This is a genomic window from Geobacillus sp. 47C-IIb (assembly GCF_014679705.1).
GTDB lineage: Bacteria > Bacillota > Bacilli > Bacillales > Anoxybacillaceae > Geobacillus > Geobacillus thermodenitrificans.
Window position 1 is genome coordinate 2,829,223 of sequence record NZ_CP061473.1, and the last position, 114,512, is coordinate 2,943,734.

Annotated in this window: 112 protein-coding genes, 7 pseudogenes and 4 riboswitches (2 of these 123 only partly in view); of the genes and pseudogenes, 83 read left to right on the forward strand and 36 right to left on the reverse strand. The window is 47.7% G+C overall.

Annotated elements, in window-relative coordinates; genetic code table 11:
• The 10 genes and pseudogenes from IC804_RS14310 to asnB form a co-directional block, all read left to right on the forward strand.
• Window positions 1-976, forward strand: partial view of an MFS transporter gene (locus tag IC804_RS14310; RefSeq protein WP_029760340.1) — the 3' portion only. The gene continues 218 nt to the left of window position 1, outside the view; 976 of the gene's 1,194 nt are visible here — the last part of the coding sequence; its start codon lies off the left edge, out of view; it ends in the stop codon at window positions 974-976.
• Window positions 977-1,195: 219 nt separating this feature from the next.
• Window positions 1,196-2,041 (forward strand): aldo/keto reductase, encoded by an 846-nt coding sequence (locus IC804_RS14315; protein ID WP_190300618.1) that lies wholly within the window; start codon window positions 1,196-1,198, stop codon window positions 2,039-2,041.
• Window positions 2,042-2,308: 267 nt separating this feature from the next.
• A pseudogene (locus IC804_RS19120) lies at window positions 2,309-2,628 on the forward strand (enoyl-CoA hydratase).
• A 340-nt stretch (window positions 2,629-2,968) separates the two neighbouring features.
• A complete protein-coding gene (locus IC804_RS14325) occupies window positions 2,969-3,484 on the forward strand; it encodes a DoxX family protein (protein WP_081157188.1) in 516 nt (171 codons plus the stop codon).
• 412 nt (window positions 3,485-3,896) lie between these two features.
• Complete coding sequence (locus IC804_RS14330; RefSeq protein ID WP_008878898.1) at window positions 3,897-4,712, forward strand: electron transfer flavoprotein subunit beta/FixA family protein; 816 nt, start codon at window positions 3,897-3,899, stop codon at window positions 4,710-4,712.
• A gap of 76 nt (window positions 4,713-4,788) precedes the next feature.
• Window positions 4,789-5,838 carry an electron transfer flavoprotein subunit alpha/FixB family protein gene (locus IC804_RS14335; protein ID WP_008878897.1) on the forward strand — a complete coding sequence of 350 codons (1,050 nt, stop codon included), beginning with the start codon at window positions 4,789-4,791 and terminating at the stop codon, window positions 5,836-5,838.
• On the forward strand, window positions 5,831-7,126 hold the full coding sequence (locus IC804_RS14340; protein ID WP_029760344.1) for an FAD-dependent oxidoreductase: 1,296 nt from the start codon (window positions 5,831-5,833) through the stop codon (window positions 7,124-7,126). Before IC804_RS14335 ends, IC804_RS14340 begins: the two co-directional genes overlap by 8 nt.
• Window positions 7,108-7,413: a ferredoxin family protein gene (locus tag IC804_RS14345; RefSeq protein WP_049756676.1), complete on the forward strand. Its 306-nt coding sequence runs from the start codon at window positions 7,108-7,110 to the stop codon at window positions 7,411-7,413. The genes IC804_RS14340 and IC804_RS14345 overlap by 19 nt, the downstream gene beginning before the upstream one ends.
• Window positions 7,414-7,418: 5 nt before the next feature.
• A complete protein-coding gene (locus IC804_RS14350; RefSeq protein WP_008878894.1) occupies window positions 7,419-7,634 on the forward strand; it encodes a hypothetical protein in 216 nt (71 codons plus the stop codon).
• Between the two features lie 851 nt (window positions 7,635-8,485).
• The gene (gene asnB / locus IC804_RS14355) at window positions 8,486-10,393 is read left to right on the forward strand and encodes an asparagine synthase (glutamine-hydrolyzing) (protein ID WP_011886997.1); all 1,908 of its coding nucleotides are present in this window, start codon (window positions 8,486-8,488) and stop codon (window positions 10,391-10,393) included.
• A 218-nt stretch (window positions 10,394-10,611) separates the two neighbouring features.
• Here asnB and IC804_RS14360 read toward each other — a convergent pair whose 3' ends face one another.
• The 5 genes from IC804_RS14360 to IC804_RS14380 form a co-directional block, all read right to left on the reverse strand.
• Window positions 10,612-11,676, reverse strand: a complete 1,065-nt coding sequence (locus tag IC804_RS14360; RefSeq protein WP_011886998.1) for a sensor histidine kinase — start codon at window positions 11,674-11,676, stop codon at window positions 10,612-10,614.
• The gene (locus IC804_RS14365; RefSeq protein ID WP_008878890.1) at window positions 11,673-12,347 is read right to left on the reverse strand and encodes a response regulator transcription factor; all 675 of its coding nucleotides are present in this window, start codon (window positions 12,345-12,347) and stop codon (window positions 11,673-11,675) included. The genes IC804_RS14360 and IC804_RS14365 overlap by 4 nt, the downstream gene beginning before the upstream one ends.
• Window positions 12,322-12,501 (reverse strand): hypothetical protein, encoded by a 180-nt coding sequence (locus IC804_RS14370; protein WP_190300619.1) that lies wholly within the window; start codon window positions 12,499-12,501, stop codon window positions 12,322-12,324. Before IC804_RS14370 ends, IC804_RS14365 begins: the two co-directional genes overlap by 26 nt.
• Window positions 12,502-12,577: 76 nt before the next feature.
• Window positions 12,578-13,369 (reverse strand): ABC transporter permease, encoded by a 792-nt coding sequence (locus IC804_RS14375; protein WP_008878889.1) that lies wholly within the window; start codon window positions 13,367-13,369, stop codon window positions 12,578-12,580.
• Window position 13,370: 1 nt separating this feature from the next.
• Window positions 13,371-14,381: an ATP-binding cassette domain-containing protein gene (locus tag IC804_RS14380; protein WP_081157187.1), complete on the reverse strand. Its 1,011-nt coding sequence runs from the start codon at window positions 14,379-14,381 to the stop codon at window positions 13,371-13,373.
• Window positions 14,382-14,570: 189 nt separating this feature from the next.
• A riboswitch (cobalamin riboswitch) is annotated at window positions 14,571-14,767 on the forward strand.
• Between the two features lie 127 nt (window positions 14,768-14,894).
• Here IC804_RS14380 and IC804_RS14385 point away from each other — a divergent pair.
• From IC804_RS14385 to IC804_RS14425, 9 genes are all read left to right on the forward strand, one after another.
• On the forward strand, window positions 14,895-17,177 hold the full coding sequence (locus IC804_RS14385; protein ID WP_081157186.1) for a ribonucleoside-diphosphate reductase subunit alpha: 2,283 nt from the start codon (window positions 14,895-14,897) through the stop codon (window positions 17,175-17,177).
• 105 nt (window positions 17,178-17,282) lie between these two features.
• On the forward strand, window positions 17,283-18,317 hold the full coding sequence (locus IC804_RS14390; protein ID WP_008878886.1) for a ribonucleotide-diphosphate reductase subunit beta: 1,035 nt from the start codon (window positions 17,283-17,285) through the stop codon (window positions 18,315-18,317).
• Window positions 18,318-18,407: 90 nt separating this feature from the next.
• Entirely contained in the window at window positions 18,408-18,632 is a 225-nt protein-coding gene (locus tag IC804_RS14395) for a hypothetical protein (protein ID WP_190300620.1), read from the forward strand.
• Window positions 18,633-18,937: 305 nt separating this feature from the next.
• Window positions 18,938-19,528 (forward strand): tetratricopeptide repeat protein, encoded by a 591-nt coding sequence (locus tag IC804_RS14400; protein ID WP_223812825.1) that lies wholly within the window; start codon window positions 18,938-18,940, stop codon window positions 19,526-19,528.
• A gap of 79 nt (window positions 19,529-19,607) precedes the next feature.
• Window positions 19,608-19,922 (forward strand): helix-turn-helix domain-containing protein, encoded by a 315-nt coding sequence (locus IC804_RS19125; protein WP_158083260.1) that lies wholly within the window; start codon window positions 19,608-19,610, stop codon window positions 19,920-19,922.
• Between the two features lie 94 nt (window positions 19,923-20,016).
• Window positions 20,017-20,349 (forward strand): hypothetical protein, encoded by a 333-nt coding sequence (locus IC804_RS14410; protein ID WP_131261677.1) that lies wholly within the window; start codon window positions 20,017-20,019, stop codon window positions 20,347-20,349.
• Entirely contained in the window at window positions 20,333-20,548 is a 216-nt protein-coding gene (locus IC804_RS14415) for a hypothetical protein (RefSeq protein ID WP_008878881.1), read from the forward strand. Before IC804_RS14410 ends, IC804_RS14415 begins: the two co-directional genes overlap by 17 nt.
• A gap of 115 nt (window positions 20,549-20,663) precedes the next feature.
• Window positions 20,664-21,536: a gamma-glutamylcyclotransferase family protein gene (locus tag IC804_RS14420; protein ID WP_008878880.1), complete on the forward strand. Its 873-nt coding sequence runs from the start codon at window positions 20,664-20,666 to the stop codon at window positions 21,534-21,536.
• 398 nt (window positions 21,537-21,934) lie between these two features.
• Window positions 21,935-22,483, forward strand: coding sequence for a DUF2179 domain-containing protein (locus tag IC804_RS14425; RefSeq protein ID WP_008878879.1), 549 nt, complete (start codon window positions 21,935-21,937; stop codon window positions 22,481-22,483).
• A 117-nt stretch (window positions 22,484-22,600) separates the two neighbouring features.
• On the opposite strand, the gene IC804_RS14430 is transcribed toward IC804_RS14425, so the two are convergent.
• The 3 genes from IC804_RS14430 to IC804_RS14440 form a co-directional block, all read right to left on the reverse strand.
• The gene (locus tag IC804_RS14430) at window positions 22,601-23,137 is read right to left on the reverse strand and encodes an HD domain-containing protein (protein ID WP_060475689.1); all 537 of its coding nucleotides are present in this window, start codon (window positions 23,135-23,137) and stop codon (window positions 22,601-22,603) included.
• A gap of 127 nt (window positions 23,138-23,264) precedes the next feature.
• A complete protein-coding gene (locus tag IC804_RS18730; protein WP_223812826.1) occupies window positions 23,265-23,402 on the reverse strand; it encodes a 2Fe-2S iron-sulfur cluster-binding protein in 138 nt (45 codons plus the stop codon).
• Between the two features lie 214 nt (window positions 23,403-23,616).
• Complete coding sequence (locus IC804_RS14440; protein ID WP_008878876.1) at window positions 23,617-23,883, reverse strand: IMEF encapsulin system ferritin-like cargo protein; 267 nt, start codon at window positions 23,881-23,883, stop codon at window positions 23,617-23,619.
• 392 nt (window positions 23,884-24,275) lie between these two features.
• Between IC804_RS14440 and IC804_RS14445 the strand changes: the two genes are divergently transcribed.
• The 5 genes from IC804_RS14445 to IC804_RS14465 all read left to right on the forward strand — a co-directional run bounded on the left by IC804_RS14445 (window position 24,276) and on the right by IC804_RS14465 (window position 29,512).
• Window positions 24,276-25,568 (forward strand): MFS transporter, encoded by a 1,293-nt coding sequence (locus IC804_RS14445; RefSeq protein ID WP_011887010.1) that lies wholly within the window; start codon window positions 24,276-24,278, stop codon window positions 25,566-25,568.
• Between the two features lie 34 nt (window positions 25,569-25,602).
• A complete protein-coding gene (locus tag IC804_RS14450) occupies window positions 25,603-26,586 on the forward strand; it encodes an ornithine cyclodeaminase family protein (RefSeq protein WP_008878873.1) in 984 nt (327 codons plus the stop codon).
• 225 nt (window positions 26,587-26,811) lie between these two features.
• Window positions 26,812-27,726 (forward strand): UDP-N-acetylmuramate dehydrogenase, encoded by a 915-nt coding sequence (murB, locus tag IC804_RS14455; protein ID WP_008878872.1) that lies wholly within the window; start codon window positions 26,812-26,814, stop codon window positions 27,724-27,726.
• Between the two features lie 181 nt (window positions 27,727-27,907).
• The gene (locus IC804_RS14460) at window positions 27,908-28,834 is read left to right on the forward strand and encodes a diacylglycerol/lipid kinase family protein (protein WP_081157185.1); all 927 of its coding nucleotides are present in this window, start codon (window positions 27,908-27,910) and stop codon (window positions 28,832-28,834) included.
• A gap of 51 nt (window positions 28,835-28,885) precedes the next feature.
• Complete coding sequence (locus IC804_RS14465) at window positions 28,886-29,512, forward strand: VC0807 family protein (RefSeq protein WP_081157184.1); 627 nt, start codon at window positions 28,886-28,888, stop codon at window positions 29,510-29,512.
• Between the two features lie 186 nt (window positions 29,513-29,698).
• Here the strand turns inward: IC804_RS14465 and IC804_RS14470 are convergent, their stop codons facing one another.
• On the reverse strand, window positions 29,699-29,866 hold the full coding sequence (locus IC804_RS14470; protein ID WP_155121004.1) for a hypothetical protein: 168 nt from the start codon (window positions 29,864-29,866) through the stop codon (window positions 29,699-29,701).
• 279 nt (window positions 29,867-30,145) lie between these two features.
• Here IC804_RS14470 and IC804_RS14475 point away from each other — a divergent pair, with 279 nt between their 5' ends.
• From IC804_RS14475 to menC, 5 genes are all read left to right on the forward strand, one after another.
• Window positions 30,146-30,892 (forward strand): threonine/serine exporter family protein, encoded by a 747-nt coding sequence (locus IC804_RS14475; protein ID WP_008878868.1) that lies wholly within the window; start codon window positions 30,146-30,148, stop codon window positions 30,890-30,892.
• A gap of 19 nt (window positions 30,893-30,911) precedes the next feature.
• Window positions 30,912-31,337 (forward strand): threonine/serine exporter family protein, encoded by a 426-nt coding sequence (locus IC804_RS14480; RefSeq protein ID WP_008878867.1) that lies wholly within the window; start codon window positions 30,912-30,914, stop codon window positions 31,335-31,337.
• Between the two features lie 104 nt (window positions 31,338-31,441).
• Window positions 31,442-32,602, forward strand: coding sequence for a M20 peptidase aminoacylase family protein (locus IC804_RS14485; RefSeq protein ID WP_008878866.1), 1,161 nt, complete (start codon window positions 31,442-31,444; stop codon window positions 32,600-32,602).
• Entirely contained in the window at window positions 32,577-33,401 is an 825-nt protein-coding gene (locus IC804_RS14490) for a GNAT family N-acetyltransferase (protein WP_008878865.1), read from the forward strand. Before IC804_RS14485 ends, IC804_RS14490 begins: the two co-directional genes overlap by 26 nt.
• Window positions 33,391-34,518 carry an o-succinylbenzoate synthase gene (menC, locus tag IC804_RS14495; protein ID WP_060475692.1) on the forward strand — a complete coding sequence of 376 codons (1,128 nt, stop codon included), beginning with the start codon at window positions 33,391-33,393 and terminating at the stop codon, window positions 34,516-34,518. The genes IC804_RS14490 and menC overlap by 11 nt, the downstream gene beginning before the upstream one ends.
• A 210-nt stretch (window positions 34,519-34,728) precedes the next feature.
• Here menC and IC804_RS14500 read toward each other — a convergent pair whose 3' ends face one another.
• Both IC804_RS14500 and IC804_RS14505 read right to left on the reverse strand, forming a co-directional pair.
• Window positions 34,729-36,264: a solute symporter family protein gene (locus IC804_RS14500; RefSeq protein ID WP_011887018.1), complete on the reverse strand. Its 1,536-nt coding sequence runs from the start codon at window positions 36,262-36,264 to the stop codon at window positions 34,729-34,731.
• Window positions 36,264-36,605: a DUF485 domain-containing protein gene (locus IC804_RS14505; protein ID WP_081157183.1), complete on the reverse strand. Its 342-nt coding sequence runs from the start codon at window positions 36,603-36,605 to the stop codon at window positions 36,264-36,266. Before IC804_RS14505 ends, IC804_RS14500 begins: the two co-directional genes overlap by 1 nt.
• 317 nt (window positions 36,606-36,922) lie before the next feature.
• Between IC804_RS14505 and IC804_RS14510 the strand changes: the two genes are divergently transcribed.
• The 3 genes from IC804_RS14510 (at window position 36,923) to IC804_RS14520 (ending at window position 40,648) form a co-directional block, all read left to right on the forward strand.
• Window positions 36,923-38,338, forward strand: coding sequence for a branched-chain amino acid transporter BcaP (locus IC804_RS14510; RefSeq protein WP_060475694.1), 1,416 nt, complete (start codon window positions 36,923-36,925; stop codon window positions 38,336-38,338).
• A 301-nt stretch (window positions 38,339-38,639) separates the two neighbouring features.
• On the forward strand, window positions 38,640-39,380 hold the full coding sequence (gene sigI / locus IC804_RS14515) for an RNA polymerase sigma factor SigI (RefSeq protein WP_008878860.1): 741 nt from the start codon (window positions 38,640-38,642) through the stop codon (window positions 39,378-39,380).
• Window positions 39,377-40,648 carry an anti-sigma factor domain-containing protein gene (locus tag IC804_RS14520; protein WP_060475695.1) on the forward strand — a complete coding sequence of 424 codons (1,272 nt, stop codon included), beginning with the start codon at window positions 39,377-39,379 and terminating at the stop codon, window positions 40,646-40,648. Before sigI ends, IC804_RS14520 begins: the two co-directional genes overlap by 4 nt.
• Before the next feature lie 12 nt (window positions 40,649-40,660).
• On the opposite strand, the gene IC804_RS14525 is transcribed toward IC804_RS14520, so the two are convergent.
• The gene (locus tag IC804_RS14525) at window positions 40,661-40,861 is read right to left on the reverse strand and encodes an alpha/beta-type small acid-soluble spore protein (RefSeq protein ID WP_029760354.1); all 201 of its coding nucleotides are present in this window, start codon (window positions 40,859-40,861) and stop codon (window positions 40,661-40,663) included.
• 177 nt (window positions 40,862-41,038) lie between these two features.
• On the opposite strand from IC804_RS14525, the gene IC804_RS14530 reads away from it, so the two are divergent.
• The 5 genes from IC804_RS14530 (at window position 41,039) to IC804_RS14550 (ending at window position 47,528) form a co-directional block, all read left to right on the forward strand.
• Window positions 41,039-42,055, forward strand: coding sequence for a LacI family DNA-binding transcriptional regulator (locus IC804_RS14530; protein ID WP_008878857.1), 1,017 nt, complete (start codon window positions 41,039-41,041; stop codon window positions 42,053-42,055).
• 183 nt (window positions 42,056-42,238) lie between these two features.
• Window positions 42,239-44,335, forward strand: coding sequence for an amylo-alpha-1,6-glucosidase (locus IC804_RS14535; RefSeq protein ID WP_081157182.1), 2,097 nt, complete (start codon window positions 42,239-42,241; stop codon window positions 44,333-44,335).
• A 60-nt stretch (window positions 44,336-44,395) separates the two neighbouring features.
• Window positions 44,396-45,661 (forward strand): ABC transporter substrate-binding protein, encoded by a 1,266-nt coding sequence (locus tag IC804_RS14540; RefSeq protein WP_008878855.1) that lies wholly within the window; start codon window positions 44,396-44,398, stop codon window positions 45,659-45,661.
• A gap of 125 nt (window positions 45,662-45,786) precedes the next feature.
• On the forward strand, window positions 45,787-46,686 hold the full coding sequence (locus IC804_RS14545) for a carbohydrate ABC transporter permease (RefSeq protein WP_060475696.1): 900 nt from the start codon (window positions 45,787-45,789) through the stop codon (window positions 46,684-46,686).
• 14 nt (window positions 46,687-46,700) lie between these two features.
• Window positions 46,701-47,528 carry a carbohydrate ABC transporter permease gene (locus IC804_RS14550; protein WP_008878853.1) on the forward strand — a complete coding sequence of 276 codons (828 nt, stop codon included), beginning with the start codon at window positions 46,701-46,703 and terminating at the stop codon, window positions 47,526-47,528.
• On the opposite strand, the gene IC804_RS14555 is transcribed toward IC804_RS14550, so the two are convergent.
• On the reverse strand, window positions 47,512-47,763 hold the full coding sequence (locus IC804_RS14555; protein WP_190300621.1) for a hypothetical protein: 252 nt from the start codon (window positions 47,761-47,763) through the stop codon (window positions 47,512-47,514). The genes IC804_RS14550 and IC804_RS14555 overlap by 17 nt on opposite strands.
• Window positions 47,764-47,975: 212 nt before the next feature.
• On the opposite strand from IC804_RS14555, the gene IC804_RS14560 reads away from it, so the two are divergent.
• From IC804_RS14560 to IC804_RS14570, 3 genes are read left to right on the forward strand one after another with little or no spacing between them, the layout of a single operon-like run.
• A complete protein-coding gene (locus IC804_RS14560; protein ID WP_008878852.1) occupies window positions 47,976-48,128 on the forward strand; it encodes a hypothetical protein in 153 nt (50 codons plus the stop codon).
• Window positions 48,125-48,295 (forward strand): hypothetical protein, encoded by a 171-nt coding sequence (locus tag IC804_RS14565; protein ID WP_008878851.1) that lies wholly within the window; start codon window positions 48,125-48,127, stop codon window positions 48,293-48,295. The genes IC804_RS14560 and IC804_RS14565 overlap by 4 nt, the downstream gene beginning before the upstream one ends.
• Entirely contained in the window at window positions 48,288-48,440 is a 153-nt protein-coding gene (locus IC804_RS14570) for a hypothetical protein (protein ID WP_190300622.1), read from the forward strand. The genes IC804_RS14565 and IC804_RS14570 overlap by 8 nt, the downstream gene beginning before the upstream one ends.
• Window positions 48,441-48,831: 391 nt before the next feature.
• Here the strand turns inward: IC804_RS14570 and IC804_RS14575 are convergent, their stop codons facing one another.
• Window positions 48,832-50,604, reverse strand: a complete 1,773-nt coding sequence (locus tag IC804_RS14575) for a B12-binding domain-containing radical SAM protein (protein ID WP_081157181.1) — start codon at window positions 50,602-50,604, stop codon at window positions 48,832-48,834.
• Window positions 50,605-50,797: 193 nt separating this feature from the next.
• Here IC804_RS14575 and IC804_RS14580 point away from each other — a divergent pair, with 193 nt between their 5' ends.
• On the forward strand, window positions 50,798-53,014 hold the full coding sequence (locus IC804_RS14580) for a PAS domain-containing sensor histidine kinase (RefSeq protein WP_081157180.1): 2,217 nt from the start codon (window positions 50,798-50,800) through the stop codon (window positions 53,012-53,014).
• Window positions 53,004-53,495 (forward strand): methylated-DNA--[protein]-cysteine S-methyltransferase, encoded by a 492-nt coding sequence (locus IC804_RS14585; protein WP_029760359.1) that lies wholly within the window; start codon window positions 53,004-53,006, stop codon window positions 53,493-53,495. Before IC804_RS14580 ends, IC804_RS14585 begins: the two co-directional genes overlap by 11 nt.
• Window positions 53,496-53,575: 80 nt before the next feature.
• On the opposite strand, the gene IC804_RS14590 is transcribed toward IC804_RS14585, so the two are convergent.
• The 6 genes from IC804_RS14590 to IC804_RS14615 all read right to left on the reverse strand — a co-directional run bounded on the left by IC804_RS14590 (window position 53,576) and on the right by IC804_RS14615 (window position 60,706).
• Complete coding sequence (locus IC804_RS14590) at window positions 53,576-54,589, reverse strand: ABC transporter permease (RefSeq protein ID WP_008878846.1); 1,014 nt, start codon at window positions 54,587-54,589, stop codon at window positions 53,576-53,578.
• On the reverse strand, window positions 54,531-56,081 hold the full coding sequence (locus tag IC804_RS14595) for a sugar ABC transporter ATP-binding protein (protein ID WP_081157179.1): 1,551 nt from the start codon (window positions 56,079-56,081) through the stop codon (window positions 54,531-54,533). Before IC804_RS14595 ends, IC804_RS14590 begins: the two co-directional genes overlap by 59 nt.
• Window positions 56,078-57,226: a sugar ABC transporter substrate-binding protein gene (locus tag IC804_RS14600; RefSeq protein ID WP_081157178.1), complete on the reverse strand. Its 1,149-nt coding sequence runs from the start codon at window positions 57,224-57,226 to the stop codon at window positions 56,078-56,080. Before IC804_RS14600 ends, IC804_RS14595 begins: the two co-directional genes overlap by 4 nt.
• Window positions 57,213-58,280, reverse strand: coding sequence for an S-methyl-5-thioribose-1-phosphate isomerase (gene mtnA, locus IC804_RS14605; RefSeq protein WP_008878842.1), 1,068 nt, complete (start codon window positions 58,278-58,280; stop codon window positions 57,213-57,215). The genes IC804_RS14600 and mtnA overlap by 14 nt, the downstream gene beginning before the upstream one ends.
• Before the next feature lie 74 nt (window positions 58,281-58,354).
• Window positions 58,355-59,545: an S-methyl-5-thioribose kinase gene (gene mtnK / locus IC804_RS14610; protein WP_081157177.1), complete on the reverse strand. Its 1,191-nt coding sequence runs from the start codon at window positions 59,543-59,545 to the stop codon at window positions 58,355-58,357.
• A gap of 83 nt (window positions 59,546-59,628) precedes the next feature.
• Window positions 59,629-59,796: riboswitch (SAM riboswitch) on the reverse strand.
• Between the two features lie 94 nt (window positions 59,797-59,890).
• Complete coding sequence (locus IC804_RS14615; protein ID WP_008878840.1) at window positions 59,891-60,706, reverse strand: carbon-nitrogen family hydrolase; 816 nt, start codon at window positions 60,704-60,706, stop codon at window positions 59,891-59,893.
• Window positions 60,707-60,805: 99 nt separating this feature from the next.
• On the opposite strand from IC804_RS14615, the gene IC804_RS14620 reads away from it, so the two are divergent.
• From IC804_RS14620 to IC804_RS14640, 5 genes are all read left to right on the forward strand, one after another.
• Window positions 60,806-61,981 carry a pyridoxal phosphate-dependent aminotransferase gene (locus IC804_RS14620; protein WP_011887035.1) on the forward strand — a complete coding sequence of 392 codons (1,176 nt, stop codon included), beginning with the start codon at window positions 60,806-60,808 and terminating at the stop codon, window positions 61,979-61,981.
• A gap of 97 nt (window positions 61,982-62,078) precedes the next feature.
• A riboswitch (SAM riboswitch) is annotated at window positions 62,079-62,185 on the forward strand.
• Window positions 62,186-62,254: 69 nt separating this feature from the next.
• The gene (gene mtnW / locus IC804_RS14625) at window positions 62,255-63,496 is read left to right on the forward strand and encodes a 2,3-diketo-5-methylthiopentyl-1-phosphate enolase (protein ID WP_060475700.1); all 1,242 of its coding nucleotides are present in this window, start codon (window positions 62,255-62,257) and stop codon (window positions 63,494-63,496) included.
• Window positions 63,493-64,155: a 2-hydroxy-3-keto-5-methylthiopentenyl-1-phosphate phosphatase gene (mtnX, locus tag IC804_RS14630; protein WP_011887037.1), complete on the forward strand. Its 663-nt coding sequence runs from the start codon at window positions 63,493-63,495 to the stop codon at window positions 64,153-64,155. The genes mtnW and mtnX overlap by 4 nt, the downstream gene beginning before the upstream one ends.
• Window positions 64,152-64,787, forward strand: coding sequence for a methylthioribulose 1-phosphate dehydratase (locus tag IC804_RS14635; protein WP_081157176.1), 636 nt, complete (start codon window positions 64,152-64,154; stop codon window positions 64,785-64,787). The genes mtnX and IC804_RS14635 overlap by 4 nt, the downstream gene beginning before the upstream one ends.
• A 29-nt stretch (window positions 64,788-64,816) precedes the next feature.
• A complete protein-coding gene (locus tag IC804_RS14640) occupies window positions 64,817-65,359 on the forward strand; it encodes a 1,2-dihydroxy-3-keto-5-methylthiopentene dioxygenase (RefSeq protein ID WP_008878834.1) in 543 nt (180 codons plus the stop codon).
• 145 nt (window positions 65,360-65,504) lie between these two features.
• Here the strand turns inward: IC804_RS14640 and IC804_RS14645 are convergent, their stop codons facing one another.
• Entirely contained in the window at window positions 65,505-66,236 is a 732-nt protein-coding gene (locus IC804_RS14645) for a ZIP family metal transporter (RefSeq protein WP_008878833.1), read from the reverse strand.
• Window positions 66,237-66,451: 215 nt separating this feature from the next.
• Between IC804_RS14645 and IC804_RS14650 the strand changes: the two genes are divergently transcribed.
• Complete coding sequence (locus tag IC804_RS14650) at window positions 66,452-66,913, forward strand: MarR family winged helix-turn-helix transcriptional regulator (RefSeq protein ID WP_008878832.1); 462 nt, start codon at window positions 66,452-66,454, stop codon at window positions 66,911-66,913.
• Between the two features lie 209 nt (window positions 66,914-67,122).
• Window positions 67,123-67,326, forward strand: coding sequence for a PduL/EutD family phosphate acyltransferase (locus IC804_RS14655; RefSeq protein ID WP_008878831.1), 204 nt, complete (start codon window positions 67,123-67,125; stop codon window positions 67,324-67,326).
• A 61-nt stretch (window positions 67,327-67,387) separates the two neighbouring features.
• Here the strand turns inward: IC804_RS14655 and IC804_RS14660 are convergent, their stop codons facing one another.
• The 3 genes from IC804_RS14660 to IC804_RS14670 all read right to left on the reverse strand — a co-directional run bounded on the left by IC804_RS14660 (window position 67,388) and on the right by IC804_RS14670 (window position 71,461).
• Complete coding sequence (locus IC804_RS14660) at window positions 67,388-67,939, reverse strand: short-chain dehydrogenase (RefSeq protein WP_008878830.1); 552 nt, start codon at window positions 67,937-67,939, stop codon at window positions 67,388-67,390.
• An 18-nt stretch (window positions 67,940-67,957) separates the two neighbouring features.
• Window positions 67,958-69,976 carry a S9 family peptidase gene (locus IC804_RS14665; protein ID WP_081157175.1) on the reverse strand — a complete coding sequence of 673 codons (2,019 nt, stop codon included), beginning with the start codon at window positions 69,974-69,976 and terminating at the stop codon, window positions 67,958-67,960.
• A gap of 117 nt (window positions 69,977-70,093) precedes the next feature.
• Window positions 70,094-71,461 (reverse strand): amino acid permease, encoded by a 1,368-nt coding sequence (locus IC804_RS14670; protein ID WP_370543793.1) that lies wholly within the window; start codon window positions 71,459-71,461, stop codon window positions 70,094-70,096.
• A gap of 145 nt (window positions 71,462-71,606) precedes the next feature.
• A riboswitch (Lysine riboswitch) is annotated at window positions 71,607-71,785 on the reverse strand.
• Between the two features lie 393 nt (window positions 71,786-72,178).
• On the opposite strand from IC804_RS14670, the gene IC804_RS14675 reads away from it, so the two are divergent.
• From IC804_RS14675 to IC804_RS14695, 5 genes are all read left to right on the forward strand, one after another.
• The gene (locus tag IC804_RS14675; RefSeq protein ID WP_081157173.1) at window positions 72,179-73,873 is read left to right on the forward strand and encodes a M3 family oligoendopeptidase; all 1,695 of its coding nucleotides are present in this window, start codon (window positions 72,179-72,181) and stop codon (window positions 73,871-73,873) included.
• Window positions 73,874-73,969: 96 nt separating this feature from the next.
• Window positions 73,970-74,488, forward strand: coding sequence for a GNAT family N-acetyltransferase (locus IC804_RS14680; RefSeq protein ID WP_060475706.1), 519 nt, complete (start codon window positions 73,970-73,972; stop codon window positions 74,486-74,488).
• Window positions 74,489-74,621: 133 nt separating this feature from the next.
• On the forward strand, window positions 74,622-75,350 hold the full coding sequence (gene ccmA / locus IC804_RS14685; RefSeq protein WP_008878823.1) for a heme ABC exporter ATP-binding protein CcmA: 729 nt from the start codon (window positions 74,622-74,624) through the stop codon (window positions 75,348-75,350).
• Entirely contained in the window at window positions 75,347-76,372 is a 1,026-nt protein-coding gene (locus tag IC804_RS14690; protein WP_008878822.1) for an ABC transporter permease, read from the forward strand. The genes ccmA and IC804_RS14690 overlap by 4 nt, the downstream gene beginning before the upstream one ends.
• 11 nt (window positions 76,373-76,383) lie before the next feature.
• Window positions 76,384-77,037, forward strand: coding sequence for a TetR/AcrR family transcriptional regulator (locus IC804_RS14695; protein WP_008878821.1), 654 nt, complete (start codon window positions 76,384-76,386; stop codon window positions 77,035-77,037).
• Window positions 77,038-77,403: 366 nt separating this feature from the next.
• Here IC804_RS14695 and IC804_RS14700 read toward each other — a convergent pair whose 3' ends face one another.
• Window positions 77,404-79,539, reverse strand: a complete 2,136-nt coding sequence (locus IC804_RS14700; protein WP_008878820.1) for an ATP-dependent Clp protease ATP-binding subunit — start codon at window positions 79,537-79,539, stop codon at window positions 77,404-77,406.
• Between the two features lie 284 nt (window positions 79,540-79,823).
• On the opposite strand from IC804_RS14700, the gene IC804_RS14705 reads away from it, so the two are divergent.
• From IC804_RS14705 to IC804_RS14750, 10 genes are all read left to right on the forward strand, one after another.
• Complete coding sequence (locus IC804_RS14705) at window positions 79,824-80,567, forward strand: FixH family protein (protein WP_008878819.1); 744 nt, start codon at window positions 79,824-79,826, stop codon at window positions 80,565-80,567.
• A gap of 111 nt (window positions 80,568-80,678) precedes the next feature.
• Window positions 80,679-81,716: a YkvI family membrane protein gene (locus IC804_RS14710; RefSeq protein WP_008878818.1), complete on the forward strand. Its 1,038-nt coding sequence runs from the start codon at window positions 80,679-80,681 to the stop codon at window positions 81,714-81,716.
• A gap of 413 nt (window positions 81,717-82,129) precedes the next feature.
• Complete coding sequence (locus IC804_RS14715) at window positions 82,130-83,590, forward strand: spore germination protein (RefSeq protein ID WP_011887048.1); 1,461 nt, start codon at window positions 82,130-82,132, stop codon at window positions 83,588-83,590.
• 12 nt (window positions 83,591-83,602) lie between these two features.
• Complete coding sequence (locus tag IC804_RS14720) at window positions 83,603-84,688, forward strand: Ger(x)C family spore germination protein (protein ID WP_029760374.1); 1,086 nt, start codon at window positions 83,603-83,605, stop codon at window positions 84,686-84,688.
• A gap of 26 nt (window positions 84,689-84,714) precedes the next feature.
• Window positions 84,715-85,827: a GerAB/ArcD/ProY family transporter gene (locus IC804_RS14725; protein WP_008878814.1), complete on the forward strand. Its 1,113-nt coding sequence runs from the start codon at window positions 84,715-84,717 to the stop codon at window positions 85,825-85,827.
• Window positions 85,828-85,997: 170 nt separating this feature from the next.
• Complete coding sequence (gene queC / locus IC804_RS14730; protein ID WP_011887050.1) at window positions 85,998-86,669, forward strand: 7-cyano-7-deazaguanine synthase QueC; 672 nt, start codon at window positions 85,998-86,000, stop codon at window positions 86,667-86,669.
• Window positions 86,666-87,103 (forward strand): 6-carboxytetrahydropterin synthase QueD, encoded by a 438-nt coding sequence (queD, locus tag IC804_RS14735; RefSeq protein WP_008878812.1) that lies wholly within the window; start codon window positions 86,666-86,668, stop codon window positions 87,101-87,103. Before queC ends, queD begins: the two co-directional genes overlap by 4 nt.
• Complete coding sequence (queE, locus tag IC804_RS14740) at window positions 87,103-87,837, forward strand: 7-carboxy-7-deazaguanine synthase QueE (RefSeq protein ID WP_008878811.1); 735 nt, start codon at window positions 87,103-87,105, stop codon at window positions 87,835-87,837. Before queD ends, queE begins: the two co-directional genes overlap by 1 nt.
• A 48-nt stretch (window positions 87,838-87,885) precedes the next feature.
• Window positions 87,886-88,383: a preQ(1) synthase gene (gene queF / locus IC804_RS14745; protein ID WP_008878810.1), complete on the forward strand. Its 498-nt coding sequence runs from the start codon at window positions 87,886-87,888 to the stop codon at window positions 88,381-88,383.
• Between the two features lie 52 nt (window positions 88,384-88,435).
• Window positions 88,436-89,122, forward strand: coding sequence for an oxidoreductase (locus IC804_RS14750; protein WP_049756677.1), 687 nt, complete (start codon window positions 88,436-88,438; stop codon window positions 89,120-89,122).
• Window positions 89,123-89,150: 28 nt separating this feature from the next.
• Here the strand turns inward: IC804_RS14750 and IC804_RS14755 are convergent, their stop codons facing one another.
• Window positions 89,151-89,330 (reverse strand): YkvS family protein, encoded by a 180-nt coding sequence (locus IC804_RS14755; RefSeq protein ID WP_013145942.1) that lies wholly within the window; start codon window positions 89,328-89,330, stop codon window positions 89,151-89,153.
• A gap of 435 nt (window positions 89,331-89,765) precedes the next feature.
• Here IC804_RS14755 and IC804_RS14760 point away from each other — a divergent pair.
• From IC804_RS14760 to IC804_RS14775, 4 genes and pseudogenes are all read left to right on the forward strand, one after another.
• Window positions 89,766-90,901 (forward strand): annotated as a pseudogene (locus IC804_RS14760) (tyrosine-type recombinase/integrase).
• Complete coding sequence (locus tag IC804_RS14765) at window positions 90,898-93,006, forward strand: tyrosine-type recombinase/integrase (protein ID WP_190300623.1); 2,109 nt, start codon at window positions 90,898-90,900, stop codon at window positions 93,004-93,006. The pseudogene IC804_RS14760 and the gene IC804_RS14765 overlap by 4 nt, the downstream one beginning before the upstream one ends.
• Window positions 92,999-93,379 carry a DUF6262 family protein gene (locus tag IC804_RS14770; RefSeq protein ID WP_042409697.1) on the forward strand — a complete coding sequence of 127 codons (381 nt, stop codon included), beginning with the start codon at window positions 92,999-93,001 and terminating at the stop codon, window positions 93,377-93,379. Before IC804_RS14765 ends, IC804_RS14770 begins: the two co-directional genes overlap by 8 nt.
• 154 nt (window positions 93,380-93,533) lie before the next feature.
• A complete protein-coding gene (locus tag IC804_RS14775) occupies window positions 93,534-93,905 on the forward strand; it encodes a DUF3888 domain-containing protein (protein WP_052510034.1) in 372 nt (123 codons plus the stop codon).
• A gap of 96 nt (window positions 93,906-94,001) precedes the next feature.
• On the opposite strand, the gene IC804_RS14780 is transcribed toward IC804_RS14775, so the two are convergent.
• Window positions 94,002-94,811 carry a Y-family DNA polymerase gene (locus IC804_RS14780; protein WP_223812827.1) on the reverse strand — a complete coding sequence of 270 codons (810 nt, stop codon included), beginning with the start codon at window positions 94,809-94,811 and terminating at the stop codon, window positions 94,002-94,004.
• Window positions 94,812-95,361: 550 nt separating this feature from the next.
• Between IC804_RS14780 and IC804_RS14785 the strand changes: the two genes are divergently transcribed.
• From IC804_RS14785 to IC804_RS14795, 3 genes are all read left to right on the forward strand, one after another.
• Window positions 95,362-95,820: a LytTR family DNA-binding domain-containing protein gene (locus tag IC804_RS14785; protein ID WP_190300624.1), complete on the forward strand. Its 459-nt coding sequence runs from the start codon at window positions 95,362-95,364 to the stop codon at window positions 95,818-95,820.
• 148 nt (window positions 95,821-95,968) lie between these two features.
• Window positions 95,969-96,226: a DUF3021 domain-containing protein gene (locus IC804_RS19130; RefSeq protein ID WP_370543777.1), complete on the forward strand. Its 258-nt coding sequence runs from the start codon at window positions 95,969-95,971 to the stop codon at window positions 96,224-96,226.
• Window positions 96,227-96,340: 114 nt separating this feature from the next.
• Entirely contained in the window at window positions 96,341-96,505 is a 165-nt protein-coding gene (locus IC804_RS14795) for a hypothetical protein (protein WP_015864897.1), read from the forward strand.
• A 312-nt stretch (window positions 96,506-96,817) separates the two neighbouring features.
• On the opposite strand, the gene IC804_RS14800 is transcribed toward IC804_RS14795, so the two are convergent.
• From IC804_RS14800 to istA, 3 genes and pseudogenes are all read right to left on the reverse strand, one after another.
• Window positions 96,818-97,951: an IS4-like element IS5377 family transposase gene (locus IC804_RS14800; protein WP_015375695.1), complete on the reverse strand. Its 1,134-nt coding sequence runs from the start codon at window positions 97,949-97,951 to the stop codon at window positions 96,818-96,820.
• Between the two features lie 411 nt (window positions 97,952-98,362).
• Window positions 98,363-99,118: an IS21-like element IS5376 family helper ATPase IstB gene (gene istB, locus IC804_RS14805; protein ID WP_009361858.1), complete on the reverse strand. Its 756-nt coding sequence runs from the start codon at window positions 99,116-99,118 to the stop codon at window positions 98,363-98,365.
• Window positions 99,115-100,122 (reverse strand): annotated as a pseudogene (gene istA, locus IC804_RS14810) (IS21-like element IS5376 family transposase); the annotation flags it as partial. The gene istB (IC804_RS14805) and the pseudogene istA, both read right to left, overlap by 4 nt.
• Before the next feature lie 121 nt (window positions 100,123-100,243).
• Between istA and IC804_RS19135 the strand changes: the two are divergent.
• From IC804_RS19135 to IC804_RS14825, 4 genes and pseudogenes are all read left to right on the forward strand, one after another.
• Window positions 100,244-100,855 (forward strand): helix-turn-helix domain-containing protein, encoded by a 612-nt coding sequence (locus IC804_RS19135; RefSeq protein ID WP_223812843.1) that lies wholly within the window; start codon window positions 100,244-100,246, stop codon window positions 100,853-100,855.
• Window positions 100,747-101,832: a hypothetical protein gene (locus IC804_RS14815; RefSeq protein ID WP_370543775.1), complete on the forward strand. Its 1,086-nt coding sequence runs from the start codon at window positions 100,747-100,749 to the stop codon at window positions 101,830-101,832. Before IC804_RS19135 ends, IC804_RS14815 begins: the two co-directional genes overlap by 109 nt.
• Window positions 101,829-102,594, forward strand: a pseudogene (gene istB, locus IC804_RS14820) (IS21-like element helper ATPase IstB). Before IC804_RS14815 ends, istB (IC804_RS14820) begins: the two are co-directional and overlap by 4 nt.
• 443 nt (window positions 102,595-103,037) lie before the next feature.
• Window positions 103,038-103,388 (forward strand): DUF3221 domain-containing protein, encoded by a 351-nt coding sequence (locus IC804_RS14825; protein WP_008881771.1) that lies wholly within the window; start codon window positions 103,038-103,040, stop codon window positions 103,386-103,388.
• A 158-nt stretch (window positions 103,389-103,546) separates the two neighbouring features.
• Here IC804_RS14825 and IC804_RS14830 read toward each other — a convergent pair.
• From IC804_RS14830 to IC804_RS18735, 4 genes and pseudogenes are all read right to left on the reverse strand, one after another.
• Window positions 103,547-104,626, reverse strand: a pseudogene (locus tag IC804_RS14830) (IS1634 family transposase); the annotation flags it as partial.
• 672 nt (window positions 104,627-105,298) lie between these two features.
• The gene (locus IC804_RS14835; protein WP_011230382.1) at window positions 105,299-106,099 is read right to left on the reverse strand and encodes an ExeA family protein; all 801 of its coding nucleotides are present in this window, start codon (window positions 106,097-106,099) and stop codon (window positions 105,299-105,301) included.
• Entirely contained in the window at window positions 106,092-107,345 is a 1,254-nt protein-coding gene (locus tag IC804_RS14840; protein ID WP_021292743.1) for an IS481 family transposase, read from the reverse strand. The genes IC804_RS14835 and IC804_RS14840 overlap by 8 nt, the downstream gene beginning before the upstream one ends.
• 139 nt (window positions 107,346-107,484) lie before the next feature.
• The gene (locus IC804_RS18735) at window positions 107,485-108,057 is read right to left on the reverse strand and encodes a DUF6431 domain-containing protein (RefSeq protein ID WP_087960369.1); all 573 of its coding nucleotides are present in this window, start codon (window positions 108,055-108,057) and stop codon (window positions 107,485-107,487) included.
• A gap of 79 nt (window positions 108,058-108,136) precedes the next feature.
• On the opposite strand from IC804_RS18735, the pseudogene IC804_RS14845 reads away from it, so the two are divergent.
• The 4 genes and pseudogenes from IC804_RS14845 (at window position 108,137) to IC804_RS14860 (ending at window position 110,928) form a co-directional block, all read left to right on the forward strand.
• Window positions 108,137-109,372: pseudogene (locus IC804_RS14845) on the forward strand (IS256 family transposase).
• 213 nt (window positions 109,373-109,585) lie between these two features.
• A pseudogene (locus IC804_RS14850) lies at window positions 109,586-110,038 on the forward strand (transposase); the annotation flags it as partial.
• Window positions 110,031-110,411 carry a DUF6262 family protein gene (locus tag IC804_RS14855; protein ID WP_008881762.1) on the forward strand — a complete coding sequence of 127 codons (381 nt, stop codon included), beginning with the start codon at window positions 110,031-110,033 and terminating at the stop codon, window positions 110,409-110,411. The pseudogene IC804_RS14850 and the gene IC804_RS14855, both read left to right, overlap by 8 nt.
• Window positions 110,412-110,502: 91 nt before the next feature.
• On the forward strand, window positions 110,503-110,928 hold the full coding sequence (locus IC804_RS14860) for a GNAT family N-acetyltransferase (RefSeq protein WP_087959914.1): 426 nt from the start codon (window positions 110,503-110,505) through the stop codon (window positions 110,926-110,928).
• 211 nt (window positions 110,929-111,139) lie between these two features.
• Here IC804_RS14860 and IC804_RS14865 read toward each other — a convergent pair whose 3' ends face one another.
• Both IC804_RS14865 and IC804_RS14870 read right to left on the reverse strand, forming a co-directional pair.
• Window positions 111,140-111,727 carry a cell wall hydrolase gene (locus IC804_RS14865; RefSeq protein WP_008878807.1) on the reverse strand — a complete coding sequence of 196 codons (588 nt, stop codon included), beginning with the start codon at window positions 111,725-111,727 and terminating at the stop codon, window positions 111,140-111,142.
• 193 nt (window positions 111,728-111,920) lie between these two features.
• Window positions 111,921-112,115 carry a hypothetical protein gene (locus IC804_RS14870; RefSeq protein ID WP_008878806.1) on the reverse strand — a complete coding sequence of 65 codons (195 nt, stop codon included), beginning with the start codon at window positions 112,113-112,115 and terminating at the stop codon, window positions 111,921-111,923.
• A 170-nt stretch (window positions 112,116-112,285) separates the two neighbouring features.
• Here IC804_RS14870 and IC804_RS14875 point away from each other — a divergent pair, with 170 nt between their 5' ends.
• The 4 genes from IC804_RS14875 to IC804_RS14890 form a co-directional block, all read left to right on the forward strand.
• The gene (locus IC804_RS14875; protein ID WP_060475710.1) at window positions 112,286-112,930 is read left to right on the forward strand and encodes a hypothetical protein; all 645 of its coding nucleotides are present in this window, start codon (window positions 112,286-112,288) and stop codon (window positions 112,928-112,930) included.
• 268 nt (window positions 112,931-113,198) lie between these two features.
• A complete protein-coding gene (locus tag IC804_RS14880; protein ID WP_035499108.1) occupies window positions 113,199-113,948 on the forward strand; it encodes an SDR family NAD(P)-dependent oxidoreductase in 750 nt (249 codons plus the stop codon).
• A 67-nt stretch (window positions 113,949-114,015) separates the two neighbouring features.
• Window positions 114,016-114,261, forward strand: a complete 246-nt coding sequence (locus IC804_RS14885; RefSeq protein WP_008878803.1) for a YueH family protein — start codon at window positions 114,016-114,018, stop codon at window positions 114,259-114,261.
• Window positions 114,262-114,316: 55 nt separating this feature from the next.
• On the forward strand, window positions 114,317-114,512 hold the start of the coding sequence (locus IC804_RS14890; protein ID WP_081157282.1) for an ATP-binding protein. It continues 1,082 nt past the right edge of the window; 196 of the gene's 1,278 nt are visible here — the first part of the coding sequence; it begins with the start codon at window positions 114,317-114,319; its stop codon lies beyond the right edge, outside the window.

A 114,512-nucleotide genomic window follows, 5' to 3' on the forward strand; every position in this document is an offset into this window, starting at 1 on the left:
ACGTAAATCGTTATTACTTTGGATTATGATTATTTTTATTATCGGAAATAGCATTGCTGCTAGTGCAACTAGTATTGGTGTGTTGTTAGTCGCTCGTGTGCTTTCGGCTTTTTCACACGGGGTATTTATGTCAATTGGCTCCACGATCGCAGCAAGTTTAGTACCGGAAAATCGCAGAGCTAGTGCTATTTCCATTATGTTCACAGGTCTCACCGTAGCAACTATTACGGGTGTACCTTTTGGCACATTCATTGGGCAGCAATTCGGCTGGAGGATTGCTTTTATATTTATTGTTGTTGTCGGCATTATTGCTTTCATCGCCAACGGTATTCTTGTTCCATCGAATTTACGAAAAGGTGCTCGTACTACATTGGGTGATCAGTTCAAGCTTTTGACAAATGGCCGCTTATTGCTTTTATTTATCATTACGGCTTTAGGATATGGAGGTACGTTTGTTGTCTTTACGTATTTATCTCCACTTCTTCAAGAGATCACGGGATTTCATGAGAAGACAGTTGCTGTCATTCTACTTATCTATGGAGTTGCCATTGCGATTGGTAACGTGATGGGTGGAAAGTTGTCTAATCAAAATCCGATTGGTGCATTATTTTATATGTTTATTGTGCAAGCCATTGTGCTCTGTATCTTAACATTCACAGCTCCATTTAAAGCAGCTGCATTCATTACGATCATCTTAATGGGATTGCTAGCTTTTATGAACGTGCCGGGACTGCAAGTATATGTAGTAATGTTAGCCGAGCGTTTTGTACCGAGTGCAGTAGATGTGGCTTCTGCGATTAATATTGCAGCATTTAACGCTGGAATCGCAATCGGATCGTACCTGGGTGGGGTAATCACCGATTTGCTTGGACTTATTCATACACCGTGGATAGGAGCATTAATGGTTCTAGGAGCTGTGATCTTAACAGATTGGAGTCGAACCCTAGAGCGAAAAGATCAAAAAAGTGTTGCGTAAAATTTAGATAAAGAAGGAAAGACATTCAAAAAAACAACCTTTCAATATACGTTTACAGAATGCGATGACTATCAACTATGCTTGCTTTCTTTGTTGGTATAAATCGGTTTATTAACTAAAAAATATAAAATATTGCTTAGAGGGAGGTGATGGATACTTACATAGACAGCAACACTGTTTAAAACCAATTTCAATTCTTAATCATTAGGAGGTCAAGTTATGGTTGCAAAAAATTTACAAGATACAACTACTTTGCATAACGGTGTAAAAATGCCCTGGTTTGGTATCGGAGTGTTTAAAGTAGAAGAAGGTCCCGAGCTAGTTAATGCTGTCAAAACAGCCATTAAACACGGTTATCGCAGTATTGATACAGCAGCTATTTATGGAAATGAAGTGGGAGTCGGTCAAGGTATTCGTGAAGGGATGAAAGAAACTGGTATTTCTAGAGAAGAGCTATTTGTGACATCGAAAGTTTGGAATACCGATTTAGGATACGAATCTACGATTGCAGCCTATGAAACGAGCTTAACTAAACTTGGTTTAGAGTATCTAGATTTATATCTCATTCACTGGCCTGTAGAAGGTAAGTATAAAGGTGCATGGAGAGCATTAGAGACGCTTTATAAAGAAGGACGAGTAAAAGCTATTGGAGTAAGTAATTTTCAAATCCATCATCTTGAAGACTTGATGAAAGACGCAGAAATTAAACCAATGGTGAACCAAGTGGAATACCATCCGCGTTTAACCCAAAAAGAACTTCAGTTGTTTTGTCAGGAACATGGGATTCAGCTAGAAGCTTGGTCTCCATTAATGCAAGGTCAATTACTAAATAATGAGGTTTTACAAGAGATCGCAAATAAGTATAACAAATCTGTTGCCCAAGTCATTTTACGTTGGGACTTACAAAACGGCGTTGTAACCATTCCGAAAACTACAAAAGAACATCGCATTGTTGAAAACGCATCAGTATTTGATTTTGAGTTAACGGAAGAAGATATGAAGAAGATTGATGGTCTGAATCAGAATCATCGAGTCGGTCCAGACCCAGACAATTTTGATTTTTAACATGTTCGCCGAGAAGGACCCATCTCTTAATGGCTCGTAAGGGGGAGAGGCTCATAAACGGAAAAGAAGTACCTTATGGGACTAAAGGAAGCTCAAGACTAGATTAGTATAAAGATTATTACCCCAGTCAGAATCATCAAATGAAATCCCTTGAGTCACAAGGCTGCAAGGGATTGTTTGTTTTTTCAGTGATCTAGTGTAATTTTTAGAGTGATTGAGCAATTATTGCATCCTATTTTTTATATTAAAAAACAAGGGGAGAGTCCTATGCCATTGAAAACAGGGGATGTCATCACCTTCGGCTGGACGTTTCTGGTGACAGCGGCATTCATCATGTCACCCCATATGAACAAGGAAGGCTTGTCGTTCAAGGATTGCTGACGACGACGTTGCCAACGAAGATCGGTGGGGATGATAACATCTTGGCGCGCACGGTGAATGTTGAGTGTTTGCGCCCTTTGTTTACGGGGGATACGATCCGTTGGGATGTGAACATTGAGAAGTCGGGATTTTTTATAGGATATATTGGGAGAGTGAAGAAATTTCGAAGTTGGACTACGATGAACCGAAAGAGGCTCTCTCATTGAAAACTTGCGTTTCTACCTATTACAAAAGGAAAATCACTCATTTGGGCCTAGGAAAGAAAACGACATCTGAACAATCAATTTCTTTGTTGTCATTTGATGGGCTGTTGGTCCCGAGTTGTGGCCTCATGGATGAGGTTAGCAAGTTCACGCTCATGGCCATGATGTCGGTTTGGGAAAACGGATAGATCGCCGTATTTTGCGGGTGAAGTGGTTAGACACCATTTCGCCATAACTTTTTGAACAGATTGTGAAATGTTGAACAAAGTTATTCCGTTTGTCGGAAAAAGGAGTATGATGAAAGTGTAAGGAACATCTTCCAAAATGAGAGGGGAGACATACAATGGTAGTAAAATGGTTGCGTGAATACGTTACAGCATCAGCGTTGATGGTAGTATTGAGGCTGTATTTAGGATATGAGTGGATGGTGGCAGGGTGGGGAAAACTGACGAACGGCTTTGATGCTTCAGGGTTTTTAAAAGGAACGTTGGCGAAGGCCACAGGCGAACATCCAGCTGTGCAAGGCTGGTGGGCAGCCTTTATCGAAAACGTAGCACTGCCGAATGTTGGATTGTTTAACTTCCTCGTGCCATGGGGCGAATTTCTCGTCGGCATCGCACTGATTCTTGGATTGTTTACGACTTTTGCTGCGCTCATGGGAGCGGTCATGAACTTCGCCTTCATGTTCTCGGGCACGACGAGCACGAACCCGCAAATGGTGCTGCTGACCGTCTTCATCCTCGTCGCCGGGGCCAATGCGGGACGATACGGTTTAGATCGTTGGGTGTTGCCTTATCTCCGCCAACGGTGGACGGATAAAATGCATCGTCCGCATCGTCCGGCCGTAGTGCATAAATAACCGCCATCACGCTGCGTAAGCTGTTTCGGATTTCTTCTTTATTCCAACGGCCGCTTCTTCTCCGATATGGAAGGAAGCGGCCGTTCGCTGTAGCAACCAAAATCTATGATCACGATCGCCCTTTTAAATAGAAGGATGGATCATCTTAAGCTGGAAGTGGGACACTTTCAACTTTTAAAAAGCGGGTGGCTTTTTATCCGTTTTGACAAACTCTTTTAGCAGATCGTCAAAATGATATTTATATTATTTTTATAATATATATGTTGTTCGCCTTTGATACTGCTCCCTTCTAGTAAATAAGTTGCGAGAAATTTGAACAAAATAGCAAAATATTTGACAAAAACTTCAGGAAATTTCTTGGCTGCGCTAGAATATGAATATAGGAAAATAAACCATTTTGGGAGGTGGATGTATGCTACATATTGTAGCCTGTATTAAGCAAGTGCCGGATACGAAGGTCGCCAAGATCAACCCGAAGACGAATACGATCGACCGCGCGAGCGCCCCGGCGATTTTAAACCCGTATGATGCGCATGCTGTAGAGGAAGCTGTCCGCTTGAAAAAAAGATATGGCGGCGTCGTTTCCGTCTTGACGATGGGCCCGCCGCCGGCAGTAAAAGCGATTCGAAAGTGCATTGAGCTTGGTGCTGATGAAGGGTATATGATTTCCGACCGCGCGTTTGCCGGGGCGGATACGTTGGCGACGAGCTATGCGCTGGCGAAGGCGTTGGAACAAATCGCGAAACAACGGCCGATTGATTTGATTATTTGTGGAAAAATGACCATCGACGGTGATACAGGCCAAGTGGGGCCAGGCATTGCCCGGCGTTTGGATATTCCGCCGCTCACCGGTGTGAACAAGGTCGTTGAAATTAACAAAGAAAAAGGATATGCGATTGTCCACCGCAAGCTCGAAGATGGTTATGAAGTCGTGAAGTCGACGCTCCCATGTTTATTCACGGTTGAAAAGGAAATTAACGACATCTCCTTTGCACCTTTACCCAACATGATTAAAGCCGCACGATACTACCCGACAATTTGGACCGCAAACGATTTGGAAAACGTTGACCGCAAACAGTTAGGATTAAAAGGTTCCCCGACAATTGTTTCGAAAATATGGACACCACCAAAGCCAAAAGGCGGTGAGATGCTCGAAGGGACGACAGAAGAAAAAGTAGAACAGCTGCTTTCGATCGTGCTTGAGAAAAAAGAGTTGTTTCAATCGTAGCAACGTTCCTGAACCTGCTTGGCTCGCTGCTAGGAGCGAAAAGGAATGTTTGATGTTCACAAGGAGGGGATAAAGTATGAACTTGGCTGATTACCAAGGGATATGGGTCTATATTGAAGTAAAAGACGGAAAGGTAGCCCCTGTTTCCTTGGAATTGCTTGGGGCCGGGCGAAAGCTCGCGGATAAACGCGGCACGGAACTTGGCGGAGTGTTGATTGGAAGCGGTATCAAAGAGCTCGCTCCGACGTTGTTCGCTTATGGGGCCGACGTTGTCTACGTCTATGACGATCCGATTTTTGCCCATTACCGCACAGAACCGTATATGCGCGCATTGCTTCACTGTTGCCAAAAGTATAAGCCGGAAGTGCTGTTATACGGAGCGACGCCGACAGGAAAAGACTTAGCGAGCGCGATTGCCACGGATTTGCCGACTGGATTGACGGCGGATACGACGATTCTTGACATTGAAGAAGACACGGGATTATTGTTGGCAAGCCGACCGGCGTTTGGAGGCAACATTATGGCGACGATTTTATGCAAAAAGTACCGCCCGCAAATGGCGACGGTCCGGCCGAAAGTAATGAAGGCTCTTCCGCCAGATCCGACTCGAACCGGCCGAATCGTTGAAGAGCGGATCGAGCTGCGCGAGGAGGAGATGCGGACGAAAGTGCTTGAAGTCGTAAGGCAAACAGTAAAAAAGGCGCGTATCGATGAAGCGGATATCGTCGTTGCCGGCGGCAAAGGAATGGGCAGCAAAGAAGGATTTCAGCTTATCCATGAGCTGGCGGATGTCCTCGGCGCCGCGGTCGGCGCTAGCCGTGATGTCGTTGAAGCCGGCTGGATCGACCACCATCACCAAGTCGGGCAAACCGGGGTGACGGTGACGCCGAAAATTTATTTCGCCATCGGCATCTCAGGAGCGATTCAACATATTGTCGGCATGCAAAACTCCGAACTGATCATCGCCATCAATAAAGATCCGAACGCGCCCATTTTCCAATCGTGCCATTATGGCATTGTCGGCGATGCGTTGGAGATTGTGCCGTTATTAATCAAACGGTTTAAAGAAGAGATCCCGAAATTAAAAGCATCAGCCGATGCGAAGGAGGAAATCCGCCATGCCTGAAAAATTTGACTGTATCGTCGTCGGAGCGGGTCCGGCCGGAACGGCTTGTGCCTATGAGCTCGCCAAAGCCGGAGTCAACGTATTGTTGCTTGAGCGCGGCGAATATCCAGGATCGAAAAACGTCATGGGCGGCGTGCTCTATCGAAAAATGATGGAAGACATAATCCCTGAGTTTTATAAAGAGGCGCCGCTCGAGCGGCCGATTGTTGAACAGCGGTTTATGTTGATGGATAAAGAGTCAGCGGTGACGTTCAGCTATAAAGGATTGGAGTGGGGACGCGAGCCGTATAACAACTTTACCGTTTTGCGGGCGAAATTTGACCAATGGTTTGCCGAGAAAGCGGTCGAACAAGGAGCGTTGCTTGTTTGTGAAACGGTGGCACTCGAATGCATCGTCGAAAACGGCCGCGTCGTCGGTGTCCGCACTGACCGTCCAGATGGCGAGGTATACGCCGATGTCGTTGTGCTGGCTGATGGCGTCAATTCGCTTTTGGCGAAACAGCTCGGGTTTCATCGCGAATGGCGGCCGGATGAAGTTGCCTTAGCAACAATGGAAATTTTAAAGTTGGACAAAAAAGTGATTGAAGAGCGTTTCAATCTCGAACCGGGGCAAGGATGCACGATCGAACTGCTTGGTGATGCGACGAAAGGCATTTTAGGGACAGGGTTTTTATATACGAATAAAGATACGTTAAGCATCGGCGTCGGCACGCTGCTTTCCGGGCTGATTAAGCATAAGATTAAGCCGTATGAGCTGCTTGAATACGTGAAAAACCATCCAATGATTCGACCGTATCTTCAAGGGAGCGAACCGGTCGAGTATTTGGCGCACTTGATTCCGGAAGGTGGCTATCATTCGATGCCGAAAGTCGTCGGCGACGGCGTGCTTGTCGTCGGTGACGCCGCCCAGCTCGTCAACGCCATTCACCGTGAAGGCTCGAACATGGCGATGACTTCCGGGCGCTTGGCAGCCGAAACGATCATTATGGCCAAAACGTACAACGACTTCTCGGAAAGCATGCTTGACCACTATCGCCTGAAACTGATGGAAAGCTTTATTGTCCAAGACTTGAAGAAGTATAAAGATGCCACCCATCATTTTGATGCGTTCCCGCAATATTTTGAACGCTATATTCCGCTGCTCAACCGGGCGGCTAGCCATATGTTCACCGTCGATGGAGCATCGAAGTGGGAAAAACAGAGAAAAATTTGGCGCGATCTTGGCTCGATGAAAGAAAAACTCAAATTGGCGCGCGATGTGTTTAAGGCATGGGAGGTGATGAAATAATGAGCCATTCGTCAACCATTGAGGAAAAGCAATATTTAGTCCGATTTAATGCCGATACGAAATCACACCTTCACGTCCTTGACCACGACATTTGCCTGACGAAATGTCCGGATAAAATTTGCACGATTTTCTGCCCGGCGGCGGTATATAAATGGGAGGGAACACGGATGCATGTTGGTTATGAAGGATGTCATGAATGCGGCAGCTGCCGCATCGGCTGTCCATATGAAAATATTCGTTGGGAGTATCCGAGAGGCGGCCACGGGATCGTCTTTCGGTTAGGGTGATCGCCATGTTCCAAATCGGGGATTGCGTCGTTTTCGCCCGTGATGGGGCAAGGGGAATCGTGCTTGAAATGAACGATCACTCCTGCCACGTGTTATGGGAAGACCGTTTTGTCAGCTGGGAGAAAAAAGAGCTGTTAACGGTCGATGTTGAGTTGACGAAAAGACAAACAATCCGTGTTTCTTCCGAACATGTTTCCTCTGATGTCAACCACCCGTTGTAAGGGTGGTTTTTTGTGTGCATGGGCAGCCCTCCGTGCTCACTAGGAAAGGTTTGGTTATGAACGGTGCAAAGACAAAATTTCATTGGAAATTGCTGATTTGCGGATGCTGTGTATGACAATCAAGCTGATGAACGGCATCCGTTTGGATCAAGTGATGAAACGGTTTGGGCAATGGGTTCATGCCATAGCGAACGGGAGATCACGCCGTTCGCTTTTTTTAGGTGTAGGGACTATCTTTTGTTATTTTGTTCCTTTGAAGGAAATTATTTTTTTATATTTTGCCGGTAATATATTGGAGGTTTTAACGTTTATATATTCGGGAGTGAAAATGTAACAACTATTTTTTTACAAAAAACCTTTAAATTTCAAATCAGCTTGTAATAAAATGAAAGTGTTCTTTGATAATTCTTTTGTTCTAGCCTTATCTGTTCATTGATTTAGTGAATGATTTCCACTTCACTTGACTTGAAGAGGGCGTTTCTTCGTTTCACGACGAAAGCCGCCTTTCGCCTCTCTGAGCCCTATTTTGGGTCGTCCCAACGGTGAGCATCCGGTGATTCGGAGTTCTTTCGCACCGCGGATATTTTACCTATGGGAGGCTTGGCTTTTTCCGTGAAAATGTGGGTGCGTTGAGCCGCCGTTTTCATGATCGGGTGAAGAACAAAGTTTGCTCATGGAACTTTTCCATGAAACCCCATATATAAAAACATCATACACAGGGCCTTTATCATGTGGGGGGTTGACACTAAATTACATTCATCTTCTGTTGATTGGCCAAACTCTGCCTTTTATGAGCGTAAAGCAACAATCTTCTTTTAGAACGATGATACCAAGGGGGAAGAATCAACATTATGTGCGGCTTTATCGGTTGTGTTCACGATCATCCGCGAATAAGAAATAAAAAATGGAACGAAATGTTTCAACTAATGAACGGTCTTATTACCCATCGCGGTCCTGATGATGAAGGGTATTTTTTTGATGACTACGTGTCTTTCGGGTTTCGACGTTTAAGCATTATCGATTTGGAAGCAGGGCATCAGCCGCTCTCTTACGAAAACGAACGCTACTGGATCATCTTTAACGGGGAAATCTACAACTATATTGAATTGCGGGAAGAACTGTTGGCGAAGGGGCATCAATTCGCGACGCACTCTGATACTGAAGTGATTGTTGCTCTTTATAGCGTGGAAAAAGAAAAAGCAGTCGAAAGGCTGCGCGGGATGTTTGCGTTTGTCATTTGGGACAAGCAAGAGAAATCGGTGTTTGCGGCGCGGGACCCGTTTGGTATTAAGCCATTTTTTTATGCGGAACAAGAGGGTCGCACATTTTTTGCTTCAGAAAAGAAAAGCATTTTGTTTGCGTTGGGGCATGAATCATTGGAGCATGATTCTCTACAACATTATTTAACCTTCCAATACGTCCCTGAGCCATTGACGATGTCGTCTGGCATTTACAAGTTGGAACCAGGGCATTATATCAAGAAAAAAGTTGGGGAACCGCTCACCGTTCACCGTTATTGGAAAGCATCCTTCCAGCCTGTTCGCCAATCGGAAGAGGAGCTTGTGAAACAAATTCGCGAGGCGCTGTTTGATTCGGTGAACGTGCATATGCGCAGCGATGTGCCGGTTGGAGCGTTTTTGTCAGGCGGGATTGACTCATCGTTGATCGTGGCCATCGCCAAGCAATTCCATCCGCATCTTAAGACATTTTCTGTCGGGTTTGAGCGGGAAGGGTTCAGCGAAATTGATGTTGCCAAAGAAACGGCGGAGAAGCTCGGTGTGGACAATATCAGCTATGTCATCTCCCCGCAGGAGTATATGGACGAGCTTCCGAAAATCATGTGGCATATGGATGACCCATTAGCTGATCCGGCAGCTGTGCCGCTCTATTTTGTGGCCCGTGAGGCGAGAAAACATGTTACGGTCGTGCTTTCCGGTGAGGGGGCAGACGAGCTGTTTGGCGGTTACAATATTTATCGCGAACCGCAGTCACTGCGGCTGTTCGAGCGGATGCCAGACGTGGTGAAAGCTGTGTTGCGGATGATCGCGAAGCTTCTTCCGGATGGAATGAAAGGAAAAAGTTTCTTAGAACGCGGGACGACGCCGCTCGAGGAACGGTATGTTGGCAATGCGAAAATGTATAGCGAAAACGAAAAAGAGGCATTACTCAAAACATATCAAAAAGGGCGCGAGTATACAACGATTACGGCTCCCTTTTATGAAGAAACGTCTCATTACCCTCCGGTCAACCGGATGCAATACATTGACATTCATACATGGCTAAGAGGCGATATTTTATTAAAAGCGGATAAAATGACGATGGCTCATTCGCTCGAACTGCGGGTTCCATTTTTAGATCGAAAGGTGTTTGAAGTCGCATCCAAAATTGCTCCTGACATGAAAACAGCCAACGGTACGACAAAATACATTTTGCGCAAGGCCGCTGAAGGCATCGTGCCGGATCATGTGTTAAACCGGAAGAAACTAGGGTTCCCGGTGCCGATTCGCCATTGGCTGAGAAATGAAATGTATGACTGGGCAAGACGACTTATCTATGAAAGTGAAACTGACCATTTGTTCCATAAGGATGTGCTATACCGTTTGCTCGATGAGCACGCCCAGCAGAAAGCGGATCATAGTCGCAAGCTGTGGACCGTCTTGGCGTTTATGATCTGGCACCAAGTCTATGTAGAAAAGAAATACGATTTTGCTTTATCTGTACAAGACGAAAAGTGGTCAACATCTGTTTTGGAGGCATAGCAGCGAACTGAAAAGGGGTCTCGGGAGTGTAGCCGGGACTCCTTTTTTGATGATTGCAAACAGAAAAGGAGTTCAGCAGTGAAGGGGGGAGTCAGCTCCCGTTTGATGCGGAAAGCAGGATTCCACAACGTTTTCCCTCAAATGAGCAACGGTTGGAAACGTATGTGTTCACGGAATAAAAAACCCCCTTCTTGACCTGTTTCTCCGTAAGAAACAGGTCAAGAAAAGGGACCGCGAATGGGAAGTTCCACTGTAAAGGTCGCTCCTTCTCCCGGCTCGCTCTGAACGGAGATAGTTCCATGGTGCATATCCACAATTTGTTTCGCGATCGCCAAGCCGAGCCCGCTGCCGCCTGCGGCGCGATGGCGGGATTTATCGACTTTATAAAACCGCTCAAAAATGCGGGGTTGGTCATGCTTTGGAATTCCCGGCCCTGTATCAGAAATCGTGACGATGGCTTGTTCGCCACGGCGTTGAACCTGGACGGTGATTGTTCCTCCTTTCGGTGTAAATTTGATGGCATTATGGATCAAGTTCAGCCACACTTGACTGAGCAAATCTTCATCAGCTGTAATCGATACTTTTTCCATCACGGCACACATGTCCACGTCTTTTTCCGCCCACTGCGGCTCGCAGTGAAGAATGAGCGTTTGTAATTGCGTGTCCAAACGATAGGATGTCGGATGAAGCGGGTAGCGCTCAGAATCTAACATCGCCAACCGCAGCAAATTCTCGCTTAGCTTTGACAGTCTTACGCATTCAGTTTCAATAATATCAAGATAATGCATCCGCTGCTCTTGGCTTAAGTTCTCGTTTTTGAGTGCGCGGGCAAATCCACGAATCGATGTTAGCGGAGAGCCAATCTCATGAGAAACGTTGGAAATAAATTCTTGACGCATGTCTTCCATGGCCTGCAAATTTGCGGCCATGTCGTTAATGCGTGTCACGAGTTCGGCAAACGGATGATGCCGTCCGCCCCAGTCAACCTGAAGATTCACTCGAAAATCGCCTTTGGCGATTCGATTAATGGCGTCTATTAAGTGGTGCCAAAATACTCTTTCGCGCTTTCGCAAAAAAGGACCGATCGCGCTCATGGTCATCCCGAATAGCAAAAAGCCGAAGATCGATGAAATGATTTGCCGAACGAGCGGATGCGGCTGCCAAGCGAATCGGGTGTAGATCGCTTCTGTGATGAAATATGCCGCAGACCAAAAGAGGCAGATGATTGACATCACAGCGATCACGGTCAAGATGGATTTAAACACAAACCATAATCGTTTCATTGGCGTGCCTCCAGCCGATAGCCGAGTCCACGAATCGTGCGGATGAAAAAGGGAGCGTTCGGCTGAGCGAACCGTTCACGCAGCCGCTTGATATGAACATCAACGGTTCGCTCATCTCCTTCATAATCGTAACCCCAAATCTGTTCAATCAATTCGTCGCGCGTGAACGTTTTACCGGGATAGCTGGCCAGTTGAAAAAGCAGTTCGAATTCTTTTGGTGGCAAAGGGACTTCCACGTCTCCCAAACGGCATTCGTACGTCTTGCGGTTTAACGACAAATGGCCAATTTGCACGATTTGCGAGGTGGCGATACGATACCGTTTAAGCAATGCTTTGACACGGGCGACAAGTTCAAGGGGGTCAAACGGTTTGACGAGATAGTCGTCTGCCCCAAGAGAAAATCCTTTCACTTTTTCCCTCGTTTCCCCTTTAGCGGTCAACATCAGAATGGGAACATCGTCATAGTCGCGCAGTTCACGGCATAGTTCCCACCCATCCATTTCCGGCATCATAATATCCATAATGACCAAATCCACTTTCGTCGTTTCTAGCACGTCAAGTGCTTCTTTTCCATTAGCTGCTTCGTGGATTGTCAATCCTTCCAAACTTAAAAAATGGCTGACGAGTTCGCGGATATGTGCATCATCATCGACAACTAAAATTCGGGCCATTGTCATCTTCCCTCCACGCGTTCTCTTTTCCATTGTGCCGTTTTCGTTCGTCCCCGTCAATGTAGCGGGCGTATTGCTCGCCATTCATCGCTATTCGTCCGATGTTTTCGTTCGTTTCCGTTAATGTAGCAGCCCATCTGTTCCTTATTTTCATCCTGACGTCAGATCGTGAATGAATCTGTTTGTTGGTTTTGGCTGTTCGGGGGATAAGCGTCAGACATCCCCCATGATTATGCGCGGCGCATATAGACACGAACCGTGATCGGGGCAAAAATCGCGACAATCGCTCCTGCGCCGATTAAAGAAATAATAAAATCAGTGCCAATCGTGCCATGGTTCGTTAGTTCGCGAACGGCCGTGATCATATGGGAAAGGGGATTGGCTTTGGCAATCCATTGCAGCCAGTCAGGCATTGTCTTGACTGGCACGAACGCATTTGAAAGAAACATAAGCGGAAACAGCGCCAACATGGAAATTCCTTGTACGCTAGCTGCATTGCGGGCAATGACGCCGAAGAAGGCAAATATCCAGCTGACAGCCCACGTGCACCCGATGGAGAACACGATGGCAAGCGCCACACTGGCGACACCTCCTTCCGGACGATAGCCGATGAGAAATCCGATGGTAAACGTCAGCACAGCGGCAATGACATAGCGAACGACATCGGCTAATAACGCCCCTGCCAACGGCGCGATGCGGGCGATCGGCAATGATTTAAAGCGGTCGAACACACCTTTGTCCATATCATCCCGAAGTTGGACTCCTGAAGCGACAGAGGCGCCGATCAATGTTTGGATGAGAATGCCGGGAATAATCATTGGCAGGTAGTTGTCCACATTTCCGGCGATGGCTCCACCAAAGATATAAGTAAACATCAACGTGAAAATGATCGGCTGGAAAGTGACGTCAAATAGTTGTTCCGGCGTACGCCGTACCTTCAGCAAACCGCGATAGGCCATTGTGAACGAGTTTCGCACCGCTTGGGAAATGCTCGTGCGGCTGTTCAGTTGGCGAGTGTTCATTCTATCGAACCTCCCTTAGAACGCTGAATTCTTCTTCATCTTTTTTCGCTCCATGGCCGGTAATGGCTAAAAAGACTTCATCAAGGGTTGGTTTTTGGACGTTGACCTCGGCTAAGCGGATCCCCTCTTGCCGCAAAGCGACAAGCACGTCCGTCACTTGATCCGGATCGGCCATTGACGCCGTGATGTTCCCGGTTTCTGCAGATATGCTTGACCGGATACGGAGAACGTGTTCAATGATGCGTTTGGCCGCTTCGATCTTTTCCGGTTGTTGCAATTTGACTTGCAATGACGACTGGCCGACAGATGTTTTGAGTTCATCGGGGGTCCCTTCGGCGACAACACGGCCGTGATTAATCACGGCGATGCGGTCCGCCAATTCATCCGCTTCTTGCAAGTATTGGGTCGTCAACAGCACGGTTGATCCCATGCGGACTAAGCGGCGGATCGTTTCCCACATTTGATTACGTGTGATCGGATCGAGACCCGTGGTCGGCTCATCAAGAAAAATGAGCGGCGGCTGGGCGATCAGGCTGGCGGCGAGATCGAGGCGCCGACGCATGCCGCCCGAGAAATGTTTTAACGGGCGTTTGGCCGCTTCTGTCAAGCCGAATTCCTCCAATAATTCACTTGTTTTCCGTCGCGCCTCTGCTCGGCTCAGTCCGAGAAGTCTACAAAAGATCATCAAATTTTCTACAGCGCTGAGCGTTTCGTCAACGGACGCATATTGGCCGGTGACACCGATCAACTGTCGGACAATTTGAGGTTGCTTGACGACATCGTACCCAAAAATTTGGGCCGAACCGCCATCCGGGCGCAACAAGGTCGCCAACATTCGAATGGTTGTTGTCTTGCCGGCGCCATTGGGTCCAAGCACTCCATAGATCGTGCCGGTACGTACACGCAACTCGAGGCCATCTACGGCCCGATGGTCGCCAAAAACTTTTACCAATCCGTGCGCTTCCACTGCCCACTCTTGATGCTCGGAAGCGGAGCGGTGTTTGTGTCCCATTTTTGTGTCCTCCTCTTTACAATGATTTGTACATGGCAAATCGTAGCACGCTATTATGAACAGAATGTGAACAAGGAACAATTTTTTGATTTACCCACTCTTGCAATTTTCCCGGTTTTGGTATATGCTTGTTCCAGTAACATGATAAATACTATATATCGTTGTGTTTGTTTGCTTTAACAACTACATATGGTGATTGCAAGCAATGGTGTCCATCAGGACTTAATAGGGAATCCGGTGCGAATCCGGAACTGCCCCCGCAACTGTATGTGCGGACGAAATGGGATGGCCACTGGCGGTGAAAGCTTGCACGGCACGCCGCTGGGAAGGACCCAAAGTAGGACGATGCACGAGTCAGGAGACCTGCCTTGCTTGGAAGTTTCATGTTCTTCGGGGTGTGAGAAGATGAAACGATAGGGAAATAGAAAAAGGAATCGTATGCCTTTTTCTGTCTGTCGTTTCATCCGCTCGTTCACCCGAGCGGATTTTTTTATTGAAGGAGAGGGAAAACGAATGACAGCGGTCACGAAATCCATTGTTGTTGATGATCAAGGAAAAGAGAAGTCGCTTTCGCGCAGAGAGTTTGCCGCGTTAATTGAGCAGGCGACGGCAGGCTTTGTCCGTTTGTCGCTTGAGGAATATGAAGAGCGTGTATGGCAGCTTCTCAGTCGAAAAGAGTTCGTCACCGTTGATCAACTGTATCAAACCGCTATTTTAGAAGGGTTGTCGTACATTAGTGAAGAGGAGCCGGAATGGACGTTTGTGTGCGCGCGGTTGTATTTGCGGATGATGTACCGCGAGGCGGCACGGCAGCGCGGGTACGATGCGCGCGAGCGGTATGGTGATTTTTATTCATTAATCGTTTCTTTGACAGAACAAGGGGTGTACAGCCCGCTATTGCTTGAGCGTTATACAAAAGAAGAGATCGAGACGGCTGGCTCATTTCTTGATCCAGACAAAGACTTGTTGTTTACGTATATCGGGTTGCGCACGCTCGCTGACCGTTATTTGGCCCGCGATTATGAGCGGCGGCTGTACGAACTGCCACAAGAACGGTTTCTCATCATTGCTATGACCTTGATGGTGAACGAACCGCCTAAGCGGCGCCTCGAGTTGGTGAAGGAAGCGTATTGGGCGTTAAGCAACCTATATATGACGGTGGCCACGCCGACACTTGCCAATGCCGGGAAGTCATACGGTCAGTTGTCAAGCTGCTTTGTCGACACGGTGGATGACAGCTTGCAGGCGATTTACGACAGCAACACTGACATTGCCAATTTATCGAAGTCAGGCGGCGGCATCGGTGTCTATCTTGGCAAAATCCGTTCGCGCGGCAGCGACATCAGAGGATTTAAAGGTGTTTCGTCAGGCGTCATTCCGTGGATGAAACAGCTGAACAATACGGCGGTGAGCGTTGATCAGTTAGGGCAACGCAAAGGGGCGATTTCCGTCTATTTAGATGTGTGGCATAAAGACATTTTTGCCTTTCTTGATGCACGGCTCAATAACGGCGACGAACGGCTGCGCACGCACGACTTGTTTACCGGTGTTTGCATTCCTGATTTGTTCATGGAACAAGTCGAACAGCGAGGCGACTGGTATTTGTTTGACCCACATGAGGTGCGGAAGGTGATGGGGTTTAGCCTCGAAGACTTTTATGATGAGGAAAAAGGGCGTGGCAGCTTTCGCGAGAAATATTGGCAATGCGTCAATGAGCCGAGACTGTCAAAAGAAAAAGTGCCAGCGATTGAAGTGATGAAAAGCATTATGCGCAGCCAGCTCGAGTCGGGGACGCCGTTTATGTTTTACCGCGATGAAGTCAACCGGCAAAATCCCAACCGCCATCTTGGCATGATCTACTGTAGCAATCTTTGTACGGAAATTGCGCAAAACCAAAGTCCGACAGTGACGAAGCAGCAATATGTGAAAGATGGAACGATCATCATCGAAAAAATACCGGGCGATTTTGTCGTCTGCAATTTATCGTCAATCAATTTGGCGCGCGCCGTCACCGATGGAGTGCTCGAACGTTTGATTCCGATTCAACTGCGGATGCTTGATAATGTCATTGATTTGAACAACATTCCTGTGCTGCAAGCAAGCTTGACGAACAAAAAATACCGTGCTGTCGGTCTCGGTACATTTGGCTGGCATCATCTGTTGGCGTTAAAAGGGATTCGCTGGGAGTCAGAGGAAGCCGTCCGCTACACTGATGAGCTGTATGAAACGATTGCTTATTTGGTGATACAAGCTAGCATGGAGCTGGCGAAAGAAAAAGGGAGCTACCCGGGGTTTTCAGGGTCAGATTGGCAAACGGGTGCTTATTTTGAGCGGCGTGGCTACAAAAACCACGGCGAACGGGATTGGGATCGGTTGAAGAGAGAGGTGGCACGCTACGGGATGCGCAACGGCTATCTCATGGCGGTCGCCCCAAACGCATCGACATCGATCATCGCTGGCAGCACGGCGAGCATTGACCCGATTTTTCGAAAAGTGTATGCCGAGGAAAAGAAAGATTATAAGATTCCTGTTACGGTGCCGGATTTAAACGAACAGACGACATGGTATTACAAATCAGCGTATTATATTGACCAGCGTTGGAGCATTAGACAAAACGCTGCCCGTCAGCGCCATATCGATCAAGCAATCTCGTTTAACTTCTACGTCATGAATACGATTAAGGCGAAAGAATTGTTGGAGTTGCATTTGACGGCGTGGAAGTCGGGGCTGAAAACGACGTATTATGTCCGCTCAACGTCAGGGACGATGGAAGAATGTGATGCTTGTGCGAGCTGACCGCGGACAACGCCATGCTATTTGTCGGATCGGGTTTCTTATGTTAGAAGAGATGTCCGGTGAGTGGGTTGCCTAGGAATACGATGACACGAGGGGGAATCGACGATGAACTTGACGAAACGACCGATTATGGATCCAGAAGCGCCAAACCGCTCAACAGGCATGATCAATGGACGCTGCTCGAATGTGTTGAACTGGGACGATATCGCCTACCCTTGGGCGTATGCGAAATATAAGCGGATGCTCGCCAACTTTTGGACGCCGTTTGAAATCAATATGGCGCAAGATGTGAAGCAGTTTCCGCAACTAACCGCACGCGAGCAGGATGCATTTTTAAAAATTATCGGGCTCTTGGCGCTCCTTGACAGCATCCAAACCGATTACGCAGGACGTGTTGCCGATTACATCACCGACCCGAGCATTAATGCGCTGATGATTATGCTCGCCCAGCAAGAGGTGATTCACAATCACTCGTATTCGTACGTGCTCTCAAGTCTTGTACCAAAAGCGAAGCAAGATGAAGTGTTTGATTTTTGGCGGAATGAACCGACGTTGCGCAAGCGAAACGACTTTGTGACGAACGGCTACAAGGCGTTTGCCGAAAAGCCGAACGTCGAGAACTTGCTTCGGTCGATCGTTTTTGACGTGATTTTGGAAGGGCTGTTTTTCTACTCAGGATTCGCTTTCTTTTACAATCTCGCCCGCCAGCAAAAAATGGTGGCGACAAGCACGATGATCAATTACATTAATCGTGACGAGCACATTCATGTTGACTTGTTTGCGAAAATTTTCAAGGAAGTGCTGAATGAATATCCAGAGTATCGGACGCCCGAGTTGGCTGATTTTGCCCGCAGTACGTTTATGAAAGCGGCCGAGCTGGAAATCGAATGGGCTGGGGAAATCATCGGAAATGACATTGATGGCATCGACTTGGCGGATTTGGAAGCGTATATTAAGTTTTACGCCAACGTCCGCGCCCATCAGCTTGGGTTCGACCGTCCGTTTGACGGCTACCGGACAAACCCGCTCCGCTGGATTAAGGCGTATGAAGAAGTCGACCTTGGCAAGTCCGACTTTTTTGAACAAAAACCGCGCCAATATACGAAAGTGCAAGTGGATAACGGATTTGATGAATTATAATGAGGAAAGCCACGTTTGACGATGGTCAGGCGTGGCTTTTTTGTCAGACAAGGCCGTTCGTCTCTCTTTTGATTGATCGTCTTTCGTGATATGATGGCGGCAAACAAGAGAACGGCGGCGCTCCGTCGTGGACGTGTCCTGCGGTTTTTCATAGATGGCAGGACATCGCTGAAAGGGGACGAGCTGCTCGGCAAGATGGTGTCATTTTTCATGCTGGACGGTTTTCACGGTGGGGAAGTTGAGTTCAATACGCAAACAAGTACATGTTTACTCGAGCCGGTCAAACCGATCATTCACTTCTGTATGAAACAGTAGCCTTTTGGCTCGAGACTGTCGGCGGTTTCTTGGATTCCGGCCCGCAGCTGATTGCGCAGATCGTCAGTTTGGCCACGGATATTGCCGAGAAAATAACTTCAGCGCCTACCATCTCTTTCACGACCGTATCGCACTCCATACTAGTTCCTCTTCTTCTGTTTTGATTATACAATGAGAATGGGAAAAAATGATATTGCTTTTGTCGAATGGAGGAGCTGCTTGGTGTATTCCTAATGCTTCCATGTGTCATAGTATCATGAGAAAAAAGCATGTCCCTTGCTGTTGAAATAGGGGAGGGGAGATAGATGGAAGAAATGGAGAAAAAACAGGACATGGAGCGGCTGCGAGAAGAATTGAATCATTGGCTTGCGGAAGAGGAGAGCGATGATGACTGGAAATGGTTGAAACGGGGGGGGGAAGACATTTGTCTTCGTTTCTCTCAACTCGAACCGAAAAATAGGAAATTCAAAATATGGTTTGCTCAAATTTTGCGCGATTATGGCCGTGACATAAAGTTAAAGAAAGAGAATTATCGCAAAGCGAGGAAATTGTTTGAAGAAGCTCTTCGTCTTGATCCGGAAGACGCGGTTTGCCGCTACCATTTGGGGCATCTCGAGCTGTATGACGGGCGGTGGCATAAGGCGATTCGTCAATTCCAACTCGTTTTGCAATCAACAAGCAAAAACCTAGAACCGTATCACTATATTCGTGCGCTCTGTTCTAGCGCTATCGCCTATAATCAGCTTGGCGGTCCCGAAAAGGCGCTTCGCCTCCTTGATGAAGCGAAGGAAAGGGACAGCGAGCGTTTGTATCGTACGGAAATTGACAATGTTCGTTTGCAAGTGAATGTGGGGAAAAAACGGATGTGGAGGAAGAGGATGTTTCATTTCTATTAAACGAAATAAACGCTCCTATATTACATACGAAGAAGCTTGCAGACTGGCTGAGGAAGACGAAACATATGTCATTTTAGATATGCGGAGGGGTCAAGCGGTTTTCCATGGCCCGCATGACTCTGTTGGCTTGCCCGGTCGACTTGTCAAATTGCTTCGCTATTTGCTCGAGGATGCGCCGAAGGTTAAACGATACGATGCCATCCTTAGTAACGTTTGGGAAGATAAAGATACCGTGAAAAAAATGATCAATAAGTTGAGGAAAAAATTAGAACAATGTTTTTCCGAGCCAGCTGATCAGATTATTGTGAATGTAAGAGGGGAAGGATATGTGTGGAATTGTAAGATTCCGTACCGGATTATCGTTTGCCTGGATGAATATGAATATTTCACATGAAAAACAGCCTACGGGAATGGTCACCATGTTGGTGACCATTTTTTCGTATGATGACATTGTAATCCATAAAGTGAAGGAGAAGGAGGGAGTCGCAATGGCGACATTGACAGCACAATTGTTGATCGGAAAGGGTCATCCGTACCACGGCGGCATTAACCCGACTCATTATTTGTTTTTATCGGAGAACAGCGTACCGGCATGGATTTTAGTCCCGGAAAATCTTCTCTCGTCTAAACACCCGAAACCGTTTAAGAAAAAAGTATGGATTCCGACGCTCGAGCATATGCTTGAGGACGGACTGCTCATGGTGGCGTATTATGTCCTCAATGACCCTGTGATCCAAGAAAAGGCGAGACCGTTCATTGAAGGGAAAAAAGGGCAGACGTGTTCAATTGTACGAGGACATCGCTATGAGCAGTCTTCGTGAGCTGCATGCGCTCTGCCGGCAGATGGACACGGATTATAAAATCGCGTTCACCATTTTTGATGATTCCACGCTGAACGGTCATTTGGATGTATTGAAACAATACAAGATGGATGTAGAAATTTGCCTTTCTTGCTATCATCGCTATGGGAATGTGTGGGGCCAGCGAACGGTGGAAAGAGGAAGCTGGCCGATCCGTTGACGATGCAGTGTCCTAGGAGGAGCTTGATAGATTTTTCAACGGTTTGGCTGCTAGGGGTCGAGCGGTGAACGACAATCCAACAAACATGTATTTTAAGGATAACGGAGGAATAAAAATGGAAATGATCAATGTATTTGTATACGGAACACTTCGGCGAGGTGGGGGGAATCACCAGCTGATTGCTGAGTATGTGCAGTCTGTGCACGAGGCAACGGTAAAAGGGATGCTGTTTCATTTGCCATACGGCTATCCGGCAATGGTGGATGGAAGAGGGACAGTGCGCGGCGAAATATTGGAACTCAGCAATCCGGAAACAGCGCTAACCATACTCGATGAGCTTGAGGGGTATCACGGTCCGGGGCAGTCTAACGAGTATGAACGAATCACCGTTACAGCAGTGACCGCCGATGGCAACAAATATATTTGTTACACTTATGTTTATCCAGAGGAACAGAGAGAGTGGCTCGAGCAAAACGCTCAACCCATTTTCGGGGGTGATTGGATGGCGTTTCTTCATTCAAAAGATGAAGTGATGTATTTTGCGTATGGCTCTTGCATGAGTGAACGCGATTTTCGCCGCACTGTCCCGCATTTCGAAGTGATGGGGCGGGCCGTGCTTGATGACTATCGGTTGGCGTTTACGCGGTATTCGTCCGGTCGGCAAGGCGGGGTGGCTGATATCGTACCTTCTCCTGGCGACCGGGTTGAAGGGGTGCTGTACAAAATTTCGTCACGCTACGTAAAGGATTTGGATTGGCGCGAAGGTGTTCCGGCTGGTGTGTACCGCCGGGAATACATCGATGTGCAGCATAACGGACAACTTGTTTCCGCCCTCACGTACGTTGTCGTTGAGAAACAGTTGGATGAAATTGCTCCGAGCGAATCGTACGCTTCGATTATTCTTGATGAAGGGACGTCTCTTTTAAGTCCGCAATACATCGAGCAAGTGCGGCGTCATATTGAAACCTTACAGAAAAAAGGGCGGTAAGCATAAAGTACAGCTCATTGGCGGCAGGGATGACGATCCAAGACCTGCTGTTTTTTGGGCTAGGAAGTGATGGTTTCTGCACATCGTTGGGCTCTTTACCGTAAATTCGGCATAGCTGTCATGTGACAGCAACTTCAGCGTTTAGATGGCTTCTCCCAACTGTATCATCACTTCTTAATATATGGGGGAATTCGTGGAAAACGCTTTGCCAGTCAACCTGTGCCTTGTTTCAAGCTTGATGGATCTCCGCGATATTGCGACGGGAATAGGAGGGAGATTTATACCATAGACAGCAGGTGAGGGTAGCTGATATGATGAGGAGGTGAAAGGATAGCAAGCTGGATGCGTAAATGCGCATCTGGCTTATTCTATTTTTTTGACGATTTGAGGGGGATGACATGCTCAAAGACATTGTTTTAGTGTTGGCGCTGCAGCTTGTTTATGTGCCGATTTTAACGCTGCGGACCATTTTTATGGTCAAAAATATGAGCCTATTGGCTGCGTTCATGGGATTTTTAGAAGCACTCATTTATGTGTTTGGACTATCGATCGTCTTTAGCGGAGAACAAAGCTATATCGTTATGATCGTCTATGCGGCTGGATTTGGCGCCGGGCTTTTTATTGGAGGATATATCGAGCAAAAGCTGGCGATTGGGTATACGACTGTGACGGTCAATTTGCAACAAAAAAACCAAGAGTTGATTCACTTGCTTCGGGAAAGTGGCTATGGCGTTACCGTTTATACGGGGGAAGGAAGGGACAGTCAGCGGTATCGGCTTGATATTTTGACGAAACGGAATCGGGAAGAGGAGTTATTGGAACTGATCGAACGGTATGAACCGAAGGCGTTTATCATTTCTTACGAGCCGCGGCGGTTTAAAGGCGGGTTTTTAGTCGCCTCGATGAAAAAGCGTGTGAAAAGGAAAAAGGAGTGTCACGAGTCATGACTGATACGCGAGCAGCCCACCTGGTTAACGGGTGGGCTGTTTCCGTTTAGGGCGTACACATTGTTCGTATCGATGTTTCGTACCTGTGAACGGGGAACGTCAACATAAGGAAAGAGGTCAAACGATATCCCCGAGCTGCTCTTTTCCAAGTTGGCGGCTGACGAGTTCATCAAGCTGGCGGATTTTTTTCAACGCCAAATCATCGCTGATCGTTCGGTAATGGTGGCGGCCGCCGGGTTCCTCGTCGGCTTCGTCAGCCCATTTGACGATGGCTTGGAGCGGATTTCGTTTCAGCTCGCCTTCCGGAAGGTATGAATCAGTATGCAGCAAAATCGCTAAGGCGATTTCTTTCGCATTTTGCGGATGTTCGCCAAGGTGGATAAGCAATTTATGAGCGCGCTCTGCTCCCTTAATGGCGTGGATGTCATTTTGCTTGTATTGTTCATAATCCCATTGACCGTTTTTGTACCATGTATAATGACCGATGTCATGAAGCAGCGCAGCTTTCGTCGCCAGATCGGGGTTGACTCCGTACCGGAGGGCTAGGTGATAGGCGTAGTATGCTGTGGCGATGGCGTGGGCGAGGCCAGATCGTTTTAAATATTTTTGCGCAATCGGATGGGTAAAGACGTCCGTTAAGGTGACCGTTCTCATGGGCATCCCCTCCGTGTTTTTCTTACCATCATATCATGGCAAGAAGAAGCCAGCAATGGGGGAAAACGGACGAGAGCGGTTGCATGGATGAAAAATAGGCCGGCCGTGTTGAACAATAGTGGTCGACCTATTTCATCCGTGCTTGGCAAGCCAGCCGTTTCGTTGGTTGATTCGTTTTTTCGCGCTCGCGCCGTGTTTTCGGGGCGAGAAAGTGAGCGCCGGCAAGGAGGGTGACAGCACAGCGGCCACACGTTCTTTTTTGCATTTATGATCAAGTGGAATGCCTTGCCAAGGGGCGGCATCAAGAAGGGAAACGCCGGAGGCTGGTTGCACGACAAACCGTTTTCCTTTTTGTTCTACTTGAATAACAGAGGATGCAGCAAGCGGCACATTAGGTTTGGATGATGTAGCAGAAGCAGCTTGCATGGGTGGACGGGCGGTAGGCTTCAGCGAGCCGACAGTAACAGTAAATGTTGGTTTCATTTTTTGGCTTGCAAAAGACGCAGAAAATCGCCGTTTTCCCGCGATAAGAACGCTTCGTTCGCCAACGCCTCTTCCAGTTTTGGAAGCAAAGCGGCCCAACGATCAAAGCGGTGTTCCTCTTCTTCGTAAATATGATGCCAATACAGCCGCTCATGATCATCAGTGGCTTGTTCAATCGTCGGTTCTAAAATGGCTTGAAATTGGCTGAGCGCTTCTTTGGAGCGGCTAAGAATAGCATGGACTTCCGCTAGTGTGTCGTGCAATGAACTCCCTCCCATATCATTGTCTTATATCATCTTTTTCACATGAAAAGCGGGATAAACATCTAATCTATGCTGCTTTCTTGGTTGATATAGAAGGTTGGTGATTGATGGAGAAACGAGGCTTAAAGACAAAGCTTCCCCAATAGAGGAACTTTACAAATATCTCTTTTCATTTCCTATTGAAAACGGCTAGGCGGTAAGGAAACAATCAGTAAAAAATACAGCTTCTTAAGAAGAAATAGAGAATGTACTCAAGCCAAAATATATGGATAAGGAAAAGGGGATGAAAGGCAAAGTTGATAAATAATCAGAATATTTATTATTTACTGTCTGTATAATATTTTTATATAATTTATTATGGATAGACTGTCTATCAACAGGGGGGAGAACTGATGGATAAAGGGGTATCTAAACGGGTTTTAGTCGCGAGTCTCGTCGGCAGTTCAATTGAATGGTTTGACTACTTTCTGTATGGAACGGTCGCAGCACTTGTGTTCAATCAATTGTTTTTTCCAAGTGAAGACCCAACTGTCGGCTTGCTCTTATCATATGCATCATTTGCCCTTTCATTTTTCATTCGCCCGTTAGGTGGCATTGTGTTTAGTCATATTGGCGATAAAATCGGGCGAAAGAAGACGCTTGTTTTGACGTTAAGTCTCATGGGGATCGCCACGGCCGGCATGGGGCTGTTGCCAACGTATGAAACGATCGGCATATGGGCGCCCGTGCTGCTTATTTTGCTTCGCCTCATCCAAGGGATTGGTCTCGGCGGTGAGTGGGGCGGGGCGCTGTTGCTCGCGGTCGAATACGCACCGAAAGAAAAGCGCGGCTTATTCGGCAGCATCCCGCAAATGGGCGTGACGATCGGCTTGCTTCTTGGCACCTTTGTAATGTCGCTCATGACGCTTATGCCGGACGAGACGTTTATGTCATGGGGGTGGCGCATTCCTTTTCTGTTAAGTGCGTTGCTTGTCGTTTTTGGATTGTGGGTGCGCCATGGCATTGATGAAACACCTTCGTTTAAGAAGGTGCAAGCAACCGGACGAGTGGCGAACGTGCCGCTTATTGAGACACTGCGAACTCAATGGAAGGAAGTATTGATCGCAGTCGGCGGCAAAGTGGTTGAAACAGCGCCGTTTTACATTTTTGGAACGTTTATCGTTTCATATGCAACAACGAACTTAGGTTTCTCGAAAACAGCAGCATTGAATGCAGTAACTGTGGCGACAGTCGTGACGACGATTCTGATTCCACTGATGGGTAAATGGTCGGACCGTTACGGCCGCAAGCCGCTTTATATAGCGGGGACGATCGGGATGATCGTTTATGCGTTCCCATATTTTTGGCTTTTGCAACAAAAATCAGTCGCCTTGTTGATGATAGCGACGATCATTGGTCTTGGCATCATTTGGGCACCGATTACGGCCGTGCTCGGCACGATGTTTTCGGAAATTTTCCCGTCCAATGTTCGATACACGGGCATTTCGCTCGGCTACCAAATCGGTGCTGCATTAGCGGGGGGAACGGCGCCTTTGATCGCTACAGCCTTGCTTGCGGCGTACGGGAACTCTTATGTTCCGGTCGCCTTGTACATTATATTCGTATCGCTTGTTTCGCTGATCGCAGTTTGGTCGGTGCGCGACCGCAAACATGAGGAACTTGATGAGGAAGACGGAATCGCGTAACGCGGTTCCGTTTCGTTCTAACGGAGGGAGAATCATGCTTATTTTGTCGGAGAAAGAAATTCAGCGTCTGTATACGATGGAGGATGCTATTTCCGATGTAAAGGAAATGTTGCATCAAAAACAGTCAGGGAATGTGAACACCCCTGAGCGCACAGTGCTTTCTTTTCCGCATGATGACGCTTCGATTTTGTATATGCCTTCTGCGGAGGAGAGAGCGGCGGCGGTGAAAGTGGTGAGCATTTTTCCGCACAATCCCGCTTTAGGAAAACCGACAACCCAAGGAGTTATGATATTCACAGATACGAAAACTGGGGAGCACCGGATGCTTTGCAGTGCCACTTATTTGACGCGGCTGAGAACAGGAGCGCTATCGGCGATTGCTGCCGACTATTTAGCCAAACGAGAGGCATCGCGATTAGCCGTGATCGGAACAGGGGCGATGGCGAGGGAACAAGTAGCCGGCATGCTTGCGGTCAGGGAGATCGAGCATATTTTCTTATACAACCGGACGAGAAGCAAAGCGGAACATTTTGCGTTGGACATGCAGCGAATGAACTCTTGCTGGAACGGAAAAGTGCACATCGTCGATGACGCAAATGAGGCCGTCCGCCAGGCGGACATTGTTGTATGCAGCACGCGCTCGGAGCAACCGGTATTCTCAAGTCGGGCGCTGCAGCCGGGCACGCACGTTAGCGCCATCGGTTCGTATTTGCCGCATATGCGTGAATTGGATGTGGAAACTATCGTTATGGCTGACCGTATTGTTGTTGATACGGTGGAGGGCGCCAAGCATGAGGCAGGAGAACTTATTCAGGCGGCCGAGAGCGGAAAATGGTCTTTTTCCCGAATTGATGCCGAAATCGGGGAACTCGTCACCGGGGAGAAAGCCGGGCGGCAACATGAACAGGAAATCACCTTGTTTAAATCGGTTGGAGCAGCTTTCTATGATTTGGCCGTGGCGATGGGCGTCTATCAAAAGGCGACGGAGCTCGGAGCAGGGCAAGAAATTGAGTTGTAAGGGATGCATATGTTGTTTTGGAGAGAGACAGGCGGTCGTTTTCCGGACGGCTGTCCGTCCATTTTTTGGGCCGTTTCCATCCGCGTCACCTTTGGGCCTAGTCCGGAATAAAACAGAATAAGGAACATTGCCCACTTGATATGAGGCGCGTTTCCGGCGATAATGGAAACAGTGCGTGATGAATGCGCTTGTCAGCATGGAATGAACGAAGAAGGTGACAGAAAGATGGAACGTGCGGAACACATTTATCAAAAACTTGTAGCTATTTGTGGAGAAGAGAATGTTTTGCGCGATGAGCCGATGAAACATCATACATTAGTGCGGATCGGCGGCAAGGCTGATTTTCTCGTTTGGCCGGAAACGTACGAACAAGTCGTTGACGTGCTGCGGCTGAAAGAGGAGTACGAGCTGCCGTTTACGCTTCTTGGCAACGGCTCCAATGTCATTATCCGCGATGGCGGGCTGCGCGGTATTGTTATGCAGCTGAAGCATCTCAATCGCATTTGGCGCGAAGGGAACAACATCATCGCTCAAAGCGGAGCAGATATTAAGGCAGTGTCTCGGTTTGCGCTGGAACAACATCTCACTGGTTTGGAGTTTGCCTGCGGCATCCCGGGATCGGTCGGCGGGGCGATTATGATGAATGCCGGGGCTTACGGTGGAGAAGTGAAAGATGTGCTCGACCATGTGAAAGTGGCGACGCTTACTGGCGAGTTGAAGACGTTGACAAATGAGGAGCTCGAACTCGGATATCGAACGAGCTTGATTAGCCGGACACACGATATTGTGCTTGAAGTCGTGTTTGCACTCCAGCCGGGTGATTATGGACAAATTAAAGCCAAAATGGATGATTTGACGTTTCAACGTGAATCAAAGCAGCCGCTTGAATACCCGTCAGTCGGCAGCGTATTCAAGCGCCCGCCGGGCTATTTTGCCGGCAAGCTTATTCAAGACAGCGGCCTGCAAGGGAAAGGGTTTGGCGGTGCGGAAGTGTCGACCAAGCACGCCGGGTTTATTATTAATAAAAACAATGCAACGGCTGCCGATTACATTGCGACGATCGAAATGGTGCGCAAAACAGTGAAAGAAAAATTCGGCGTTGAACTTGAATTGGAAGTGAAAATTCTCGGCGAAGAGTGACACCTATCCGAACCCGATTGGCGGGTTCGGATTTTTTTATCATGTCGAACTGAGAAGATTCTCTTTTTCATGCGCAGGCATAACTTGCATCATCGAATCGTAGCGGGAGAGTGTTCAAAGTTATCGATGAACTGAAAAAATAGAGTAATAGGAATAGTATTTGGAAAACGGGGGAAGGAAGATGAATCTGTATTTTATCGTTAACCCTGCAGCCAAAAACGGCCGCTCGGCAACAGTATGGGAACGGGTGCAGCATATGCTGGAGCAGGAAGGCTTGTCATATGAAGTGCATTGGACGAAAAAGGCAGGAGACGGAAAACGAATTGCCCGCCTGATTGCTGAGCGAAATGCTGAACCGCTAGTGCTCATTGCTGTTGGTGGGGACGGAACTGTGTATGAAGTCGTCAACGGGGCGTCGTTGTTTCCGCATGTCGTCATCGGCTACATCCCGGCAGGGACAGGAAATGATTTTGCTCGTGGTTTCGGCATGCCACGCCGTCCGGAACAGGCGCTTCAACGGCTGTTGACTGGGAAGGTAGCTAGCGGTGATCTTGGCCGCTTTGTGAGCAGTGATGTACGGGATGGAGTGTTTGTCAATAGCATCGGCTGTGGTTTTGATGCTCACATTGCCCGCGCAGTCAACCGATCCAAATGGAAAGGGCGGCTGAACCGCCTCGGACTCGGTACACTCGTTTATGTGTTTTATTTAGTGAAAGAGCTATTCCGTTATCAACCGACCGATCTCGATATTTGTATTGACGGACAAACCTATTCGTTTCAACAAGCTTGGGTGGCGACCGTATCGAATCATCCATACTATGGTGGCGGGATGCGCATTGCACCGTCAGCCCGGGCCGATGACGGCCTCCTTCACGTGACCGTTGTCAGCCGTCTGACGCGTTGGAAAATTCTTTCAGTATTTCTAACCGTATTTTGGGGCGGGCATGTGCGAATGAAAGAAGTTTCCGTGTTTGCTGGGCGGAACGTGCGCATTCGCCCTGCTGCTCCTGTGCCGGTTCACGCTGATGGAGAGGAGGCAGGGAGAGGAGAGGTGTCAGCTTGGATTGAGTCTGGAGGCTTGAGAGTGATCGGTGCGGAAACTTTGTGAATGATTGGTACGTATGTAAAAAGAAGAAAGGAGGTGTGAGGAAGACGAGTGATGGAGAAGCGGATGGTCATGCTTGATGTCGTATTCTATGTGGTGTTTCCGATCGTTCTCTGGCATGCATTGCGCGGCCCGGTCGGGGAGTACGGGGTGATGTTGATTTGCACCGTGCCGGGAGCGATTTATACGGTTTACCGTTTTTGGTCCATTCGCCGAGTACAATGGTTTGGCACGTTTTTGCTTGTCAATCTCGCAGTTAGTACGCTATTGAACGTATTAGCCGGATCAGCGTTGCAGATGTTATGGAACGACGTATGGTACTCAATTGCTTTGTCCGTCTTTTTTCTAGCGACTGTCGTTGTCAAGCGCCCGTTGATGCTTTATTTTTCGCTTGATTTTGTGGAAATGCAGGGAGCGCCGCGTTCGGTAATGAAAAAGCAATTTTTTGAGCGCGATGTTTTCCCGCTTTTTCAATGGATCACCGTTGGCTTTGCCTTACGCGATGGACTGCTGGCGGCGATTAAGGCGCATTTGATCGTTCGTTATGGCGTCGAAGCGTTTGACCGTGCGATTGTGATTCGCGAAGTCATTGGTTGGGGGATTACGATTCTCTGTATGTTGGGGTTTGTCCGCATCTCGAAGATCCTCTCGAACCGTGACACTCCCCATTATCCGGCATGAATGTAGATGAGAGAACTAAAGCATTGGAGAGAAAAACAGAGGAGAAGGAGGCAGTACTATACATAGATATAGATAAAAAGCTGTGTTCGATGCGTTTGGGAAACAATCGTTGCTTTAACTTTATTTTCTTCTTTGTTTTCTCGCTTTCGTAAGGGATGATTTTGTGCTGGTGTTCGTTTGCTCATTTCAGTGACGTCTTCCTGACAATGCTGGTACAGTGGCGAGCTTTTCTGTACCCGTTTCAGGAGCAGATCGCGCACCTCCATTTTTCGACTCTTCCGTTTCGCTAGTTGTCAGTATCACTTTATTGTCTGTTTCTTCTACTTCAGCTTGTTTTGTCAGCCGTTTTTCCATTTTGGCTTTCAGCTTTTGCTTCGCTTTGTCAATGGTGTACTTCTTTGGAGGGCAAGTTTAGCAAAAAAAGAAACCATGGGGCTCTGTTCGCCGTTTGGCAAGTAACAACTTATTTGGTATAATGGGGGCAAGTTTATTGAAAATGGTGCGTAAGCCACGACTCCTGCCAATCGATTTGGTAGGAGTTTGTTTTTGCTATCAACGCCTAATGAGGCTAAGAAAGCGGGATGGAACGCCCGCTGCCTGTCGTCTTTGCAAGTGGAAAGGAGTATATCGGTGATGACGGAGCGGATTGATGAGGTTATGGAGATTTGCTTACTGGCGGGAAAATTGATGCTCGAAAGCGGTGGAGAGACGTATCGAGTTGAAGATACTATGACGCGTATTGCCGCTTCGTTTGGCATGTCACGCTCCCACGGCTATGTCACACCAACGGCCATCATTTTTTCCATTGAAGGGACGGACTCAACGAGACTGATCCGCATTTCCGATCGTTCGACTGATTTGGCGAAAGTGGCGGTCGTGAACGATATTTCTCGGCGCATCAGCCGCGGCGAATTGACGCTGGAAGAGGCGCGCAAGGAGCTCGAGGAAGTCAGACGCGCCCCAATGAGTTACCCTCTTTGGCAGCAAACCGCCGCTGCAGCGTTAGCGAGTGCCTGTTTTGCGTCATTGATTGGAGGAGGGATGGTTCACTTTTTTCCATCGCTTTTTTCCGGAGGGGTGGCGTTTTGGTGTTTTGAAATGGTGCATCGGTTCGTGAAAATCCGGTTTTTCGCGGAATTTTTTGCTGCTTTTGTTGCAGGAGGTCTCGTATTGTTAATGGTACAGGCCGGATTTGGAGGGGATATCGGGAAAATGATCATCGGCTCTGTGCTGCCACTTGTTCCAGGGTTGGCCATTACGAACGCGGTGCGTGACTTAATGGCCGGCCATCTCATCGCCGGGTTGTCTCGCGGGGCCGAAGCGTTTTTGACGGCGTTTGCGATTGGCACCGGCATCGCCTTTGTTTTATCCATTCGATGATGTGATGGGAGTATAGATCATGGTCGTTATGCAGCTGCTACTTAGCTTTTTTGCGTCGATGTTGTTTGGCATCATTTTTAATATTCCGCCGCAGCTATTGCTGCATAGCGGGTTTGTTGGGATGAGCGGATGGACGGTCTATATGTTGACCGTACGTTCGGGCGTAGACAGTGTGATTGCAACGTTTATGGCTGCGTTTTTCGTTGCCTTTTTAAGCAATGCGTTTGCCCGGCGCTATCGAGCGCCGGCGACCATTTTTATCGTTCCCGGCATTCTTCCGCTCGTGCCAGGTGGAACGGCATTTGAGGCGATGCGCCATGTCGTCATCAACGACTATAATGCGGCGATTCCGTTGGCGGTGAAGGCATTCATGATTTCCGGTGCGATTGCGATGGGGCTCATTTTTTCCGAGGTCGTCAACCAATTGGTGAAGCGTCGCCATTAATTATTTTTCTGAATCACTTGCCTATCGTTATATTTGCTTGTTTGAATATTATAATCTAAGTATAATTATGCTTTCATGTGGATTGGAAAGAGCGGGGGAGAGGAATGAAAGAAATCATTGGGCAGATGAAAGCGGAGCTATGGAGTATTTTTGACTATCTTCATCGTCATCCGGAAATTAGTTGGGAAGAATGGGGAACAACGGAATTTGTTCGCCGGGAGTTGGAACGCGAAGGGTATCGGGTGTGGACGTTTGCCGATTGTCCGGGCGTGGTGGCAGAAATCGGCGATGGGCCGTTTATGGTTGGCGTGCGCAGTGATATGGATGCTCTTTGGCAAGAGGTAAACGGTGTTTGGCAGCCGAATCATGCGTGCGGACATGACGCCCATATGACGATCGTGTTGGGGGTGGCGAAGCTGCTTCGCCGCATCGGCTATGAGCCGCCGGGGACGCTTCGGTTTTTGTTCCAGCCAGCTGAAGAGAAAGGTACAGGGGCGTTGAAGCTGATTGAAAAGGGAGCGGTCGATGGAATGTCGTTTTTGTACGGCGTTCATTTGCGACCGGTTCAAGAAGTCAAGAGCGGGTATGCGACACCGGCAATCATTCACGGGGCAGCCCAATGCATCGAAGGGCGGATTCGCGGTATGGCAGCGCACGCGGCGCGGCCTCATTTAGGTGTGAATGTCATTGAAGTCGGCAGTGCCATCGTGCAGGAGCTCGGCAAAATCCATGTTGACCCACAAGTACCAGCAACGATCAAAATGACGAGGTTTCATGCGGGGGAAAAAGATGTGAACACGATTCCAGATTACGCTGAGTTCTCCTTGGACTTGCGAGCGCAGACGAACGAGGCGATGGAGCAGCTCGTCGAAAGGTTGCGCCGTGTGGTCAACGGAGTCGCTGCTATTTACGGGGCTGAGATTGAGCTTGATGAACGGACGCGAATCGTCGCCGCCAACCCTGACTTGGATGCCAAGAGGCTCATGGAAGAGGCGATCATCGCTGTTCTAGGGGAGGAGAAATGTATTCCGCCAGTCATCACATCCGGCGGGGAAGATTTCCATTTTTACGCATTTAAAAAACCGGAGTTGAAAACGACGATGCTCGGGTTAGGCTGCGACTTACGCCCGGGGCTTCACCACCCGCAGATGACATTCCAACGTGACGATTTACTTTCCGGCATTGAGATTTTGGCGCGGACGGTCATCAATACGTTTGCGCTACAAGGAGAGAAAGAACGTGTCTCTATCACTGCAAATCATTGAAACGATAGAGCAACTAAAAGAAATGGCTGAGCTGGAAGCGGACATTTGGGGGACGACGCCGATCCCGCTTCATCAAACGTTGACAGTGGCAAAAAACGGTGGCATTGTGATCGGGGCGTACGTGGACGGGAAGCTTGTCGGCTTTGTCTACAGTTTCCCGGGAATGCAAAACGGGGAAGTATATCTTTGTTCGCATATGATGGGAATTGCGGCCTCATTTCGCGACCAAGGCATCGGCTATCGTTTGAAAATGAGGCAGGCGGAAGAAGCGCGGCGGCTCGGCTATCGGAGCATCCGTTGGACGTACGATCCATTGCAAAGCCGCAACGGCTATTTAAACTTGGTGAAGCTTGGGGCCGTTGGCATCGAGTATGTGGAAAATTGTTACGGGGAGATGGACGATGCGCTGAATGGCCAGCTGCCGTCCGACCGTTTCATTGTCGAATGGCGGCTTGATGAACGTCCGAATAGAACGTGGAACCCGGCCAAGGGACTAGTGGTGCTTGAGGCAGAGGCAACGACTGACGGCCTGTGGCGGCCAGTGCTGAAGGACATTGATGAAACAGCAACGCCATTCTTGCTGACTGCTATTCCGCTTGATTTTTCGCAACTAAAGGAGCGGAGTCTTTCATTAGCGCTTGAGTGGCGCCTAGCGACACGCTCCTTGTTTGCCCGGTTGCTCGCTGAAGGCTGGGTTGCTATTCATGCCATGCGCGGCGAAGGGGAACCGGTTATGCACTACATATGGGGACGCCGGAATAAGTGGTTAGGGGAAAAGGGGGAAAGTAATGAGGCTTGAAATTGATTACATCATTTTACGTTACTTGCAAATGGAGCTGAAAGCACCGTTTACGACCAGTTTTGGTACGTTTCAAACAAAAGAATTTATTTTAGTGGAAGCAGTCGACAGCAACGGTGTCTCAGGATGGGGCGAATCGGTGGCATTTTCCGCTCCGTGGTATAGTGAGGAAACGGTAAAAACGAACTGGCATATGCTTGAGGATTTTCTTATCCCACTGGCATTTGCCGAGCCGATCGATCATCCGAGTGAACTATCAAAACGGTTTGGGGCGATCCGCCAAAACCATATGGCGAAAGCCGCGCTCGAAGGTGCGGTATGGGATTTGTACGCCAAGCGGCTTGGCGTTCCGCTTTATCAGGCATTGGGTGGAACGAAAAGGGAAATTGAAGTTGGTGTCAGCATCGGCATTCAGCCGACGATAGATGAGTTGCTTCGGGTTATTGAACGGTATGTAACCCAAGGATATCGGCGAATGAAGGTGAAAATCAAGCCGGGCTGGGACGTTGAGGTCATTCGTGAAGTGCGGCGTGTGTTTCCAGACGTGCCGCTCATGGCAGATGCCAATTCAGCGTACACACTTGCTGATGTGGAGCGGCTGAAAGCACTCGATGAATTCGGACTGATGATGATCGAACAACCGCTTGCGGCTGACGATCTCGTTGATCATGCCCAGCTGCAGCCGCTTCTGAAGACGCCGATTTGCCTTGATGAAAGTATCCGCTCATTCGACGATGCGCGCAAGGCGCTTCATCTTGGCAGTTGTCGCATCATCAATATGAAAATTGGACGCATCGGCGGACTGCAGGAGGCAAAACACATTCATGATCTTTGCCGTGAGCACGGCGTTCCGGTTTGGTGCGGTGGCATGTTGGAAGCGGGCGTTGGGCGCGCTCACAATATCGCCATTACGACTTTGGAAAACTTCACCCTTCCCGGCGACACAGCGGCATCTTCCCATTACTGGGAGCGGGATATTATTGTTCCGGAGGTCGAAGTGCATAACGGCTTGATTCGCGTACCGGACGCCCCGGGTATCGGTTATGAAGTCGACCGCCGCCAAGTCGAGCGGTACACGCAATTTGCCAAAGTATATCGCCGTTCGCTGCCGGCATAAAGAAGGAGGCTGACCCTAAAAACCGCTTCTCCTTAAACGGAAAGTATTGATACAAGAAGGATGTCTTGCCGCTTGCAGGACATCCTTGCTCGTTGTTCATTATGCTGAACGGATGCTTCGGACTAAGAGATGCGGCGAACCGTTTGCTGTTTCAGAAGATGTGTCCAAAAAAATAGGGAAACCAGCGGCCATGCCGGCTTCCCTGTTTTGTTACACGCGCCCGATTCCAGTATTTGCTTTGACGAGGATTTCGGTAAATTTTTTTTCGTCTGCTTTTTTCGCTGAAACGAGTGTGCCGATGATAGCGCCGATAAAACCGAGCGGAATGGAAATAATGCCCGGATTGGAAAGTTTAAAGAGCGGCTCGCCGACAAAAATGGCAGCTCCCGGTTCCGGTGACCAGACGTTCGGGCTGAAGAAGACAAGCAACAGGGCGCTAATCAAGCCAACGAGCATTCCGGTAATCGCTCCTGTCGTATTAAAGCGGCGCCAGAAGATCGTAAAGACGATCGTCGGCAAGTTGGCGCTTGCGGCGACGGCAAATGCGAGTGACACAAGGAAGGCGACGTTCATTTTTTGAGCAAAGAGCGCTAACAAAATCGACAATACTGAGACGCCGATCGATGCCCAGCGGGCGGCAAGCATTTGTTCTTTTTCCGTCGCTTGGCCGCGCCGGATGATGTGGCTGTAAAAGTCATGAGCGAATGCGGAAGCAGCTGACAAAACAAGACCGGCGACAACAGCCAAAATCGTCGCAAAAGCAACAGCGGCAACAAAAGCGAATAAGAAATCTCCGCCAAGCGCCTCAGCTAACAGCGGAGCCGCCATATTGCCGGCAGGGTCAGCGGCGATGATTTTGTCATGACCAACGAACGCGGCGGCGCCAAACCCTAAAAAGATAGTTAATACATAAAAAATACCGATGATCCATGTCGCATAAACGACTGATTTACGCGCAGTCGGCGCATCTTTGACAGTGAAGAAGCGGATCAAAATGTGCGGGAGCCCAGCTGTTCCTAAAACGAGTGCTAGGTTTAGCGAGATCGTGTCCAGTGGATTTTTAAACTTGTTGCCTGGGGTTAAAAATGCATCGCCAAGCGGTGTTGCTGTTTTTAACTGATGGAACATTTTAGCGATGCTGAAGTCGAATTTTCCAAAGACGATTAAGGAAATGATAAATGTACCGATCATCAACAGGACCGCTTTGATGATCTGCACCCAGCTTGTCGCTGTCATGCCGCCGAACACGACATACACGGTCATTAAAATACCGACGATCAAGACAGAATAAATGTAATCGATCCCGAGTAGGAGCTTAATAAGGCCGCCGGCCCCGACAAGCTGTGCGATCATATAAAAAGTTGAGATGGCGATCGTATTCAAAGCGGCGACACCGCGCACTTTTTTATCGTCAAAACGAGCGGCGATCATATCGGCCATCGTGTACTTGCCAAGGTTGCGAAGGGGTTCAGCGACGATATATAAGACGACAAGATAGGCGACAAGGAATCCGATGCTGTAAAAGAAGCCGTCAAACCCGGCTAGGGCGATCATGCCAGCAATGCCTAAAAAGGAAGCGGCAGACATATAGTCGCCAGCGATGGCGAGCCCATTTTGCCAGCCGGTCAAGCTGCTGTCAGCGGTGTAAAATTCGCTTGTCGTTTTCGTTCGTTTCGAAGCATAGTACGTAATGACAAGCGTCAAGGCGACGATGACAAGGAAGAGGAAAAAGGCTAATCCGTTCATTAGACGTTTCCTCCTTCCTTCGCTTCTTGCTTCATTTGTTCGACGATTTCGTCAAACTTGGCGGCCCGTTTCGAATAAAGGATGCATAAAGCCCAAGTCATCACAAATTGTGCGAAAGCAAACAGCCAAGCCCAACTAACCGGTCCAATTGCTGGCGCATTAAGCACGTTTGAGTATGACGTTAATATCGGAAGGGTGAAGTAAAAGGCGAAGAAAAAGATCGTCGCTGGAATAATGAAGGCTTTTTTCTCTTGAATGAGCCCACGAAACATAGCGGATTGGGCGAGCGCTTCATAATCGACACCTGGCCATTCGGCAAAGGATTGTTTTTTCACTGCCATATAAATCCCTCCTTATCTTAATTGAAGCGTTTTCAAAAAAGGGAACAACATAATACGGGATAGAAGCAGCGGATCCCCCTTTCTTGTCACAAATTTGTCACACAATTAATTATATATTTATCTGAAAAGTTTGTAAATTGATTTTTTTGTTATTGCTGTAAATATTTTTTTGCTTTATCGCATAAAACGAAAAAAATATTTTGCTGTTTTTCTTATTTTCGCACTTTACAAAAAAACAAGGATCATGTAGAATGCTAACTGTGTTCATCGGTTAAATTCGACATTTTTCTACAAAAAGCGACAAGGAGAGACATTTGATGAATTTGTTTCGTAAAAAACCGATTCAGGCGCTTTTAAACGAATCGGGGGTGAAAGGAGCCTCGCTGCGGAAAGAATTAAGTGCATTCGACTTAACGATGCTTGGCATCGGTGCCATTATCGGGACAGGCATTTTCGTCCTGACCGGGGTGGCAGCGGCGGAGCATGCCGGTCCAGCGCTCGTTCTTTCGTTTGCTTTATCTGCGTTGGCGTGCGTCTTCGCAGCGCTTTGTTACGCAGAATTTGCTTCGACCGTACCGGTTTCGGGAAGTGCGTACACATATAGTTATGCTGCGTTCGGTGAACTGATCGCCTGGATTTTAGGCTGGGATTTGATTTTAGAGTACGGAGTTGCTTCATCGGCAGTCGCCGCCGGGTGGTCCGGCTATTTCCAAGGGTTGCTTGCCGGGTTTGGCATTGAGTTGCCGAAGGCACTCACGAGCGCATATGACCCGGAGAAAGGGACAATCATCGATTTGCCGGCCATTTTCATTGTTTTGTTCATTACGATTTTATTGAACATGGGCGCGAAAAAATCGGCCCGCTTCAATGCGATTATCGTTTTCGTAAAAGTGGCTGTCATCTTGCTTTTCTTGGCGGTCGGTGTTTGGTATGTTAAGCCAGAAAACTGGACGCCGTTTATGCCGTATGGGTTTGCAGGCGTTGCGACCGGAGCCGCGACGGTGTTTTTCGCTTATATCGGGTTTGATGCGGTGTCAACAGCGGCGGAAGAAGTGCGCAATCCACAGCGCAATATGCCAATTGGCATCATCGTCTCATTGCTTGTTTGCACGTTATTGTATATCGCCGTTTCGCTCGTGTTGACAGGCATCGTTCCATACGACCAATTGAACGTGAAAAACCCGGTGGCGTTCGCATTAAGCTACATCCAGCAAGACTGGGTCGCTGGCTTTATTTCGCTCGGAGCGATTGCTGGCATTACGACGGTGTTGCTCGTCATGCTTTACGGGCAGACGCGCCTCTTTTATGCGATCAGTCGCGACGGCTTATTGCCAAAAGTATTTGCCCGCATTAGCCCGACCCGCCAAATACCGTATGTTAACACATGGCTGACAGGTGCAGCTGTTTCGGTATTTGCCGGTGTCATCCCGTTGAACAAACTGGCGGAACTGACGAACATTGGAACGCTCTTTGCCTTTATTACTGTTTCAATTGGTGTTCTCGTTTTGCGCAAAACACAGCCAGACTTAAAGCGGGCGTTCCGTGTTCCGTTCGTGCCGTTCGTCCCGATTTTAGCGGTCTTGTTCTGCGGCTACTTAGTTCTTCAGCTCCCAGCAACGACATGGATCGGTTTTGTTTCCTGGTTGTTAATCGGCTTGGTGATTTACTTTGCTTACGGGCGTAAGCATAGCGTGCTCAATGAAACGGCTGAGAGCGAAGAAAAAGTTGGCTGATTGGCCAAATAAAAAAGCAAGGGCTTTTCTGAACAGATGTTCGGAAAAGCCCCTTTTTTGTTCGCTTAGAGGATGAATGGCAGCGAAATTGTGTGTTCCATAAATAGGAAGTCTAGGGGTGGAAAGGGGGAAACCAGCCGTTTGACAAGAGGGAGGCTCATAAACAAGGTTCACGATTCAATCCCGTTAGGCTCCCGCTTGGAATAATTTTTTTCTTGAATGACGGCCATATTTCCCTTACGATATACGAAATAGTGTATAAGGAAGCGTCAGTCCGTCTTGTATAAGCGGGGTGAAATCGATGTTTGGCACATTATTAAAAAAAAGAGAGAGAACGCTTGAACGGACGGTTGCGGAAATTCAACAAGGGAATGAAGCGCTGCGCAATGAACTCATCCAACAATATAAGCCGTTTATCGCTAAAACGGTCTCGGGCGTGTGCAAGCGATTCATTCATGAAGAAGATGACGAAGCGAGCATCGGATTGATCGCTTTTAATGAGGCGATTGAAAAATATGCGCCACATAAAGGAGGCTCCTTCCTCTCATTTGCCGAACTGCTCATTAAACGGCGCCTTATCGATTATATTCGGAAAGAGGCGAGAATACGAGATGCAGTATGGTATACGGAGGATAGAGAAGACGGTGAGCAAACGGCGCAAGCGTACTTGGACGCTAAGCTTTCTGTCGATGAATTTTACAAGCAAATCGAACAGGAGCAGCGTCGCGAAGAAATCATCCATTACCAGCAAGTGCTGAAACAATTCGGCATTCACTTTCACGATTTAGTTGAACATTCGCCAAAACATAAAGACGCCCGCCTAAATGCCATCCGTGTAGCCCAGCTGCTTGTGGAGAACGAGGACTTGCTCGGTCTGTTGTTTCAAAAAAAACAGCTACCGATCAAACAGCTGGAAACGATGGCGTCCGTCAGCCGCAAAACTATAGAGAGAAACAGAAAATACATTATTGCGGTCGCGGTCATTTTGGCGGGCGATTATATTTACTTGAAGGACTATATAAAAGGGGTGCTACCATCGTGAAGAAGGGGATTGTGCTGGAATTGGACGAAGAGTTTGTCACCGTGTTGACGCCGGAGGGGGAATTTCTTCGGTTAAAAAAGGAAGGAGATTGTGAAGTTGGAGAAGAGATTGAAGCGAGGGCGGTAAAAAAAACATTTCTATTTCACCGTCGTTCGTTTCAATATGCGGTGGTGAGCGCGTTAGCAGCTGCCGTCCTGCTTGTCATCACTTGGATTCAATGGCCTTCCGACGCGGTGTGCGCATATATGTCGATCGACATTAATCCGAGCATTGAAACTGGGGTCGACGATGAACTGCGCGTGTTGACACTAAAGGCGTATAATGAAGAAGGGAAACATGTAATCGCAGCGCTCACTTCATGGAAACATGAGCCGTTTTCTGCTGTGGCGAAACAAATCATTGAATTAAGCGAAAAAAAGGGATATTTAAAGGAAGGCGGAGAAGTGCTTATTGCAACAGTAGAGAAAGAGCATAACGATTCTTCGGCTCGGAAGTTGTCCGCTGAACTCGCTGAAATCCAGCGGTCGGTAGCGAACGAACGGATCGTTATCACAACGGTGAACAGCACGATGGAAGTGCGCAACCGAGCGGCAAAACAAGGAATGACAACCGGGAAACTATTGCAAATCCAGAAAAAAGCAAAACCGTCTTCGTCCACATCCGCCAAGCCGAATAAAGAGAAAGAGGAAGTCGGAAAGAAAGAATCCGCTACGTCGAGCAAGGAGAAAGGGCAAGGTGGAAAGAAGGAATCTACTAAGTCGAACAAAGAAAAGCAACAGGACGGAAAGAAGGAATCCGCTAAGCCGAATAAAGAGAAAGGGCGAGTAGCAAAGAACGAATACGCCAAGTCGAGCAAAAAGAAAGAACAAGGCGGAAAGAAGGAAAAGGAAACGTTGTCACTAAAAGGACAAAAACTAGAGCAACTGCCGCAAATGAAACAGAGGCATAGCGAACAGAAAGCAAATCAACAGAAAAAAGAAAAACAGCCGCCACACGAGTGGAAAAACTCCGGCTTAGAAAAACATAGTTCCCCTTCGGACGAAGAAATTTCTCTGAAAGGGAAAAACAGTTCCCCTTCTGATAAAGAAATTTCTTTGAAAGGGAAAAACTATGAAAACGCCCGTCCGTCGCGGCCGGGCGATCATCATGCAAACAAAAAGGCGGTGAATAGCCAGCAGGATCGCAACGACAACAAAGATCGCCACAAGCTGGCGAACGTTCACCGCCAACCGAAAAGCATAGATTCCAAAATGAAAAAAGTCGAGTGATGACGCTCGGCTTTATTCTGTTTTTCGGCCTGCCAGCTGGCTTTGGGCTTGAGCAACAAGCCGTTTTGTAATTTCCCCGCCGACGGAACCGTTGGCGCGCGAAACAGTGCCAGCCCCGAGCTGTACGCCAAATTCTTGAGCGATTTCGTATTTAATTTGTTCCAATGCTTGTTCAATGCCTGGAACAAGCAGTTTGTTGCTTCCACGTGCCATCATTCTTGCCTCCTTTGTCATGTTTAAGTGTGGCATCATTAGTATGAGCAAACCGTTAGTGGGCTATAGGTGGCAATTAAAGGGAGGATTTGTTGTGAAAAAATTATTGCAAACGTTTTCGGTTCACGGTTATAATAAAATTAACAACAGGATCCGAAACGTTTTGGAGGAATAGCAGTGACAACGATTAAAGATATTGCCAAAGCGGCAGGAGTTTCGATTACTACCGTTTCACGTGCGTTAAACGGTTATTCCGATGTGAATGAAAACACGAGACAAAAGATCATTGATATCGCTAGGCAACTAAACTACATCCCGAATACGCTCGCACGCGGGCTTGTGATGAATAAATCGAAAACGATCGGATTGCTCGTTTCCGGACTGACGAAGGAAAGCGCCAAGGACAATTTTACGTTTGAGGTGCTAGCAGGTGTCAACGAATATGTCAGTGAAGTCGATTATGATATGGTGCTGTTCAGTACGACATCGACGAAACAGCGGGAAAAAACGTACACCCAACTTTGCCGGGAGCGCCGTGTCGACGGAGCGATTTTGCAGGGGATTCGCACCGATGACCCATACTTGCACGAGGTCGTGGAGAGCGATATTCCGTGCGTTTTAATCGATATTCCAATCGAGTCGCGGACGGTTGGTTATGTCACAACAGATAATGTACTTGGGGCGAAAAAGGCGGTGCGCCATTTAATTGAACTCGGCCATAAACGAATTGCTATGATTAACGGCTATGAATACGCTTTTGTGAGCGAACAGCGATTGAAAGGATTCAAGGAGGCCCTGCTTGAAGCTGGGTTGCCGGTGCGGGAATACTGGATTGCCAATGGAGCGTTTCGTGAAGAAATTGCTGAGCAGGAAGCGTTGAGGCTGCTTCAACACTACCCAGAAATAACGGCGTTCTTTTGCGCCAGCGATTTAATGGCGCTAGGCGTGATTAAAGCAGTAAAACGGCTTGGAAAGCGAGTGCCGGATGATGTTGCGGTCATCGGTTATGACGACATTATTTTAGCCTCATATTCCTCGCCTTCGCTGTCAACCATCGCACAGGATAAGTTCGCTATGGGGTATGAAGCTGCCAAGTTGCTCATCGCTATGCTGGAAGGAAAGGCGGATTCGCATATCAAAATTTTACAAACGGAGCTAAAAGCTCGGGAATCGACAGTCAAGGGAATCAAGTAGTCGCCGTGTTATTGGTGACGGAAGGAGGGAAAAGATTTTTTTTGCGAAAAACCGAAAACGTTTCGGATAAAAAAGGGAATAGATCCATTAATTAAAACGCTTTCTCAACCATTTCCTTTTTATTTATTCCCGAAACGTTTTCGGGATGATAGAAAGTAGAAAACATCAACGGGAGGAAGCAAGATGGATTACCGTGTGATTAAGGAAAATGATTTATTTTTATTAACAGACCGTGAGGGGAATATTCCGGAGCACCATCCGTACGGACTAGGTTTATACACGAAAGACACTCGTTTTTTAAGCAAATGGGATTTACGCATTAACGGGAAAAAGCCGGTTTTGCTGTCGTCCGACGCTGCGGAAAATTATGTTGCCACGATTTTATTGACGAACCCGCATATAGAGGAAAACGGGGAATTGGTATTATGGCGGGAATCAGTTGAAATTGAGCGAAAGCGCTTCATATATGGTAACGTTCTCTATGAAACGATGAAACTAAGAAGCTATCATCCAAAGCCGGTACAGTTTGAAATCAGTGTACATATGGATGCTGATTTTGCTGACATGTTTATCGTCCGCGGGTTTCAGAGCGGGGAAGTTGGAAAGCGGACGGGGCAGACGATCGGCGATCGCACGTTAACGTTTGGCTATGTAGGAGCTGACGGGATTAAGCGGTCGACACAAGTCGCCTGGGATCGGCCAGAAAAGGCAGTGTTTGAGCACGGGGAAATTTTGTTTCATTTTCATCTCCAGCATGGAGAAGAGCAAACGGTCACCTTTACCATTACGCCACATATCGGCGGGGAGGAAAGGAAACAACCTGTTCCATTGGAGGAGGCATTTTGCCGCCTAAAAGAATCATACTGCCGCTGGGAGGAAAAAACAGCGAAAATCACAACGGATGATCACCGACTTGACCGCTTGGTACGCCGTGGAATCGCCGATTTGCGAGTGCTGTTGACCGATTTAGGATACGGACAGTTTCCTGTGGCTGGGTTGCCGTGGTTTGGTGTCCCGTTTGGCCGTGATAGCCTGATCGCAGCACTGCAGCTTTTGCCGTTCAACCATGAGGTCGCCAAGGGAACGTTGCTGACGATGGCCCGATATCAAGGGAAAAAGAATGACCCATGGCGGGACGAGCAGCCGGGAAAAATCATGCATGAAATTCGGTTTGGCGAGCTGGCTAATACGAATCAAATTCCGTTTACCCCTTACTATGGAACGATTGATGCTACACCACTGTTTTTAGTGTTGCTGGCCGAGTATGTAAAATGGACGGGAGATTTTGCTCTTGTCGGTCAACTGCGTGAACATATTGAGGCAGCGCTCGCTTGGATTGATCAGTATGGTGACCGCGACGGGGATTTGTTTGTTGAGTATCATCAGCAATCGAGCAAAGGGATTGCTAACCAAGGGTGGAAAGATTCGGGGGACTCGATTGTCCACCGAAACGGTGAATACGCTCGCTCACCGATTGCCCTTGTTGAAGTACAAGGGTATGTATACCAAGCAAAAACAGCGCTTGCTGATATTTTTGAGCATCTCGGCGAACTCGAGCGGGCTAAAGAGTTGCGTCATCAGGCGAAAGCATTGAAAGAGCGGTTTGACGAGCAGTTTTGGATGGAAGATGTGCAATTTTACGCCATTGCTTTAGACGAAAAGAAAGAACAAGTTGGTACGGTGACGTCAAACCCTGGACACGTGCTGTTGTCGGGAATGCTGAATGAAGAGCGGGCCGAGGCGGTTGTCCGGATGCTTTTATCTAAGAAGATGTTTTCTGGCTATGGAATTCGGACGATGGGAGAAGGCGAAGCCGGATACAATCCGATTAGTTATCATAACGGAAGCGTATGGCCGCATGACAACAGCTTGATTTTGCTTGGACTCAGTAAGCTAGGCAAGCGGCATGAGGCGAAGACCGTAATTCAAGGGTTGACGGAGGCGGCGAACTACTTTGAATATGATCGGCTTCCAGAGCTGTTTTGTGGATATGGAAGCTCGGCTGGGAAGCCGGTTCGCTATCCGGTCGCCTGCTCGCCGCAGGCATGGGCGGCCGGAACACCGTTAGTGTTTATTCAGGCTTTACTAGGATTGTTCCCAAATGCGCTCGAAAAGAAAATTTATTTGTCGCCGATGCTGCTTGATACGATGAACATGTTGCGGGTGGAAAACATCTCGATCGGCGGCGGACGGTTGTCATTGACCGTTATGCGTGAGAAGGAAACGTTCAACGTCCAAATCGATGAAAATACGACAGGCTGGGATATTGTTATTCGTTAACAACAGGGAAAGAAGCTTCTTTCCCTGTGAATATAAACCATTTTTTAGGGGGTTGTTTACATGGGGAAAACAAAGTGGATGGCAACGCTAGGCATTGCGACGCTACTGTTTGGCAGTCTTTTGGCCGGATGCGGAGGCGAAAAAAGTGAGCAGGCAAACGGGGGGAACAAGCAAGGAGAAAAGGTGGAAGTGACATTGGCTGGCTGGGGTGGCAACCCAAGCGAGCAAAAGTTGTTGCAGCAAACGATTGATGATTTTGAGAAAAAACACCCTGATATTAAAGTCAAATATGAAGTGATCGCCGATCAGTATATGGATGTCATTAAAACCCGTTTATCGGGAGGACAAGGGCCAGATGTGTTTTATCTCGATGCATTTGAAGCGCCGGCATTAATTGAAACAGGAGCGCTCGAACCGCTCGACGAATATGTGACCGATGAGTTTGATATTGACGATTTTGAAAAGCCGATGCTCGATGCATTTAAGGGGGAAGACGGCAAAATTTACGGATTCCCGAAAGATTATTCGACGTTAGCCTTGTTTTACAATAAAAAAATGTTAGAAGAAGCAGGCGTCGAAGTGCCGAAAACGTGGGATGAGCTGAGAGAAGCAGCGAAAAAGCTGACGAAAGGAAAAGACGTATATGGGTTTGGCGTTGCTCCGGAATTGGCTCGTTTATACTACATTGCTGAGTCGAAAGGTGGCAAAGTCGTCACGGACAACAAAGCAAGTTTTGCTGATTCTAAGGTTGTCGATGCGCTCCAACCGATCGTTGATATGCACTTGAAAGATAAAACGGCAGCTCAGCCGAACGAAGTTGGAGCAACATGGGGCGGCGAGATGTTCGGCCAAGGTAAGGCTGCTATGGTGATTGAAGGAAACTGGGCGATTCCGTTTTTGCAAGATACATTCCCGAACTTAGAATTCGGAACGGCGGAACTCCCGACGATCAACGGCAAAAAAGCAACGATGGCGTATACAGTAGCCTATGTGATGAATAAAGATTCACAAAAGAAAGAAGCAGCTTGGAAACTCATCTCCTATTTGACCGGGAAAGAAGGAATGAAAACGTGGACAAGCAAGGGATACGCTTTGCCGACGCGTAAATCGGTCGCTGCTGAACTTGGATTTGATAAAGATCCGTTGCGGGCGGCATTAGTGGCCGGAGCACCATACGCTACTGTATGGCAAAACGGAACGAATTTACCGATTATTGTGAATAACTTCAACAACCAGTTTGTCAGTGCTTTCTTAGGGGAGCGCCCGCTTGCTGATGCATTGAAAGAAGCAGAAAAAACGGCGAACAGCGAAATCGAAAGTCAATAAATGAAAAAAAGCCTCCGGCGGAAAACAGCTTCTGCCGGAGAGCTGTTCCTTTCTTTCTAACAGCGGCTTTGTGGCCGCGTTAGAAAGAGGGGAATAGCGATTCGATTGCAAGGGGATGAAAAAGGATGAAGCAGACATTCACGAAAAAAATGTGGCGGGAAACAGGATCGGCTTATTTTCTGTTATCTCCGGCTTTATTTGTGCTTCTTTTATTCATTATCGGCCCGATCGTGTTCGCAGTTTTTTTGGCATTTCATAAAGTGCAATTGTTAGGAACGACATCGTTCGAGTTCGTCGGACTCGATAACTTCGTCCGCATAGCTAACGATACGAGGGCGAAAATCGCGCTATGGAACACGCTGAAATATGTAGCGATTGTCGTTCCGTGTCAAACGATTTTAGCGCTTGTGTTAGCCGCTACTTTAAACGCCGGGTTGAAAGGGCAAAAATTTTTCCGCATCGTTTACTTTTTACCGACCCTGACTTCTTCAGCAGTATTGACCCTTATTTTCATGTGGATGTACAACCAAAACGGCTTCATTAACCATGTGCTTGAAGCGGTTGGGTTGCCGACGTACAATTGGCTCGGCGATCCGGACGTCGCTTTAAATGCGATCATGATCATGAACATTTGGTCAACGGCCCCGTACTTTATGGTCATTTATTTGGCGGCATTGCAAGATATTCCAGATTCCTTGTACGAGGCAGCCGAATTAGACGGGGCCAACGCTTGGCAGAAGTTTTGGCACATCACTGTTCCGTATTTGCGCCCGGTCACATCGTTTGTTGTGGTTATGGGGCTGATCGGTACTTTCCAATTGTTTGATCAATCGTACATTTTCTCAGCCGGTTCTGGCGGGCCGAACAATTCTACATTAACTGTTGTGCTTCTTATTTACCAATATGCGTTTAAAACGTTAGGAACGATGGGATACGCTGCTGCGTTGGCATTTGCATTGGCCATCATTATTTTAATCGCGACATTAATCCAGCGGAAGCTATCGAAAGAGGAGTCCCTTTATTAAGGAGTTGAGGACGAATGAAAAGAAAAATAGGAATTGGGAAAGCGCTGCTGTATGTTGTACTTGTTATGTATGCGATCATTACGCTGATTCCGTTTTTATGGGCGCTGTCTTCCTCGTTTAAGACGCTTGAGGAAATTGTCAGTGGAACCATGTCGTTTGTTCCAAAACAGTTCACGCTGGATAATTACAAGCAAATTTTTGTTGAGCAGGATCTATTCCCACGTTGGTTGTTAAACAGTGTCATTATCGCCGTGGCAGTGACCATACTCAATTTATTGTTTAATTCCATGGCTGGCTATGCCTTAGCGCGGCTGCAGTTTCCTGGGAGAAAACCGCTGTTTTTGATCATTTTAGCTGTCTTAATGATTCCCGCCCAAGTGACGATGATTCCAAACTATTTGATTTTAAAACAGCTCGGCTGGTTAAACTCGTATCAAGGAATGATCGTGCCGACGATGATTAACGCTACTTTTATTTTCATGATGCGGCAGTTTTTTATCAATTTCCCGAAGGAATTGGAAGAGGCAGCGGAGCTTGATGGGCTTGGCCGGTTCGGGATCTTTTTCCGGATCGTGCTGCCGCTTGCTCGCCCGGCACTGGCGGCTCAGGCTATTTTCGTCTTTATGGGCTCGTGGAATGATTTTATGCGTCCGCTTATTATTTTGTCCGATCCGCAATTGTTTACATTGCCGCTTGGCCTGAACAGCTTCAAAGGACAATACATCAGCTATTGGAACTACATCATGGCTGCCTCGATGGTATTTACGTTGCCGGTGTTGGTCATTTATGCGTTTTTCAATCGGTATTTCATCAAAGGAATTTCGTTTACGGGCGGGAAATAAGAATGGTTTTGCTTCCGTGCGCACATTGAAGAAAGAAGGGTTCGCGTATAGGGCTGTCGGCAAAGGTTTCCTTGGCCTTTGCCGACAGCTTTTTTTCATGCGTCATATGCGTTGAAAAGACGAGCATTATATAAATTTCATCAGGAAAGGAAATAAAGCGATGGAATGGACGATGTGGCTGCCAAGATAGGCGGAGAGGACGGGGATGGACGGCTGCGTTTGTTGGTGGATTCATTCATCCTGAAACCGCCGAAGGGAAAGAAAAGGAAAACCGTAACATGCCAAGGCAGTGAAGATGTCACGGGCAAACGAAAACCAAATCCGAACATGTGAAAAATGGTTGATGAAAAGAAAGACAGCGGCATGAAAGCCGTGCTGAAGCCGTCGCGGTGCATAAAGCATGCTTGGCCGAGGCACGATAAGAAAAAATGTGGAAGGAGGATCGATGTGACTGACATCTCATTCCCGGTTGCCCGTCTCCATGACGGGACGCTTCGCCAGTTGCAACAACTGGAACAGCGGCTGCGCGAAGAGACGGGAGAAGAAATTGTGCTTGTCGCTTATCAACGGAAAACGATGGACGAAGGGAGAACGAAATGATGGTGAAACGGAAAGTGAAATTTGACGCAGCGAAAAACAATAATAAAACGCCGACTGAAAGCTTGCCAGATACGGAATTTGCCGCGCAATACGCCGGCGAAGAAGACATGATTCGCGGTGCGAATCGCAATTCGAAAAAAGGACGCCAAGGAGGCGGCGATGGGTAAAGAGCAAAAAGGGCGGACTGCCCAACGAAATGAAGAAATGGCGTTTGAATGGGGCGATTTTGCTGCTCATCAGCCCATTTGGCTCATGGAAGAGCAAAAACAGGCGAAGAAAAAGGAAACAAAAAAGGAAGAGACGTCACGATGAAGAGGCTGTCTGCCAGCTGCTTTTACAGCGGGACAAGGGAAAAAGAAGAGCGCCGGTGCCGGCGTTCTTTTTTCATTTGCGATCATGGGCAACTTCTGTTTATGAGTTGATTGAACCTGGCAAAGCAGCAACAACGATAGTGGGATGCGACCTCGCCTATTTCGAGTAAGGAAAACGATTCGTCATCTTTTTATCATCTTGAGCCGAGAAAACGTCTACTTCTTGGGGCGAGTATAGGGGGGGAACGGGTTCAATGGCAAAGAAAGGCACTGACATCCCCCCCTAGCCGTACGGAAACGAAGGATTGTCAGTGCCTGTTCACTGTCTGCCGTTTTTGATGGGCAGACGGAATGGTATGAAATGAAGCCAAGGGCCGTTTAGTTCCTCCGGTTTAAGCCGACGTGAAAGAAGCCGACAATGAGGAAAGCGGCACGGAAAACATGGTCGCACCGGCACCGGACGGGTCAAAGTAGGCGACGATGACAGTTGGCGTAAGCGAAAGCTGCTTTTTAGAAATGTAGAGGCCGACATCGACCGGCACGATTTCAACGACCGTATGTTTAAACAGCTCTTTTTCTCCGAGCCCAAGGGCGGCGAAGTCCGCCCCGAGCACCTCAGGGCGCTCAAGCAACGTCCGGTAGACGGCTGTGCGCGTCGTTTTCTCTGTTTTTTCGTCCCACCACGGCTTGCGCGGCTTATATTTTTGATTGCGCAAGTAGTCGTATTTCATGAGCGATTCGGCGACAGGTAAGGCGTCTGGTACCGACGTACGTAAAAACTCATAGAGGCGGCGGAACAAGTCTTCTAACTGATGACCGATGCGCGCCCAGCCGCGTTCATCCCAATATGTTCCAAACTGCTGGAAGAAGTCAAACGGTGACGGGAAGACGTCGGTTACTAAATATTCGATCGTTTCATCCATCCGATGGGCGTTCCAATACTTTTCGAGCACATCTTCCACTTGCTTGATGCGGATGACGTCATCAAAAGACAAAACGTTGTTGCGAAGCACTTCATACGGCGCATGATCCATATATACATAGCCGTATTCATGAGCGCGCAGGCGCAACCCAGTGCCGCGCAGCAGTTTCAAAAACCCAAGCTGCAGTTCTTCCGGACGGAGGGCGAATACGTCATTGAACGTCTTCCGAAACGAGTCATAATCTTCTTCCGGCAGCCCGGCGATCAAATCTAAGTGCTGGGTAATTTTTCCCCCCTCTTTAATCATCGTCACCGTCCGCGACAGTTTCGCGAAGTTTTGCTTGCGCATGATGAGACGGTTCACTTCATCGTTCGTTGACTGAACGCCGATTTCAAAGCGGAATAGTCCCGGTGGCGCCTCGTTGTTTAAAAACTCGATCACCTCAGGACGCATAATGTCGGCGGTAATTTCAAACTGAAACACCGTCCCCGGCACGTGCTCGTCAATTAAAAAGCGGAACATATCCATCGCATAGCTGCGGCTGATGTTGAACGTCCGATCGACAAACTTGATCGTCCGCGCCCCGTGCTGCATTAAATAACGCAAGTCATCTTTGATTTTTTCGCGGTCAAAATAGCGGACACCAACCTCGATGGACGACAGGCAAAATTGGCAGCTGAACGGGCAGCCGCGGCTTGTCTCGACATAAACGATCCGGTTCGGAAGATGCGGAAGATCTTCGGGAAAGCGAAACGGCGACGGCATGTCGGCAAGGCGGATTTTATTCCGTTGCGGGTTGACGACGATGCGATCTCCGTCACGAAACGCCAGTCCAGCGACATCGCTCACGTTCCCATCGCCGTTTAAGGCGAACAGCAGCTGTTTAAACGTTTCTTCTCCTTCACCGGTGACGATAAAATCGAATTCCGGCACTCGCTCCATCCATTCGCGCACATCATAAGACACTTCCGGCCCACCAACGACGACCGTCACGTCCGGCGCCACTTTTTTTAACATTTTTACGACTTTGATCGTTTCTTCAATGTTCCAAATGTAACAGCTGAAGCCGACGACATCCGGTTGTTGCTGATACAAATCAGCAACGATGTTCATCGCTGGGTCTTTAATCGTATATTCAACAAGCTTGACGTCAAACTCCGGCTGGGCGTATGCTTTTAAATAGCGAATGGCTAAATTCATATGAATGTATTTGGCATTTAATGTCGTACAGACAACGTTCATCGTAGCAAAACTCCTTTTCATCGTACTAACCCCACATTATAATGCAGTTTAGCCAAATGAAAAAGAAGAAAAAACTTGTCGAACATTGAGGAAAAGATTTTTGAAAAATCTTCGTGAATGGAGGAAGGAGTAAATTTTTCCACATAGAATATATATTAGTTGATATGGTTTCAATGGACAAGGAGAGATCAATATGGCCCAAAGCCTTTCTCCCCGTGAAGAACAAAATTCGACACAAGATGTGCGGTTGCTTGAAGAGGAAAACCGACGCTTAAAAGAACGGTTGAACAGCTATTCGATCATTTTTGAGAGGTCGCTTGATGCGATTGTCATTTTAAATAAAAACGGCGAGTTTGTCGATGTGAACGAAGCAGCGTGCAAGCTGTTTGAAATGGACAAGTTTGACTTGATTGGTCGTTCCTTCTCTTCATTTTTAGAGCTCGTTCCGCCGGATATTTTGTTGTTTCAGCGCTCCATGCTACAAAAGTTCGGTTCGTTTAGCGATGAATTGCTCATCAAGTTGCCGGATGACAAGGTGAAACATGTTGAATTTTCGATGAAAAAGGATGTCTTTAACGAATTTGATTTGGTGATGATGCGCGACGTTTCGGCTCATAAGGCGCTCGAGCGCGAGCGAATCATTCATGAATTTTTGTTTCGAGACGTCTTTAACCGAGCGGTCGATGGCATCGTCATTTTCGATGAGTTCGGTCGGTTTATCGACGTCAATCCGGCATTTTCAATGAGCTTGAATTTGGAAAAAGGAAAGCTGCTGAATTTGTCGTTTCAGCAGTTTGTTGCCCGCGAATGTGCTGATGAGTTTGCCCGTCTGTTGTCGGAAGTGAAGGAAAAAGGAACGGCCAAAGGCGAGCTGTCGTTGGTTCGCCTTGACGGAACGGTGAAAATGTTTGAGCTGACGGCAACGTCGAACGTTTACAGCGGCTTTTACATGGCCATTATGCGCGATGTGACTGAACGGAAAAACATGGAGATTAAATTGCAAAAAAGTGAAGAACGATTCCGGGCCATTTTCGAGCAAGCGCATGAAGCGATTATCATTTGGGATGATTTCGGTTACATACTCAACGCCAATCCAGCGGCGAGCCGGACGTTTGAGCTGCCTTTGAACTTGCTTGTACGCCGCAATTTGCTTGATTTTGTGCAATATGGGGATGAAAAGGTGAAGCGCATTTTCAGCGAGTTCCGGCGCAAAGGAGAAATTCGCGATGAATTAACGTTCCATATGCCGAACGGTGAGGATAAGCAGCTTGAGTTTACGATGAAAAAAGGGGCGATCGACGGCTATCATTTGACGATTTTCCGCAATGTGAGCGAGCGGCGGAAAATCGAGCGCGAGCTGCGTGAAAGTGAGCAAAAGTTCCGCAGCATTTTCGACCATGCGATGGACGGCATTTTGTTATGGGATGAGAAGCATCGCATCATTGACGCCAATCCAATTGCCTGCGAATTTTTTTCCGCCACAAAAGAAGCGTTGCTCGGTCAAACGGTGATGGAACTTGTTCCAGAGCGGGCGCGCCGCCAGCTGAATAAGCTCTTTGTGCAATGTGAACGTGCAGGCGAGGCGAGTGGGGAAGTTGAATTTTCCGATGAAGGAAAAGGGAAAATCGTTGAGTTTTCATTGAAAAAAGAAGTCATTCCTGGCGTAGGGATGATGAGATTTCGCGATGTCACAGAGCGTAAAGAAATGGAGCTGCAGCTGCGCAAATCGGATACGCTCAATGTTGTTGGTGAATTGGCTGCGGGCATCGCTCACGAAATCCGCAATCCGATGACGGCATTAAAAGGCTTTATCCAACTGTTGCAAGGAAGCGTTGGCGGCGATTATTCGATGTATTTTAATGTCATTATGTCGGAATTGAAGCGGATCGAGTCAATCATCACCGAGTTTCTCGTCTTGGCCAAACCCCAGGCGGTGCAATACAAGCAAAATGACATTTGCAAAATTATGCAGGATACGATCGATTTAATCAGCGCTCAGGCGATGATGCATAATGTGCAAATCATTGCCGATTTCGAGCGCGGTCTGCCGCCGGTGTATTGCGAGCCGAACCAGTTGAAGCAAGTGTTTATCAATATTTTGAAAAACGCCATTGAAGTGATGCCGAAGGGCGGGGACATTACGGTGCGCATCGCCCGTACTGGACGTCATGTGCGCATTTCAATCACTGACCAAGGGTGCGGTATTCCGAAAGATAAAATTAAAAAGCTCGGTGAGCCATTTTATACGACAAAAGAGCGCGGCACTGGACTCGGCTTGATGGTCAGCTATAAAATTATTGAAGAACACCGAGGGAAAATTGACGTCGAAAGCGAAGTTGGCGTCGGCACGACATTTCATATTACGCTGCCGATCGAACGAACGGAAAGAGAGGATAACGATGACAATTGACTATGCGGTATACCGTTCAGAGTTGCTCGGCGATATCTATATTGCTTCTGATGGCGACGCGATTGTGAAAGTCGAACTGTTTCCGGAAGAATGGCGCGCGTTTGCAAGCGAGCATCCGGTTGTAGAAAGCCGGTCACCGCTTCTTGAACGCGCGCTTGCACAGTTGGACGAATATTTCCACGGTCGCCGCCAAACGTTTGATTTTCCAGTTAAATGGCATGGGACGGTTTTCCAACAGGAGGTGTGGACGGCGCTTTGTCGCATTCCATATGGAGAAACGGCGACATACGCCGATATTGCGATGCAGATTGGTCGCCCGAAAGCGGTACGCGCCGTCGGACAGGCGAATCGGGCGAATGAACTAGCCATTGTTGTTCCGTGCCATCGTGTGATCGGCAAAAACGGCGCCTTGACCGGCTATGCTGGAAGCCGCACCGATGTGAAAGCGAAGCTATTGGAGCTGGAGCGGCGCTGTAAATAGGGCGGAAGGGCCGGGGATGAAGCATGGAAAATAAAAAATGCCGCCCCCGGGACTTGAACCTACAGGGGCGGGACCGGGGATTATTTTTTTTGCCAATGTGACAGAGCGAGGGCGCCGACTAAAATGGCGCCTTTAATAATGTCTTGAGCGTAGTACGGGACGTTCATCATCGTCAAGCCGTTTAACAATACCCCCATCAAAATTGAGCCGAACAACGTACCGATGACATTCGGCTTGCCGGCGCCAAAGACGGAAAAGCCGATGTAGGCGGCGGCGACGCCATCCATCAAAAACGAAGCACCGGCTGATACTTGACCAGTGCCGATACGCGAGGCAAGCACAATGCCCCCTAAAGCAGCGAAAAAGCCGCTAATGACGTACGCATACGTCCGGTAACGGTTCACTGGAATGCCTGACAGCCTTGCCGCTTCTCGGTTTTCCCCGGTCAAATAAAAGAGGCGTCCCGGTTTTGTGTATGTCAAAAACAAATGGGCGGCAATGACAACGAACAGCATCAGCAAAACGGAAAACGGGATGCCGAACAACTCTCCTTGGCCGATAAATAAAAAGGAAGGAATGAATTTGCCCGGCGCCGTACCGCCGTCTGGCAGCGGCATGTCGTTGTAAATGGAAAATCCTTTCGTATAGGTGAGCTGCACGCCGTTAATGGCGTACATGGTTGCTAAGGTCGCGAGCAAATCAGGCAATTTGAACTTGACGATCAATAGCGAATTAAGCAGCCCGACGGCGATACCGAGTAAAAGCGGAACGAGCAACGTAACGAAAATTTCTTGGCGGTACAAAACGAGCGCCGCTGCACTGGCGATGGTCGCGAGACTTACCGTCGAGCCGACCGATAAATCGAAGCCGTCAACGATCAGCGAAAAGGTAATGCCGATCGCTACGAGTGTCACGATCGAAATCGAGCGCAAAATGTCGCTGAAGTTTTCATACGTAAAAAACTGGTCTTGTGTGATGCCAAAATAGGCGATCACGGCTAAAATGGCCAACAGTGTGCCATGTTTATACAAAAACTCAAGAGTAGACAACACCGCTTTTTTCGACGGTGTCGCGGAAACGGCCGGCTGGGCCATCGATCTCACCTCCGCTGCAATAATAAACAAGCTGCTCATAGGTTAATTCAGCGGCCGGCAGACGGGCGAGCAGCCGGCCGTCTACCATGATATAAATCGTGTCGCAAACTTCTAGCAGCTCACGAAATTCACTTGAAAAGTACAGCACGGTTTTCCCCTCATCAGCAAGAGTGCGGATAATGGAAAATACATCTTGTTTGGCATGAACATCGATTCCTTTCGTAGGTTCATCGAATAAAAAGACACGCGCGTTCGTGTTTAGCCATTTGCCGATCACGACTTTTTGCTGGTTGCCGCCGCTCAAATGGCGGACGGCGATGGATGGTGATGGCGGATGGATGCCGAGTGAGCGAACGAGCCCATTGGCTGCGTCCGTTTCTTTCATCCGACTGATCCATTGCCAATGCGACAGCCAAGAAAGGAGGCGGACGGTTAAATTCGTCTGCACCGACTCAGACAAAAACAGCCCTTGTTTGCGCCGTTCTTCTGGGATCAGGCAAAGACCGGCGGCAATCGCTTCATATGGCGACGAAAATGTATAGTGTTGGCCGTCAAGCTGCCATTCGCCAGACGTTTTCCGGTGGGCGACGAGACTTTCAGCGAGCTCTGTTTTGCCGGCGCCGACCAAACCGGCGATGCCGACAATTTCGCCGCGATGGGCGTATATATCGACCGTTGTGCTCGTTTTGTCGATCTTGATTCCGCGGGCGGCAAAGGCGATCTCGCTTCCGTACGTACGCGCTTGTTTTGCAGTGGCGGCCTGTTTTGTCCCGGTCATGTGAAGGACGATGTCTTCAAGCGACTGGCTTCCGGCAGCGCCTTGATAGACGATGCGTCCATCGCGCAAAATCGTTAGTCGATCGGCGATTTCCTGCACCTCTTTGAGCTTATGAGAAATATAAATAAAGCCGACTCCCTGCTGTTTCAGTTCATGAATGATGGCAAACAGCCGCTTTGTTTCCGCCTCACTTAACGCGGCGGTCGGTTCGTCCAAAATGATGTAGCGCGCGTTTGATGACAATACTTTCGCCAGCACGATGAGCTGCTTTTCATGGAGTGAACAGTCACGCACGAGCTTCGTCGGTGGAATGGAAAGGCCGACACGGTGAAGAAGTGCGGCGGCCCACTTCTTTTCTTCGCGCAGCGAGCGGATGGGATGGTGTTTGACGTCAGCTAGTTCATCAGCTGCTAAGTTTTCGTAAATCGGCAAGCCGGGAAACAGCGCCGTGTCAACTTCCTGGACGACAAGGCCAATGCCCGCCTGCTTCGCCTCACGCGGCGACGAAAACGCGCACGGGGTGCCGTCGATCGTGATGGTGCCGGCGTCCGGCAGAATGGCGCCGGCTAAAATGTTCATGAGCGTGCTTTTGCCAGCACCATTCATGCCTAAAAGGGCGTGAACTTCGCCCGGACGGACGTCAAAGTTCACGCCGTTAAGCACGCGCACCGTGCCAAACGCTTTTTCAATGGCCTTCATTGACAAGCCGCTCATTTTTGGCTCACCTGAGCTTCTAGTGTTTTCATCCACGGCGAGATGGCGATATTCGATTGTCCCCAGCTTGGGATGTATTGCGAGAGCTCGCCCATTGATATTTGTTTGTCCGGCAGATCGGATCGTTTCACTAAGTGCGGTTCAAGTGAGTAAATGTTCGGCGTTTTTTCACCAGCGATTTTTTGATAGGCGAAGCGTACTTGAACGCGACCGACTTCGGCTGGATCGGTAGCGGTCGTCGCCACCCACGGGCTGTTCGATTTTTGAATCATTTGCAAGTCTTCATCGCTTAGATCAATGCTGTACACTTTAATTTCCGTGCGCCCGGCTTGTTCGATGGCGCGCGTTGCTCCTTTGGCGAACTCGTCCCATGTGGCGAAAACGGCGTCGATGTCGCCCTTATTCGGATATTTTTTCAAAATGGCCTCCATTTGTGTTTGTGTGTCTAAGGCGGTGTTAGCGCTCGCTGTGCCGAACTTGGCGACTTCTTTAATGTTTGGGTAGCGTTTTTTAAATGCGTCGTAAATGACATGGCGTCGCTCCATTGGCGTAAAACCGCCGACCCAAATCGTGACGATTTTGCCTTCGCCGTTTAAGTCTTCCGCAAGTGTTTTTAACGTCTTCCAAGCGAGGCTATAGTCGTCTTGGTCGATGACGGTGACGCCCGGAATGTTCAAATCATTGTCAAATGCTACGACCGGGATGCCTTTTTCAACTGCTTTTTTCACGGGACCTTCGAGCGCGTCGGCGCGGCCGTGGTCAAGCAAAATAGCATCGACGTTTTGCGTAATGGCCGTCTCGACATAAGAGGCCATCTTCGTTAAATCGTTATCGGCATTATAAATTTGCACTTCACCGCCGAACTTTTGCACTTGTTCTTTCACGCCGGCGATGTATTGTGATGAGAACGTCCCGATCGACATCTGCATAATGGCGGCGATTTTCACTGGCTGTTTCAGTTTTTCTGGGATGGCGGCCTCTTCACTGCTTGTGGCTGCTGTTTTGTCAACGGTTGTTTCATTATTCGTTGCCTTCGTTTCATTGGCCGGCTTTGCGCTCATTGCGTCTTGCTCATTTGTGCAGCCCGCTAAGACAAAGAACATGGCCAAGAAAAGAAGGAACGATGAGATTTTAAGCTGTTTCATGGTGCTCCTCCTTTGCAACTAACGATGGCAGCTCCGTTTCATAGTCTCCGTAGACGATGCCTTTTTCGGTAATGATGGCGGTAATGAGTTCGTTTGGTGTGACATCAAACGCCGGGTTGTATACGTTGACGCCTTCCGGGGCGATGCGCACCCCGTTTAGATGGGTCACTTCATCTGGATGACGCTCTTCAATTGGGATATCCGTCCCTGTTTTCGTCGCCAGGTCGATCGTTGACAGCGGGGCAGCGACGTAAAACGGGATGCCAAACGATTGGGCGAGCAAGGCGAGGCCAAATGTGCCGATTTTATTCGCTGTATCGCCGTTTTGTGCGATCCGGTCAGCGCCGACGATAATAGCATTAATGTTTTTCGCCTTGATCGTTTGTGCGGCCATATTGTCAGTAATGAGCGTCACATCGACACCTGCTTGCATGAGTTCCCAGGCGGTCAGACGAGCTCCTTGCAAGACAGGCCGCGTTTCCAAGGCATAGACGGACAACTCAATCCCTTTTTCTTTTGCCAAATAAAATGGGGCGAGTGCCGTTCCGTAGCGGGCGGTGGCGATCGAGCCAGCGTTGCAGATGGTCATGATTCGATCGCCTCGATGAAAAAGAGACAAGGCATGCTCGCCGATGCGACGGCACACATCTTCATCTTCGATTTGAATGCGGATCGCTTCGTGAACGAGTGTTGTTTTTGCTTCGTTGACGGAAGCGGCGCTTTTAGCGGCGGCAACGAGCCGATCAAGCGCCCAAAACAAATTGACGGCCGTCGGGCGAGCACTCGCCAAATAATCGCGGTCTTGTTTTAAACGGCGCTGAAACTCGTCGACGGATTCGGTTTCGTAGCGGGAAGCAGCAAGCGCCAAGCCATAGGCGGCGGTGATGCCGATCGCCGGTGCCCCGCGCACTTTCAGTGTCACGATCGCGTCATGTACATCTTCGAGCGTATGCAAGTCGAGATATTCAGTTACCGACGGCAGCTTTTGTTGATTTAAAATCGTCACATGCGTTTCGTGCCATTCAACTGAGCGCGGGATAGCAAATGTGCTCATTGTCGTCTTCCTTTCCTTGTACATGTTTCAGTTTGCCTGGAGTGGTGTTGAACAGCCGTCTTGAGAGAGTGGTGTTATCGTTCCGTCTCGACAAACAGCCGGCGGAAGTCTTCCGTTCCGTCTAGTTCGGCGCGTTCAACGATCAGGCGGCGGCCAAGGCGAAGCGCGTGTCGCTTTGCCGCAAGCCGTTCGTCTTTTTGCTCAATGCCGTCAAGATCGGCAACATGGGCGAGGCCGATCGTCCGACGGATGACTTCGCAGCCGGCAAAGCCGATGGCGTCGATGAACGTTTGTCGCAGCACATCGTCAAGCAGGCCGGGCGTTGCGGCATACGTTTCGACACTTTCGGTGCGCCAAAGCTCCGAGAACACGGACGTAAAGACATCCCATGTTCGGTCGATGTGATCAAAGAGCGGACGGCGCTCTGATTCAGGGCGGGACAACGCATTTAACAGCAAGTTGGCGATAAAGTGGCCAAGGTCAAACCCGATCGGGCCGTAAAAGGCGAATTCCGGGTCGATCACTTTCGTTTCGTCATCACTGGCGAAAATGCTGCCAGTATGTAAATCACCATGCAGCAATACATCAGCTTCGGTTAAAAATTTGCGCTTCAGCTTCGCTGCTTCGAGATGGAGACGGTCGTCGTTCCAAAGTGTTTCCACATCCAGGTGCAATTCGTCTTCAAAATTGTTCGAGTCATGGTCGAAAAACGGATCGGTAAAGACGAGATCTTCCGTAATTTTGCACAGCTCCGGATTGACAAAACTTTGTGCCAATTTCTTTTTCTCTTGTTGGTTCATGCCGAAATCAGACGTGTAAAACGCCGTTTTGGCAATGAATTCACCGATATGCCTAGACAGAAGCGGATACGTTTTCCCTTCAATCAGCCCTTTGCGGGCGATTTGTAAATAGGACAAATCTTCCATCACCGTAATGGCGAGCGATTCATCAGAATAGTAGACTTTTGGCACGTATTGTGGTACGTAGCTGGCAAACGTGCGCAGTGCGTTGCTCTCAATGACCGCACGTTTTAATGTGAGCGGCCAGCTTTCACCGACGACTTTCGCGTACGGCAGTGCTTGCTTAATGATGATGCCTTGCTTTGTTTCTTGGTCGACGACGTGAAACACTAAGTTTAAGTTGCCGTCGCCGATCTCACGGCATAAAAGCGGTGTTCCGTCGCGGAACAAGCCGAGGCGGACGGCGAGGGCGGTCGCTTTTTGTTCGGTGAGCGGTTCGTAAGCAGATGATTGGATAATCGCCATTTTCACGTTCCCCCTTTAGTTTTGGCAAATAAAAAACCTCTTTCACATACGGAAAGAGGCTTGAAGATTCTCGGTCTTCGCGCCTCTTATCTCCCAGAAAGACGTCTGTCTTTCCGGTGGACTTAGCACCGTGCCCTGCGGAAGCGGGTCGCTTCCGGCGCCGCTTATGCGTGCGCCCTATCTCACGATAGCATTACGGTCGGTTGCTGGGCTTCATTGGGCCAGTTCCCTCAGCCAACTCTTGATAAGAGTACCGAATCTGCTTATTTAGTTTTTGGAATTTTTGTGATGTTGGCAATTGTTCGGTTGCTTGATTCGAATAATACAGCTTAAGCAGGCCGATTGTCAATACGTTTTAAAAAATTTTTTTGTCGTCTCTTCATAAAGGCGCGGCCGGCGGTCAGCAAATACGGGGATGCGCGAACGAACATCTCTGACGAGTGCCGGGTCGATGTCGGCTAGAAGGATGCCTGGGTCCTCATCCGCCTCAGCGAGGATTTCCCCCCATGGATCGATGATGAGCGAATGGCCAGCAAAGACGTTGTTCGGGTCGCTTCCGGCTCGATTGCAGGCGACGACATAGCATTGGTTTTCGATCGCCCGCGCCATCAGCAACGTCCTCCAATGGTGAAGGCGAGGAAGCGGCCATTCGGCGACAACAAACAACAATTCGGCTCCAGACAAGGCATGGGTGCGAATCCATTCCGGAAAGCGGATGTCATAGCAAATGACCCCGGCACACGACAACTCATCAAGCGAAAACAAGCCTGGCTCGTTTCCTGACTGCAAATGCAAATGCTCATCCATCAGCTGAAACAAATGAACTTTGCTATATTCCTTGATGATTTGGCCGTTTCGATTGGCGACAATCATTGTGTTCGTTACGCCGGCGTCCGTTTTTTTAGCGACCGAGCCGGCCACAAAATGGATGCCGTATGTTTGTGCCAATCGGGAGGCGAACGTTTTCGCCCGTTCGGCATTGTCATCAGCGATTTCACCTAAGCGCGTCAAGTCATAACCGGTCGTCCACAGCTCCGGAAGAACGATGATATCGGCTCCTTCTTTGACGGCGAGTTCCACGGCTTTTTCGGCTTGCTGTTCGTTTTTTTGCGGGTCACCAAACGCGATATCCAATTGGAGGCAAGCGATGCGGATGGTCATTGTTTTTCACCTCAATGAAAAAATTTACTTTACATTTTGCTTTTTACGATATATGATTTTGCACTAGAATTTCAAGAAATTTTTGAGAAGGTGTGGGCGATGACGACCGAATTTCCTTTTTCCGAACTGCTTGAACAGTTGCCGAAGCAATTTTTTGCTTCGCTTGTCGCCAAAGTGGGAGCGAAAATAAAGGCCGGGCACGATGTCATTAATTTAGGGCAAGGCAATCCGGATCAGCCGACGCCTGGCCATATTGTTGAGGCGATGCAACAGGCAGTGGCCAATCCAAAATACCATAAATATTCGCCGTTTCAAGGTTACTCATTTTTGAAAAAAGCAGTCGCTGCGTTTTATGCGCGTGAGTACGGGGTTGATGTGGATCCAACCCGCGAAGTAGCCATTTTGTTTGGCGGTAAGGCTGGTCTTGTTGAGCTGCCGCTTTGCCTCGTCAATCCGGGCGATGTGGTGCTTGTCCCGGATCCGGGCTATCCGGACTACTGGTCCGGGATCGCGCTCGCCCGCGCACGGATGGAAATGATGCCGCTTATCGCCGAGCAGCAATTTTTGCCTGATTACAGTGCCATTCCGGCAGCGATCGCTGATCAGGCCAAACTGATGTTTTTGAACTATCCGAACAACCCGACCGGGGCGACGGCGACGAAAGAGTTTTTTGCTGAAACAGTGGCGTTCGCCGCTAAGTACGGCATTGCTGTTGTGCATGATTTCGCCTACGGGGCGATCGGTTTTGATGGCAAAAAGCCGGTCAGCTTTCTCGAAGTTGATGGGGCGAAAGAGGTCGGTGTTGAAATTTACACGTTTTCCAAAACGTACAATATGGCCGGTTGGCGTGTCGCGTTTGCCGTTGGCAATGAACAGATCATCCGGGCGATTGAGTTGTTGCAAGATCATTTGTATGTCAGTTTGTTCGGCGCTGTTCAAGAGGCGGCTGCCGCGGCGCTTCTCGGTCCGCAAGATTGCGTCACGGAGCTCGTCGCATTGTATGAAGCGCGCCGCAATACGTTCATTTCTGCTTTGCACCGCATCGGTTGGGAGGCGCCGGCACCGTCTGGATCGTTTTTCGCTTGGCTTCCCGTACCGAAAGGATTATCGTCCGCTGAGTTTGCCGACATACTGCTTGAACGCGTACACGTGGCGGTCGCTCCGGGCATCGGTTTTGGCAAGCACGGCGAAGGCTATGTGCGCGTTGGTCTGTTGACAGATGAGGCGCGTCTTGTCGAAGCAGCTGAACGGATCGGGCGTCTCGGGCTGTTTTGAAAAAAATGATTGACAACAGCGGCAGAGGCTGTCATAATTCAAAGTACATTTGCCATACTCGACAAAATTGTTTGACAAGTTCATAAATACGCAATGATTCTTATCAAGAGTAGGCGGAGGGACGAGCCCGATGAAGCCCGGCAACCGGCTTGGCATATCAAGCACGGTGCTAATTCTTGCAGCGGAAACGCTGAGAGATAAGAAGAGTGCCATGGAAGAATGATGCCTCTTCTTAGTGAAGAGGCTTTTTTCTTTAGGAAAGAGGGATGAATGATGAGCACAGTGATTGCCACGTATTTGCTGCATGACGAGAAAGACATTCGCAAAAAAGCAGAAGGGATTGCGCTCGGCTTGACGGTCGGCACATGGACGGATTTGCCGGCATTAGAGCAAGAGCAGCTTCGCAAACATAAGGGAGAAGTCGTCGGGATTAAAGAACTTGGGGAAAGCGGTCCGGCGAACGAGTATTTCGGCAAGCGACTGAAGCGGGCGATCGTCAAAATTGCTTACCCGACGGTCAACTTTAGTGCTGATTTACCAGCGCTCTTGGCAACGACGTTTGGCAAACTGTCGCTTGATGGTGAAGTGAGGTTGCTTGATCTTGAGCTTTCGGACGAATGGAAACGGCATTTTCCGGGACCGCGTTTTGGCATTGCCGGTATTCGTGAAAAAGTCGGGGTATATGACCGCCCGCTATTGATGAGCATTTTTAAAGGTATCATCGGCCGCGATTTGGCGTATTTGACGTCCGAATTAAAGAAACAGGCACTTGGCGGCGTCGACTTAGTGAAAGATGACGAAATTTTATTTGACAATGAGTTGTTGCCGTTTGAAAAGCGGATCACCGCGGGCAAGGCGGCGCTCCAAGAAGTGTATGAACAAACAGGCAAACGGACGCTGTACGCCGTCAACTTGACCGGCAAAACGTTTGAACTGAAAGAGAAAGCGAAACGGGCAGCCGAGCTTGGCGCTGATGTGCTCTTGTTTAACGTGTTCACCTATGGGCTTGATGTTTTGCAAGGGTTGCGCGAGGACGAGAATATCAACGTGCCGATCATGGCTCACCCGGCGTTTAGCGGTGCCATGACGCCGTCTGAGTTTTACGGGGTCGCCCCGTCGCTGCTGCTCGGAAAGTTTTTGCGGCTTGCGGGAGCTGATTTTGTCTTGTTCCCATCGCCATATGGCAGCGTCGCGCTTGAGCGTGAACAGGCGCTTGGCATTGCTCGGGCGCTCACCGATGAACAAGAGCCGTTTGCGCGCGCGTTTCCGGTACCGTCGGCCGGCATTCATCCGGGGCTCGTGCCGCTTCTAGTCCGCGATTTCGGTCTTGACTGCATTGTCAACGCTGGCGGCGGCATTCACGGCCATCCGGACGGGGCGATCGGCGGTGGGCAGGCGTTTCGTGCTGCCATTGATGCGGCTCTTGCCGGCCGTCTGCTCCGCGAAGCAGCGAAAGAAAACGAGGCGTTGCAAAAAGCGATCGACCGCTGGGGCGCGATTGAGGTGGAAGCATGAAAAAACAGCTTGTTCTCTTTTGTGATTTTGACGGAACGATTACAGAAAATGACAACATCATTGCGATTATGAAGCAGTTTGCTCCACCGGAGTGGGAAGCGCTGAAAGACGACATTCTCGCTGAGCGCCTCTCGGTTCAAGAAGGGGTCGGAAAGATGTTTTCCCTCCTTCCGTCGGCGTTGAAAGACGAGATCGTTGACTTTTTGCTTAGCACCGCTCGCCTGCGCGAAGGCTTTCGAGAGTTTGTCGCATTTACGAAAGAGAAAGGCATTCCGCTCTATATTGTGAGTGGCGGCATCGACTTTTTTGTCTATCCAATGCTAGACGGACTGATCGACAAAGAACGCATTTTTTGCAATGGCTCCGATTTCAGCAGCGAGATGATTCGCATCACATGGCCACACGCGTGCGACGGTAAGTGCCAAAACGGCTGCGGCTGTTGCAAGCCGTCACTTCTTCGAAAGCTCGCCCGTCCGGACGGGTATCATGTCGTCATTGGTGATTCGATTACCGACTTGGCAGTGGCGAAGCAAGCGGATTACGTGCTGGCGCGCGATTTCTTGCTTAAGAAATGTCAAGAGCTCGATTTGCCGCATGCACCGTTTACGACATTTTTTGATGTGGTGGATCATTTGCAGCGGCTGGAGGTGATCGCATGAGCATTATGTTGAAAAAATGGAATGAACTTGCGGAAGTGAAAGCTGAGCTCGCCGCCCGTGATTGGTTTTTTGCGACAAGCGGCAATTTGTCGCTCAAAGTGACCGATGCCCCGTTGACGTTCCTTGTCACCGCAAGCGGCAAAGATAAACGGAAGCAGACAAGCGAAGATTTTCTGCTCATCGACGCCGATGGAAAACCGGTGGAAGACACGCATTTGAAGCCGTCGGCGGAGACGCTTTTGCACGTCGAGGTTTATCGGCGGACGAATGCCGGCTGCGTCTTGCACGTTCATACGGTCGACAATAACATCATTTCCGACGTGTACGCTCAAAACAGGGAAGTAGTCTTTTCGGGTCAAGAAATTATTAAGGCGTTTGGCATCTGGGAAGAAAATGCGGAAGTGCGCATTCCGATCATTGACAATTACGCCGACATCCCGACTTTGGCTAATGAATTTGCCAAGCATATCGACGGTGATACGGGGGCTGTTTTGATCCAAAACCACGGTATTACCGTTTGGGGTCGTGATGCGTTTGAAGCGAAAAAACATTTGGAAGCGTGGGAGTTTTTGTTCAGCTGGCAGGTGAAGCGGCTATTATTACAACGGGCCGCTGTGCCGCTAGTTGACTAACCGATATATTTTTAAAGGGGGATTTGACGATGGCAGTGATTAAAGTGAAAAAAACGGGCCAAGTGATTGAAGGGGAAGACAATGTCCGCGCTTTTTTAAACAGCCAAGGTGTTTTGTATGAGCATTGGGATATTACAAAACTACCGGAACATTTACGCGACAAATATGTGCTCACTGACGAAGAAAAAGAGGAAATTTTGGCGACGTTTAAAGATGAGATCGAAGACTTGGCGGCGCGTCGTGGCTACAAAACATGGGATATCGTCGCCCTGTCTGATGCGACTCCAAACTTGGAAGAGCTGCTGAAAAAATTTGAGCAAGTGCATATCCACACAGAGGATGAAGTGCGCGCCATTACGGCCGGTCACGGCATTTTCATCATCAAAGGAGACAAAGAAACCGGTTATTTTGACGTCGAGTTGGAAGCGGGCGATGTCATTTCTGTGCCGGAAGGAAATCCGCATTACTTCACATTGATGGATGACCGCCAAGTTGTTGCTGTCCGGTTATTTATTGATCCGTCCGGTTGGGTCGCCCATCCGTACGAAGAAAAAGAAGAAGTGAATTCATAATAGTTGAGAGGCTCTCGCAACAAGATGCCTTTTCTAAGTTATCTAGGTAGACATGGAAAAAGCCGCCTGCTTTCCATCGTCTTCATAAAAGCGCATATAAAAAGGGGTGTCCCGTTTGTCTTTAGGGCACCCTCTCTTTTTTTGATCAAAACGATTGCGTTAAAAAAATCATGAACACAATGCCGATAATAAATGCATATGTCGATGTCCGTTCGTTTCCATCGCCATGGCTTTCGGGAATGAGCTCTTTATAAATAATAAACAGCATAGCCCCAGCGGCAAACGCCAATCCGTACGGGACTAAACCGCGGAAGAGGGAGGTTAAATAAAAACCGAGCAGCGATGTGACGATTTCGACCGCTCCTGTCAACGTGGCAATAAGAAATGCTTTCAAGCGACTAATTTGTTGATGAACTAAAAATAAGGCGACTAAAAATCCTTCCGGCGCGTTTTGCAAACCGATGGCCAATGCGATCAAATTGCCGGTCGTCGCGGCATCGGATGCGTAGCTGACCCCAACGGACAACCCTTCAGGAAGATTGTGCATCGTAATGGCAGCGATAATGAGCATCGCTTTTTCGTCAAACTGTAAGCCATGTTTTGTATGTTCCAAGTCGATATGGGGAACAGTCATCTCGAGCAACGTTAAGATGAGCACACCTGCCGCCAGGCCGATTACGAGTGCTCCCAAGCCGCCGGTTTTTAACGCTTCGGGAATGAGACTTTCCATCGAGGCTGCCATCATAATGCCAGCGGAAAACGCTAGCAGTATATCACGCCAGCGGTGGGTGAGTGATTTAGCCAAAAACAAAATCGGCACGGCGCCAAGTCCTGTCGATAAGGCAGAAAGCACGCTGCCGACCAACACCTGGTTCATTCAATTCCCCCCTCATCATCCTTTACTTTTTCATATGCAATGATCATATAAATGTGACAATCGCCCAAGCGCCTTCATATAATAAATTATCATAACGAATTGGGAAGACGGTGGCGAGCAAAATGCATAGGTAGCTAGCAAAAACGGTTGCTTGTCTGTTTGCCGTTTCGGTATAATGCAAGTAAGAAATGGTCAAATGTAAAGGGTTGAATGCCATGGAACAGAAAGAACAAGAACTTGAGCAATCATTAAAGCTGTTTATTGTACTGTCACGGGCGTATCGTGCTGTCAGTGACCAAGTGAACAAATCGATCTGTTCGTGCGGGGTGAATCCGACTGAGTTTGCGGTGTTAGAACTGTTATACCATAAAGGCGACCAGCCGCTCCAGCAAATCGGTGAAAAAATTTTGCTCGCTAGCGGCAGCATCACTTACGTTGTCGACAAACTTGAAAACAAAGGGCTGATCGTCCGTCGTGCTTGTGAACGAGACCGGCGCGTCACGTATGCATCGATTACGGAAGAAGGTCGGCGGTTTATTGAGCGCGTCTTTCCCAAGCATGCAGAAAAAATTCATGAAACGATATCAGCGCTCACAGCGGAGGAGAAAGAGCAGGCGATCACTTTGCTAAAAAAATTAGGATATGGGGCGAAAAACGCCCAGCAAAACAGAGACTGACAGTTCGTCGGTCTCTTTCATTTTTGTTAAAAATGCGAAATATGGCGACTCTGTTCGTGGAAGACGTCGAACTGACAGTGCTCAAGCCGTTGTCGCACTGCCTGTTTGCTTGTCGGGGATACTGAGGGAACGCCAGGAATGACGATTCATGGGCTGAATGGAACGGTGACGGCAGACAAGGGGTCATCATTGCCAAGCGCCACATTCATATGACGTCGAAAGATACGGAAACGTTTAGCGTCCGCGACAAGCAAGTCATGAAAGTGAAAACGCAAGAGGAGCGCGCTCTCATTTTTGACGAAGTGACCGTCCGCGTCAGTGAAGACTTTGCGTTACATATGCACATTGAAAACGGTGAAGAGAACGCGGCCGGTTTAAAAACGGGTGATTACGTGAAGTTGCTTCCATCGTGAAATCATCCGCAGCAATGGGAGATAAGGCGCCCTCTCGGGACGAACGAGAGGGAGCCTCCCGTTAACGCGGGCGCTTCTTCTCTGATCGATCTAGGGTGCCGACCAGATGAAACGGCGTATCACGCCGAATGGCATCAATGACGCCGTCGCTGATTTCTTGATGGGTGAGCCAGCGCGAACCGTGTTCTTCCACGACAAAACCGAGCTGAACTTGCCGATAAAGACAAGCGGCAGGCAAACAGAGTTCCGCTTTCGCCTCGGCTGGATCGGCGCGGCTGCCGAGCACGTGAAACAAACGCCAAGGGCCGGGATGTCTGCTATTTTTTTGGATGACGGTCGGAAGCGCCTGTTTTCCGTCCGTATGGACCCACGCAATGATGAGATCAAAAGTTCCGTTTTTTTGGATGGTCCGAGAAATCAGAGAACAAAGCGCTTCTTGGTCGCGATAATCAACAAGAAGCGGGGTGATGGATGCCGTCTGTCCAGCACAGTCGATGAGCTGCTTCATTCGTGCGTAGCGGCGGGCGATGACAGACACATAATATCCTTCCCGCACAAGCCAAAGCGACACATCAGCCAACATACCTGTCCCACCGATGACAAGGGCGTGCATGGCATGTCTCCTTTCGGATTAATCCCGTGGTCCTTTCAAATAGTGATCAAACCAACCAACGATTTGGTGAAGCCGCTCGAGGCGAAGCGCCGGGTTCCCGGTGCGTGACAAATCATGGTTGGCGTCCGGGAAGCGGACGAGCTTTGTTTCTTGCCCGAGTTGTTTCAATGCGATAAACAACTGTTCCGCCTGCTCGATCGGGCAGCGATAGTCATGCTCGCTATGCAAAATTAAGAGCGGCGTGCGCACATTTTTGACGTACTTGAGCGGCGAATGATGCCAAAGCCGCTCAGCGTCTTCCCAGACGTCGCACCCGACTTCCCATTTCGTGAAAAAGTAGCCGATGTCGCTCACACCGGCGAAGCTGAGCCAGTTGGAAATCGAGCGCTGGGTAACAGCGGCCCGGAAGCGATTGGTGTGCCCGACGATCCAGTTCGTCATAAACCCGCCGTAGCTGCCGCCGGTAACGCCAAGACGTGTCTCGTCAATAAAGGCAAACTGCTTGATGGCGGCGTCCACACCGGCCATAATGTCTTCATAATCCATGCCGCCGTAATCGCCGCGCACGGCATTGACAAACGATTGGCCGTATCCATGGCTTCCGCGTGGGTTCGTAAACAGCACGGCGTAGCCGGAAGAAGCGAGCAGCTGGAACTCATGGAAAAACGTAAATCCGTACATTGTATGTGGTCCGCCGTGAATTTCGACGACAAGTGGAGCTTTTTCCACGTCGCCGAGCCTCGGTGGCTTCATGATCCAACCTTGAATGTCCCAACCGTCCGTTGATTGATAAGTAAACGGTTCGGCATCGGCGAACGTGACTTCGTTCTCGAGCTCTTCATTGACCCTAGTGAGCCGCGTTTTTGCGCCGCTTTCAAGTGAGATGGTATACAAATCTCCAATCATCGTTGGCTCGCTAATCGCGGCAACGGCCTGCTGTTCATTCGGATGAATGGCGAGGCCGTACACATGAAAGTCCCCTTCGATGATCGGCACGATAGGTCCGTCAAGCGGGACGAAATATACATTGACGCGCCCACGTTGTGAGGCGGTGACGTATAGGCCGGTTCCATCGCGTTTCCAAATCGGGCCAGGACCTTTTGCATCGGCGTGTGTATCGCCGACCATCGCATCGCCGAGATGAACGTCCCAGTCGGCGGTCAGCACCCGTTTCGTTCCACGCTCCGGCTCAAAAACGTAAAGCTGGTGAATCGTCGCCCCGAGATAAGCTAAATCATGGCCGATGGCGGCGAGCTTTGTTCCGTCCGGCGACCAAGCGAGCGAGGTGAATGTGCCGCTTCCCTTCGTCAAATTTGTTTCCGCTTTCGATTCGAGATCAAGCAACACAATGTCACGTGTAAAGGTTGTGTCCGGATCTTCGTTTCGGTTGGCCACAAAGGCAAGCGTCCGTCCATTGGGCGAAATCGCAAACGAACCGATTTCCTCCTCGCGGCTCGTCAACGCTTCCGTTTTTCCTGATGTTGCATCGATGCGCACGAGCACCGCCTGTTTGCCGTCAAGAAAACCTGATGCGTCTGATTTGTAATAGAGCCGCTCCACCACGTGCGGTTTCAGGTCAGCTGGCTTCGTTTCCTTTTTTTTCGGCTCTTCGCGGTCGTCGATCGTTTCGTTGTCGCCAAGCGTCGTCAAAGCGATAAGAAACGTCCCGTCCGGCGCCCAAACGTAATCGCGCACCCCGTTTTTGAAAAACGTTAGCTGGCGCGCTTCGCCGCCGTCAGCCGGCAACAGCCAAAGCTGTGTGTGTCCGGAGCGATCGGACAAAAACGCGATCGTTTTGCTGTCCGGGGAAAAGCGCGGCCTCGTGTCGCGCCAGCGGCCGAACGTCCATTGGCGGATGGCTCCGTCTTCGGTCCATATGTATAGATGAGAGCAGTATTGTTTTTCCTCATCGATCGATTTTTGCACGAACACGCCGTGCGTTCCGTCCGACGCATAGTGCGGATCGCGCACCGAGCGGAGGCGAAGTAGATCTTCTACAGTCACGCCGCGGTGTTTCAGCGGTTGTCCATTGTTCATGAGCGACCTCCTCTTTCCATAAGTAAAGTTAGGATGGTATCTTATTTCGTGTTTCGAAAGAAAAATCCTGCCGGCAAATAAAAAACGAACGTCCCATTGATGGACGTTCGTTGTTCGTTACGCTGATAATTTTTCTTTTTCGTTTGTTTGCTGCGCCGCTTTTTTCACTTGCGGGTAGAAGATCACGCCGCTAGCCAACAAGGCGACGCCGAGCAGGAACGTTTTCATGTCCGCCGTGCCAGCGATGACGACCCAGATCGAATAGACGGTTGCAAAAACAGCGATAATCCCATCACCTAGCCGCCCGCGCGCTGCCTCATATGTTTCCCCAGTGAGCACGAGCTTCAGCTGGAAGACGGAAGCGATCAAATACGGAACGAGATAGGCGAGCGTAGCGATGTAAATGACAAAGTCGAATGCAGCCGCTATCGAATTGGAAATGGTCGAGAAAATGAACAGCTGGGCTGCTAAGTTTGATAGTAGTAGCGAGAAGTTTGGTACGCGTCTTTTGTTTTCTCGTAAAAATGCCGGCATAAACATCCCTTGTTTTGCCGCTTGGTATGGCACTTCAGCGCTCAACAAAATCCAGCCGAGCGTCGAACCGATCAAGCTGATGAGCCCAAGCCCAGCGAGCACGTAGCCGCCGATTGGGCCGATGATGGCGACAATGGCATCAACGAGCGGTTTGTCCGATTGAATGAGCTTGTCTTGCGGCAAGACGCCCATCACCAGAATGCTGATGCCGATATAAATGACTAAAGAGATCAAGAGACCGGCGATCGTTGCTCGCTTCACATCTGCCTGTTTGCGCGCCCGCGCGGCGAACACCATCGCCGATTCAACGCCAATGAATGCCCAAAGCGCCGATAAAGCGGCATTGTTGATTTGCCCGAGCAGGCCGAGCGGCTGGCCATTCCCGTCATAACGTGGGGCGTCAAGCGGACCGACGATCGCTCTGTCAAAAGCGAATAAGGCAATGACAATAAACAGGAAAAAGCCGAGCACTTTCGCCGCTGTCGCAGCAAAATTCAACTTGCCGGCACCTTCTACACCTTGCAAAATAATGACGTGCGTCACCCAAAGAAGCACCGTGCAGATGATGAATGTCAGTAAATTCCCAAGCTTTAACGTAAATGAACCCATCACGAGTACTGTTTTGTCGCTTGTTAGCACGGGGAAAAATGTCGACAAGTAGCTTGCCAACGTCGTGATAATGGCAACGTTTCCCGCAAAGTTACCGACCCAATAGCCCCATGACGACATAAAACCAGATAAAATCGACAAGTTCGAACCTTTTGGGAACAGCTCTTTCGCGTAAATTTGCGGCCCGCCGCTCAAGTTCGGTTTGCGGATCGCTAAGTTGCCGAACACCAGCGCCGTCGCTAAGACACCAGCGCCGGTCAATAGCCAAGCGAACATGACACCAAGGGGACTGGCCGCCTCGGCTAGTGAACGCGGCAGCATAAAAATGCCGGATCCGACCATATTGCCAACGACTAACGCCGTTAGCACCCAAAATCCAAGTTGTCGGTTGTTGTTCAAGATGGAAAACTCCTTTCTTCGCCAAAGGTAAACAATAAAAAAAGCACCCATATTGTTTCAACGGGTGCATTACACGTCCGCATCCAACGAATGCGATAGCGCTCCATCGTTCTAGAACGATGGCAGTCCTGCACCTGTTCGGCCGCAGGCCCAGCTTGCGCCGCCGGAGCGCGTCGCAAACTTCGGCGATGAATCCTTTCATTTCGCTTCATCAGTGCTCCAGCCTCAGCGAAACTACTTTTATTCATCGCAACCTCTATCCCATTGAAGTGGAGAGGGGTATGTTGTTGTCGACATTATATTACTTAATTCAACAAAAAACGTCAATATGTTTTTGTTGGAAAGAATGGGACGAGATGTTGAATATTCATGCATCCTCTTTCTTTTTTACATAATAATTAACTAATTTTTATTAATTTCTTGTTATGAAAACACCGGTGCCAATAAGGAATAGTCCCATCAGCCCCGATAAAGGTTTTGAGCTGATGTAGTATAAAATAGAAATGGATTTAAGAAGTTGGAAAAAGAGGAGATTTTTCAACTCTGACGAATATACAATGTGGTTGATGAAACATGGGAAAGATCCATTCCAATCGGGTGCATCTGTTCCCGCTGTTATATTCCGTGAAAAGGTGATCATGAAAGAAAAGGGGATGAATGATGAAGTTTTCCGAGTTTCGTTATGAGCGGCCTGACATTGATCAGCTGCAGGCATCGTTTCAAGATGCGCTCGATTCGTTCCGACGCGCAGGGAGCGCTGCCTTGCAGCACGAGGCGATGAAGCGGATCAATGAACTGCGCCGCCGCTACAGCACGATGGCGAACCTTTGCCATATCCGCCACACGATTGATACGAACGACGAATTTTATAAAAAAGAGCAAGACTTTTTTGATGAAACTGAACCGGTTGTCAAGGGACTCGTGAATGACTATTACCGTGATCTTGTCGCTTCGCCGTTTCGCGCAGAGCTTGAAGAGACGTGGGGGAAACAGTTGTTTGCCTTGGCGGAGACGCAGCTGAAAACATATGCCCCGGCGATTATGGAGGATTTGCAAAAAGAAAATAAACTGGCAAGCGAATATACAAAGCTGATCGCGTCGGCAAAAATTATGTTTGAAGGTGAAGAGCGGACGCTCGCGCAGCTGCAGCCGTTTGTTGAATCACCGGACCGCACGATGCGTAAGCGTGCGAGCGAAGCACGGTTTTCATTTTTCACGGACCATGAAAAAGAGCTCGATGAACTGTATGATGAACTCGTTCATATCCGTACTGCGATCGCCCAAAAATTAGGATTTCAAAACTTCATCGAACTCGGTTATGCCCGCTTAGGCCGAACGGATTACAACGCCAAAATGGTTGCGAACTTTCGTCGGCAAGTGAAAGCACACATCGTCCCACTGGCATCTAAGCTACGCGAGCGCCAACGGCGGCGCATCAAAGTCAATAAGCTTTACTATTATGATGAGCCATTTATGTTTCCGACCGGCAACCCGGCACCAAAGGGGGACGCAGCTTGGATCATCGAAAACGGGCGGCGTATGTATGAAGAGCTGTCTCCGGAAACCGGTGTTTTCTTCCGTTATATGGTTGAACATGAATTAATGGATCTCGTCGCCAAAAAAGGAAAAGCGAGTGGCGGTTATTGCACGTATATCGATGATTACCAAGCGCCGTTTATTTTCTCGAATTTCACTGGAACATCCGGCGACATTGACGTATTGACCCATGAAGCTGGTCATGCGTTCCAAGTGTATGAAAGCCGTCATTACGACATTCCAGAATACAACTGGCCGACGCTCGAAGCGTGTGAAATTCACTCGATGAGCATGGAATTTTTCACATGGCCGTGGATGGAGCTGTTTTTCGCCGAGGACGCCGATAAATATCGGTTCGCTCATTTGAGCGATGCGCTCTTGTTTTTGCCGTATGGTGTCGCAGTCGATGAATTCCAGCATGCTGTCTATGAGAATCCGGACATGACGCCAACCGAGCGGAAGAACGTATGGCGCAACATCGAAAAGGCGTATTTACCGACAAGGGATTATGCTGGATACGATTACCTTGAGCACGGCGGCTTTTGGCAGCGGCAAGGGCACATTTACACCGATCCATTTTATTACATTGACTATACTCTCGCCCAAGTGTGTGCATTCCAGTTTTGGAAACGAGCGCAGGACGATAAGGATTCTGCGTGGCGCGACTATGTGGCGCTTTGCCGGTTAGGCGGCAGCCGGCCGTTTACTGAGCTTGTTAAAAGCGCTCATCTGATATCGCCGTTTGCGGATGGCGCGGTCGCATCAGTTGTCAGCCACATTGAGCGTTGGCTTGACAGTGTCGATGATGAAGCGCTGTAAAGGGAGGCAAGGAAAAGAAGGCGGGCGGAACTGTACCGTTTCGCCTTTTTCGTTAAGATGAAAACATTTCAGCTAGGGGAACGGAGGGGGAGAACGATGATCCGCAAAGCGACACTGGCCGATGCGGCGGCGATCGCTTCCGTTCACGTTGAAAGTTGGAAGACGACGTATGGCGGCATCGTGCCAGCGACGTATTTGGAGACGTTATCCTTGGAAGAAAAACAAGCGTTATGGGAGAAAGTGCTCAGCCAATCGGATCATTCTGTATTTGTCGTCCAAGAAAATGAGCGCGTCGTCGGGTTTGTCTCTGGCGGCTCAAATCGAATGACCGATGGGCCAACAGCAAAATATGATGGCGAGCTGTACGCGATTTACTTGCTTAAAGAGGCGCAAGGAAAAGGACTCGGCCATCAGCTCGTTCAAACGTTAGTCAGTGATTTGAAACAAAAAGGAATTCATTCGATGGTCGTCTGGGTGCTCGCCGACAACCCGTCGCGCCACTTTTACGAACGGCTTGGCGGTGAAAAGATCGCCGAAGAAGAGGTGGAAATCGGCGGAAAAGCGTTATGGGAGTGGTGCTACGGCTGGCAAGACATCAAGACGATGAAATCGTAAACAGGCTGCCGAACGGTCGGCAGCTAAAACATTTTTATATTGTGAGTGATTACTCACTTCACAAAGGTGGTCGTTCTCTTGTATACTATTAGTGAGTGATTACTCACTAATATAAATTAAGGAGAGGAGAAGCATGGCTGCCGATCCATGTATTCAAGTTGAGCATGTCTCGAAGCGGTTTGGAAAAAAGATTGTTATTGACGATGTGTCCCTAAATGTCCATGCGGGGGAAATTTTCGGCCTGCTTGGTCCATCGGGAGCGGGCAAGACGACATTGGTGCGCATGATCGCCGGCATCGATCAAGCAAGCGAAGGAGCGGTTCGTGTGCTCGGTGCGGATATGCCGGAGCTTACAACGATGAAGCGTATTGGATTTATGGCTCAGTCCGATGCGCTGTACGGGGAGTTGACCGCGCTAGAAAACATGCAATTTTTTGCTTCTATCTATGGATTGAGAGGGAAAAAGAAAAAAGAACGAATCGATGACATGCTGGAGCTCGTCAACTTGGCAGATGATCGGAAGAAGCCGGTACACCAATACTCGGGTGGGATGAAACGGCGGTTGTCGTTAGCAATCGCCTTGCTTCACGAACCGGAAGTGCTTATTTTGGATGAGCCGACAGTCGGCATCGATCCAGTGTTACGTCAGTCCATTTGGGCAGAACTCAAGCAGATTCAAAAGCGTGGCACCGCGATCGTTGTGACGACACATATCATGGATGAGGCGGAAAAGTGCGGACGGCTTGGCATGATTCGTGATGGCCGGTTGCTTGCCGTTGGGCGCCCGGACGAGTTAAAGAGCGAAACTAAGTCGCAAACGCTCGAACAGGCATTTTTACATTTCGGGGGTGTCCATCAATGAGAGTGATGGCGATTGTCGTTCGCATCATCCACCAGTTTTTCCGCGACAAACGGACGTTGGCGCTCATGATTGTCGCGCCGATGTTCGTCTTGTTGTTAATGGATTTCGTGTTTAATGGCGAAGAATACACACCGGTGATTGCTGTCAGCGACAACGTGCCTGATGCAGTTGTTGACAAGCTGAAAGAAGCGGGAGCGAACGTGAAAGAGCTGTCGGCAAAACAAGCGCGAAAACAACTGGACGATCAAGAGATTGACGCATGGCTTAACATGAACGGAAGCGCTCCGCACATTACGCTCGAAGGAAGCGACCCGACCGCCAATCAGGCGGCGCTGGCCACGGTGCAAAAGGCGTTCCAGTCGATGGTGCCCACCCCCTCATTTCAACTGAAAACAACGTATTGGCACGGGTCAAGCGACATGGCGTCTTTCGATTATTTCGGTCCAGTGTTGATTGGTGTTTTCATCTTCTTTTTCGTCTTTTTGATTGCCGGGGTGTCATTTTTGCGTGAGCGGACGAACGGGACGCTCGAGCGGCTCATGGCGACGCCACTGCGGCGCTGGGAGATAGTCGCCGGTTATATGATCGGATTTGGGCTGTTTACGACCGTTCAAGCCAGCTTGATTTCGTGGTTTGCTATTGATGTGCTTGACATGATGATGGAAGGTTCATTCGGGTATGTGCTGATTATTACGTTTTTGCTAGCGATGACGGCGCTTGCACTTGGGATGCTGTTATCAGCGTTTGCCAACAGCGAGCTGCAAATGATGCAGTTTATCCCGCTTGTTGTTATTCCGCAAGTGTTTTTCTCTGGTTTGTTCAACCTTGATACAATGGAAGAATGGCTGCGTTCACTGAGTGTCGTCATGCCGCTTACGTACGGGGCAAACGCGTTGCGCGACATTATGGTGCGCGGCCAAGGATGGAGTACGATCGCTGCTGACATATACGTGCTGCTTGGGTTTACGGTGTTGTTTATGGTATTAAATGTAGTAGCGTTGAAAAAATATCGCAAGCTGTAAGGGGTAGAACAATGAGCGAGCATTCATGGATTCACGAGCTGCTGCAAATAGATGGAACAAAAGAAAAGTTCAGCGAAAAGCAATTAAAAATTTTGGAAGCTGCCGTCGAAATGTTTGCCGAGAAAGGGTATGCGGCGACTTCGACGAGCGAAATTGCCAAAAAGGCCGGGGTGGCGGAAGGAACGATCTTCCGCCATTATAAGACAAAAAAGGACTTGTTGTTAGCCATCGTCACGCCGACATTATTTAAGTCTGTTGCTCCGTTTTTAGCGAAAGAATTTGTCCGTGAAGTGTTTGACAACGAATATGAGACGTACGAACAGTTTTTGCGTACGTTGTTATCGAATCGCTACGCTTTTGTGAAAAAATATTTGCCGGCGATTCGTATACTTTGGCAGGAAGTAGCGTTTCATTCTGAAATTAAACAATGCTTTCGACACGTGTTTACAGAGCATGTGTATCCGAAATTTGCCCGCATTGTCCGCCATTTTCAAGAAAAAGGGGAGTTGGCCGAGCTCCCTGTTGATTCTGTCATCCGTTTGACGATCACATCGTTTGCCGGTTTTTTAGCTACCCGTTTTCTTTTTTTGCCGGAGCATCATTGGGACGATGAGGCCGAGATGGAACGGACGATCCGCGTGTTGATGAACGGTCTGCGGCGCTAGACAGCCGGCTTCCGCATGAGAAGCCGGCTTAGCCTTGTTCTTCCACATAGTGGAGGAGGACTTCTAAAAACGGTTTGAAATCATTTAATAATGGCTTAAAGTTCAACGGTGGGGAGTCATGGACGGCGATGTTACGGAATCCGACTGACTATTTGCTGATGGAACGAGAGAGCATTCGATATTTTTAAGCAAAACGAACGCATCACGGTTATGCTGTGGCGGAGCGTATGAAGGTTGGGTACACAATCCCTCAATTCAAAACCTTTTAGGAGTGAAGAAGAGGTAGTTGACTACAATTTTTATAGATGTAATGTGCAAAAAACCGTCTCACCTTGAAAACGAGGTGAGACGGTGTTCACAAGATGGTTATGATGCGATTTGCGCTACAATGGCGCCGTCGTTGACGTCGACGCGGATCGTGTGCACCGGTTGGTTCGCGTCAAGCAGGCAGTCAGCGATGTTGTCTTCGACATGTTCTTGAATGACGCGGCGGAGCGGACGGGCGCCGAAGGCTGGATGATAGCCGAGTTCGGCCAGTTTTTCTTTCGCCGCTTCGGTCACTTTGAGTTCGATGCCTTGTTCGCGCATCGCTGTTTTGACGTCATCGAGCATCAAGTCGACAATTTGAAGCAAATGCGCTTTTTCAAGCGGCTTGAACTCGATAATGGCGTCGAAGCGGTTTAAGAATTCCGGCTTGAAGTAGGCGCTCAGAGAGTCGAGAATGCTTGAAGCGCCACCGCTTTGTTTTTCAAAGCCGACGGTGATTTTTTTGTCGGTTACACCAGCGTTGCTTGTTGCGATGATGACTGTGTCTTTGAAGCTGACGGTGCGGCCTTGACTGTCGGTCAAGCGGCCGTCTTCTAAAATTTGCAGGAAGATGTGCTGAACATCCGGGTGCGCTTTTTCAATCTCGTCAAGCAAGATGATGCTGTATGGATTGCGGCGCACTTTCTCCGTCAGCTGGCCGGCTTCTTCAAAGCCGACATAGCCTGGCGGCGAGCCGATCAGTTTTGAGACCGAATGTTTTTCCATGTATTCACTCATATCAAGGCGTATCATGCTATCTTTTGTGCCGAACAGCTCCTCGGCGAGCGTTTTGGCAAGCTCCGTTTTCCCGACGCCGGTCGGACCGACGAACAAGAACGAACCGACTGGGCGGTGTTTCGCTTTCAAGCCGGCGCGGCTGCGACGAATCGCTTTGGCGACTTTTTTCACTGCTTCTGCTTGGCCGATCACTTTTTTCGCCAAATTGTCTTCAAGATGTTTCATTTTTTCTTTTTCATCAGCTTGCAGCTTGCCGACCGGGATGCCTGTTTTGTCAGCGATGATCCGCTCGATGTCGGCGACATCCACAACAGGGTGCTCTTGGGTGACGCCTTGTTCGAGTTGTTTCTCAAGCTTCAGCTCTTCATCGCGCAGTTTTGCCGCCAGTTCATAGTTTTCTTCTTTAGCTGCTTGATCCTTTTCTTTCGCGATTTGCATCAACCGCTCTTGCAATTGTTTCTCATCGGTCGGTCCGAGACGCAAGTTCGCTTTCGAGCCGGCTTCATCAAGCAAATCGATCGCCTTATCCGGGAGGAAGCGGTCTTGGATATAGCGGTGCGCAAGTTTGACGCACGCTTCGATCGCTTCATCCGTATAGCGGACATGATGGAATTGTTCGTATTTTGGCTGGATGCCTCTTAAGATGGCAATTGCTTCGTCAACGGTCGGCTCGTGGACGATGACCGGTTGGAAACGGCGCTCAAGGGCGGCGTCTTTTTCAATTTGCCGGTATTCTTTCAATGTTGTCGCCCCGACGACTTGCAGCTCACCACGGGCGAGCGCCGGCTTCAAAATGTTGCCGGCGTCCATCGACCCTTCGGCAGCGCCGGCACCGACGAGCAGATGAATTTCGTCGATGAACAAGATGATGTTTTTCCGCTCTTGCAGTTCGGTGATGAGCCGTTTCATCCGCTCTTCAAATTGACCGCGGATGCCGGTGTTGGCGACGAGCGATGCAACATCAAGCAAGTACACTTCTTTGTTCAACAGTTTTTCTGGCACTTGCCCTTCGCCAATCTTCAGAGCAAGCCCTTCGACGATGGCTGTTTTTCCGACGCCCGGCTCTCCGATCAAAACCGGGTTGTTTTTGTTGCGGCGGTTTAAAATTTCAATGACACGTGCGATTTCTTTGTCGCGGCCGATGACTGGGTCAATCAAGCCCGCCTTAGCCATTTGTGTCAAGTTGCGGCCGAATTGATCCAAAAATCCACCGCCGTGGCGCTGCGGACGTTTGGCTGCTGTTTCTGGTCCGACTGCTTGAGCGTTGGCCGTCGCAAAGTGGTCGGTGAACCAGTCATCGAATGAAAACGGCGAAAAGCCGAAGTTTATCGGAATCGACAATTGTTGTTTTTGCTTTTCATAGCATGTATGGCAAAGATGAAGTTGTTTTTTCTCACCGTTCCATTGTAAGTTGACAAACACTGTTGCTTCCCGTTGTTGGCATGCTTGACAACGCATAAGGCATACCTCCTTTTTTACGGTTTGACTTTGACTTTCTTTGACTTTCTGATTTTATTATACTTTGACCTTTTTTGACTTTCAAGTATTTTTTACAAAAAAATTGTTATCATGATGAAATGTTTTTGAAAAAATGGTGAATACTAATGTAGGTGCGATAAAACTATGATAAAGTGAAAAACAGAAAAAAGTAGAAGGTGCTTGTGGCTGGCGCTTGCAGCGGGGGAGATGGGGAGACCTGTTTATACTATTTATAAAGCTATGAAAGAAGGAGAAGGATGAGAATGAGAAGACGTCTGTTTTTCGTGATGGTCGCGGTGCTTACCGCTATCATCATCGCAGCTTGCTCGAACAACAACGAACAAGCGGAAACGCCGGCGATGCTTGAAGTGAAAATGGATGTGCCGGATCACATCGATGTGAACAAGCCGACGAAGCTCGCCTGTGTGGTGACATATGGCGGCGAAAAAGTCGAGGATGCAAGCGAAGTGAAATTTGAAGTATGGAAACATGGGAATGGCGATCGGGAAATGCTGGAAGCGAAGCATGATGGCAATGGGCGTTATTCGGTGACGAAAACGTTCACGGAAGCGGGAACGTATTCTGTTGTTGCCCATGTGACAGCTCGTGACATGCATAATATGCCGAAACAAGATATCGTGGTTGGGAATCCGGAACAGGCCTCAGCTGCAGGGTCAAGCTCTGATGATCAAGCAAATAAGGAAGAAGGCCATCATCACGGCAGTGATGTTTCCATGTCATTATCTTCCCATTCGTTCGAAGCTGGAAAGCCGGTGACGTTAGGGGTTCGGATCACGAAAGATGGAAAGGCGCTCACGAACGCCACCGTTCGTTTTGAAATTTGGCAGGCGGAGAATAAGCACGAATTTATCGATGCGAGCGAAAAAGGAAATGGCGAATATGAGGCAGTGGCCACGTTTGCGAACAAAGGGACGTACTCGGTAAAAGTGCACGTCGAAGCAAGCGCACTGCATGAACATCAAGTGAAACAAGTGACCGTCAACTGATGAAGGATGCCAAAGAAAGGCATCCTTTTTTCTTCCCTTTCGTCTTTCTTGTCCACGTTAGACATATATATAGCAATAAACAGCGGACAAGAGAGAAGGAGAGGGCAGACAATGCATGGGAAGGAATGGTTGGAGGCTTGGCAAATCGCCGCTGTCTATATCGGTACGGTCATTGGTGCGGGGTTTGCGACCGGCCGGGAAATTATCGAATTTTTCACCCAGTACGGAGCAGTAGGGACAGTCGGTGTAGCCGTGAGTGGCCTCTTGTTTACATGGGGCGGCATGCGCCTGATGGTGATGGCACGCCGTATCGGGGCGTCATCGTACGATGAACTGAACCGGTATTTATTCGGGAGGATGGTAAGTCCGTTCGTGACGCTTGTCATGACGGTCATGCTCGCTGGGGTGACGGCGGTGATGATCGCCGGAGCGGGGGCGGTGTTTGAAGAACAGCTTGGCTGGGCGCGGCAGACAGGTGTTGCGCTGACCCTCGTTTTGGCGTTTGTCATTATGTTATTTGACCGCAAAGGCCTATTTGGCATCAATGTGTTTGTGGTGCCGATGATCATGTTGTTCAGTGTGGTCGTCTTCATTAAGACGGTGATGGCCGGGGAGCTGTGCCGCCCGGACATGGTAGCGGCGGACTATTCTTTGAAGGCGGTATTGTCGCCGTTTTCGTATGCGGCGTTTAATTTGGCAATGGCTCAAGCCGTACTCGTCCCTGTCGCCTGTGAGGCAACAAACGAACGGGCGGTAAAGAGGGGGGCGCTTTTAGGCGGGATCGTGCTGACCGTTTTGTTGCTGCTGAATCATACGGTGCTGTTGTCGTTTCCGCACAAGAACGGGTATGATATTCCAATGGCAGAGGTCGTCCATACGTTTTTTGCCGTTTTGTATTGGTTTTATGTTTTTGTCATTTACGGAGAAATTTTTACATCGATTATTGGCGGTCTATTCGGACTTGAACGGCAAGTGCGCATTTGGGTGCCGCTCCGCGGAAAATGGCTTGCCGTATTGCTTGTCTCACTATTTATGGCTGTGAGTCCGTTTCGCTACGGGGAGCTGCTGTCGTTTATTTATCCGCTATTTGGCTATATCAGTCTCGTCTTGTTATGGCTTCTTTGGCGACGGCAGCTGCCGCGTCAATAAATAAGCCCTTTCGTCTCCGGCGATTCCCTGTTTCAGGGGGGGAGGTGAAAGGGCCTCAATTTTTTAGCAACGCTCTTTTTGAAAAAAGAGATTGGCGTGTTGATTGGAAAATCTCTCATCAACGCAACGTCATGGGCGAAAGCGGGCGATCATCGTTTCCAAATCGCGCGACGCCGCAGTGTTTCCGCTGTTTCCATCACTTTTTTCAATGCCTGTCTCGCCCGTCGTCGTTTCGCCAGCTCACTCGTTTGTGGATTCCCCTTTTAGAATATTCTGTCTAATCAATGAGGAATGTGAGGAATGCATAAAAATGTTCTCACATTGGAAGACTATGCCGTAAACGGAAAGGCGAGGGGATAGCCGTGAGCTTTTTATCATTTTTCAAAAAGAAAAAGCATCCGTCACAGCTAACAATGCCGCAATTATGGGAAAAGCTCCGGCGATCCAGTGATTTTGTCGAAGTGTCGTTTGTGGTTGGACGCAAGGAGCTATCGGTTTACTATTTTGATTCGCTCGTAGACCCGAAAGTGCTGCAGGAAAATATTCTTTGTCATCTGCAAAATGATCTTTCTCGCCGTCCGGATGTTCAGTTGGAAGATTTACAGCAAATCGTTCCGATTCAACGCATTGAAGTGAGCGAGGATCCGGCGGCGATCGAGGAAAAAGTACTGAAAGGGTTTGTTGTCGTCAGCTTTCGAGAACAGCCGGGCAAGGCGGCGCTCATCAGTGCGGCGAACGAAAATCTAGGGCTGCGGGAAAACAACGATACGGAAAACGAATTTAGCGTCGTCGGACCGAAAGTCGGGTTTGTCGAAAATATCGGCACGAACTTGCATCTTCTCCGCCGACAAATCGTAACGCCGAATCTTGTGTTTCGTGAAATGATGATCGGCTCGGTGTCAAAAACGAAAGTTGTGATTGCCTATATTGACGGCGTGGCGAACCCGGAAACGATCCGAACGATGACACAGCGAATTGAAGCCATTGATTTTGACGTTGTGTTTGATAATGCGATCATCGATCAGATCATCGCCGATAATTCAAAGACGCCATTTCCGCTCTTCCTCTCCACCGAGCGAATCGACCGAGCTGTTTATGCGCTCGTATCAGGACAAGTCGCGGTGTTTTGCGACGGTTCACCGTATGCGATCATCGGCCCGTCCACGTTTTTTGATTTCTTTACTTCGCCGGAAGACTATTCTTTGCCGTGGGTGCTCGGCTCATTTTTCCGGCTTATCCGCTTTTTCGGTGTTATGTTTTCCATCTTGGCATCACCGGTTTATATCGCGGTATTGACGTACCATTATGAAATGATTCCGGAAGACTTGCTTGGTCCGATCATTTATTCGCGCTCGAACGTTCCGTTTCCGCCAGTGCTTGAAGTATTGTTTTTGGAGATTACGATTGAGCTGCTGCGCGAGGCAGGGGCGCGTCTGCCGACGAAAGTCGCACAGACGCTCGGTATCGTCGGCGGGATTGTTATCGGGCAGGCGACGGTGGATGCCGGGCTGGCGAGCACGATTTTGCTCATTGTCGTCGCTTTAGCGGCGCTCGCCTCGTTTACGACGCCAATTTTTAAAATGTCAAATTCGATTCGGTTTATCCGATTCCCGTTTATTTTGTTTGCCGCATGTTGGGGAGGGATCGGAATCGCCTTCGCCGTCTGCGGACTGCTTATTCATTTAGGGCGGCTTCAGTCGCTTGGTTATCCATACTTAGTGCCGTTTTATCCGTTGCGCGTGCGCAACTTCCGCGATACGTTCGTCCGCTCGCCATACAGTATGACAGCGGAGCGGCCGACGTTTTTCCGCCCGCAGTCGCGGTTTCGCTATGACCCGGAAAATGCTAAGCAAAAGCGCGATATTGATGAGTAAGGTGTGATGGGGATGAAACGTTGGCTCGCATGTTTGCTAGGGTTGCTGTTGCTTGGCGGCTGTGCGAAATCGCGGCCGATCGATCAAATTCAAATTATCCAACAGATGGGCTATGATTTTAAGGATGATCAATATATCGGCACCGCCGTCTACCCGACGTTTAAACAAGGGCCGATGACGAAACCGAATATGTTGACGACTTCATCACCCACCGTCTACGATTTAATCCCACGCTTGTCGGCGAAATCGGCGCTGCCGATCGAAGAAGGGCAGCTGCGGCTCATTTTATTCGGAAAGCAGTTTGCCGAACGGGGGATCGAACAAATTACTCATAGTCTTGCGCGCAATAACAAAGTTGGCAGTCATTTGTTCCTTGGTGTAGCGGAAGGAAGTGCGAAGGAGCTGTTAGACATTACGGCAAAAACGACATTGAGCGATACGTTGTATTTACCGAATCTCATTAAGCAAAATGAACAGTCAATGAACTTGCCAAAGACGAACTTACACTTGTTTTTGTACCGATATTTTTCTCCGGGAAGCGATCCGTTTTTACCCTATTTTGAAAAAAAGGGCGGGTTCGTCAAGTTAGAAGGAGTGGCGTTGTTTCGTGATGGCCGATATGTCGGACATGTGGATTTGCGGGATTCTTTTTTGATGAAAATTTTGTTAGGGGAAACGAAAAACGGCGTCTATCAGCTAAAGGTTGGGGAGCGTGGCAAACAAGGTGAAGATCGAGTGATGTTGCAAAATTTATGGGCGAAACCGACTTATAAATGGAGGCGGGATGGAGACCGTCATGTGCTGGATGTATTTGTTCACATTCATGCTTCGGTAAGAGATTATCCGTCATGGCTTGATGAACCGGGAGCCAATTTGTTTACCGATGTAAAAAAGAAAATGGAAAAAGAATTGGAACAAGATATGCGTCGGCTGTTTCACTATTTTCAGGAAAAACGCATTGATCCGATGGGCATCGGCGACTTTGTGCGCAGCGTCACGAGACGGTGGGATCGCGAATCGTTTTATCGTGAATATCCAGATTTAGATATTCGTCCACACGTGACGGTGGACATTATCCATACAGGAATTGGTGAATAAAACGGGGATCATGAGGAGGGATAACGATGAAACAAACGCTCGATGAACGATTTCTCATCTCCCCGTTTCTTGTTTTTTTTATCGTTCATGCAACCCAAGTCGGTGTCGGGATGCTTGGTTTTCAGCGGCCACTAATGGAAGATGCGGGGCAAGATGCTTGGATGGCTGTATTATTGGCTGGATTGGCTACGCACGTGCTCATTTGGCTGATGTATCGTCTGCTTGCCTATTCCCCATCCGGCGGCGATATTGTATCGCTTCATAAGCATTATTTCGGGCGTTGGTTCGGCGGGGTGTTAAGCATCGGTTTGTTGGCTTATTACGCCCTAGCAGCGTTTACGGTGCTTCAATCATATATTGAAATTATTAAAGTATGGATGTTCCCGCTGATGGGCGCATGGCAGTTCAGCCTCATTTTTTTAATGTTGACGTATTACGTCATTTCCGGCGGTTTTCGTGTCGTCGCTGGCCTATGCTTTTGGGGAGTTGTCATCCCGCTGGCGACGATATTTCCGATGATGGCTTTTGCGTTCGAATATGCACAATATCGGAACTTATTGCCGGTGTTGGACCATTCGCCCACACAAATCTTAAAAGCTGTCAACGATATGGCGTTTCAATATTTAGGGTTTGAAGTGCTGCTTATGTATTACCCATTTTTAAAAAATGCCCCGTCATCGCAAAAGTGGGCGCATGCTTCCAACGTATTGACAATATTCCTTTATTTGGTCGTCATACTTATCTCCATCATTTTTTACAACAAAGAACAGATCGCTCATATTACATGGCCGACGTTGACGCTTGCCAAAATTCCGGAAGTGCCATTTATTGAACGGATGGAATATATCGTCATTTCGATTTATGTGCTTGTGGTGTTTCCGAACCTTGTCGTCGCTGTTTGGGCGATGGCGCGCGTGGTCAAACAGCTGTTTTCCATCAGACAGCGCCGGTCATTGCCGGTGTTGATCGCCTGCTTGTTTATCGGGACGTTGTTTTTTGAAGAGAAAAGCGATATCGAACGGTTCATACAATGGACGTCTAAAAGCGGGCTTTTCCTCATAGGGGTTTATATTCCACTTCTGTACGTGTATGTATGGGTAGTGGAAAAAGTGAAAAAATCTCTACAACAAAAGCAGTAGTTATGTTATAGTAAAAAAGGAAACAGAAGAATACAATTCCGTACGCTCGTACGGGAGAGGTTTCTAGCAAAACCCTCTATAAAAAACTAGGGACGGCTGTATCCTAGGGGTATGGCCTTTTTTGTTTTGGAAACCTCTTCTTCTGTCGATTCAGAAGGAGGTTAGTCAAGATGAAAATGAATGAAGAAAAGGCGGTCGTCGTCTTTAGCGGCGGCCAAGACAGTACGACGTGTTTGTTTTGGGCAAAAAAGCAGTTTGCGGAAGTCGAAGCGGTGACGTTTGATTATGGCCAACGCCATCGCCGAGAAATCGAAGTCGCCGCATCGATTGCCGATGAGCTTGGTGTCCGCCACACGGTGCTTGATATGTCGCTTCTTGGACAGTTGGCGCCAAATGCCCTAACACGCGGCGAGATCGCTATTGAACAAAAGGAAGGCGAGCTGCCGACAACGTTTGTGGATGGGCGCAATTTATTGTTTTTATCGTTCGCTGCGGTGCTTGCTAAGCAACGAGGGGCTCGCCATATTGTTACCGGTGTATGTGAAACGGATTTTAGCGGCTATCCGGATTGCCGCGACATCTTTATCAAATCGCTGAATGTGACACTGAATTTGGCGATGGATTATCCGTTTGTCATTCATACACCGCTCATGTGGTTGACGAAAGCGGAAACGTGGAAACTAGCTGATGAGCTTGGGGCGCTTGAATTCGTCCGAACGAAGACGCTGACGTGCTATAACGGCGTGATCGCCGATGGCTGCGGCGAATGCCCGGCGTGCGTGTTGCGCAAGCGCGGGTTGGAGGAGTATTTGCAGGAAAAAGCGGGGGTGAAGGCGCGATGATCTATCAGCTCTACCCGCAGGTGGCCCATCCGTACCGTTATGAGCTGAACAAAGATATGCACATCGCTGCTGCTCATTTTATCCCGCACGAAGCGGCTGGGAGCTGCGCCAATGTGCACGGGCATACGTACGTCGTCAATGTGACGGTTGCCGGCGACGAGCTGGATGAGAGCGGCTTTTTAGTCAATTTCCAAATGTTAAAGAAGCTTATCCATGGAAAATTGGATCACACGCTGCTCAATGATCATACCGATTGGTTTGACCGCCATGACCCGAACCGGTTTCCAACGACGGAAGTGGTAGCGCGCACGATTTATGAAACGATTCAACGTTATTTAGATACGCTGCCGCATAAACCGAAATGTTTACAAGTATTTGTCCGTGAAACACCGACCAGTTATGTCATTTACCGCCCGAAAGTGGGGGAACGGTAGTGGCTCGTACGATTCCGGTATTAGAGATTTTCGGGCCGACGATCCAAGGAGAAGGGATGGTAATCGGCCAAAAGACGATGTTCGTCCGCACCGCCGGCTGCGATTACCGCTGCCGTTGGTGTGATTCAGCCTTCACGTGGGACGGGTCGGCGAAAGAAGAGATCGAACAGCTGACGGCAGAAGATATTTGGCAGCGGCTTGAAGCCATTGGCGGTCGTCGCTTCCGCCATGTGACGATTTCAGGCGGCAACCCGCTTCTGCTCGCCGCTCTTGGTGAGCTCGTTGCGCTCCTTCATGAAAAAGGGGTACAAGTGGCGGTCGAGACGCAAGGGAGCCGCTGGCAAGATTGGTTGCTTGACGTTGACGATGTCACCATTTCCCCGAAGCCGCCAAGTTCGGGGATGGATACCGACTGGGCGATGCTCGATTCCATCATCAGGAAGCTGCTGGCTGATCAAAATCGGACGCGGCGTGTTAGTCTGAAAGTTGTCGTCTTCGATGAAGCGGATTTGGCGTATGCGAAAGAAGTGCATCGCCGTTACCCGGGAGTTCCATTTTATTTGCAGACCGGCAACGCCGATGTCGAGGCGCTCGATACGAATGCGCTTCGCATGAAGCTTTTTGACCAGCTTGATTGGCTAGTGGAACGGGTGGCTCAATCAGATGAGCTGAATGACGTTCATGTGTTGCCGCAACTGCACACGCTTCTTTGGGGAACGAAGCGCGGTGTCTAAAGCCGCACGCTGGTCCATCACGAAATGATAAAGAAGGAGGAATGACCAATGAATGGAAGGAAAGACGAAGAATTGAAAGACTTGACGCTGCTTGGCAATCAAGGGACAACGTATTCGTTTACGTACGATCCCAATCTTCTTGAAGTGTTTGACAACAAACATCCTGACCGGGATTATTTCGTGAAGTTCAATTGTCCGGAGTTTACGAGTCTATGTCCAAAAACTCGCCAACCGGACTTTGCGACGATTTACATTAGTTATATTCCGGACAAAAAATGCGTCGAAAGCAAGTCGCTGAAACTTTATTTGTTTAGTTTCCGCAACCATGGCGATTTTCACGAAGACTGTGTCAACATCATTATGAACGATTTAATCAACGTGATGGAACCGCGCTACATTGAAGTATGGGGCAAATTCACCCCGCGCGGCGGCATTTCGATCGACCCGTATTGCAACTGGGGGCGCCCGGGGACGAAATACGAAAAAATGGCCGAGTATCGGCTGCTCAACCATGACCTATACCCAGAAAAAATCGATAACCGCTAAAGCCGGCAAAAAATGAGGTGGTTTTTTCGCCAAAACTCATATATAATGGACAATGAATTTTTGCTTGGAGGTTTTGGCGTTGGAGCGAAGAACAGCTCTTTTGCTTGGAGCGAGCGGTTTGGTGGGCAGCGAACTGCTGGCGTTACTGTTGCAATCGGATTTATACCGGCAAGTGACTATTTTCGTTCGCACCCCGCTGCCGTTGGAACATGAAAAGCTGCAGCAAGTTGTGGTCGATTTTGCGCGGCTTGAGTCGTATGAACGGTATTTTAATGTTGACGATGTGTTTTGCTGTCTCGGAACGACGCGTAAAAAGGCGAAAACAAGGCAGCAATTCATTCAAGTCGACTATGAATATACACTGCGTGCCGCGGCGTTGGCGGAAAAATGCCGGGCGAAAAGTTTTTTGACCGTCTCTTCGATCGGCGCCAACCCGTGTTCGCCGTTTTTTTATCAGCGCGTCAAAGGGGAAACGGAAGAGGCGTTGCAGCGGCTGTCCATTCCGTCGCTCCATATTTTCCGCCCGTCGCTGCTTGTCGGCAAGCGCCGGGAGTTCCGCCTCGGCGAGACGCTCGCCGGATGGCTGTTATGCCGGCTGCCGTTTTTGTTTGTCGGCAAGTGGAAAAAATATAAGCCGGTCGATGCCAGCCAGCTTGCGTTGGCCATGTTTTACCGGGCGGCATCGGCAGCAAACGGCGTCCATATATATGAATGCGATGAATTAGCCCGCATTTCATAATAAAAAGAGGCTCATAGCAGCCTCTTTTTTATTCGATGATCTTGTAGTTTTTATGATTGACGACTGTCCGTTCTTGCAAATCAAGCTCACGGTAGTTTTCCATATATGTCAAATCCACGATGACCGAGTTTTCGTTCACTTTTTCCACAATGCCGCGTAATCCATTTTTAAATTCAATAATATCTCCGACTTTCGCTTTTTTTATCATCATCATCATTCTCCTTTTAAACAAATAGTGGTGAACCCAATGGATTGCCAACCGAGCCGACCGGCACGCCTGCCATTGTCAGCAGCGCTAGCCCCCTGAGAGACTCGGTGCTTTTCTACTAGTTTGCCCTATTTTTATGCACAAGTAAAGCCTTTTCTTTCCTAAAATTTAATATTTTTAAAAAAACAAGGGGCGAAGTCTTAACTATACTATAATGATTAGAGGATATTATGTTCAGTATAAGGACATATATCCTCTTTTTTCATACATAATAGATTCATTATATAGATATTGAAAATATGGTCTATTATGTATACTTATAGGCAAAACATATTTTTGTTTTAAAAGAGGTGGAGGACATAGCCCACAGCGGGAGGCGTAGCGAGGTCTTTCGACCGAGCGTAAAAAAGAAAAGATATTAGGTGGTGAAGATCTATGAGGGTGCAAGAGGTTTTCTTAGAGAATAACATTAGATACATATTAGTGGATGAAAAAGGATTTCCTGTGATTCCTGTGGTAAAGTATCTGAAGTATTTAGATACAACAGGGAAAAGCAGGAATACACTGAAGACCTACTGTTATGCGTTAAAGCAGTATTTTGTGTTTTTACAGGAAAAGAAGAAGGATTACAGGAAAGTTCGTTTAGAGGACTTGGTGGAGTTTGTCGCATGGTTGAGGAATCCATATGAAAGCACAAAGGTGACTCCCCTCCAACCTGTGAAAGCAAAGAAAACAGAAAAAACGATTAATCTGACGATTACAGCCGTCACCAATTTTTATGACTATTTGTATCGAAATGAGGAACTTCCAAATGATCTGGTCGATAAGTTGATGAAGCAAGATTTTACAGGAGGAAGAACCAGATACAAGGATTTTCTGTATCATGTCAATAAAAATAAGCCTTCTAACCGTCATATTCTGAAGGTCAAAGAGCCAAGAAAAAAGCTGAAAGTTTTAACGAAAGAAGAAGTACAACAATTGATAAAAGCAACCACTAACATCCGAGATAGATTGTTAATTCAATTGCTTTTTGAAACAGGATTGCGAATTGGTGAGGTGCTTTCTCTATTCATTGAGGATTTTATTTTTGATCATAAGAACGGACATCGGATTCGTTTAGTCCATCGAGGGGAACTGGAGAACGGAGCAAAACTAAAAACAGGGGAACGGGAAATTTATGTTTCCCAAGCCTTAATGGATTTGTTGGATGATTACTTGTATGAGGTAGTGGATGAATTGGACTTCAATACAAATTTCTTGTTTATCAAATTGCGCGGCAAGAACGTAGGTCAACCCATGACCTATAGCGATGTAGAAGCCTTATTTAAGCGATTGAAAAAGAAAACAGGGATCCATGTTCATCCTCACCTTTTACGCCATACACACGCTACCATGTACTACCAACAAACGAAAGATATTAAACAAGTACAAGAACGATTAGGACATTCTCAAATCCAACCACGATCAATTTGTATCTCCATCCTTCGGATGAAGAAATCCGTAAGAATTGGGAGAAGGCACAACATGCGTTTGACATCACAAAAAAATCTGGAAAGGATTCGATCGAATGAATATTCAACAACACCCTATTCATCAATTAAGTTTCCATGAACGTTTACAGCAAGAGTTATCAACCTATACCGAAAAAACCATCCATGAAGACGGCTCGATAACTACCAAAGTTGAACCAAATCCATATTTTTTAGTCAATGATAAATGGGACATTAATGTAATAGGAACTATTTCTAACTTCAAAGAACAATTTTCAAACTATAAGGATACACATAGATATATTCTATTTCAAGTGAAAAGCCCATCTGTCAACTTGGAAATTAAGTATGTGTTCTACCATAAGTTATTTCGGGATGAATGGAGTTTAACAACTGTTTGGATTGGACTGGCTGCAATTCTTCGAAAATTGACCGCCTTCCTAAATGCAAAGTACCCCACCTTATATTCTCTACTTGATTTGGAGATAAATCAAGTAGAGCGAGAATGGTTGCTTTGGTTAACCGAGCAAAGGATTAAAACACAAAAAATTAAAAAACATTATTATGGTGAACGCACAGTTAAATCACAAACAGCAACCATTTTACGAGTCTTACAAACGAAGCTTTTTGAATTAACTGACAATCGTGAAGAATGGGAAAAAGACCGATGGGATGTAAGGGTCCTACATGATAAGTATGGGATTGAGTACAACAAAAGTAAGTCTGACCATTACATTGACTTCACCAAGTTTGAAAACATGAACATACGTCAGCAAGTAAAACAGTATATCAAGCAACGCTTATTAAGTAAAAACCGTTTCGCTTGGAGTAGCGCAATAAACTATTTTACCAATTTACTAAAATTCTTCTCTTTCTTGTTTTCTTTAGAACCGACTTGGAATGATTTAAGTGGGTTAAAGCGTTCCCATATGGAACAGTACATTCAATGGTTGCATGAATATGCGGAAAGCAACTTAAAGCAAAAGAATGCGCATCCTGAACGCTATATATCATATGCCCTATATATCGTAGGAAGGTTTCTTGAAGACATTCAACGATATGGATACGATATCGCTCCCGAAACTAATGTAAATTTGTTAATTTTCCCAGAAGACAAACCAAAACCAAAGAAGAAATCCATTGACCAAATTGACTATATTCCTGATTATGTGTTGGAGCAACTATTCACTCATATCAATCATCTTCACAAAGATATTCAGACTATAATATGGGTAGCCTTTAAAACAGGATTGCGGATTTCCGATGTACTAGGCTTAACACAAGATTGTTTAGTCAAACTAAACGGAAAATATTATATCGAGACCGATATTGAAAAAACCTACGTAAAAGGACATCGGATTCCGATTGATGAAGAATTAGCCAATATTCTTGCGGTATTGATTGATAAATCCATAAAAAATAGCAATGACGACAACAATCCTGAAAAATTTATTTTCGTTCGTTATCGAGGTTCCCGCAAAGGAAAACCATTTAGTCAAGCTTTCATTCGGTATGAACTAAATAAATTAGCAAAAACCAAGAATATTATAGACGAAAACGGTCATGTCTTTCATTTTAAAACACATCAATTCCGCCATACCTATGCGGTCAAAATGTTAAATAGTGGAGTCGATATTTTAACGGTTCAAGAATTATTAGCACATGCTTCACCTGAAATGACCCTGCGATACGCTAAGTTATTAGACGATACCAAGCGTAAAGCATTTGAGGAAGCAATAAAACAAGGTGTATTTAGTTTTGACCTAAATGGGGAGGTTCGGGAAGTAAAACCTAATAAGGATATTCCAGAAGATATCTTGGAAACATTGTGGCGTGATCATAAATTGAATGCGATTGATAATCCATACGGAACTTGTCACGCAAGAATCAACGGAAATTGTCCGTATGCCGAAGAACCACCATGTCTAACATGTAACGGTGGAAGCCCATGTAAGGACTTAGCCATCGGTTTTTCTGATTTGGATATACAGAAGTATGAATTATTAATCAAAACAACCACAAAAACGATAGAAGCTTTGGAACAGCGTGGCAGGAATGATATCGCTGAAAAGAATAAAAGGAATTTAGAGCGTTACGAGAAAATCTTAAACACCATTAAAGAAGTCAATATCATCTTTGGGCGATTAGAACGAATCAAACGAAAGCAAGGTGTTTCCAATGGCTAACTATGACCGTAGAGAGCATTTGAAAGCCATTCATGCCTCCAGAAAGGCTCTCACCTATCAAAAGGTCGATGAAGCCATTAAAAGGCTCATACGAGCCAATGAGAGCATTAATTTTAATAGCGTAGCAAATGAAGCAGGGGTAGCGAAAGCAACACTTTACAACCATTCTGAACTGCGTGAGCGTATTGAAACCTTACGCCAACAACAAGCACAAGCTCCTACTGCGAAACAAATAAAGCGAGAAATGAATGAGAGCAACAAAGACGCTCTTATTGAATCGTTGAAACGAAAAATCAAAAAGTTAGAAGACGAAAACAAGCAATTACGGGAACAGTTAAAATTAGCTTACGCAGAGGTATATAAGAAGTTATAGTAACAAAAGGGAACATTGTTTCCTTTTCTTCTTCAACTAACGGTCAAGTTAGTTGAAGGAGAATTTATTATATTTAGAAGATTTTGAAGGCGAATTAACCAAAATAAATCATCTTTTTTAGGGGAGGCTATCTAAAAAAGGAGGTAGCTTTTATATGAAACGGATTCTAATTTCACTTGTTATATGTTTATTATTCTGGAATTTATCATTGTCCTACCAAGTTGTAGCAAAGACTAATATTACTGGCGAGGAAAAACATACTGATTTTTATGATGCTTTGTTAGTTTTATTAGACCCATATGCGAGGAAAGCAATAAACAACAAGTACCCATCTCGCAGTTATGGGTTATGGAATGCAGAAATATTAGAAGTGAATCGGAAAACTGAAGGATATTCTCAATATGACTTTACAATAAAGGTTAAATATGATACTTATACAGGTCCTCATAATCCACCAGAAGGTCCAGTCATTCTAACTTTTGATGTAAAGTTAGATAGGGTTACTGTAACTAAGGTTGAAGGATGATTTTTGAAATCGTTTTGTTTAAGCTAACGGGATGCTTTAGTTGAATAAGAAAGGACATTACATATTAGTCATATACAATATGTAATGTCCTTTTATTTACTTATATTTCTTTAATTTAGGTCTTGATAAACTTTTTTGAGGAAAGGTCCTTGCGTCGATAAAAGGAGGGCTTAAGTCAACTCCCCAAGCATGGTAGTAAAGTTGCTCCCCTATTACCCCAAATCGCTTTCGTAGACGATCCAAAGAACTGTTTGCCACGTCTCCAAGCGTATACATTCCCATATTGTTCAGATGTTTCTCCATTCGGCTGCCAATACCCCAGACTTCCCGTAACGGAACCGGCCATAACTTTTTCGGTACTTCTTCATATGTACATTCCGCGATGCCTTGTTTTTTTGCGTATACATCAAGCACGACTTTGCTGATGAAACGGTTCGGGCCGATACCAATGCAAGATGGCAGACCGAATTGATTCCAGATCGCGCTTCGTATTTTTTGCGCTGCTTCCTTGGGAGATCCATGTAGTTTTTCCGTACCGTCTAGGGTTATCCAGCTCTCATCAACGCTGTATGTGAGAATCGCTTCAAAAGGGACAAAGGTAGAAAACAGTTCTGTAATTTGCACACTGATTTCTAAATATCGCTTCATGCGAGCGTTAAAAATATGGATATGGCGACGGCAAGGCACTTCATATAGACGGCTTCCTGTTCTGATTCCGTAATCTTGCTTCATTTTTGGAGACGCGGCCAGAACCACGCTCCCGCTCCGATTTTTATCAGAAACAACGACAACATAATCTTCAAGAGGATCCAGTCCATGATCGACGCATTCGCAGCTGGCATAGAAGCTCTTCATATCGATACATAAAATTTTATTTTTTGGCAGACAAGAAATATCAAGCAACATCGACGCAAGGACCTCCTTTTAGGAACATATGTTCCATTTACGAATATATGTTCTTATATTTTGTTAAAAAAGTCAAGCGGAAACCGGGAAAAGAAGGAGATAAGAAGGAAGAGGGGGGAGACAAAAATAAAAAGACCGGATTGCTCCGGTCTTTACAGCTTGTTGACTTTGATGAAATTATTATTAAAAAAATTAGCCCAAAATGTAAAGAACACTTTACATTTTGTTCTTAATATAATATTAACCCGTAGTGCTAGTTGAGCGCTAAAGCTCAACTAGCACCACGGGTAGTAGAGATCTTTCACTATGTCGTAAATAAAGGAAAAAATCAATCGCCGTGCTAGGTGGTCTTTTTGGGCCAGATCGTCCAGTTTTATCGAAGTTTCGGTATAGCGCCGAGGTGGGAGAGGTTCATGTATCGTATGCATTTCAAGGGACGATTTTTGCCGGATGGGATGGAAAAACAACCTTTTACCTTTATCATGAAGACAACAGCTAGCATAACGAATACAATTTAATAAAAAAGATGAATGTAAAGGAGGCGGGCAGAATGAAAGTGTCTTTGGATATTGACAGCGATTACGATGAGACAATCGTGACCATTCACTGTAAGGAAGTAGATGACACGATTAAAGAAATTCTTGATTTTTTAAAAGGGATGGAGACGGAATTTATTGTCGGAAAAAATGGTGATATGCATTATATATTAAAGCCAAATGAGATCCATTTTTTTCGTGCTCATGAGGATAGCATCGAGGCGGTGACAGCCGAGGGAACATTTAAATTGAAGGAAAAGCTGTATGAGCTCGAAAAATTGCTTCCCTCTAACAAGTTTGTTCGCATTTCTAAGTCGGTCATTGTAAATCTCTATGAGTTGAGCCGGTTTGAAGCATCGTTCAATGGCACTCTATGCGTTTATTTTAAATCAGGAGTGAAAGAGTACGTTTCTCGACGTTATGTTCATGCCATCAAAAAAGCATTAAAAATGAATAGGGGGAAAAAAGAATGAAAAAATTCTTATACAGAAGCATCATCGGGATATTGATCGGTTCCTTTATCGCAGTAGTGGTAACTAGCTCTATCATCTATTTCGGTCATTTCCCTGTCATTAATGGTGAAGAATTTATAAAAAACTCATTTGGGAGCATATTTTGTGGATGGTTTTTGCCGTATCTTCGCTTTATTTTGAATTAGAATCGCTCCGTCTGTCGCAACAAACGGCATTGCACTTTGTTACAGTAATTGTTTTATATTTTATCCTGTCCTTGGGAATTGGGTGGATCCCGTTTGATTTGAAAAACATCCTTATTTCAGCAGCTATATTTATTGTAGTCTATTTAGTTATATGGGGTTGCTACTATTTATATTTCAAAAACTTAGCAAATCAAATGAATGAAGATTTAGAGAAAATATAAATAAATATCCCCTTCAGTCAGGATCGGATTTTCACAGTTTGGTCCTTTGTTTGCTGATGCGGATAAAAAAACATTAATAATAAAAGTGAAATAGGAGAGGAGTTGAAATGAACAATGGCAAACAAGCAAATGACTGCAGATGAAATTTTGGAAGCGATCCAAAAAATGAGCAATGAAGAACGTTGGAAATTGCTTGATAAGATGTACGACCTGTATTATTCCAAAGAGCATTTGATAATAAAAGCAAAACGTAAATATTTAGAAGAGGACGACTATTGACGAGCAAGCCTAAGCTAATTGCCTAGGCTTTTTCTTTTTTTGTTCATTATGAAATTTATTACATTAATGTTATATATTTTACAATATTAAATCATTTTGCTTTCATTTATACTAAACTCGTATATTTATATTATTTTAACCCGTGGTGCTAGATAAAATCAGACAAGCATAAAAATAGCCCTTGCATGAGGATCTCCTTAAAATGAAAGTGCGACCAAACATTTAAAAGGAGAATTCACATGCAAGAGCACTTTCATTTTACAACAGATCGAGCCAAACTTCAAAAACAATATGTATCGACACGAGTGTTGATTATCCAAAATTATACATACGCCTTCCATAAATTTGGGCATACTCAAACAAAGCAGCGGCCATCCCGGATTTCCAATCGAGAGGAAGCTGCCCAGAGAAAAAACGGCGAACGAACGAAATGAAGGAAAGAGAGACGTTCGTCTGTTTTTTGGTTTGATCATACAGCCATCGCAGCAACACATACGCGATGAACGCCGCAAACAGTTGGTTGTATACCGCATTTTCCGTCGTGCCAAACAAGGTCGGGACATTCAGATATTGCTTCACCCAACGGAAAAAGACCTCAACAGTCCAACGTTGTTGGTACATGTCGGCAATGGTTTCCGCAGACGCATGGAAGAGGTTCGTCACGACCCGAATGTCGCGGCCATTCGCATCTCGAAAGATCACCACCCGGTGACGCTTGGTGGAGCGGCATTGTTTCGTCCCCAACTGGCACGTGAAGTCGGCTTGAACCGATGAGGATGTGCTGGAAAGGCGTTTCAAGCTTTTTTTCTGATGAAGTTCGATGTTGTCCTTCATCCGAATGACAAAGAGCTGATGCTGCTCCACAAATCGATCGAGGCGTTCGATTTTGAAATACGCCCGGTCTTCCACCAGCACTTGTTGAGCGTTCGTCAACTGTTCTCCCACCGGGCCATCATGACGCAGTCCGATGGTTTCCACCACGTCTGCCGGCAACGAGGATTCCGGCGAATACGCGACGTGCAGCTTCACTCCGGCGCGTTCGCCGTGATACGGCGCCCATGGCAGGCGGTTTTTCCCGACCGTGACGGTCGTCGAATCCACCACCCGAAGCGGTTTGGGAAACCGAAGCGAACGGCGGGTTTGGCGGTTGCACTTGGAAATGATCAACGCCAACAAGCGTTTCATGATGTCATAGGGAACTTCTTTCGCTTTCTTGGATACAGTTGAATAATGGAATCGCGGCAATCCATACAGAGGCCCCACATCGGCTCCGTGGCGAAAGCTTTTCCATTGATGCATGGCGGCCAGCAGGAAGAAGTGAATCAACTCGCGCAACGTAAAGGTTCGAGACGAATCACGATACCCAACCGCTTCGGCAATCAGTTGAATCTCTTCATCCGAAACAAGTTTTTGCATCAAATTCGGGAGTGTGGTATGCTTGTTCATAGAGAGCACCTCCTGGGTTTGTTTGTGTCGCTACTCACATTCTACAGGAAAGGTGCTCTTTTTTCTATACCCTTTGGATTTTATTGGATAATCAACACGCCTGATAAGATAATAACTTTTTTAATAGTCACTCTTGTTGTTATGTCAAGAAAACGGACACGTTAAACAGAGAGAAATATCTGTAGCTGAATTTATGCAGCTACTTTTCCCTGGTTAGAGTAATATGCAAATTCAAATTCACATGGCGATACATAGCTAAGAATTGAATGATTTCTTTTGTGGTTGTAAAAGCATTAGATGTACTCAAAAATTGCTTGTTTCGCTTCTGTTCGCGTGCGGAATCGATTCAAATGTCAAGGCCGATTATTTTTTCCCCAAAATCGCCGGTTTAAAATTCCCCAGAAGGACCTTTCATTGATCCTTCTGTTTTTCTTGTTGGATCCTCTTTTCCCGTAATCGATAGCTTTCCCCCTTTAGGTTGAAAATGATGGAATGATGCAGTAATCGATCTAACATCGCTGTCGCCAAAACCGAGTCTCCCACGATTTCTCCCCATTCCCCGAAGCTTTTGTTGGAGGTGAGGATAATCGGGGCATGCTCGTACCGACGAGCGATCACTTGAAATAAGTAATGAGCGCTGTTCGGGTCCAGTTTTAGGTACCCCATTTCATCAATAATGAGAACGGTTGGCTTCACAAAGACACGAAGCTTTTTCTCCAACTTTCCTTCCTGGTCGGCTCTTCTTAACTGATTGACCAAATCGTGAGCGGTAATAAAATACGTTTTATACCCTCTTGCGATCGCCTCCATTCCAATCGAAATTGCCAGATGTGTCTTTCCAATCCCCGGTGGACCGAGAAAGAGGATATTTTCTTTCCGGTCAATAAAGGACAACGTAAGCAGCTCTCGAATCCGGCGCTCATCCACCGAAGGCTGCGCGGTAAAATCAAACGTATCGATCGTCTTGCGATACGGCAGTTTGGACAGCTTGATGAGCGTTTGGATCGATCGTGCCTGTTTTTCGACGATTTCTGCCTCTAATAAGCGGAATAAAAACTCTGAATATGATATATTATGAGTAGAGGCGTATTCTGCCATGGCGGACCATCGCTCCGCCATGACAGGCAAATGGAGTTGGTGGCAATACTCGTGTATGCGTTCTTTCATGAGCTTTCCCCTCGCAGGAATGCGTCATAAACGGACAATGGACGAGTATCCACTTCCATCGAAACAGGCGAAATGGTGGCGGCCATTTCTGTCTGTTTCTTTTTTATTTTTTCAGCGAATGAAATCACTTTTTTCTGTTGGTCCACGTGAGAAATCTCCTTCCCTCGAAAGTACAATCGAATATCTCCATTTAATCGCTCCTTCACCAGAATTTCTTTGCCCGCATACTCCGCCGATAAGAGCCATTGCTCCCCTTTATACGAGAAACTGCCATCCCAATGCACTTTCCGATAGGAAAGATAGCTCGTATCGTAATCTTTCAACGGGAGAGGTTTGAGTGACTCCTCGGCCCAACGCTCTTGCGGAGAAATACCGGTAGTGGCGTTTGGCTTCCGATTCGCCACTTGATCGAGCCAATGATGTAAAAGGAAATTTAATTCTTCGATGCTTTCAAACGATGTTCCTACATAGAAGTGATCCATAATATACTGAATGGCTCGTTCGACTTTTCCCTTTGTCTGGGCCCGGTAGGGCCGGCATACTTTTGGAATAAATCCGTAGTAACTCGCAAATTCAGAAAATCGCTGATTCCATTTCACCACTCCTTGTTCTCGCCCGTCTGTAACGGTCTTCATATTGTCAAATAACACCTTCTTCGGAACCCCACCAAAGTACTTGAAGCTCTGAATCAGGCATTCCATTAAGTGCTCCTGGTCCTGGCTGGTCGTAAATACCGCGTATTTCATCCGCGAATAGCCTAACGTGGCCACAAATAGCGATAACTTGACTTTTCTCCCTTCGATCACGACCTCCCCAACTTCTTTCCAATCGACTTGCATTTGTTCGCCAGGAAGCGTTTCATAGCGAACGGTGTATTTCTTTTTGGCCGTCTCTCGGAAAGGTTTCATATAGTCTTTTAAAATCGTCTTTCCTCCCGTATAGCCCTGTTGTCGAATTTCAAAAAACAACTTTTCGCTATTAAACACCCCATCTTCTAACATCCTGTAACTGCTAAACTAAAATGGACAGAATCCGACAAATAAAATTGAACACTCATTTACCAATTTTACTCCGAACAGCTATGATAGATGTTGAATGCTATCTAGCTGTTGGAGGGATGGAAAGGTGGATAAGTGGGAAGTGTACATGGAAATTTATCAGCTCTTAAAGCAAGGATTTAGTAAAGCCACTATCGCTAAAAAATTAAACATATCCAGAACGACATTATATAACTATTTAAAACGTTCACCAGAGGAAATGACGATATGGCTGGCTTCTACGAAGCAGCGAAGAAAAAAGTTAGACCCTTACCGAGAGATTATTTTACATTGGATTCAGAAGCATCCAGATCTATCAGCGTCTCAAGTACAAGATTGGCTGGAGGAACAATATCCCGATCTCCGTGTGGGAGAAAGTACGGTCCGCAGCTATGTGAGGAATTTACGAGAGGAGTGGAACATCCCAAAAGAAACTTCTGTCCGCCAATATCAAGCAGTGCCAGATCCACCAATGGGTCACCAAGCGCAAGTCGATTTTGGAAAAGTCAAAGTAAAAAATCAACAAGGAAAGGATATCGTGTTATATTTTATCGCCTTTGTTCTTTCGCACTCCCGTTATAAATACATGGAGTGGCTGAATCGTCCTTTACGACGAGAGATGTCATCCAAGCGCACGAGAATGCGTTCCAATGGTTTGGGGGAATCCCAAACGAACTGGTTTACGATCAGGACAACCTGATTGTGGTCAGCGAAAATGCCGGGGATCTCATTCTCACGGCCGAATTTGAAGCCTATCGGAGACAACGAAACTTGACTCTTCATGTATGTCGAAAGGCAGATCCGGAAAGTAAGGGGAAAATCGAAAACGTCGTAGGATTTATCAAACATAACTTTGCCAAACATCGGATCTTTACTACTATCGATGCATGGAATGAACAAGGATGGAATTGGCTGCGCCGAACAGGAAACGGCAGAGTTCATAATACGACAAAAAAGAGACCGGCCGATGTGTTCGAACTCGAAAAAGCACACTTACGACCGATCTCTCCATCATTGGACGTGACTGGTGTCCCCAAAACAAACCTTACCAACAGTATAACAAGGACGGTGAGAAAGGACAATACCATTCTGTACAAATCCAATCGATACACGGTTCCGTGCGGAACCTATACATCGTTTGGGAAAACGGTGCAAATCGTCATTCAAGAGGCAGAACAAGAACTCCTGATCTATGATTTGGAAACCGGGGAATACTTAGGGAAACACCCGATCACTCACGGCAAAGGGAAACTCATTCAAAACCGGAATCATCTGCGTGATCGAGCGAAAGGGATCGATGTGTATCTCGAGAGGATTGCCCATGAATTTGAAAATCCGGATGCGGCCAAGGAGTATCTCGAACGTATACGAAAAAACTATCCACGATATATACGGGATCAATTACAGCTCATTCAAAAGCAGCTGGCTCAATCTCCACTCTCTCTGTGCAGCCAAGCGCTGCAAAAATGTATGGAATTACAGTTGTATAGCGCCTCTGCATTTACAGATATGGTCGGTTACTTACAACGACAACATAGATGGAACACTTCCGACAAAGTCGTTTCAGTGAACCGAATTCAACCATTACGTGAGGGGAACCTTTCGGTTTTGGAAGCTCAACCAGCTGTCAGAAGCATCGAAGAATATATTGAGATTTTGGAGGGAAGAACGAAATGAGCCAGCTGGCGAAAGTACAAGAGTTATTGCGAACGTTGCGTTTGACAGAAACGGCTTTTCACCTGCCTGTACTAGTGAAACAAGCAGAAACAAACGAGATGACCTATCTTCGTTTTTTTGTCCATAGTATTACAGTATGAACAAGATTGTCGGGAGAAAAAAGCACGGGAAAGGCGTCTAAAATGGGCAGCTTTCCCGTATTACAAGACATTGGACGAGTTTCAGCTGGATGAACAGCCATCACTGACAAAACGGCAATTTCATCAATTGCGGGAACTCGCATGGTTAGACCAACTTTTTAACTTAATTTTATTAGGACCGCCAGGTGTAGGGAAAACCCATTTAGCGATTGGACTTGGGATGGAGGCGATTGATCAAGGGTATAAAGTGACGTTTATTACCATGGGAGAGTTGATTCAAGCGTTAAAAACAGAAGAAATCACTCGCAAATCTCGAATTCGTCTTCAGCGTCTAAGAGAATCCAACCTCGTGATTATCGATGATCTCATGTTTATGGCGATGGATCAACGAGAAGCCAATTTGTTTTTCCATTTGATCAATGACTTGTACAATCAATCATCCATTATTTTAACGTCCAACAAGGGACCAAGTGAATGGGGAGAACTACTGGGGGATCCAGCGATCACTACAGCCGTATTAGATAGAATTATTCATCGGGCAGAGGTGATTCATTTAAACGGAGACAGCTATCGCATGAAGCATAGAATTTCCATTTTCAGCGATGAAACTGTTCAAAATTAATGAGCAAAAAGTGTTCAATTTTACTTGACGGTTACATGCAATTGAGAACAGTATAAAATGAGTGAAAATCCAGAGGAATTCCAAAGGGAAATTACGGTGATAATTGCAATAACCATTATTATTGAAAAACCACCGATTAACAGAACAGTTGCTCTTGAAATTCAAATTAGAGGTATTTAGCCAGCTACTCCCAGAACCGAACCCCCCTCCAAAATTTTTATTTGTTACTTTATGATTATCTCCGCAATGGTCGTGGTAGCGAATAACGATGTCATTGGAGAAGATAATGACATCCTTTGGGAAATACCTAGGAATTGGGCTCACTGAATATGCTGAATATGTATTACTATAAAATGCTCTGTTATCTTGGGAAGGGAAAACTATGGATCTATAGAAGATAGACCATTATATAACACAAAATATAAAAGCTAGGAGGCAAGCGTATGGAAAGATATATTTTAGTGAGTACTATTTTAGGTCTTATATTATTATTATTTTTCTTTAGCGAATATAGAACTAACCAATCTCTTAATCAAGAAGCTACTTTGGAAGGTTTTATAATTATGAAAGAAGGGGAAGTATATTTAGTTGAAGATCCAGATTTTGTTCAGGAAGACGCAAACAAATTAACAATACAGGAATTAAGAAGAAAATATAATATGAGTAAGTTATTAATTAAGGGGTTTGGTACTTTGAGGGGAATAGAAAATGGACAAAAAGTAAAAGTGTGGTATTCAGAGATTTTAGAATCGTATCCGGGCAAAGTCGAAGTTATAAAGATTGAACCTATGTAATTATAATTTTCAAAATAATTGAAATATATGAACTATTTGGTTATAATAACTTTGAAAAATTCATAACCCGAGTTCGACAGTCACTAGGCAAACAAAATGCCTCTCGCCCCTTGATACAAAAGGGATCGGAGGCATTTGGGCACACTTCGGGCGTGTATCTAGGTGCGAGGGTGGATGCCTAGAATCTTTGGAGGAGGTTCCAGCCCTAGAGCCGCAAGGAATAGCGCTTGTTTGGCCGTCAGTTCGGTTCGTTGATAAAGGTCGCCGTTTTTTGAAGAAAAATGTCCAAGCATGAGACGCTCGCATTCGTCTCTTACTTTCGGCCACGATTCATGAGTTCGGATCTCCACGATCCGAACCAGCAAGAGAGCCAGCCAACTGAGCAGCACATGCGCCCGGATACGGTCTTCCAAGCGATGATACATGGGGCGCAGCTCGAGTGTTGATTTCAACGTCCGAAAGGCCTGCTCGATATCCACCAGTTGCTTATACCCGAGCGCGACATCCTCGGCAGACAAGGTGTCATCGGAGGTTCGGATGAGATATTTGCCATCGTACGTTTCCGCTTCACGAACCGCTTGCTTGTCGATGCGAAGCGTTCCATCCTTCAATTGACGCAAGTATTTTCCGTAGGACGGATGGGAACGCAGCCGGCAGGTGGCCTTATGATGAGCTTCATTGGGGAGTTGGCGAAGCCCCTCCAACTCCTCTTTCAGCGATTCGAGCAGCTTTTCCCGTTCCTTGCGTTGGCGTTCGGCTTCGCTGGGATTGTACACGAGAACATAGCGCTGACGCGCTTCTCCGTCGCCCACGATGATTTCTTTGATATGCAAGTTCTCGCGAACTTGTTGGTAGCGCCCGCGACGGTTTAGGGCCTCTTCGACGGCGGCTTTGCCGGACCGCATTTTTTCGCCGACAATGTAGTGTCCCCCGGCCTGTTGCAAGATTCGCAAATTCTCTTCAGACGAAAATCCGCGGTCCATCACGCTGATCACACGCCCAAGCTTCCAGCCAATCAAGTCTTGTTTCACCTGTTTGATGACCGTCATATCCATCGTATTGCCAGGCCATACCCAAGCGCGAATGGGGACTCCTTCCCGGGTAACGGCCAGTCCAATGACGATTTGGACCAAATCGGGACGCTTATCTTTGGAAAACCCCTGCTTTCGAAGCGATTCTCCTTCTGGTGTTTCGGATGGATCCACTTCGAAGTACGACGAAGTCGTATCAAAGTAAATCCCGAGTTCGACAGTGACTAGGCAAATAAATCGCCTCCCAGCCCTTGATACAGAAGGGCTGAGAGGCAATTGGGCATACTTCTAGCGTGTATCTAGGAGCGAGGATGAATGTCTAGGATCTTCAGAGGAGGCTCCAGCCCTAGAGCCACAGAGGTTTTCCTTTGTTTGGTCGTGATCTTTGTACACTGATAGAGGTCACGATATTTTGAAGAAAAATGTCCTAACGTGGAGCGCTGACATTTGTCTCTTACTTTCGGCCACGATTTTACTCTCGATTCGGATCAAGAGGAGGATTAGACCGTGGAGAAGCACGTGAGCATAGATGCAATCCTCCAATTGATGGTACATTGACAGTAACCACGGTTACCCATCGAATGTACATGTCTATATTATAAACAAAAAAACTTTATATTAAAAGGATTAAATTATAAAGCGTGTGCCTATGAAATTCGGCGTTTTTTCCTAGGTTAACCACCGCTAAACCCTTGATATAACGGCATTTCTGGCATTTTCATTTGCCTAAAATGGGCCTCAAACTGTCGAACTCGGGTTCCGGATTTTGCACATTCTTTCGGAACGTTTGCACGCTCTTTCAGATGAAGATTTCCAGCGCGCCTGATGGACCGATGGAAAAGAAAAAGCACAAAAGAGGCCGATTCGGCCCCTTTCATGCTAATACCCCATTTCCTCTGCGGCCATGCGCACCACTTCTTCGTCAATGGCGTCCTTTTTCAGCTGATACCCGTATAACAGGCACGTCGTGGCCAACGTGTTGATCACCCGAGGCCATCCCCGCGACTGCAGGGCAATCGCCTCTAACGCCGATGGGGTGAAGATCGGGTGCTTCGCCCCGGCCTGTTTCATCCGATGCTTGATGTAGCCCGCCACCTCTTCCTTCTCCAGCGGCCCCATCCGGTATCGCATGATGATCCGCTGGTCGAGAGGGCGGTGCTGATTGAGCCGCAGCTTCCCCTGTAAATGGGGCAGCCCGGCCAAAATCAAGACAAATGGGTTGGTCGAATCCATCTCGAAGTTGAACAAGATCGCGATGTCCTGTAAAAATGCATCCTTCGCTAAATGCATCTCGTCCAAAATGAACACCGGCGTGATCCGCCGTTCATGATACAATCGCTCGATCGCCTGCTGGATTTGGCGGAAGAGGTCTACCTTGCGGTACTTCGGTTCCTCTCCTAATCCCAAGGCCAAACCACGGTAAAAATCCATCACGCCTCCGGTGGATAACGGAAAGTAGACGACATGATACAATGATGGATTCAATGATTCTTTCAGCGCCCGAAGGGCGAACGTCTTGCCCGCCCCCGGCTCTCCGATCAACAGCCCGATCCCCCGGGTTCGTTTCACGTACTCCAGCGCCCGCAACGCTTCCTGAAACGGCGCCCCTTGATACGCCTCGGACGGGTCTGTTTCTTTCGCAAACGGCTCCCGCGAAAGGGAGTAAAACGATTTATACACCGTGTTCTCCCTCCTTCGCCGGAATCGCCGCAAACGGGGACCGATGGCGTTTTACATAGGCGTTGTCCTCCAAACGAACCCGAACGGCCTCCGCCACCTTCCTTCCATCTTCGTACACATAGACGCCCCGTTCGTCATAGCGGAGTTCAATCGATTGCCCAATGAACCGGGGCGGCACTTCATACAGCTGCTTGTTCAAGGTGATCGTTCCATCGGCTTTGACCTTGCGGTGCTCCCGCTTCAGAAAAATCGCATCCAGCCAATCGCTATCTTCGATGAACGACACGAGATGCACTTGCGATTGAAACACCTCATGCGGCGTTTTTCCGTCCAGCGAGGCGTGCGGTTTTCGATGATACTCCTCTTCAAGCCACCTCCAAAAGCGCTCGTTCAGCTCTTCGAGCGACTTCGGGGGATCCAACTCCAGCAGCGGATAAAACCGCGTCTGTACGGTGCGGAAGAACCGTTCGATTTTCCCTTTGCTTTGCGGGTCATACGGCTGGGTGTGGATGAGCGTAATTCCCATCTCGGCGCACGCATACTGCAGCACCTCGGATCGATAAATTTTCCCATTGTCCGAGTAAATGCGCTTCGGCTTCCCGCAACGAAGCACCGCTTCCTTCGTGACGATCCGCAGCCCGTCAAACTTCTCCGAAGGGAAAAACTGCGCGTACGGCACAAACCGCGAGCAGTCATCGATATAGGCGATCAAAAACGTTTTCTGGGCTTTCCCATTGACTCGAATCGTTGGTCCATGGGATAAGTCCCCTTGCCAAAGCTCATTGATCTGGTCATACGCAAAGCGCTTTCGCTCCGGCATGGGCAAGATTTCTTTCCCGACAAGGTTGTGTTTTTTCAACAATCGGTATATAGTAAAGTAAGAGGTATGATTTTCTGGGATTTCCCCCTGCTCGATCAGGTGTTCGTAGAACACCGTCACGGGCATGGTGGGATGTTCTTTTCTTAGGGCTAAAATATGATCCTCATCATCGGGCGACAGACGCCTTGAGTGGCCGCGGTCCGAACGGCGCTTCGGCTTTAAGGCGTCAAAGCCCCCTTTTTTGTATCGGGTGCACCAATCGAGGATCGTCTTGGCTGCGATTCGTTTGTCGCCCTGGTGGGGAACATGGTGCACTCGCTCGCTCACCTCTTTCAGATACGTCTTCGGTTCCACCTGCCCATTCACCAACGGAGCGATTAGCCCGTACCGAAACAGGGCAATGTCGTGTCTCATCGACTCATCCATTCGAATCTCCTCCTTGTCTCACTTGGAATCAGGACCGTTCCGGTCCGTCTGCCCTATCGTACCGGATCGCTTTTTCTCCGTCGATAGGAAAGGTTTGTGGGAACCTCAACTATTTCCAATTTAGGATATGTATGTAAAATCAGGATCCCATTTGATTCGCAAAAGGGTGTCGGAATCCGTCCTCCCACATGTCTCTGATGACCGAATAGAGACCGTGTTTCTCCAACGTCCGGATCCACCAGGAAGCCCGTTCCTTTTCTTTTTTCACGATAGGGCCTATGATCCTCCACCGCCTCGCAAAAAAGCTGTGAAGGCTTGATAGGTTTCGGCAGAACCGTCGGACATAAAAGATGATGCCGTCCTTTGTCGGGAGAAACGGAGCCCGGTTCGTCCCCTCGGTCAATCCCAACTGCTCTTTCACGACTTGCCATATGGCGGACAACGTATACTGAAAATACGGGAGGAGAAAGGAAGGCAGCACACTCACCGTCTTCAAGCATTCCCGACAGCGATACCGGACAATCCAAATGCGATAATCACCATGTGGGGTCAATGCGTTTCGCTCATAGTAACCGTGGCGGTGCAACGGGCGCTTGGCCCGGCAATGCGGACACTTTTTCAGAAGAGGGAAGTCGTTTTCTTTTCCACGCTCTGCATACGTTTGGACGTCAATGCCAAAGTTAAGTCCATATAATTGTGTAAAAAGGGAAATAGAAAAAGAGCCATGTTGCTTCCCCTTTGGTAGAATAAACAGTGGACCAAAAACACCAAACATAAGGAGGAATGCAACCATGGCTCAATATCATATTACCCTAAATGATGAACTTTTGCACGGGTTATTCACCAGAGATGAGGGATTAGCTAAGCTATTGGAACAAGTCCTCAATCAAATCCTCGAGGCACAAGTAGAAGAACAGCTGGGAGCTCGCCGTTATGAACGAACGGAAGAATGAAAAGGCTATCGAAACGGTTCGTATCCACGCCAGCTGACGACCCGGGTGGGACGGTTGACCTTGCGCGTTCCACGGACAAGAGATGGGGAGTTCTCTACGGAACTGTTCCAACGGTATCAACGGAGCGAACAAGCACTGGTACTGGCACTAATGGAAATGGTGGTAAACGGGGTGTCTACCCGAAAAATCACTCAAATCACGGAGGAATTATGCGGCACTTCGTTTTCCAAGTCCACGGTCTCCTCACCGTGCAAGGGACTGGATCCGATTATCCAAGACTGGAATTACCGTTCCCTTCATGAACACGTGTATCCGTTTGTGCTAGTAGATGCTATTTATACGAAAGTCCGGGAGGATGGACGAGTACGCTCCAGAGCCGTGTTGATCGCTACAGGAGTGAATGAGGAAGGATATCGGGAAATTCTTGGCCTGCAAATCGGAAACAGTGAATCGGAGTCCAGCTGGAGCGAGTTCTTCGGATGGCTGAAAGACCGGGGACTCCGGGGAGTGGACTTGATCATCTCGGATCAGCACGGTGGGCTGGTGCAAGCCATTGAAAAGCATTTCCAAGGCGCTACATGGCAACGATGCCAGACACATTTTATTCGCAATATCCTCGATGCCGCACCAAAGTATATGCAGGATGCCTTGCTCGAGGAGATTCGTGGGATTCTTCATGCTCCAAATAAGCAAACGGCCCGGCTGTTATTGGAACAAGTGCTGGCCAAATGGGAAGAAAAAGCCCCAAAAGCCATGCAAATCCTCGAAGAGGGATTCGAAGACGCCACCGCCGTATTGGACTATCCGGACCGTTATCGTCGGCGTCTGCGCACGACCAACGGAGTGGAACGGCTGAACGAAGAAATTCGTCGCAGAGAACGGGTCATCCGCATCTTTCCGAACCGGGAATCGGTGTATCGCCTCGTTGGTGCCGTGTTGATCGAAATCGATGAAAAATGGATGTCAGGGCGCAAATACTTGGATATGGCTGAATATTGGAAGTGGCGGAAAACGAAAAAGCAAGGAGTCCGATCGGTGAATCAGGAGGCTCCGGCGATCAAGAGAGTGGGATAACCTCTACGCCGTGTCAAGGAGAACGTGGAATACCGGAGCGAAGCGAGGATATGCCGCGAAAGCTCCTTGACACGCCTGTTCCTTGACAACATGATCATTTGTCCGGGAAGGCGACCGGCAGGGAGACTTGCCGGTCTTACCTACCATACGTCAAGTCATCAGGTCCATGTTGTCTATCAAAGGGGAATTTACACAATAATTTGGACTTGACCAGCGATAAAACAAGGTTTATTTAGTTTTGACTTGAATGGTGAGGTTCGAGAAGTAAAACCCGATGAAGATATTCCAACTGATATTTTGGAAACGTTATGGCGTGACCATAAGTTGAATGCGATTGATAATCCATATGGAACTTGTCACGCAAGAATCAATGGAAAATGTCCGTTTGCGGCAGAACCACCATGCCTGACATGTAACGGTGGCAGCCCATGTAAAGATTTAGCTATCGGTTTTTCTGAGTTGGATATACAAAAGTATGAATTATTAATCAAAACAACCACAAAAACAATAGAAGCTTTGGAACAACGTGGCAGACATGACATGGTTGAAAAAAATAAAAAGAATTTAGAACGTTACGAGAAAATTTTGAGCACCATTAAAGAAGGAAATATCATCTTTGGGCGATTAGAACGAATCAAACGAAAGCAAGGTGTTTCCAATGGCTAACTATGACCGTAGAGAACAATTGAAAGCCATTCACGCTGCAAGAAAGGCTCTCACCTATCAAAAAGTCGAAAAAGCCATTAAAAGGCTCATACGAGCCAATGAGAGCATTAATTTTAATAGCGTAGCAAAGGAAGCAGGGGTAGCGAAAGCGACACTTTACAACCATCCTGAACTGCGTGAGCGTATTGAAACCTTACGCCAACAACAAGCACAAGCTCCTACTGCGAAACAAATAAAGCGAGAAATGAATGAGAGCAACAAAGACGCTCTTATTGAATCGTTGAAACGAAAAATCAAAAAGTTAGAAGACGAAAACAAGCAATTACGGGAACAGTTAAAAGTAGCTTACGCAGAGGTTTATAAAAAGTTTTAGTTTGATGAGAACGGTGTTCTCATCACTTGGTCAACTATCGAGGCAGTATGCTTAACTAAGATAGTTCGTCAAAAAGGAGGTTTTGATTTTTTTGGAACATATAACAATAGCCAAATTGAATGAATTAGATGAGATAGTAAGAATCGATGCGGAAGTTATTGGAGACGAAAGCAGAAGAACATACATAAAGAAAGCAATTGAACAAGGGTGTTGTTTAGTCGCTAAAGTTAACAGGTCAATTGTTGGTTTTTTGGTTTACAACACTCATTTTTTTGAATGTAGTTTTATCTCATTAGTTGTTGTAAAACCTTCAGAAAGAAGAAAAGGATATGCGAAATCACTAATCAAGTATTTTGAAAATATATCTCCAACGGAAAAGATTTTTTCTTCAACGAATCAATCTAATGAGAGAATGCACAGGGTATTCTTATCACTTGGATATAGTAAGAGTGGTTTTATTGATAATCTGGATGAAGGAGACCCTGAAATAATTTACTTTAAACAACTCAAAAAATAACTCTCTTACTTATCTCCCATGGAAGAACGAATGAACTTCCATCATCTGTGGCGCTACGAAGCGATGCATGGGCGGCTAACGGGTGGAATTAGTTCAATCCAAAATAAAAAAGGTAAGCAAACATATTATACATGACTAATATGTGCTTACCTTTATTTTTTTAGCATTTTTTAATTTTAGGTCTTGATAAATTTTCACCCCTTGTTTTTGTTTACTTAGCGAACACATGGTTGCCGATGACAACAGTCACCGGGCGGGAGCGCAGCCAGTTGCTTTTCGCCGTTTTCGGATTATAGAAATAGAGCGAGCCGTTTCCTAAACCGCGAAAAGCAAGTGCTTCTTCAACGGCGCGATACGCCTCGTGGTCAGCTGGTTTGTTGATCGTTCCGTTTGCCACGGGCGTGAAGGCATAATGGCCGCCAGAGCGCTCATAAATGACTTCGCGAATCGAATTTGGAAAATCAGGATGATCGACGCGGTTGAGCACGACCGTCGCCACAGCCACCTTCCCAGCATATGGTTCTCCCTTCGCTTCGGCATGAACGAGACGGGCAAGCAAATCTTTTTCCGCCGCTGTAATGCTAGTAGTATTCGGGATAACAAGTTTTTCGCCAGGATATAGTAAATCGCCTTTGCGATTTGTTTGTTTCAATTGTTTCAGTGGCACACCATATTGTTTCGCAATGTTCCAAAGCGTATCGCCGCGTTTGACCGTATGGACCTTTGCGGCATCGGCGTGGCCAGCAAAGAAAAACGTTCCACACAATATCGCGAGCACCCATGCCTTTCCTCTTTTCATCCTCATCCCTCCTCTCGTAAACTCGGTACTAGAGTAACAAGGATGGCGCTGTTGTTCATTATCTAAATGATGGAAAAAAGCGTGAAACATTGATACAACTAGTTTCATAGAAAGAGTGGAAAATTCTTCGCCAAAAGAAAGATCCGGCCTTCAGGAACAGAAAGCCGGATGTTGATCAATGAAAACAAACAAGTCAGCTGCGCGGGGTGTCCATGTAATGGTAGAGAACGTGGCCGCCGCGCTGGGCGATACCGCGAAAATGTTTAAAATCAGGCTGTTCGATGAGCACAGCTCGAAACGTAAGGAAGTCCTCTTTCTTTACTAACAGCTCAGCAATGACACCGTTGCGCAACTCGGCGATTTGTTTGGCTGCTAGTGCTTTGTCCATCACATCCCCCCAAGCATTCACTGAATCTTGTTGTCCATATTCATCATAGCGCAAATCATCTTGTGGGATAAATACCTATATTTTTGCCGGGCAAACACCCTTTACTTGTTCCGACATACAATATGGATGGGTACGCGCCCCGATAATCTGAGCAAGAAAGGGAGAGGACAATGAGTCAATGGGATTCGTATAATGATCCGTTTCTGAACGACTCCAGTCATGGCGATGAGGCTGAACGGATCGACAATAATATGCCGCCGATGGCGCCAATGCCAACTGGAGCGATGCCAACAGGGGTGATGCCGATGGCATATTATCCACCGGTCGTGCCGCACGGGTATTGGTGTCCGCCGATGACGCTGCCGGCACCACTTGTCAGCCCGGCCCACCTTGATCACAAGGATGAGTTTGACAGCCCTGATATGATGCCTCCGGCGCCGCCGCTTCACTTAGGAACGATGCCCAATGTAGCTCCGGCTTCCGTCTCACCGATGGGTGAGAACGAAAATGTCCCGCCGCTGTCACTTGGTGGCGCCGCTGCTCCGTACGATATGGTTGCTCCGCATATGGGGGCGGAACCGAATGTCGCCGGTATGACATCTGAAGCCGTTCCGAATGTGATGCCAAGCATGACACCGGGTGTTTTGCCTAGCATGATGCCAGGTCACGCTCCGTGTGTACCAATGTGCCATCCACCAGTCGCACCGATGCCCTACGCCCCGGTCGTGCCACATGGCGGCTATTGTGGCACACCGCAGCCAGGGATGGCTCCGTATGTGCCCGGTTTCCCAATGCCGTACGGCCCATATCGGTAAGCCGCTAAAAAGACCGCTTGACCGCGGTCTTTTTTTATGGAAAATCGCTTTTCCACCTAGATTGTCGGGTGCCACCGCTAGAAAAAAGTCTCCCATTGCTTTGCTTTCGTTACAAACTTTGCATCAACGGTTCGAATCCCCCAACGCTCTTATATGGCATCCATATATTTCCGTTACTGTTGGTGGTATAATAAAGAGGCCATTTTCGTGTGAAACGAAGAAAGAATATTAGAACATGCTAAAGAGGAGAGAAAGGGGAATGGACAAAATGGTCGGAGAACGGAAAACGGTAATTGTCACCGGCGGAGCGAACGGAATCGGCAAGGCGATTGCGGAGATGTTCGCAAAACAGGGAGCGAATGTTGTGATTGCGGACGTTGATGCGAAAAATGGGGAAGCGATCGTTGAGCGGCTGCGAGCCGACGGACGGAATGCTGTATTTGTGGAGGCAGACGTGCGGAATGAGGCTGACATTAAGCGATTGATAGAGGAAGCTGCCCGCCGCTTTGGCCGCATCGATAATTTAATCAACAATGCGGGCGTCTCGCGTTGGAAATCGCCGTACGAGTTGACCGTGGATGAGTGGGATGACGTGCTGGCAACGAATTTGCGCAGCGCCTTTTTGGCTTCCCGTGAAGCGGCAAAATATATGCGACGCAACCCTAAAGGTGGGGCGATCGTCAACATCGCCTCGACAAGAGCACTTATGTCCGAGCCGAATTCGGAGGCGTACGCGGCATCCAAAGGCGGCCTCATCGCTCTCACCCATGCGTTGGCCGTGTCGCTTTCCGACGATCGCATTCGTGTCAACTGCATCAGCCCTGGCTGGATTGAAACGGGCGATTACGCGAAATTGCGGGATGTTGACCATCGACAGCACCCGGCCGGCCGCGTCGGCAAGCCAGACGATATCGCTCGCGCCTGCCTTTATTTATGTGATGAAGAAAACGATTTTATTACCGGAGTAAACCTCGTCATCGATGGAGGGATGACGAGGAAAATGATTTATATTGAGTAGGCGTTGGGTGTTTGCTAAAATAAATAAAATGGAGACGGCTTATTAGCGAAAAGGTGGGGATGGAACGATGAAAATCCGTAAAACGCCGCTAGTTGACGGACAAGCTCCGGCTCATGTATATATTTATGAAAACCGAAAAGAGGAATATATCGTTCTAGCCATTCCGGCGCTCGAGTGGTCATTTTCGTTCTCTTATGAGGAGGAAGCGGAGGCAGTGGCACAGCGGCTTGAGATATCGCTACAAAAACAGCTCGGCCATGAACGCGCGGTCATGTTGGCCGACCGGTTGCTCGGATGGGCGCGAGAGATGTAGACCAGCGGATGGCGCGGCCGCCACTGACTTTGTATGTTAGGGGTTCGATGACAAAGTGTTAAACAAATCAAAAGTCATGGCAATTTACGTTACAGGTAGTGTTTTATGGCTAACTGTCACCGACTCCCTGCTCAATGTGCTGACGGTCAGCCGCGGCGTGTACGTTGCGCTTAGCGCCGCCAAAGGGACGGTCTTTATTTTTCTGTCGGTCGTGTTCTTATATCAGCTGCTAAAAAAACACGAACAGCTTG

Bases quoted from the DNA above. Each gene is read 5' to 3' on its own strand.
- IC804_RS14315 (WP_190300618.1), top strand. From the start codon at position 1,196: ATGGTTGCAAAAAATTTACAAGATACAACTACTTTGCATAACGGTGTA.
- IC804_RS14325 (WP_081157188.1), top strand. From the start codon at position 2,969: ATGGTAGTAAAATGGTTGCGTGAATACGTTACAGCATCAGCGTTGATG.
- IC804_RS14330 (WP_008878898.1), top strand. From the start codon at position 3,897: ATGCTACATATTGTAGCCTGTATTAAGCAAGTGCCGGATACGAAGGTC.
- IC804_RS14335 (WP_008878897.1), top strand. From the start codon at position 4,789: ATGAACTTGGCTGATTACCAAGGGATATGGGTCTATATTGAAGTAAAA.
- IC804_RS14340 (WP_029760344.1), top strand. From the start codon at position 5,831: ATGCCTGAAAAATTTGACTGTATCGTCGTCGGAGCGGGTCCGGCCGGA.
- IC804_RS14345 (WP_049756676.1), top strand. From the start codon at position 7,108: ATGGGAGGTGATGAAATAATGAGCCATTCGTCAACCATTGAGGAAAAG.
- IC804_RS14350 (WP_008878894.1), top strand. From the start codon at position 7,419: ATGTTCCAAATCGGGGATTGCGTCGTTTTCGCCCGTGATGGGGCAAGG.
- asnB (WP_011886997.1), top strand. From the start codon at position 8,486: ATGTGCGGCTTTATCGGTTGTGTTCACGATCATCCGCGAATAAGAAAT.
- IC804_RS14360 (WP_011886998.1), bottom strand. From the start codon at position 11,676: ATGAAACGATTATGGTTTGTGTTTAAATCCATCTTGACCGTGATCGCT.
- IC804_RS14365 (WP_008878890.1), bottom strand. From the start codon at position 12,347: ATGGCCCGAATTTTAGTTGTCGATGATGATGCACATATCCGCGAACTC.
- IC804_RS14370 (WP_190300619.1), bottom strand. From the start codon at position 12,501: ATGAAAATAAGGAACAGATGGGCTGCTACATTAACGGAAACGAACGAA.
- IC804_RS14375 (WP_008878889.1), bottom strand. From the start codon at position 13,369: ATGAACACTCGCCAACTGAACAGCCGCACGAGCATTTCCCAAGCGGTG.
- IC804_RS14380 (WP_081157187.1), bottom strand. From the start codon at position 14,381: ATGGGACACAAACACCGCTCCGCTTCCGAGCATCAAGAGTGGGCAGTG.
- IC804_RS14385 (WP_081157186.1), top strand. From the start codon at position 14,895: ATGACAGCGGTCACGAAATCCATTGTTGTTGATGATCAAGGAAAAGAG.
- IC804_RS14390 (WP_008878886.1), top strand. From the start codon at position 17,283: ATGAACTTGACGAAACGACCGATTATGGATCCAGAAGCGCCAAACCGC.
- IC804_RS14395 (WP_190300620.1), top strand. From the start codon at position 18,408: ATGATGGCGGCAAACAAGAGAACGGCGGCGCTCCGTCGTGGACGTGTC.
- IC804_RS14400 (WP_223812825.1), top strand. From the start codon at position 18,938: ATGGAAGAAATGGAGAAAAAACAGGACATGGAGCGGCTGCGAGAAGAA.
- IC804_RS19125 (WP_158083260.1), top strand. From the start codon at position 19,608: ATGCGGAGGGGTCAAGCGGTTTTCCATGGCCCGCATGACTCTGTTGGC.
- IC804_RS14410 (WP_131261677.1), top strand. From the start codon at position 20,017: ATGGCGACATTGACAGCACAATTGTTGATCGGAAAGGGTCATCCGTAC.
- IC804_RS14415 (WP_008878881.1), top strand. From the start codon at position 20,333: ATGAGCAGTCTTCGTGAGCTGCATGCGCTCTGCCGGCAGATGGACACG.
- IC804_RS14420 (WP_008878880.1), top strand. From the start codon at position 20,664: ATGGAAATGATCAATGTATTTGTATACGGAACACTTCGGCGAGGTGGG.
- IC804_RS14425 (WP_008878879.1), top strand. From the start codon at position 21,935: ATGCTCAAAGACATTGTTTTAGTGTTGGCGCTGCAGCTTGTTTATGTG.
- IC804_RS14430 (WP_060475689.1), bottom strand. From the start codon at position 23,137: ATGAGAACGGTCACCTTAACGGACGTCTTTACCCATCCGATTGCGCAA.
- IC804_RS18730 (WP_223812826.1), bottom strand. From the start codon at position 23,402: ATGCAAAAAAGAACGTGTGGCCGCTGTGCTGTCACCCTCCTTGCCGGC.
- IC804_RS14445 (WP_011887010.1), top strand. From the start codon at position 24,276: ATGGATAAAGGGGTATCTAAACGGGTTTTAGTCGCGAGTCTCGTCGGC.
- IC804_RS14450 (WP_008878873.1), top strand. From the start codon at position 25,603: ATGCTTATTTTGTCGGAGAAAGAAATTCAGCGTCTGTATACGATGGAG.
- murB (WP_008878872.1), top strand. From the start codon at position 26,812: ATGGAACGTGCGGAACACATTTATCAAAAACTTGTAGCTATTTGTGGA.
- IC804_RS14460 (WP_081157185.1), top strand. From the start codon at position 27,908: ATGAATCTGTATTTTATCGTTAACCCTGCAGCCAAAAACGGCCGCTCG.
- IC804_RS14465 (WP_081157184.1), top strand. From the start codon at position 28,886: ATGGAGAAGCGGATGGTCATGCTTGATGTCGTATTCTATGTGGTGTTT.
- IC804_RS14470 (WP_155121004.1), bottom strand. From the start codon at position 29,866: ATGGAAAAACGGCTGACAAAACAAGCTGAAGTAGAAGAAACAGACAAT.
- IC804_RS14475 (WP_008878868.1), top strand. From the start codon at position 30,146: ATGACGGAGCGGATTGATGAGGTTATGGAGATTTGCTTACTGGCGGGA.
- IC804_RS14480 (WP_008878867.1), top strand. From the start codon at position 30,912: ATGGTCGTTATGCAGCTGCTACTTAGCTTTTTTGCGTCGATGTTGTTT.
- IC804_RS14485 (WP_008878866.1), top strand. From the start codon at position 31,442: ATGAAAGAAATCATTGGGCAGATGAAAGCGGAGCTATGGAGTATTTTT.
- menC (WP_060475692.1), top strand. From the start codon at position 33,391: ATGAGGCTTGAAATTGATTACATCATTTTACGTTACTTGCAAATGGAG.
- IC804_RS14500 (WP_011887018.1), bottom strand. From the start codon at position 36,264: ATGAACGGATTAGCCTTTTTCCTCTTCCTTGTCATCGTCGCCTTGACG.
- IC804_RS14505 (WP_081157183.1), bottom strand. From the start codon at position 36,605: ATGGCAGTGAAAAAACAATCCTTTGCCGAATGGCCAGGTGTCGATTAT.
- IC804_RS14510 (WP_060475694.1), top strand. From the start codon at position 36,923: ATGAATTTGTTTCGTAAAAAACCGATTCAGGCGCTTTTAAACGAATCG.
- sigI (WP_008878860.1), top strand. From the start codon at position 38,640: ATGTTTGGCACATTATTAAAAAAAAGAGAGAGAACGCTTGAACGGACG.
- IC804_RS14525 (WP_029760354.1), bottom strand. From the start codon at position 40,861: ATGGCACGTGGAAGCAACAAACTGCTTGTTCCAGGCATTGAACAAGCA.
- IC804_RS14535 (WP_081157182.1), top strand. From the start codon at position 42,239: ATGGATTACCGTGTGATTAAGGAAAATGATTTATTTTTATTAACAGAC.
- IC804_RS14540 (WP_008878855.1), top strand. From the start codon at position 44,396: ATGGGGAAAACAAAGTGGATGGCAACGCTAGGCATTGCGACGCTACTG.
- IC804_RS14545 (WP_060475696.1), top strand. From the start codon at position 45,787: ATGAAGCAGACATTCACGAAAAAAATGTGGCGGGAAACAGGATCGGCT.
- IC804_RS14550 (WP_008878853.1), top strand. From the start codon at position 46,701: ATGAAAAGAAAAATAGGAATTGGGAAAGCGCTGCTGTATGTTGTACTT.
- IC804_RS14555 (WP_190300621.1), bottom strand. From the start codon at position 47,763: ATGAATCCACCAACAAACGCAGCCGTCCATCCCCGTCCTCTCCGCCTA.
- IC804_RS14565 (WP_008878851.1), top strand. From the start codon at position 48,125: ATGATGGTGAAACGGAAAGTGAAATTTGACGCAGCGAAAAACAATAAT.
- IC804_RS14570 (WP_190300622.1), top strand. From the start codon at position 48,288: ATGGGTAAAGAGCAAAAAGGGCGGACTGCCCAACGAAATGAAGAAATG.
- IC804_RS14575 (WP_081157181.1), bottom strand. From the start codon at position 50,604: ATGAACGTTGTCTGTACGACATTAAATGCCAAATACATTCATATGAAT.
- IC804_RS14580 (WP_081157180.1), top strand. From the start codon at position 50,798: ATGGCCCAAAGCCTTTCTCCCCGTGAAGAACAAAATTCGACACAAGAT.
- IC804_RS14585 (WP_029760359.1), top strand. From the start codon at position 53,004: ATGACAATTGACTATGCGGTATACCGTTCAGAGTTGCTCGGCGATATC.
- IC804_RS14590 (WP_008878846.1), bottom strand. From the start codon at position 54,589: ATGGCCCAGCCGGCCGTTTCCGCGACACCGTCGAAAAAAGCGGTGTTG.
- IC804_RS14595 (WP_081157179.1), bottom strand. From the start codon at position 56,081: ATGAGCGGCTTGTCAATGAAGGCCATTGAAAAAGCGTTTGGCACGGTG.
- IC804_RS14600 (WP_081157178.1), bottom strand. From the start codon at position 57,226: ATGAAACAGCTTAAAATCTCATCGTTCCTTCTTTTCTTGGCCATGTTC.
- mtnA (WP_008878842.1), bottom strand. From the start codon at position 58,280: ATGAGCACATTTGCTATCCCGCGCTCAGTTGAATGGCACGAAACGCAT.
- mtnK (WP_081157177.1), bottom strand. From the start codon at position 59,545: ATGGCGATTATCCAATCATCTGCTTACGAACCGCTCACCGAACAAAAA.
- IC804_RS14615 (WP_008878840.1), bottom strand. From the start codon at position 60,706: ATGACCATCCGCATCGCTTGCCTCCAATTGGATATCGCGTTTGGTGAC.
- IC804_RS14620 (WP_011887035.1), top strand. From the start codon at position 60,806: ATGACGACCGAATTTCCTTTTTCCGAACTGCTTGAACAGTTGCCGAAG.
- mtnW (WP_060475700.1), top strand. From the start codon at position 62,255: ATGAGCACAGTGATTGCCACGTATTTGCTGCATGACGAGAAAGACATT.
- mtnX (WP_011887037.1), top strand. From the start codon at position 63,493: ATGAAAAAACAGCTTGTTCTCTTTTGTGATTTTGACGGAACGATTACA.
- IC804_RS14635 (WP_081157176.1), top strand. From the start codon at position 64,152: ATGAGCATTATGTTGAAAAAATGGAATGAACTTGCGGAAGTGAAAGCT.
- IC804_RS14640 (WP_008878834.1), top strand. From the start codon at position 64,817: ATGGCAGTGATTAAAGTGAAAAAAACGGGCCAAGTGATTGAAGGGGAA.
- IC804_RS14645 (WP_008878833.1), bottom strand. From the start codon at position 66,236: ATGAACCAGGTGTTGGTCGGCAGCGTGCTTTCTGCCTTATCGACAGGA.
- IC804_RS14650 (WP_008878832.1), top strand. From the start codon at position 66,452: ATGGAACAGAAAGAACAAGAACTTGAGCAATCATTAAAGCTGTTTATT.
- IC804_RS14655 (WP_008878831.1), top strand. From the start codon at position 67,123: ATGACGTCGAAAGATACGGAAACGTTTAGCGTCCGCGACAAGCAAGTC.
- IC804_RS14660 (WP_008878830.1), bottom strand. From the start codon at position 67,939: ATGCACGCCCTTGTCATCGGTGGGACAGGTATGTTGGCTGATGTGTCG.
- IC804_RS14665 (WP_081157175.1), bottom strand. From the start codon at position 69,976: ATGAACAATGGACAACCGCTGAAACACCGCGGCGTGACTGTAGAAGAT.
- IC804_RS14670 (WP_370543793.1), bottom strand. From the start codon at position 71,461: ATGGTCGGATCCGGCATTTTTATGCTGCCGCGTTCACTAGCCGAGGCG.
- IC804_RS14675 (WP_081157173.1), top strand. From the start codon at position 72,179: ATGAAGTTTTCCGAGTTTCGTTATGAGCGGCCTGACATTGATCAGCTG.
- IC804_RS14680 (WP_060475706.1), top strand. From the start codon at position 73,970: ATGATCCGCAAAGCGACACTGGCCGATGCGGCGGCGATCGCTTCCGTT.
- ccmA (WP_008878823.1), top strand. From the start codon at position 74,622: ATGGCTGCCGATCCATGTATTCAAGTTGAGCATGTCTCGAAGCGGTTT.
- IC804_RS14690 (WP_008878822.1), top strand. From the start codon at position 75,347: ATGAGAGTGATGGCGATTGTCGTTCGCATCATCCACCAGTTTTTCCGC.
- IC804_RS14695 (WP_008878821.1), top strand. From the start codon at position 76,384: ATGAGCGAGCATTCATGGATTCACGAGCTGCTGCAAATAGATGGAACA.
- IC804_RS14700 (WP_008878820.1), bottom strand. From the start codon at position 79,539: ATGCGTTGTCAAGCATGCCAACAACGGGAAGCAACAGTGTTTGTCAAC.
- IC804_RS14705 (WP_008878819.1), top strand. From the start codon at position 79,824: ATGAGAAGACGTCTGTTTTTCGTGATGGTCGCGGTGCTTACCGCTATC.
- IC804_RS14710 (WP_008878818.1), top strand. From the start codon at position 80,679: ATGCATGGGAAGGAATGGTTGGAGGCTTGGCAAATCGCCGCTGTCTAT.
- IC804_RS14715 (WP_011887048.1), top strand. From the start codon at position 82,130: ATGCCGCAATTATGGGAAAAGCTCCGGCGATCCAGTGATTTTGTCGAA.
- IC804_RS14720 (WP_029760374.1), top strand. From the start codon at position 83,603: ATGAAACGTTGGCTCGCATGTTTGCTAGGGTTGCTGTTGCTTGGCGGC.
- IC804_RS14725 (WP_008878814.1), top strand. From the start codon at position 84,715: ATGAAACAAACGCTCGATGAACGATTTCTCATCTCCCCGTTTCTTGTT.
- queC (WP_011887050.1), top strand. From the start codon at position 85,998: ATGAAAATGAATGAAGAAAAGGCGGTCGTCGTCTTTAGCGGCGGCCAA.
- queD (WP_008878812.1), top strand. From the start codon at position 86,666: ATGATCTATCAGCTCTACCCGCAGGTGGCCCATCCGTACCGTTATGAG.
- queF (WP_008878810.1), top strand. From the start codon at position 87,886: ATGAATGGAAGGAAAGACGAAGAATTGAAAGACTTGACGCTGCTTGGC.
- IC804_RS14750 (WP_049756677.1), top strand. From the start codon at position 88,436: ATGAATTTTTGCTTGGAGGTTTTGGCGTTGGAGCGAAGAACAGCTCTT.
- IC804_RS14755 (WP_013145942.1), bottom strand. From the start codon at position 89,330: ATGATAAAAAAAGCGAAAGTCGGAGATATTATTGAATTTAAAAATGGA.
- IC804_RS14765 (WP_190300623.1), top strand. From the start codon at position 90,898: ATGAATATTCAACAACACCCTATTCATCAATTAAGTTTCCATGAACGT.
- IC804_RS14770 (WP_042409697.1), top strand. From the start codon at position 92,999: ATGGCTAACTATGACCGTAGAGAGCATTTGAAAGCCATTCATGCCTCC.
- IC804_RS14775 (WP_052510034.1), top strand. From the start codon at position 93,534: ATGAAACGGATTCTAATTTCACTTGTTATATGTTTATTATTCTGGAAT.
- IC804_RS14780 (WP_223812827.1), bottom strand. From the start codon at position 94,811: ATGTTGCTTGATATTTCTTGTCTGCCAAAAAATAAAATTTTATGTATC.
- IC804_RS14785 (WP_190300624.1), top strand. From the start codon at position 95,362: ATGAAAGTGTCTTTGGATATTGACAGCGATTACGATGAGACAATCGTG.
- IC804_RS19130 (WP_370543777.1), top strand. From the start codon at position 95,969: ATGGTTTTTGCCGTATCTTCGCTTTATTTTGAATTAGAATCGCTCCGT.
- IC804_RS14795 (WP_015864897.1), top strand. From the start codon at position 96,341: ATGGCAAACAAGCAAATGACTGCAGATGAAATTTTGGAAGCGATCCAA.
- IC804_RS14800 (WP_015375695.1), bottom strand. From the start codon at position 97,951: ATGAACAAGCATACCACACTCCCGAATTTGATGCAAAAACTTGTTTCG.
- istB (WP_009361858.1), bottom strand. From the start codon at position 99,118: ATGAAAGAACGCATACACGAGTATTGCCACCAACTCCATTTGCCTGTC.
- IC804_RS14825 (WP_008881771.1), top strand. From the start codon at position 103,038: ATGGAAAGATATATTTTAGTGAGTACTATTTTAGGTCTTATATTATTA.
- IC804_RS14840 (WP_021292743.1), bottom strand. From the start codon at position 107,345: ATGGATGAGTCGATGAGACACGACATTGCCCTGTTTCGGTACGGGCTA.
- IC804_RS14855 (WP_008881762.1), top strand. From the start codon at position 110,031: ATGGCTAACTATGACCGTAGAGAACAATTGAAAGCCATTCACGCTGCA.
- IC804_RS14865 (WP_008878807.1), bottom strand. From the start codon at position 111,727: ATGAAAAGAGGAAAGGCATGGGTGCTCGCGATATTGTGTGGAACGTTT.
- IC804_RS14870 (WP_008878806.1), bottom strand. From the start codon at position 112,115: ATGGACAAAGCACTAGCAGCCAAACAAATCGCCGAGTTGCGCAACGGT.
- IC804_RS14875 (WP_060475710.1), top strand. From the start codon at position 112,286: ATGAGTCAATGGGATTCGTATAATGATCCGTTTCTGAACGACTCCAGT.
- IC804_RS14880 (WP_035499108.1), top strand. From the start codon at position 113,199: ATGGTCGGAGAACGGAAAACGGTAATTGTCACCGGCGGAGCGAACGGA.
- IC804_RS14885 (WP_008878803.1), top strand. From the start codon at position 114,016: ATGAAAATCCGTAAAACGCCGCTAGTTGACGGACAAGCTCCGGCTCAT.